The sequence below is a fragment of the Acinetobacter sp. 797_lipA genome, from assembly GCF_058243025.1.
Genome location: NZ_JBZAYQ010000001.1, coordinates 922,741 through 1,038,083, shown reverse-complemented (window position 1 = coordinate 1,038,083; position 115,343 = coordinate 922,741). Strand labels below are relative to the sequence as shown.

Below are 115,343 nucleotides of genomic sequence, written 5' to 3'. Positions count from 1 at the left end.
CGCGACACTTCACGTAAAGTCCCCAACATCCGCGGATGGTTCGTGCCCGGATTATGCCCAAAACTGAAAATCGCATCGGCGATATCAAAATCTTCTAAAGTCACCGTTCCCTTGCCCAAACCAATTGAGTCACGTAGGCCAACACTGGTGGTCTCATGGCACATATTAGAACAGTCTGGGAAATTATTGGTTCCAAAAGCACGCACAAAAAGTTGATACAGAAACGCCGCTTCATTACTGGCACGACCCGAAGTATAAAATGCCGCTTGATCTGGATGATCCAAGGCATGTAAATGTTTTGCAATTAAGACAAAAGCATCATCCCATGAGATAGGCACATATTTATCGGTTGCGCTGTCATAGCGCATTGGGTCGGTTAGACGGCCTGAATCCTCAAGCAAGAAATCACTTTGCTCAGACAGCCAACTGACCGTATGGGTTGCAAAAAAATCAGGCGTAACACGTTTTGAAGTGGCTTCAAAGGCAACGGCTTTCGCACCGTTTTCACAAAAGTTAAAGGCATGTGCATCTTTTTTTTCAGGCCATGCACATCCTGGACAGTCGAAACCTGTGGGTTGGTTAATATTGAGGAGCGTAATCGCACCTTTTTTGAAAACTTCCTGTCTCTTTAAGTTTCTTGCAACACTTAACAACGCGCCCCATCCACCCGCAGGATTGGTATAAGGTTCTATTCGTGCATAGCTGGTTTCTTCATCGTCATGCTTTTTCTCTTCAGTGTTTTCCATCTCACCGCCCTCAATATTTATCTTCGGTAAAAAGTTCTGCAATGATCAATTCACTGTTCGCTTTGCTCATACTTGCAAACGATTTGGATTGCTCATCCCTTTTTTATTACTCTTTTCTTATTCATCATGCCCACATTTCTTGGCACAATTCCAAAAACACTTCTGATCAAAAATATCACCCTTTTGGTATGCAATTTCAATAGAGTAATTATTACAAAAGGCAAAGACTTGATGGATCGCGTTCGAGGAACAACACCCTCTCAATTTTTGAAAATGAACGAACTAAACAGCTTCAAGACTCCGTTTGATCTTTGAAATAAAACATTTCATACTCTCGTTTATAAAAACTAAATCGTATGTAAATACGAGGTGGAGCAACTATGGACGGTTCGACTACTACACGCTTAGAACATAGGTCAGCGCAACTGATCGATCAATTTGGCCGTCATAAACATAAACTCTGAATCTCACTGACAGATCGTTGTAACTTTCGTTGTAGTTATTGCATGCCCGATAGGCCGGAATGGTTGGCAAAAAAAGACATCTTGAGCTTTGAAGAGCTGCTAACGTTTTGTGAAATGATGGTCAGTTTAGGCATTCGGCACATTCGTTTAACAGGTGGCGAGCCTTTAATGCGTCAAGGCGTGGTCAATTTTATTGATGCTTTGAATCGGCTCAAGCCACAGGGTTTAGAACGTATTTCCATGACCAGTAATGCTTTCTATTTAAACAAGTATGCACGAGCGCTAAAAGAAGCAGGACTAGATGATCTCAATATCAGTCTCGATAGCATTCATGCAGACACGTTTATGAACATGACCAAACGTCCGATAGCGCCAGTGCTCGAAGGCATCGCTGCAGCTCAACAAGCCAATCTGCCGATAAAATTGAACTGTGTTTTAGTCGCAGGACAAAATGATTATGAAGTGCTTGAACTGACCCAATGGGCTTATCAACAGAAGATCGCATTACGTTTTATTGAATATATGCCTTTAGATCAACCTGAGCACTGGCAGCCTCAAAAAGTCATCACTGAAGATGACATTATCCAAACACTTAATCCTCATTTTCAGATTCAGAAACAAGCCAGACAACATGACCCTGCAACCATTTATCTGCTTAATGATCAGTACACATTAGGCATTATTTCCACCATCAGCAAACCATTCTGTCAAAGCTGTGACCGTTTACGTATCACTGCAACGGGAGAGCTTTTTACCTGTTTATTTGCCAACAAGGGAACACCGCTACGTCATTTACTTCAACAAAAAGATCCCGCTTTATTACAAGCCCAGATTCTGAACGCGGTATGGCATAAAAAAGCAGGGTTTATTGAACATCAACATGCCCCAACACGCAAAATCAGTATGCATGCCATAGGGGGTTAATCAACTGGTTAATTTTGAGTTTGTCAGTCATTCGACTGTATCCGCATTTATTTTTGTGTTATCTAAATACGTCATAAACTTTTTCTCTTGATCGAACAGTTTCACGTTAAATCAACACTTCAATGTTTCGGAATACTTTATGAAAAACGTTGGCATGAAGCCAGAAAGCTATCGCGTTGCAACTGCAAGCTCTGAACTGCTTGCCCCTGCACATTGTTTACAACTTCTTGCCGACGGCAATACCGAAAAAGGTGATGCTCTCAAAACAGCCCGCATTGCTGGGATTTTAGCCGCAAAACGTACCGATGAACTGATTCCGCTGTGCCATCCGCTACCTATTTATCGTGCCGATGTCGATTTTGAACTACTTGTCGACCGTGTGGTTATTCGTGCAACCGTTGAAACGATTGGACCGACAGGTGTAGAAATGGAAGCTTTGACTGCTGCCAGTATTGCGGCTCTCACGATTTACGACATGCTCAAACCCCATTGCGAACCGCATGAGCTGATCATTCAGCAATGTAAACTCGATCTGAAAAAAGGCGGAAAATCACACTTTAAACGTCATTTGCGTCAGCCTGTTTCTGCGGCTGTATTGGTTCTGTCGGACACCGTTGCCTCAGGTCGCAAACCCGATACGGCTGGCCGCTCCGTCGTCGAGACCTTAACCGAAGCTGGTTTTGATCCAATTCATTATCAAATTTTACCTGACGAAGCCGATCAGTTAAAAGCATTGGTCTTAGAGCTCACTCAATCTTATGCCTGCATTATTACTGTGGGTGGAACAGGTATCGGAAAGCGTGACATTACTGTAGATACACTTGAGCCTTTACTTGAACGTGAGCTCAATGGACTGATGGAAGCTGCACGTGCTTTCGGACAAAAGCGTACCCCCTATGCTGCGATGTCACGTGGCGTTGCAGGTTTTATCGACCGTTCATTGGTGATTACCCTTCCAGGTAGCCGTGGTGGTGCAAGTGAATCTATGGCAGCCATTTTACCTGCTTTGGTTCATATTTTTGATGTCTGCCGTGATCTACCTCACCCGGGAGGTTATGAATGAGTTGCTCTGGCGTTGGTTTAATTACACTCGATCAAGCTCTTGAACACTATAGCGCCGTCCAAACATTGCCTGTCGTTACTTTGCCTTTAGTACAGGCGCATAGACATGTTTTAGCGGCAGATGTTTTATCAATAGTTGCCTTGCCTCTATTTACCCAAAGTGCGGTTGACGGCTATGCGCTGCGCTCTGAAGACTTACAAGCAGGAATTACTAGTTTTGAATTGGTTGGTGAAATTCGTGCAGGTATTGAAGAACATATTGAGATTCAAACAGGACAAACCGTTCGTATTTTTACTGGGGGCAAACTGCCAAGCTCAGCAGATACTGTGGCTCGACAGGAAATTATCACGCGTAGCCATAAGCAAGCGACTCTAACTCAAGCTTTAGACAAAGGCGCAGACATTCGTTATCAAGGTGAGGAGTTATCCATCGGGACAACACTTGCGCAACAAGGCCAGCGTTTAGGCAGCGGTTTAATTGCGGCACTCAGTATGGCGGGTGTTCAGCATGTCGAGGTTTATCGCCAACCTAAAATTGCAGTGCTTATTACTGGTGATGAAGTCAGTACACAACTGGACAATCAATCTAAAGTGTTCGATGCCAATGCGCCAATGATCCGTACTTGGCTTAAAGAACACGGTTTTGCTAAAGTTCATTTAGAGCATGTAATTGATAATGAGGAGATACTCACACAAGCGCTCTCGAATGCCATGAATCATTATGATGTAGTTATTACCACAGGCGGTGTTTCGGTTGGCGATTATGACTTGATTCGACCTGTTTCAATGGCTTTAGGTGCAAAAGAGATTTTCTGGCAAGTTTCACAAAAACCGGGTAAACCGCTGTATTTTGCTGAATATCAAACAGACCATCATCATTCTTATTTGATTGGTTTGCCTGGGAACCCTGCTGCTGTGCTCACCTGTCTTGCTGTACATGTATCGACATTATTGGCGGCTTTACAGGGAATTACGTCTCCTGCACCCGCTTGGAAAAAAGCTCGTTTCAACGACAGCATTAAACAAGACAGCCGTGAGCAACTGGTTCGCATGGTATTAGATGTCAACGAGTTTGGACAATTAACCGTTTCCAAACTCGGTAAACAACAATCCCACATGCTCAGTAACTTAAATCGAGCCAATAGTATTGTTCGAATCCCTGCTCGATCTGATGTTCCTGTAACATTGGACTATGTCGATTTCATCTCGATCTAAGGACATCGATTGGATAGTGATACAAACCAAATGCTTTTTGCACACGGTCTAAGGCTTGGACAGCTTTGTCTTAGACCGTACCCTTGAATATTTAACGAGCATTATTATCCCTACATACGAATGTTAGATCAAAGGCATGCAAAACTACCCAGCAACAGCACTAGTGATTTTAGCGGGTGGTAAAGCCACACGAATGAATGAGCCAATAAGCTTTTACAAAGATTTGACCATGAAATCCAGTTGTTAAAAATATATTCAGCTTTTGATGGAAAAGTTCAGGACATATGGATCAATAGTCATCGCGATTATGCGCAATATAGTGAGTTGATTCCTGATATTCGCTGCTTCAAAGATAATAATGCCGGTTTTTTAGGGCCTTTAATCGGTATGCAAACGGCATGGTCATATGTGCGAGCTGATTATATTTTATTTATCCCGTGTGATATTACCAACATTCCACAAGATATATTGCCGCGCCTCCATCACACATTAGAACAACATCCGCACTCTTCTGTTGTCTACCTGAATATCAATGGACAAGCGCTCTACCCTTTTTGTTTGTTAAAACGCAATAGTCTAGAAACCTTAAATAAGCATCTACACCAACAACAATTCAGCTTAAAACACTGTTTCAACGATCTGTCGCCACAAACTTTAGATATTCAAAATGCGCATTTGACTTACCACAGCCTCAATTCATTTGAAGAAGTGCACGATTACCAAAAGTCATTAGACTCTTAGTCGAGTCATATCATTCAAACCGTACTGTCATAGATAGATATAGCGAAATAATAAGAAAAATGGCGTTTTATTTGTCTGTACAAACTGACTTTTCCATTTTGATGATCAAATTAAATAATGCTAAAGTGAATTAATAAGTATTCAATAAACTGAAGTCAGCAAACTATTTTTAAACCCGTTTTGACAGGGGCAACATGCAGGACATTCATATCAAAATCGAGGCTTATGGTGCAATTGAAAAGCATCTTCCTGCTAAACTTAGCCTGAGCTGTGTGCCGAACAGTTTAATTGCTGATGTACTCGATCAAATAAAAATACGTTATCCATCTGCTTCTGACCTGCTGGAACGCTGTGCTTGTGCGATTGGTGAAGATATTGTGGCGCGTCAAAGTCGATTAGCACAAGATAGTACCTTGGTGTTACTTTCACCCGTTGCTGGAGGCTAAGATGTTAGAGTTTGCTCGTATTCAAGATACTGCTCTCAATTTAGAGAATTTTGACACCTTTCAAGCATTTCCTGAATGCGGCGGAACAGGTATTTTTATTGGTACGGTTCGAAACCATCATGAAGGACGCGCGGTTCAGGCACTGAAATATACATCTTATGCACCTGTTGCCGAAAAGATGATAAGAACGATTGAACAAGAGATACAAGAAAAATATGCGCTTCGCTATGTTCGGGTTGTACATCGGATTGGTACATTAGACATTGGTGATAAAGCTATTATTGCCATTGCGTATGCTCCACATCGCCGAGAAGCATTTCAGGCCTGTGAAGAAGCGGTTGAGCGTGTTAAACATGAAGTGCCAGTGTGGAAAGAAGAGTTTTATACCGATGGAAGTAGCCAATATATTGCAGGCTGCTGTATTCGCCAAGACTATGGTAAAAAGCATGAACAACACCATCATCACTAGAAATACTTGTATCCATTGATGCTAAAAACCAATGAAACCCTTTAAACGAAAATAACGGGAAGTCATTTATCACCATATTCAAGTTTAGTTTTTCCAATCAGTCCAAAGCCCTCTTCTACTTTGAGCTTTGGACTCGAATGGCGTTATTACGGCTTGATATTATGAAGCACTTTTTGACTTATAACCGACGAGCATCTTTTCTTTCAACTTTTCAATATCTTCATCCGATAAGCCCAAACCTCTTGTCGCATAACTATCAATACTGCCATACACTTTGATGACTTCATCGAATTGTGCTTTAAAGAACTCTTCACGCACATCAAGAACTGGTCGATATATATTTGCGGCTGCTTCACCTTGGGTACTGACCATATATTGATACGTCACATTGACACGGTCTGCGGTATACGCATTTGTTAAAAGATAATCTTGTAAGACATCGTCATACTTCATGCCGACCAATAACTGAATCACAGCGGTAACCCATCCCGTACGATCCTTGCCTGCTGTGCAATGATAAAGCTGAACACCATCTGTATAAATTAAACTATTAATCACTACTCCGAAACGTAATTGAGTGCCTTTATCATGTGCAGCCATATTCGCCATTGAGCTATTAAAAAAATTGATCATATCTTCAGCTGTAGCAATCCCTTTCGGTAGATCACTTTCTTTTGAACCAGCAATATTCACCATCATAATATTGGTATCGGGACTCAAAATGTCTGGGCTTTTTTCTCTTTCAGAATTGGTCCGCAGATCATAAACGGTCTTAATTTCTAATGTTTTAAAGGTTTCTAAGTCTGTTTCATTTAATGGTAAATAGTTCGATCGATAAATCACGCCTCGTCTTAATTTCAAACCATCAACGTTAGCATAGTTCGTTGACATGCTATTTCCTGCAATATCACGAAAGTTGTCTGCTGTTTCAATTTTAGGCGTATCTGCCAAATATAAACTCGGATCATCCGTAGTATTTGCTGGATTATCAACGACAGTGTTATTAGAGTTATTCGCATTTTTTGATGAGTTCGAATAACTGCTTTCCTCACCACATCCTGTAAGGATAATCGTTCCTACAAGTAATGGGATGAATAAACTTTTTTTAAGACAAGAAACTAAAAGGCTTTGCTTGGTATTGACGTCCATGGTCTTTTACACATCTGATTTACGGAAGTCGTATTATTGTTAGAGCACATTACATTTACATGAATAATCAATAATAAAATAAAAGCCAATATATTAATTTTTATGGTATTTATCTCAAAATAAAATCACATTCGTGTCATAAATCACAATTTAAAACACATCAACCCACGCAAGTGACCAGATGGAATAATTTAATTATTTTGTCATTTTTTTATGATAATCAAATGCTGCGCTGAACACGATTTGTAATAGCTAGACCAGTACTAAGCACATTGTCTAATCAGTTCATGTAATTGCATCAATCGATACTAAAATTTTGCCCATATCTAAAAATACACGAGCTTCCATATGCTAACGCATGCACTAAATTTTTAATATTTTGCCTTGGAAAATAAACTTTTCTAAACTTTAAGCGTACAAAAACTGATTCAAACCAATTACTTCTTCTATATAAATTCGATCAATTTACTTCATATACGATAACAAAGTCGCCATGATTAGTTACAACACTTAGATCTATTGCAAATAGCTAGTCTTATCATAAAGGAACAATAAACATTTAAATTGTTGCAAGAAATATAACGAAGGTAGCTTTGAGTGAAATGAAAATAGAGCTTGAAACTGTATTTTTAATATATTTTAGATAACTTCAGAAGGAATACAATAAGTAAATGGTGCGCTCAGCGGGACTCGAACCCACGCCACAGGCTTCGGAGACCTGTACTCTATCCAGTTAAGCTATGAGCGCGCGAGCACATCATATCAAAAAAAATCACAAGGTAAAGCATCTATATAGCTTAGAGTGATTTTCCTGCTTATGCTTTATACAATGTTCCATATCTGCAACACAGAATTGCGAGTAGATTACTTGGTTTATTAGGCATAATCGCTCACAATAGTGCCACTATTAATCATTCGAGAATTTCATGACTGATGCATTGACGTTAAGAGATTTGTCCAAAACCTATAAAAATGGGTTTCAGGCTTTAAAAGGCATCGATTTAACTGTTCCTGAAGGCGAGTTCTATGCCCTTCTTGGACCAAATGGTGCAGGCAAATCTACAACGATTGGTATTATCAGCTCATTGACCAAGAAAACCTCAGGCACTGTCGAAATTTTTGGACATAATCTCGATACACACCCCTCTCAAGCTAAACAGTGCTTAGGGGTTGTACCTCAAGAGTTTAACTTCGGTCAGTTTGAAAAAACCTTCGATATTTTAGTCACACAAGCGGGCTATTATGGTATTCCTAAAAAAATTGCGGAAGTTCGTGCCGAAGAATATTTAGAAAAACTCGGCTTATGGGAAAAACGCGGTGTTCAAGCCCGTATGCTTTCAGGTGGTATGAAACGTCGCCTGATGATTGCCCGTGCCATGATGCATGAACCAAAACTCCTTATTTTAGATGAACCCACAGCAGGGGTTGATATTGAGCTACGTCGTTCGATGTGGGACTTCCTCACAGAAATGAACAATAAAGGCACATCGATCATTTTAACCACACACTATTTAGAAGAAGCGGAAATGCTGTGTCGTCGAATTGCCATTATTGACCGTGGTGTCATTAAAGAAGACACCAGCATGAAAAATTTCCTCAATCAACTGAATGAGGAAACCTTTATTTTTGATTTGGCCGCACCAATTGAGCCGATTCATATCGACATCATTGGGGTTCGTTTCCATTTAGTCGATGCCGTGACTTTAGAAGTGACCATGGATAGAGCACATACTCTCAATGACTTATTTCAATTGCTTGAATCACAAGGAATCCAAGTTCGTAGTATGCGGAACAAATCTAACCGTTTAGAAGAACTGTTTGTGAAGATGGTCGAAAAAAATCTCGAAGGAACTACGCCATGAACTTAAATCAACTTAGCGTAGCTTTATATACTCTGGTGCATAAAGAAATTCGCCGCTTTATGCGCATCTGGCCGCAAACCTTGCTTCCACCTGCCATTACCATGAGTTTGTATTTTGTGATATTTGGCAATTTGGTCGGTTCTCGTATTGGTGAGATGGGCGGATTTAGCTATATGCAGTTCATCGTGCCTGGACTGATTATGATGGCGGTGATTACCAACAGTTATGCTAACGTTTCTTCGAGCTTTTTTAGTGCCAAATTTCAAAAAAGTATTGAAGAGCTGATCATGAGCCCTGTCCCTTTGCATGCCATTTTATGGGGCTTTGTCTTAGGCGGTGTGTGTCGCGGGGTCTTGGTCGGTATCATTGTGACAGCCATGAGTTTATTTTTTACTGACCTTTATATTACCAATTGGTTTGTTACCATTTACACCGTCTTGGTCACCTCGTTCTTATTTTCACTGGGTGGTTTTATCAATGCGGTGTATGCGAAATCTTTTGATGATATCTCCATCATCCCAACCTTTGTGCTGACGCCTTTAACTTATTTAGGTGGCGTATTTTATGCCATTTCAGCACTCAGCCCTTTTTGGCAAAATTTATCGTTGATCAATCCGATTGTATATATGGTCAATGCTTTTCGTTTCGGTATCTTAGGTCATAGCGATGTTAACGTCGTCGTCTCCCTATCTGTTATGACCATATGCTGTGCAGTGCTTTATGGCATTGCTTACTATTTACTTTCTCGTGGTTCAGGAATGCGTGAATAATGAGTGTAGAACATTCTCTTTTGGGTAAAGACACCAATTACCCTACAACTTATCAACCCGATATTCTTTTTCCTATCGCGCGTGCCACAGCACGTGAGCACTATGCGCATGTTGAAGGTATTCAACAAGGTAAAGACTGGTGGCATGTTTTTGAAATTTCTTGGTTAAATCACCATGGTGTTCCGCAAGTTGCGATTGGTCGCATCAGCCTGCCTGCCACCTCGCCCAACCTCATTGAGTCAAAGTCATTAAAACTTTACTTTAATAGCATGAACTTTACTCAGTTTGAGTCTAAAGCTGCATTTAAAGCAACGGTTGAACAGGATTTATCGGCGGCGGCTGGCGCAGATGTGAATATTGATCTTTTTCATGTCGATGATGTGCAAGTTAGTCAACCTGAAGGCATTTGTATAGATGAACTGATTCTGACCCAATTGGAAAATCATCCCAATGCAAATCTATTGGCATTAGATGACGCTGCGGAAGATGTTGAAGTACAGATTTACTCGCATTTACTCAGAAGTAACTGTCCAGTCACTGGACAGCCTGATTGGGGCACGGTATTTATCCGATATAAAGGTAAAAAGCCTTGTTATAACAGTATACTGGCTTATATTATCTCTTATCGTCAGCACAACGGTTTTCACGAACAATGTGTGGAACAAATATTTGCCGATATTTGGCAAAATTTGAAACCTGAAAAGCTGATGGTGTACGCAGCTTATACACGCCGTGGTGGTTTAGACATTAACCCTTGTCGTGTGTCAGATGTGTCATGGATGCCCCGCCCAATTCGATTGGCGCGACAATAAAATAAAGAACATTGAGGTTAATACACGATGCCATTTTTTGGTTTTATTCCATCGACTGAACTTTTACAGACTATTCAAACTGCTCAGCAGAAGAAAGACTCAAGTGAACCTTTATATCCACTTCGTGATAAAACAGCACTCCTCATCAATGATGAAATTATTGATGCCATTTTGACTGAGTTAGTTCGCCGTTTTCCACCGAGTGATAAACGTGACACAGCCGAGAAACTGGCTGGCTATATTAAGTCAACAGTTGCGGTTTTGTTGAAGCAGCTTTTAGGCAAATCATCGAATGATGTGGTTCAAGCATCGATTCAGTTTTCTGAAAAAAGCTTGTTTAAAGATGCTGAAGGTCAGTTCCGTGTGGGTGAAGCGTTAGATGCAAGCTTAGTGACCAGCCTCAAATATAACTATGCAGAAATTAAAGCTGGCAATGAAGTAGATAAAGCCGCGTTAACCGAACTGTATAAACAGTTCGCTGAAGCGACGGTACGCCACTTCATGAATGACTTTAATAAAACCCTCGATTTGGGCATGATTAAGCGTAAAGCGGCCGATATCGGTTCTGCAGCTGTCATTAAAGCAGTGCATATTGCTGCCAATAAAATCATCCCCAATTTAACCAAAGATGAACTTTTAGCTTTAGCTGAATATCACGACACCTTATTTCATGCTTAAGCACTAAAAGTCTTTCGAGGCTTTTCAGATCAAAATGACTCTACTGATGTAGGGTCATTTTGGTTTCTAAGCTGTGATTTCCTGCTCTTTATATAAAGTCCATATATAAGCTGAGACTAGATCTTTTTGTCATTGTCACTAGACTCTAAACACTACAGTTTTAATTGTTTCTATATATAGAAGACTTTTTTATATCAGTCAGTAAAACTTGACTTATATAGTCACGTAAATATTCTGCCTGAAAAACTGTACCATTTTGATTGATCTGTCCTTTATATAGGCTGAGTTTGTCTTTTTTTGTATACCTATTTGCCCGCTTCAGTACAGACAATGTTATCTTAAAGCCTATTCACGCTAGACTCCGTTCACAAGAATTTCGACATAACAGAAACGCGAACTATGGGCATTCCCCTATTCGCTTTGCTCCACTGCCAATAACGACTCTGGAAATTAGACTTCTATGTTAAATTTAAACTTTTATAACAAAGTTAAACGTTTACCTTTATTGATTGGCGCTTTGTCGATCACCAGTTTTTGCCAAGCCAACGATTTCGCTTCTCATCCTGACTATTTCAGCTTTAAACAAAAAACCATGCAGAATTATGGTCTGTCTGCTGAACAAGTTGATTGGGCGATGAATGGTTCTAAAAATGTACCCAACATCATCAACATTATGAACCGCCCTGGCGAAAGTAAACCGTGGTACGAATATAAAACCAACTTTATGGCGGAAAGCACCATTCAACGTGGTGTCCGTTTCAAAGCCCAATATGCAGATACTTTAAACCGCGCCGAACAACAATTTGGTGTACCGCAATCAGTCATTCTCGGCATTTTAGGGGTGGAAACAGGTTTTGGGAGCAATAAAGGTAATTTTGTCACTCGTGATGCTTTAGCCACTTTAGGTTTTGGTTACGAACGTCGTAAGCAATATTTCCAAGATGAACTCAGTGCTTTAATCGCATGGAGCTATAAAGATGGCGTGCCAACCAACTCGGTTGTAGGTTCGTATGCAGGTGCGGTGGGCTACCCACAATTTATGCCAAGCAATATTCCAAAGTTTGGTGTGGATTATGACGGCAATGGTCATGTCGATTTACGAAATTCAGCAGTCGATGCGATTGGTTCAATTGCCAACTATTTAGCAAATCATGGCTGGCAACGTAATCAACCAATTGGATTCGCAGCCCGCTATAGTGGCTCAAATCCTGAAGCGGTCATTGCCAAAGATTTAACTTTACCGACACCTTATGGCGTTTTAAAAAATCAGGGCATTCAACCGACCAATCCGATTGTCAAAATCGATGATTTAGATATGGTGAATGTGATCCAACTACAGGAAAATTATGGGCAAAGTTATTACATTACTTACCCTAACTTTCAAGTGATTACGACCTATAACAAGAGCCGTATGTATGCGACTGCAGTGTGGCAATTAGGGGCTGAAATTGCTAGCCGATAAGGCTAGCTTTTTACTCAAGCTTGAGATGTCAACAAAAATATATTTAAAAATGATGTAAATTTCGGCGTTTTTCACACCTTGTTACAATGTTGATTATTTTTTAACCAAAAAATGTTCGGTTTATGTAGTTTTTATCATTATTTTAATTAAACACTAGACATGCTTATGACTGCATGAATATTATCCATTTCGTCAAATGTTGTTGCAAAAGTGAATTAACAGGCAAGTTTTTTTATCTTTCAACCACTTAGTTTAAAGAAAAAAGTATTGTCTTTTGGAGTTTATAAATGCAGTCTTCACTTAAATATATACTGGCCATTGCCTCGACCATCGCGCTGAGCCAATCGCAAGCAGAGATGGTTCAGTCATCATTTACCAATGATAACGATAACTCTCGCCTAGCTGCGCGTGTCTTGAATAAAGATGCTCAAGGCTTCAACTCACACTTCTCAAATTTAAATAGCCTTTCAATCACTGAACGTTCAGGCGATAAAATTCGTCGCGAAACAATCGCTGCAAAAATTGAGATCCCTGAAGAAGAGCCTTCAGTGATTGAAAAGTTAAATACTGTTGCATCAAATACAGTACGTAAGTTTAGTCAAACGGGCATGGCGTCTTGGTATGGTCGTCAGTTCCACGGTCGTAAAACAGCAAGTGGTGAAACATTCGATATGAATGCATTAACTGCAGCTCACCGTAGTTTGCCACTAAACTGCTTTATTCGTGTAACGAATAAAACCAATGGTAAAAGTGTTGTGGTTAAAGTAAATGACCGCGGCCCATTCCACGGTAACCGCGTGCTTGATCTTTCTTATGGTGCTGCTAAGCAACTGGGTATTACCAATGCAGGTACTGCGAAAGTCAGTATTGAACGTATTGATGGACCAAACTCTTAAGATTCTTCCCTACAGCACGCATTTGACAGCAAAGCCACAGTAATGTGGCTTTTTTATTGTCCTATCTTTACCTAATGTTTTACACAATCGTAAACAGCTCGATCTCCAGCATTTGATCCCTCCCAGATACTTAGTTTGAATAAGATGCGAAATCTAATCGATCCGATTTTTTGAAGTGAGTGCGCTCACATTTTTACAGCGGTGAAAGACTAGCAAAATTAAATATTTTCTCAGCTCATTCTTATCTGATCAAAGCCAATTTTTCTGCCTACCCTGAACTGTAGTTTTATGCATTCGTCAAATTAAAATGATTTTATGAATTACCTAGTAAATTAAGCGCCATTTTTTGCGATATTAGATTCACTATTGCCCTGCTTGTTTTATATAATTGAGTCAATTCTATGGACCAAAACTCAAAAGAAAACCTTCTTATTTCTTTAAAGTTCTCAAACCCCGCCTCATTTGCTCTATTTTCAACTTTTTTAGTTCCACAATCAAAGCTACGCCAATTTGATAGACATAGAAAAAATCGCAAATGGTGAGCATTTAGAGCAACACAAATTTAAAAGCAATGAAAAAGATCGGGCTCGCACACTTTTTTATCCTTTTTTCGGTATTTTATGGGCCTATTTGCTGATGAAATGCTAGAAATCGAATAATAGATTCAGACCATAAAAAAATCCTAAACTCAGCAAAATACTAAGCAATAATTTTCTCGTCAAAAGAGTGATTAACAACGTTAAAATTGCCCCATAAAAATAACTATTTTGAAGTATCCCTTTCCAGTGCCCGCCTTCGAAAAAAACCAGTGGCAAACAAATCGAAACCATCAGACAAGGCGCCGCATATTTCAGCATGCGTGTCGCAAATTTAGGCAGCCGAATTTGAGTTTTTGGCTCTAAAAATAAATACCGATTAAAAAAAGTCACACAGGTCAAACTCAAAACAAATAACCATGTCATGTTTTAGTCCTCTGCTTGATCAAAAAACGCAGCAACCCACATCCCACTAAACCCAGCCAGCAAAATAGCTGATCCGAGTTCTAACCAACTCAAAATCAGCACCATGATCGAGGAACTCACAACACCATAAATTGCGGCCTTATTTTGAATCAGCATCACCGCCATAACCAAGAACACCACCACAATTGAAAATTCTAAGTGGAGAGTTGAAAGATCAGGTACTTTATTTGCAAGCAAAATACCCATTAGACTAAACAACACCCAACTGACATAAAAGCTGAATCCTGCACCCAACATATAGGTATAAGACGGCTTTTCCTTTAGCATCGCGGTGGCGTAGAGTTCATCGGTTAGCAAAAAGCCGATGCTCAGTCTTCTTTTAAGTGACCATGGCTTCACCTCCTCTCTTAAACTCAGTGCATAAATAAAGTGCTGACTGGTTAGAAAAAATACGGTGATCAGAATACTAAGTAAAGATGCACCCGTCATGAGCATACTCAAACTGACCAATTGTGCCGCACCTGCAAACACTAACGCTGACATGCCTACAGCTTGCATGACACTCAGGCCCGCATTAATCGCTGCTGAGCCTGCCAATATTCCCCATGGAATAACCGCGACTGAAAGCGGCAACATATCTTGTACACCACGGAAAAAGCTTAAACTTTTTTGTTGGATCAATTGCGACTGCACAGCAGACTCCATTTTTCAATTCGCTAGAGTCAATATGCGGCAGACCTTAGATGGCTTTCTTGTATGAAATTGCTGTTATTTTAAATTTTATGTGCCAGATATTGCGCAGGCGTACAGCCCAAAGATTTTTTAAAATGACGAGTGTAATGGCTTTGATCGGAGAAACCACAGAGTTGTGCGACTGTCGCAATCTCACAGCCTTGTTTAAGTAAATATAATGATTTACGTAAACGAAACTGTACCAACCATGCATGAGGTGGAAGTCTAGTAAACTTTTTAAATTGACGCAGTAAATGCCATGGGCTCATCCCGACGACAGCGGCGAGCTCAGCCAGTTGATGCTCTCTTTCAGGTTCCGCAGCAAGTAGTTCTTGTACCAAGATCACTTTACGCTGCGCTTCGGGTAAGTCTTTTAATATTTTCTTAGATTGATTATAACGGCTTAAGGCTTTGTTGCACAAACCTATCTCTAAAGGCTTATTCCACAATATAATTCTCAAATGAATAAGCCCACACCTAAAATCTATCGTACAACCAATTGGTCTTCTTATAACAGTGCATTAATAAATCGAGGAAATCTCTCAATTTGGTTTGATCCCAAGACGCAATGGTACGCTCAACCCAAAGGTAAACATGGTCGAAATCAAACTTATTCAGATACAGCCATCCAATGCTGTTTAATGATCAAATCCTTATTTCGTCTTTCTTTACGCATGGTCACTGGCTTTGTGCAAAGTCTCATTCATCTTTGTAGATTAGATTGGACAGCACCAGACTATTCCACCATCTGCAGAAGACAAAAGCATATTGATATTGCAATTAACTATCAAAAAAGCAGTAATGGTCTCCAGCTACTCGTCGATTCTACTGGCTTAAAGTTTCTAGGCGAAGGTGAATGGAAGCGTAAGAAACACCAACCTGAATATCGTCGCCAATGGCGTAAACTTCATATTGGTATAGATGCTGAAACCCTTCAAATACGCGCTATTCAACTCACTACAAATAATGTGAGTGATTCACAAGTGCTTGGTGATTTACTCGATCAGATTCCACAAGATGAGCAGATTGACTCTGTCTATACTGATGGGGCTTATGACACCAAGCAATGCCGTCAAGTAATTGCAGACCGACAAGCACATGCGGTGATTCCGCCAAGAAAAAATGCGAAACCTTGGAAAGATACAAAGATCAGCTCGCTAGAGCGAAATGAATTACTTCGAACAGTTAAACGTTTAGGCAGGACACTATGGAAAAAATGGTCAGGCTATCATCGGCGAAGTTTGGTCGAAACTAAGATGCATTGCATCAAATTATTGGGGGATAAACTCAGTTCGAGAAACTTTCAAAGCCAAGTCAATGAGATGCATGCACGTGTAGCAGTATTAAATAAATTCACAGAGTTAGGCCGACCTCACACCCAAGTTGCCACTTAAATTTGAGTAGATATGGGAAATCTTAATTTTTAAATCTTTGTGCAACAAAGCCACGGCTTAATAAATAAGCCAAAGTTGAAATATATAAACTCTGCTTAAACAATGTATTTTTCGGCTGTAATAACAAATCGAATAGCAAATTCAATTGTTCGGCTAGTCCTTCATCATGAACCACAGCTTGCGGAAACCACGGCATAGTGCCTGCTTCATGAAAAAAATCTTGACTCACCTCTTGAATCATTTCAGGGGTCGGATAAATTGCCCGATAACACCAACCAGTTTCAACAGCAGAAGAACCCGTATGTACTTCATCAGCATTCACTAAAATAATATCGCCTTGCGGCGCAATATGCTGATTCCCTGTGCGCAAAAAGGACTGCGCACCTTCATCAATTAAACCAATACAATAGCCTTCATGGGTATGTTTTGAAAACTGCGTATGCTGATAGGAGGCTTTTAACATTTCAATACCATCAAGTTCTTGAACATGATGGTAATTTACAAATTCACTGGGTCTGATTTCGTGCATGAGTTGGCCTCTCCTGAACACTCAGCATACTGCGATTCAGCAAAACGTATAGAACAAAATTGCTCTACTACTGATAGGTTTTCCCTTGGTGTTTTAACCAACCACCTTCATGGCGCTGTTGTGGATCGTGATGTGTCCAGTGGATCACCCCGCCTTTTTCACTATATTCGTATTCACCATTGAAACCAACGGTATCGCCTTTTTGTAAGCGCTCAATGCGGGGTGCCAAATCAATATTATGTGCAACCAAAACCGTCATTGCATTAGGGAGTTCTACAATAAATTTTTGGTGACGAGAACCATCATTATCATCTTTAAGCACAGTCACAACACGCCCTTGTGATTGAACTTGAATATTACTTTTCCGGCTTTGAAACGCTTGGGCAATTTTTGCTGTGCCATCAAGTACTTGATTTTGCGGTTGGCTGGTCTGTGTAGAGGGCTCTACCGCGACTGATGGTGTTGATTTTTGTAATTGATTTTCTTGAAGATCGATTCCGAAATACGCAGCAATCAAAAGTACGATCACCGCACCAATACTCAGGTTGGTTTTGTTGGCCACTTATCTACTTCCTCGTTTTATTTTTATTAATTGTATAAAAAAAGCCCCAAAGGGGCTTTTTTTATACAAAATAATTTTTCAATTATTTTGCAGCAGCTTGAGCAGCAGCAACTTCTTCAGCGAAAGAAAGTTCAGCTTTTTTCTCAATACCTTCACCCACTTCAAAGCGAGCAAATTGAACAACTGTAGTACCAGTTGCTTTAAGAACGTCAGCAACTTTCTTGTCGTTGTCGATTACGTACATTTGACGATCAAGAGCAACTTCGTTCAAGTATTTCTCAACTGAACCAGTGACCATTTTCTCAACGATGTTTGCAGGCTTACCAGATTCGATTGCTTTAGCTTCAGCAATTTCTTTCTCTTTAGCGATAAGTTCAGCAGATACACCTTCAGCAGAGATAGCAACTGGGTTGAATGCAGCAACGTGCATTGCAATACCTTTACCAGTCGCAGCATCACCTGTGTAAGATACAACAACACCGATTTTTAAACCGTGTTTGTAAACTGCAAGGTTTTCGCCTTCAATGATTTGAGCACGACGAACTTGGATGTTTTCACCGATTTTTTGAACAAGAGCAATACGCGCTTCTTCTACAGTTGCACCATCTTCAAGTTTCAATTCAGCAATTTTAGCAGCATCAGTTTCGCCAGCAGCTAACGCAGCAGCAGCAACTTGAGCAGAAAAACCAGCAAAGTTTTCGTCTTTAGCAACGAAGTCAGTTTGGCAGTTTACTTCTAAAAGAAGCGCTTTGTTACCGTCTTGAGCGATAGTGATTGCGCCATCAGCTGCAATGTTACCCGCTTTTTTAGCCGCTTTAGCTTGACCAGATTTACGAAGGTTATCAATCGCTAATTCGATGTCACCATTCGCTTCTGTTAATGCTTTTTTACATTCCATCATTGCAAGACCAGTACGATCGCGCAATTCTTTAACCATGCTTGCTGTAACTGCAGTCATGTCAATCTCCTAAATACGGTAGAAAATGAATTCTTTTTAGAACAGAAACGGCCCAGAGCTGTCTCTTGGGCCGTCTGCATACATGACGCTTACTTTGCCACCATCACATGTCGCAAAAATGACAAGCTTACGTCAAACGCATTAAGCCTCAGGAGCTTCTTTAGCTTCTTCAACTTTAGCTTGTGCATTTGCTTGTGATTGAGCATATTCTTTACCAGCAAGAATCGCATCAGCCATAGCAGAAGCATACAAAGTAACTGCACGGATCGCATCATCATTACCCGGAATAACGTAGTCTACGTTGTCTGGGTTAGAGTTTGTATCAACGATACCGATTACAGGAATACCAAGGTTTTTAGCTTCTTTAATTGCAATTGCTTCGTGATCAACGTCGATTACGAATAATGCGTCAGGTAAACCACCCATGTTCTTAACGCCGCCTAAAGCGCGTTCAAGTTTTTCCATCTCACGAGTACGCTCTAAAGCTTCACGTTTAGTAAGCTTAGCGAAAGTACCATCTTGAGATTGAGTTTGAAGGTCTTTAAGACGGTTGATAGATTGGCGAAGTGTTTTCCAGTTCGTCAACATACCACCTAACCAACGGTGATCAACATATGGTTGACCAGCACGTTGTGCTTGTTCACGGATGATGTTAGAAGCAGCACGTTTCGTACCAACAAACAATACTTTATTCTTTTTGCTAGCAAGGTTGTTAACAAAGTTCAAAGCATCATTTAACGCAGGAACAGTGTGCTCAAGGTTGATGATGTGAATTTTGTTACGCGCACCAAAGATGTATTGACGCATCTTTGGGTTCCAGAAACGTGTTTGGTGACCGAAGTGTGCGCCTGCTTGAAGAAGGTCGCGCATGCTTACGTTGTAATCTGCCATTTTCTTTACCTTAAAGTTTGGGTTAGGCCTCCATATATCCGCATCCTCCACCCTAACGGGCACCCAGAGAAATGTGTCGATATATGTGCGGATTTTATTGCCCCATCGCACAAAGCCCGTGAAATTTATTCACGAAAAAGCATTTGATAAAATGGGCGGCTATTTATACCATAGTCACACACAAATTTCCAAAAGTTTTTAGAGATCATGAACAGTACTTACGAAGCACCCCGTCGACTCATCAAAAGCGCTGAAGATATCGAAAAGATGCGTGTGGCTGGACGACTGGCGGCTGAAGTCTTGGATATGATCAAGCCACATATTAAACCAGGTGTGACTACACTTGAGTTAGATACGATTTGTCACGATTATATTGTCAATAAACAAGACGCGATTCCAGCATGTTTAGGTTACGGTGCAGCACCGGGTCGCCCTGCTTTCCAACATGTGATTTGTACGTCTGTAAACCATGTGGTCTGTCACGGCATTCCTTCAGATGCAAAAGTGTTGAAAAAAGGCGATATTTTAAATATTGATGTGACGGTCATTAAAGATGGTTTCCACGGCGATACCAACATGATGTACATCGTGGGTGGCGAAACTTCTATTCTTGCGAATCGTTTATGTAAAGTGGCACAAGAAGCGATGTACCGTGGAATAGCAACAGTGAAGCCAGGTTCAACCATTGGCGACATTGGTCATGCCATTCAACAATATGTCGAATCGGAACGTTTTGGTGTCGTGCGTGAATACTGTGGTCACGGTATTGGGACTGTGTTCCATGACGAACCTCAAGTCTTACACTATGGTCAACCAAACTCAGGCATGATTTTAGAAGAAGGCATGACCTTTACCATTGAACCAATGGTCAATGGTGGTGACTGGAAAACTAAATTACTGGGGGATAAATGGACGGTAGTGACCAAAGACCATAGTTTGTCTGCACAGTATGAACATACGTTGTTGGTCACTAAAAACGGGGTTGAAGTGTTAACTGCACGTCCTGAAGAAGATTTATCACGTTTTCAGTCTTAATTGCTGTCATTGGCATGAAATATGATGCCATCTGTCAAAAAGGCCACCTACTGGTGGTCTTTTTTATGACTAAGCAAATATTGGATTTGAAATTTATTCTTTATTTTACAAACAGCTAGAATCAAAAAATATTCAACAGTAGCACTCTATTACATTCATTCATCTGTAACAAAGATTGCAAGCTAGTAACACGATCACACAAAACGGGTTTTGACATTCACAAATGTCAAAAACACATGTCCTTCAAAAACAACAGCTTTATCGTAGCAGCAACCTTAATAATACGCTCTATAAAAACGAATAGCTAATTTGGACATGGAGTCCCAGAATGAAAAAAACATTGCTTTGTGTAGCAACGTCTATTGCTGCTTTACCTATGCTTGCACATGCAGATTCACCTTATTTTAGTCTACAAGATGGTGATGGCTTTAAACGCTTCTCTGTATCGGTCGGTGCTTTGCACGTTATGCCACAAGGTAAAGCTCAACCCTTCCGAGTTAACACATCGGTTAAAGAAGGCGAAACTGCAAAAGTTGGAGATATCAAAGCTCAAACGGTGCTCGACAATATCAAGCCAGGAAGTAGCGTCAATCCTCTCTTAAAGGCGACTCTTGATGGGCTAGCTTTAATTAATGCTGATGTCCCCTCAGCATTAAGTGGAACTGCTGAAATCCGTGGACTCAGTCAATGGGATAATCCAGGTACGGGTTTAGAAGCCGATGATGTCACCACATTGGGCATCATGACTAATTACTTTTTTACCGACAATATTTCTTTTGAAATGAAAGCAGGGATTCCACCTAAAGTCGATTTACAAGGTAAAGGAAAAATTTATGCGCCTTTCTCAGCAACTGCAACACCTATGGGCGGAGCTTTAGGAAATTTAGAACTTGAAAATGATATTTTCATTACCGATTTGGAAGCACACGGCCCTGCGGCATCTGCACGTGCGTGGACACCTGCTTTCGAGTTCCAATATCACTTTGGTAAAACAGGGGTAAATAAATTCCGCCCCTATATCGGTGTTGGAATGATGTATGCCTACTTTAATGAGCTGGAAATTAACCCACAAACTGAAAAAGACTTGATTGCAGCAGGTCATATGATTGCCAATATTAAAGAAGGAAATGCTGGCGCATCACTTGAAGGGAAAAAAAGTTCAGCCAATCCCAAAGTTAAGCTAGAAGCAACTGATGCCTTCGCGCCTATTGCAACCGTCGGTTTCACCTATGACTTTAATGATAAATGGTTTGCTGTCGGTTCCGTGTCCTATGCTCATCTTAAAAATGAAACCACGATTACCGTCAAAGATGCTACGCACGGTGAACTGATTAAATCCACAGCCGATATTGAAATTAACCCTATTCTAGCGTATGCAGGTGTCGGCTACCGGTTCTAAGCCTTAAAAGAACTACAAAAAAGACGACACCAAGTCGTCTTTTTTCATGAATATTCATTGTTTTTATTGATCAAATAGTCAATTTTTTATCATCGCTTTCAGCAAATAATTCACTTAATATAGCGAACTCTAAGCTCATTTTTTGGTTGAAATATGTCAGAAACTCATTTTTCCAAACCGCTGATTTACATGCTCATTGGAAGTGCAATAATTCTGGCATTATCACTGGGTGTCCGACATGGCTTTGGACTCTACCTTGTGCCTATGAGTGATGAGTTTGGCTGGGGACATAATGTTTTTAGTCTAGCGATTGCGATGCAAAACCTGATTTGGGGCGCTGCGCAGCCCTTTACAGGCGCATTAGCAGATAAATATGGCTCTAAAATCGTGGTTGCCGTCGGTGGTGTGTTGTATACCATCGGTTTGCTGCTCATGGCAGTCAGCTCTACGGGTTGGTTACTCAACTTAAGTGTCGGTCTTATTTTGGGCCTAGCATTATCTGCGACCTCTTTTTCTGTATTGTTATCCGCGGTGGGTCGTGCTGCACCGCCTGAAAAACGTAGCCTTGCTATGGGCATTGCCAGTGCAGCGGGTTCTTTTGGGCAGTTCATTATGCTGCCGTCAACCTTACTGCTGTTACAAAACTTTGGCTGGTCTGCGGCGTTGGTCGTTAGTGCACTTTTAATTGCGATGATTATTCCACTGGCTTGGATGCTCAAAGCTCCCGCCTTTGTTGTACCGAATGCGTCAACCAATCAAGTTCAGCTCAGTTTTAAAGATATTTTAGTCATTGCGAAAAACCATAAACCATTTTGGTTCCTATCACTTGGTTTTTTGGTCTGTGGCTTCCAAGTGGTCTTTATAGGTATCCATTTACCTGGCTATTTGATTGACCATGGTTTTAATGCAACTACAGGAACTGTTTTCTTAGCGCTGGTCGGTTTATTTAATATCGTTGGCACCTACACTGCGGGCTGGCTAGGTGGGAAGTATTCTAAACCAAAGTTACTGATGGGCTTATATGGACTCAGAGGCATTGCCATTATTGCCTTTTTGATGCTCCCACTCAGCACAGTCACCATCTATAGCTTTGGTGTAGTGATGGGTTTATTATGGTTATCTACAGTGCCTTTGACCAACGGTATTGTGGCCAATATGTTTGGTATTAAATATCTGAGCATGCTGAGCGGCATCGTGTTCTTTACTCATCAAGTCGGTTCATTTTTCGGTGGATGGCTGGGTGGTGTGAACCATGACGTGACAGGTAATTATGACTTGATTTGGCTGTTCTCTATTATTCTGAGTGTTTTTGGCGTACTGGTACATTTCTTTGTCGATGAAAAGGCAGTTGTCCATGACTAATTCATTTTTATGGCTCAAATGCGGTATCGGCATTAGTATTATTGCTTTGTTTGCTCTGGCGATTAGCCTTTGGCTGAATACGCCTGACCTGTTTGAGTATTTTAATCAGGCATTTTGCGCACATTAAATCTGCATATTTTGAGCTCAATATTTCATTATAAAAGAAAAACAATATAATCATCAGCTTAGTATTTTTTAATTTTTTTCATAAGTTTAGAACTTCTTTTAATTTTAAGATTACACATATTTTGATTACATTTTCTCTAGACCGCATATCTAGAGAAAATAATCAAAATGACCGCATTAACTCAACTTTCACAAGCGATTCATGATGCCCCGCGTTGGCATCAACCTGAACAATTTCAAGATCCAGAAGAAATACAAATTATCCCACTGGCGGAAGAAGCCTTAGGTGCTGTGGTTTTTGGTTTAGATGCCCGTAAAGCCCAAGCAGGAGAAACCATTTATCGCTTAAAACAAGCTTTGGCTGAACATCTAATTTTAATTTTTAAAAACCAAACTTTGGATGATCTGCAATATTTAGCCTTTGCCAGCTATTTTGGTTCTATCTTCCGCCCAAGTGCAGACAATCCAGTGCTGGCTAGTCAGTCTGACACTGGTGTTCCACCCGATGTGGTTCCTGTTTCCAATGCAGTCGGTCAAGGCGACTACACTGGTCATGGCGAACTTACCCCACATGCCGATCACCAGTGGACACCTCTTCCCTCTTTTGGCTCTCTGCTCTATGCTCTTGAGCTTCCTCAAGACGGTGGACAAACCTCTTGGTTCAATACCATCAAAGCCTATGATGCGCTTCCCGATGCCGTCAAAAAGCAGATCGAACAGCTACAGCTGATTACTTATAACCCCTTCATCCGTGCACAAAGTAATACAGGCAATACGGGTTATGGAGACAGCCCTTATTATCGCTTTAAAGATCAACCTATTTTAGGTCATGCCTATCCGCATCCCTTAGTCCGCACACATCCAGAATCTGGGCGCAAAGCACTTTGGCTCAATACCCGTTCGGAAGTTGAATTGCTTAATGTCGATGATACAGAAGGCAGTGAACTGATTGCTGCACTTCGTACGCACATCCTCAAAACTGAGTTTCACTATGAACATCATTGGGAAACTGGAGATATTGTCTTTTGGGACAATCAGGCGACACTACATTCACGTCGTCCCTTTCCTGTCGATCAACGTCGCTTACTCAAACGTATTAATCTTGCAGGTGGGCGTCCGTACTAGGCGATAAATAAAATGAATAATTCATTGGCATGACACCAAAATGTCACGATTGTTTTAGATAATCTGTTAAAAAACCAATAAAAAAGCCTATCAAATAATGTACGAATGATCAGTAAATGCATTTCAATAGAATGCACTTACTGTAGGACTATTCTCAACGGAGTCTTACTGTTTTAAATCGAATTTTTGGAGTTCTTTCTGTTCTTTTGTTTAGCAAAAAGAAAATGCCAGTCAGTTTCTTAACTGACTGGCATTACAACTTTTAAGTTGGCTTTTCTGACTCTATGGCTTAAGCATTGCGTTTCGCAAAGTCATCCATAAAATTCACTAGCGCTTGAACGCCTTCTAGTGGAACCGCATTATAAATACTTGCGCGCATCCCACCAACTGAGCGGTGACCTGCAAGGTTCAACAAATGGTTTTCTTCAGCTTCTTTGAGGAAGAGTTTTTCTAAATCAGGATTCGCTAAAGTAAACGGCACATTCATAATTGAACGGTTTTGCACAGCAATTGGGTTTGCATAAAAATCGCTTGCATCGATATAGCCATAAAGCAGTTTCGCCTTTTCAAGGTTCACTTTATGAATCGCCTCAACACCACCTTGTTCAAGCAACCATTCAAACACCAGACCGGATAAGTACCATGCATATGTCGATGGTGTATTGACCATCGAATCATTCTTCGCTTGTGAAGCGTATTTCAAGATGCTTGGAATTTCAGGTTTGGCTTGATCTAATAGATCCTCACGAACAATAACCAAGGTTAAACCCGCTGGGCCAATGTTCTTTTGCGCGCCTGCATAAATGATACCAAATTTAGTGACATCAACAGGTGCAGACAAAATACTTGAAGACAGATCCGCAACCAATGGCGCATTGGTTTCTGGAATAGCCGAAAACTGAAGACCACCAATCGTTTCATTATCTACATAATGCACATAAGCCGCATCTTGAGATAAGTTCCAAGTGCTTGAGTCTGCAATGGCAAGTTTTCCATCAATTTGCGTACCCGCTTCAATGACGTTGATATCGCCATAGCGCTGCGCTTCTTTCAGTGCTTTCTCAGACCAAATTCCAGTATGGATATAGTCCGCTTTGCTGTTTTTACCCAACAAATTTAAAGGAATCGCGGAGAACTGAAGTGAAGCACCACCTTGAAGGAACAAGACTTTATAGTCCTCTGGAATGTTCATGAGTTTACGTAAATCTGCTTCTGCTTTTTCAGCCACAGCAACATAGTCTTTACTACGGTGACTCATTTCCATGATGGAAAGACCCTTGCCTTGCCAATCAAGCATTTCAGCTTGTGCTTTTTCTAAAACGGCAGTAGGTAATGCAGCAGGACCAGCACAGAAGTTGTACGCGCGCATGATTTTTCCTTTCAAAGTGAAACACAATAAAATGATGGCATTTAACCACAGATAGCCAGTGCTTGCAGTAAATTCAACTGAAAATATTTCAATGTAATCTCACCTTTACAGTCAAAAACTCAATCAAGATCAACGATCCAGTTTTAACTCAGCACTGCTCAATCAATTACAGCAGCGCTTTCCTATTCACCTAAGCTCAAACGAAAGCATTTCCTTTGCTTAAAAATGTCGCTAATCTATTGATATACATTTGCAAATTAAACAATTCAGTAACTGAGTCAGCATTCAGAACAGTTAGATTATGCGTATAATGTGCAAAAACATAGAAAAGAGTCGTGCTCATGCCACAAAGACTATTCAACATGCTTAATACACCAGCCAACAAATACTTATTGCGTACATCACTGCCATCAATCTTGTCATTAAGCATGTTCGGTCTCAGTCTCGGAATCAGCTCGACGACTTTTGCTGCATCTATCAGCTATCAACAAGCTGAGCAAAGTGTGTTACAAGACTCGTATAGCACACAGGCCACCCAAGCCTTACAACAAGCCTCAAAACTAGAGGCTGAAGCGGTCAAAGGTTTGGGGCTACCCCGTATCGATCTGAACGTACGTGCCTATGCTTTTCATAATGAGCTCGATGTGCCTCTGGGTGCACTCAAAAATAATTTAGAACACACACTTTCTCAAAACATTAATGACCGTATAAATCAACAAAATCTACCACCTAATATTTCTGACCCTTTAAAAGAAGGTATTAATCAAACCATCCATAATGGTGTCGGGCTTATTCCAGACAACTCTCAAATTATCTTAGAAGATCAAGTCATACGCCCGACGATTTCTGCAATGATGCCGCTTTATACAGGTGGGTTAACCTCAAGTGCAAAACAAGTCGCCAATATCAAAGCCAAACGTAGCGAACTCAATACGAAACAACAGCAAGACCTACAACGCTTTGAGCTGATTCAAGCCTATTTCAATGTTCAACTGCAAAAACAGTTACTCGCGTCTAGCCAATATAATTGGCATGCGATGCAAAAACACTATGACAATGCACTTAAACTTGAACAACAGGGCTTTATTAGTAAAGGCCAGCGCATGCAGTTTGAAGTGGCAAAAAACAATGCACAGCGCAGTGAACAAGCCAGTCAGGCCAATTTAAAAGCCAGTTTATTTCAACTGAATAACCTTTTGCAAAGCAGCCAAATTACTGAGCTCACCACACCACTCTTTATTAACAGTACCCAAAACCAAGATCTGAATACCCTACTCAGGTCATATGCAGATCAATCGGCTTTAGTACAAAAACTGCAAATGGACACCCAACTGGCGCAAGCCAATGTCACCGCACAAAACGCCGCCAAGAAACCACATATTTTTGCCTTTGGTGAATACAGTCTAGACGATAAAAATAACTGGATCGTTGGCTTAGCCGCACAGTACAATCTGTTCTCAGGCATTGATAAAAACAAAAATGTCCAAGCAGCAGAGTTACAACGCTACGCTTCTGAACTGATGACAGCACGGACTAAACAAGAAATTGAAAATGTGATTTATAAATCGTATAGCGAAGCCACCACAGCGCAGCAAAGTGATCAGTTATTACAGCAAAATATAAAAGCAGCGCAAGAAAATTTACGTATACAAGAACTGTCCTTTAAAGAAGATATGGGAACAGCGACCCAAGTGATCGATGCACAAAATATGCTCAGCGCTTTAAAAGCTGAAACCGCACTGAATGCCTATAAATATGTCATGTCACTGGCGACGCTTCTACAAAGTCATGGTTCGATCCATCAGTTCCAAACTTATCTTCTGCAACCCAATACGCGATTTATTCGTTAATTCTTTGATGAGAGCCATTTAATGAATCAAGATCAAAACCTATCTGATCCGAAAAAACCTGAAAAACAAGAAGATCAAGTGGTGCCATCAACAGAGGAATTAACCACAAATGATGCTCAAGAGCAGGTACAAGCTGAGAGCGAACAGACTAAGCCAGCATCAGCCAATACAAACACTGAGCAAAAGTCCAAAGCAATCAAGCTGATTGGGGGCCTTGCTCTCATTATTCTATTCATCGTGATTGCTTTTGGACTGTGGAAGGCCTATCAACCAAAAACGGTTGAAATCCAAGGTCGGGTTGAAGCAGAAACGATCCATGTCAGTACCAAAGTGCCAAGTCGAATTGATGAGATTTATGTACATGACGGACAGAAGATCAGCAAAAATCAAGAACTCGTTCGACTGTATAGCCCTGAAGTCGATGCCAAAAAACAGCAAGCACTGGCCAGCTTACAGGCTGCTTTAGCACTCCAATCCACCGCTGAACGTGGCTCTCAGGAAGAAAATATTGCGAGTTTATACGCCAACTGGCAAGCACTGAAAGCACAGCAAGCTTTGGCACAAACCACCTATCAACGTGGTGCAAACTTGTACCAACAAGGTGTCATCTCACGCCAACGTCGCGATGAAATGCAAGCCGCAGCACAATCAGCCGCTCAAATGACAGAAGCGGCATATCAACAATATGCTCGGGCTGAACGTGGCAGCACGCCACAGCAAAAAAGTTCAGCAGATGCGCAAGTGCAAATTGCAAAAGCAGCTGTTGCTGAAGTCAATGCACTTGAAGCTGAAACCAAACTACTCTCACCTATTGACGGTACTGTCTCTAAAACTTATGGCAAACCCTCTGAATTGGTAGCGATGGGGGTACCGATTGTGAGTATTATTCAAGATCGCGAGCTTTGGGTATCACTGAATATTCGTGAAGACCAATACGCCAACATCTATCAGGCAAAACAAATTGAAGGCTTTATTCCAGCCTTAAACCTGAATACCAACTTTAATATTAAGAATATTGATGCCGAAGGCGAATTTGCCACCATTAAGACCACACGCCAAACAGGAGGCTATGACATTCGTAGCTTTAAAGTTCATTTGACGCCTTCGCAAGCTATTCCAGACCTAAAAGTTGGCATGAGTGTGTTGTTTAAAGTCAAAGAGAGCAAATAATGCTAAGTGGGCTACTGCGGGAACTGAACTATTTACTCAAACATAAGTGGGATCTATGTTTAGTCACGCTTGCCCCACTGTTTATTATCGTACTGTTTTCCAGTATGTTTGCCCAAGGTAAACCCGAACATTTGCCTATTGCGATTATTGATCAGGACCAAAGTGAGCTAAGCCAAAACATACAGCGCTACTTAAGACTCAACCATACTTTAGATGTCACCATCGTCAGTGATCAAAATACCGAAGTTGAAAAGCTGCTGAACCAAACCAAAGTTTGGGGTTACGTCAGTATTCCCAATGGCGCCGAACAACGTTTTGTTCAAGCTAAAGATGCTGAAATCAGCATTGCCTATAACCAAAGTTACTTTAGTGTGGGGAACACCATTTCATCAGCCATGTTACTCAGCACAGTTGAAGCCATGGCAGACTATGCTGGTGAAAGCTATTTAGAAAATACTATTCCTTATTTAGATGTACCTACACCACACGTTAAAATTTCGACCTTATACAACCCAAATTTGAGTTATGAGTTCTATTTAGAACCCTTTATGATTCCTGCAATTTTGCATTTACTACTCTGCTGCTGTGTCGCATTTTCAGTCGGTCAAGAATTTAAGTTTCATACAGCGCAAAATTGGCTAAACAACCAATCTGCTTTTAAAGCCATCCTCACGAAAAACCTGACCTATGTACTTATTTTTAGCTTATGGACATGGGCGTGGATGTTTTGGCTGATTGAGATTCGCGGTTGGTTTGTTGCAGGTCAACTTTGGTTGATCATGTTGGCACAGCTTTTATTTTATAGTGCCTATGCCTTGATCAGTAGCACCATTGTTTTAGCCACCAATAACTTATCCAAAACCTTTGGTTTAATTGCTGTGTACGGCGGCTCATCACTCAGTTTTGCAGGAGTGACGCTCCCCTTAAATAACGCACCACTGTTTACCAAATTTTGGGCCAATATTATCCCTTACACACCTTATGCCAAACTACAAACCGAACAATGGGTCATTGGTAGCCCAATCAGTTCATCCCTTTTGCCTTTACTCATACTTATCCTCTATGTGGTCTTTTACGCTGTAACCTCTGTCCTGCTCCTCAAAAAACAAATCAAAGGAGCAGTGTCATGAAGTCATTTTTGCACTATTACATCAAGACATTTAAAGACATTATCGCTAATCAATCGATTTTAACCACGCTCATCCTCTCGGTGATTTTCTATAGTGTTTTCTATCCGACTGCCTACAAAGCACAGCAAGCAGAAGCTTTGCCCATTGTGATTGTGGATGAAGAACAAAGTATCGTGACCAATAACATCATTCAGCAAGTTTCGCTCAGTCCAAATGTTGAAGTGAAAGCTGTGACAGGCAATTTCCTCGATGCTGAAAATATGATTAAACAACAGCAAGCAGATGGTATTTTGCTCTTACCCGAGAACCTTTCCAATAGTCTTCGACATGGCGAAGTCGGTGGGATTGGGCTCTATCTCAGCGCGGCAAACTTTTTAAAAACCAAGCAAATTGGACTAGGTCTCGCTACCTCAATTGAAAATGCTGTACACGAGTATGTGGAAAAATTTGGCAATATTTCGCACTTTTCTCCAGCCATTTCCATTCATCAAACGCCGCTTTTTAACACCATGTCTGGTTATGGCAGTTATATTTTCCCAGCCATTGCTCCGCTGATTATTCATCAAACCATCGTACTCGGTTTAGGGATGTTATTGGCCGGATACCGCGAACAGAAATGGCAACCAACGACGACGGAATTTTTTGCGATTTTTTGCGCCATTCTGACCATTGGTATGCTCGGTTGTTTATATTTATTTGGCTTTATTTATTGGTTAAATGACTACCCACATGGGGGGAATTTTAGTGGCATGTTACTGGCCGTGCCGATTTTTATAGGCTGTATCGTGGCTTTAGGCATGTTGATTTCAACATTTTTCGATATGCCTGAACGTCCAGGACATGTCATTGTATTTACCTCTATTCCGCTATTTCTACTTTCAGGAACAGCATGGCCACACGCCGCAATGCCCGCTTGGATGCAATACTTGGGCAATGTTTTGCCATCGACCCAAGGGATTCAAATGTTTATTCAACTGAACCAAATGGGTGTACCAACTGTACTTATTCTGCCGAAACTCCTGTATCTCTTTGTGTTTGGTATAGCTTGCGCAGCATTTGCTTATTGGCGTCTCAAGCATCGCTAAATTTTAGAACGTATTAGGGTCTGTTGAGAATTACCGAGAGTTAATTAAACTCGCGCACAATTGAATCATGGCTTCAAAACTCGTATCTGTTTTACAACTACGCATCGCTATACGTTTAAATTCTTTTAACTTACAGAAATAGTTTTCAATGAGATGACGCCATTTATACATAATCGTATCAAATGCTCTCATTACTTTTCGATTAGATTTAGGTGGGATCACCACTTTCACTTTACGTTCATTGAGTTCTTGGATGAGCCAATCTGCATCAAATGCTTTATCAGCCAGTAATGCTTGAAAATCAACATCTTCAATTAAAGGTTTGGTTTCTACTAAATCGTGATATTGACCAGGCATTAATCGAAATTTAATAAGGTTGCCTAGACTATCCACTAAGACAAGAATTTTACAGGTCATTCCACCTCGAGATTTACCTATAGACTGTTTGAAAGTCCCCCTTTTGCACCTTGCCCATGTCGATGAACTTTAACAATCGTTCCATCAATCATGGCGTATTCCAAATCAACATCTTCATTTACAGATGCAAAAATAGTTTCAAATACACCAGCTTTCACCCAATCACGGTATCTTTTAAAGACGGTATTCCATTTACCAAAATGAGGAGGTAGATCACGCCATGGACTGCCTGTACGGGCAATCCATAGGACTGCTTCTAAAAATAATCGATTATCTTTTCCACTACGACCTCGATCGGTCACTTTACCTAGGCAAAAAGGTTCCATTTTTGCCCATTGGGCATCAGTAAGTATGTATCTATCCATAGTACTATTATAAATTAATCAGTAGCCTTTGTTAATTCTCAACAAGCCCTAATAGCAATCCTACCCATTTAATCCGTTGAAGCCCCATAAAGTTTGACATCAAAGCTACGAATTTTTATGCTTCCACCTGCCTTATCAAAACCAACATCATATTGAACTAGGTTTTTATTGCTATAAGCATACTCATAGGTAAATGCATACAAACTTGGTTTTTCTGTCGATTTTTCAATGTGTTTCGATACAATTTTTTGAGTCGTTATGGCTTGTTTAGGAATCGATTTTGCAAATTTTCGCATGTCTTTTTCATGAGTTTTAAATTTACGCTGTAACTCTGGCTCAAAATAAGTATAGAGCTGCGGAAAATCGCCCTGAGTAAAGGCTTGATAAGCTTGCTGAGCTGCTTTCTCTTGAGCAGGACTCGGATTTGGGATCGAATCCAATGCCTGTTGTCCCAATTTATCACACGCTGTTAAAGCCAACGCACAACTCAAAACCAGTAATTTTGCTTTCATAAAATCTTATCCACCACTCGGTCATCACCAACACGAAAAAGGACGCCGAAGCGCCCTTTTCTTTTTCATTCAGTTAGTCTTCGTTCGATCTATTGGTATCTGTTGTATTTTCAGATGCATCTACATTTACTTCGTCAACCACAGTTTCTTCAGTTGTTTCCATAGAAGCATCTAAAATATCGTCTTCGACTTCAACTGCTTCAACAGCAACGACACCAACCAAGATTTCTTCATTACCTAAACGAATCAGACGTACACCTTGTGCATTACGACCCGTTCTAGCAACTTCAGAGGCACGAGTACGAACTAAAGTACCGCCATCAGAAATCAACATCAACTCTTTAGATTCATCAATGGCAACCGCACCAACCAACTCACCGTTACGTTCAGATGTTTTGATTGCAATGACGCCTTTACCACCACGTTTCTTGGTTGGGAAGTCATCTACTGGCGTACGTTTACCATAACCATTTGCAGAAGCACACAGTACTTCGCCAGTTTCAGGCACAACAACCAATGAAACAATACGGCTCGCCACACTTAAATCAGAAGATTCTTCATCATCTGAATCTGTGTCGGTTTCACCATCATCTTCGGCCTGGGCTGCAGCTAAAGTGACACGCATACCACGCACCCCTTTTGCAGTACGTCCCATCACACGTGCATCAGTTTCAGAGAAGCGAATTGCCTTACCTTCATTTGAGAACAACATGATTTGCTGTTCGCCATCGGTGATTGCAACACCAATCAAGGTATCTTCTTCTTTCAGCTCAATTGCACGTAAGCCATTTGAACGAACATTACTAAATTGTTCTAATTCAACACGCTTAACTGTACCAGATGCAGTTGCCATAAATACAAAAAAGTTCTTACGCATTTTCTCTGCAAGATCAGCAAATTCAGCAACTGTTTCATTGTCCAAATCTGTTGTTGAAAGCTCAACACCCAACTCTTTCAATTGCTTACGTAATGCATCAGAAAGTTCATCAGCATCTTCAGCCAACTCATCGAATGAAGCTTTTAATGCTTCATAATGCGCGTCGATAATACTATTTTCACGTAATGTCGCGACATTGCTACGCACAAAGTTTTTGAACTCAGCTAAGCGTTCTTTAAATTTCTTCGGCGCATCAATCACAGGAAGAATTGCTGTGATTGTCTCATCGGCATCCAGTGGCAATAAGTTCACCATTGGGCGACCTTTTGAACCACGCGATGCTTGAGGCACTTCAAACACTCTCAGGCGATAGACTTTACCAACATTGGTAAAGCACAACACTGTGGCATGGTTAGAGGTCACAATCAGATGCTGGATGTAGTCATCTTCTTTCATCGATGTTGCAGATTTACCACGTCCACCACGACGCTGCGCAGCATAGTCTGAAAGTGGTTGAGTTTTCGCATAACCTGTTTTTGAAACAGTCAGTACCACTTGCTCTTCAGGAATTAAATCTTCACGCGAGAAATCAATACGAGACTCAACAATTGCAGTACGACGAGCATCGCCGTATTGTTGCAAAATTAAAGCTAATTCTTCTTTAATCACGCCCATCAATAAATTGAAGTCATTTAAAATCGCTGTGAGTTCAGTAATTTGACCTAAAATTTCAGTATATTCAGCTTGTAACTTGTCTTGTTCAAGACCCGTTAAACGGTGCAAACGAAGTTCAAGAATCGCACCAACTTGCGCAGGCGATAAACGATATATCTGGCCAGCTAAACCAAACGGACGACTTGGATCTTCACCTTCAATTTCGTCTGGACGTACAGAAACAGAACCTGCTTTTTCAAGCAGTGCAATTACATTGCCTGCTGCCCACTCACCTGCTTGTAAACGCTCACGCGCCTCAGCCGGGTTTGCAGAAGTTTTAATGGTTTCAATGATCGCATCAATATTTGCTAATGCTACCGTCAAACCTTCTAAAATATGGCCACGTTCACGTGCTTTACGCAACTCAAACATGGTACGACGCGTCACTACTTCTTGGCGGTGACGAATAAATGCCGCAACAATGTCTTTCAAGTTCATTAACTTTGGCTGGCCGTTGTCTAAGCACACCATGTTAATGCTGAAAGAGTTTTCCAACTGCGTGTTTTGGAATAAGTTATTCACCACAACTTCAGCGTTTTCACCACGCTTTAAGTCGATAGCAATACGCATCCCATCTTTGTCAGATTCATCACGTAGTTCAGAAATACCTTCCAGTTTTTTCTCTTTCACCAACTCAGCGATACGTTCAATGGTTTTCGCTTTGTTGACTTGATATGGAATTTCTGTGAAAACGATCGTGGTACGACCTGTTTTTTGGTCTTCTTCAAAGTGGTATTTACCACGAATATGCAAACGACCTTTACCCGTACGGTAAGCATCAACAATGCCCGCTTTACCGTAAATAATGCCACCTGTAGGAAAGTCTGGACCCGAAATATATTCCATTAATCCTTCAATTGAAATATTTGGGTTTTCAGCATAAGCCAAACAAGCGTTCACCACTTCAGTCATGTTGTGCGGCGCCATATTAGTCGCCATACCCACAGCAATACCTGTAGTACCGTTAATCAGTAAGTTAGGAATACGCGTTGGCATCACTTGCGGAATGCGTTCAGAACCGTCGTAGTTGTCTTCCCAATCCACCGTATCTTTTTCAAGATCAGCAAGAATTTCATGAGTCAACTTACGCATACGAACTTCGGTGTAACGCATCGCAGCCGCGCTATCGCCATCGACCGAACCAAAGTTCCCCTGACCATCAACCAATTGATAACGCAAGCTAAAGTCTTGAGCCATACGAACAATGGTTTCATAAACAGCAGAATCACCATGTGGGTGATATTTACCGATCACATCACCAACCACGCGGGCAGACTTTTTATAAGCTTTGTTGTAGTCATTACCCAATTCGTGCATTGCATAAAGCACACGACGATGAACAGGTTTTAGACCATCTCGAACATCTGGCAAAGCACGAGAAACAATCACGCTCATTGCATAGTCAAGATACGAGTTCTTGAGTTCATCCTCAATCGCAATCGGTCTGATTTCCGATACGCTCATGCATACTCCTTATTCTACAAACGTAAAACCGCTTGCATTTATATGTCGTAAAACTTGCAAAATTATTAGTTCAAAATACTGAACTAAAAACTGAAATATAGCCGTAAATTATAGCATAAACACTCTGATTTTTGTGTCACGTCACCACAGTTAATCTCGTTAATTTTCTTTAATTTAGGGGTTATTTTTTACACATGTATAGGATGTACATTTACGGCTCCATCACATTCCCTATCAGCGTTGCATAAAATGCAAAAAAGCCCTCATTTTTGAGAGCTTTAAGCCATGTCTTGCCTATCTTTGGACTTACCGATCGATCCCTTGCTTATCGCGCCGCATAATATGAAATGCCACCATAAACAAGCCCAATATTAAAGGAAACTCATATAGCTCCTCCATCAGGTCTTTATAAGCAATCTGATGTAAGAAAATTCCACCATAAATGCGACTGTGTTCAATGCCGTCAGAAATAATCAAACCCAACACCGTGAGCAGCATTGCCCAAGCAGGTATCGTAATGTTCTTCATTTTTATCGCAATCTCATGGCGCAATGGTTTAACCAACAACATAAATACGACTGAACCAATCAAAACTACCGAGATGCCACGAAAATATACTTTTGGGACTTCAGGGAAATAGTCTCTACCCCAACTGGTGCTACGTCCAAACAAAAGCAACCACCACAGCACAGCCCAGATCCAAAAATACTTTTTACCATCAGAAAGACGCATCGGTTGCATGTAAAAATAGCTAAATACAGCAAATATCAATAAAAGTAACGCTTGAATATTTTCCACGCCACGTACAACAGCACCACCTAAAAGTGGAAACTGCAGATCAGCTAAAAATGGAAAAATTAGACACAGAACAGCAAGGATCAAAACAGACCAAGATACACGCGTATCAATCAGCAAGATTACAACTCCCAACTTAACAAAAAATGTTTTTGTGTAAGTTAAGCTTAAAAATGGATGGCAAATAGTATCATAAATCTGAATATTCAGATGCACACTCATCTAAAGAAATGCTTAAATTTTCATTATTATTTTCAGAATACAAGGACTTAAAATAACAAAATAAATATCGAGTGATTTTGATTTTTATAATATTAAAGAACAGCTTTAGTACATAAAAAAACGCTCCTGCACATCGCAGTTAAGCATTGCTTAAACTGCTTGCACAAAAGCGTTTTTTTGAAACGTTGTCAGGAATTAGATTTTAGATACTAACTCTGGAACAACGGTATTCAAATCACCTACTAACCAGTAATCTGCTACTGCATTGATAGGTGCTTCTTCGTCTTTGTTGATCGCAACGATCACTTTAGAGTCTTTCATACCTGCCAAGTGCTGGATCGCACCAGAGATACCTACAGCGATATACAGATCAGGAGCAACAATTTTACCTGTTTGGCCTACTTGCATGTCGTTTGGAACGAAGCCAGCGTCAACCGCAGCACGTGATGCACCTTGAGCGGCGCCCAATTTGTCAGCCAACGGATCAAGAACAGTATGGTAGTTCTCACCTGAACCCACACCACGACCACCTGAAACCACGATACGCGCAGCAGTTAATTCTGGGCGTTCAGATTTTACGATCTCTTCAGCAACAAACTTAGAAATACCCGCATCTTTTGCTTCGCTTACAGCTTCAACCGCAGCAGAACCACCTTCAGCAGCGACAGGGTCAAATGCTGTACCACGTACAGTACCAACAATGATTGCTTCATCAGACTGAACTGTTGCAATCGCGTTACCTGCATAGATTGGACGCTTGAACGTATTTGCAGATTCAACAGCAATGATGTCTGTAATCATGCTGACATCAAGAAGAGCAGCCACACGTGGAAGAATATTCTTACCCGTTGTAGTTGATGCAGCCAATACGTGTTTGAAACCACCTTTAGCAATATCTGCAACCAAAGCTGCAACGTTTTCAGCCAATTGGTTTGCGTAAACTGCGTTGTCAGCAAGTAATACTTTGCTTACACCCGCAACTTTTGCAGCAGCATCAGCAACAGCTTGAGCGCCAGAACCAGCAACTAATACAGTGATATCACCACCGATTTTTTGAGCTGCAGCAACAACGTTTAAAGTTGCACCATTTAGTGCTTTGTTGTCGTGCTCAGCGATAACTAAAATACTCATGATTTTATCCTTCTGTATTAGATCACTTTCGCTTCATTTTTTAGTTTTTCTACAAGTTCGTCTACAGACTTCACTTGTACGCCAGCTTTACGTTCAGCAGGCGCTTCAACTTTAACTGTTTTAAGTTTAGTTGTTGTAGAAACACCAAAATCAGCAGGAGACTTCGTATCCAGCGGTTTTTTACGCGCTTTCATGATGTTTGGAAGAGCAGCATAACGTGGCTCGTTCAAACGTAAGTCAGTGGTGATGATCGCTGGAAGTGCAAGTTCAACAGTTTGTAAACCACCGTCGATTTCACGAGTTACTTGTACTTTGTCGCCATCAACTTTAACTTCAGAAGCAAAAGTACCTTGACCTGCACCTAGAAGCGCACCAAGCATTTGGCCAACTTGGTTAGAGTCATCATCAATTGCTTGCTTACCAAGTAGAATCAACTGAGGTTGTTCAGCGTCAACAACGCCTTTCAACACTTTCGCAATTTCTAAAGCACCCAGTTGGCTGTCATCAGCTTCAACCAAGATACCGCGGTCAGCACCAAGCGCCATTGCAGAACGGATTTGCTCTTGCGCTTCTTTAGGACCAATAGAAACAACGATGATTTCTGAAACAGTTCCTTTTTCTTTTAAGCGAACCGCTTCTTCCACTGCGATTTCACAGAATGGGTTAATTGACATTTTAACGTTGGTTAAGTCAACACCACTGTTGTCCGGCTTAACGCGAACTTTAACGTTGGCATCAACCACACGTTTTACAGCAACAAGAGCCTTCATGTAATCCTCGGCTGTTTTAGCAAATGTAAATGTTGAGAAAAGTTAGTTTAACTCTTCACTTAAATTTTTTTAGGTGCCCTATCTTGCAATGTGTACGGCATTTCGGTCAAGTCACAATTCACCAAAGAGCTGTAAAAATGCGTAAATTTAGCTGAACGACGCGTTCATACTTTTTTGTACGCACTATATTTGCACAAAATCGCACTCAGATTAAGTTATGATTTTTATTATATTTTTATCTGATTTACATTATTCAAAGATTTGATTTCTTTTCTCTAATATTCACCATCAAATAGATTATTGACTGTCTGTTCACATCTTTATCAGGCTTCACAAATCTGTCATTTAAGATAGATCACACAGCCTTAGATTCAAATACTCATTATTCTAGATATACGATGACACAATATTGCTGCTTTATTAACCATTCTAAAAAACTTCCTCAAAAAAAAGCATGCCATTTTGACATGCTTCTCTGAGTTTAATTGGCAATCAGCCATGTCGCGGCCAATGCCAGCAAACCACCTGAAGTACCATCAATCCATTTTTGTTTACGTTCATCTATTGGGGACTTCTGTGTCAGTTTTGCAAAAACCAGACTCAAACTACAGTAGACCACAAAAATCATCGCGATAAAAAGTAAAGATAAAATCAAACCTTGACTGACAGTGTTGGCAGATTTGTCGATAAATTGCGGCAAGATCGCAAAATAGATAAGCATACCTTTGGGATTTAATAGTGCGGTAAAAAAGCCTTTTTTGATCAAGTTATTTTCCGTTTTTCGGTCTAGTTGCAATTTTTTAGTACTAAAAACCGACTTTAATAAACCAAAGGCCAAATACAACAAATATGCAATGCCTAACCAGCGGATGGTTTCAAATAAAAGCGGGAAAGACACAATAATGGCAGCAATACCCAAAGCCACTAAAATTGAATGTAGTAAATAGCCTGTACATACGCCGACAGTCGCCATCATGCCTGCTTTTGCATCTTTGCCCATAACTTGAGACAGAATAAATAACATATCTGGCCCAGGTGTAAAAATCAGCGGCAGCACGGTCAGTGCAAAGAGTACATATACAGACATTTCCTTTCCCCTTTCATCCATTAGAAAGTGAAAATTAGTATGTGCGAAATAATACAAAATTGGCTTTCAATTTATTCTATAATAAAACGTATTTTTCAAATTATATTCTAAGATATGAAACAATCACCAAAGTCTGTGCGCATAAAACTTGACCGTATTGATAAAAATATCATTCGCCACTTACAAGACAATGGTCGTATTCAAAATAATGACTTAGCACGAGAAATCGGTCTATCACCGTCTTCATGCCTAAGACGCGTCAAACTATTAGAAGAAGCAGGTGTTATTCAAAATTATACCACAGTGGTCGATCCACAAAAAATTGGCCTTCAACTGATTCTGTTCTCACGTATTTGGCTGGTCGGTCAAGATGCCGAAACCATCGACACCTTTATTGAAGCCATGAAAGAGCTCCCTCAAGTCATGGAATGCTACATTATTTTAGGGGAATGCGATGCAATGCTGAAAGTTGTAGTACCTGATTTAGAAAGTTATCGCGAGTTCCAATCCACACATTTGACCAAAAAGAATGGCATTACCAGTGTCAAAACAGACTTGCCAAGTCAAATCATTAAACAAAGTTTCCAACTCCCACTTGATGAAATCTAATGTCAACGCATTTAAAGTTTGCGATAGAAACGGCGCGTTTACGTCTAAGGGCTTGGCGCGCAGATGACTTTCCTGCATTTGCACAGTTAAATGCCAATGCTCAAGTGATGCGTTATTTTCCTAGTTCACTCACACAAACAGAAAGCGATGCCCTTGCGCAAACGTTTCAGCAATTCATCAATCAAAATGGTTGGGGCTTCTGGGCAGTTGAACTAAAGCATAGTCAGGAATTCATTGGATTTACAGGTTTACATGCTCAACCTGAACGCTTTGATTTTTCACCCTGTGTCGAAATCGGTTGGCGATTGGACTCGAAGTTTTGGCATCAGGGCTATGCTACAGAAGCTGCACGGGCTTGCCTATATTTCGCTTTTTCGGTTTTAGACTTGGATGAGGTTGTTGCTTTTACCGCAGTTCAAAATAGGGCTTCTGAAGCGGTAATGAAACGTCTCGGCATGCAACATCGGGGCTATTTTAATCATCCTAAACTTGATCAAAATAGCCCACTGCTTCGATATACGCTCTATGCCATTAAGCCAACTGACTTTCTAAAAAATCACGATGAATATGACTTAAATCAATCAATTCATATTGTCCAAGATTAAAAATTTTCCAGACTTCAAGAAAGTCGTCTTTTAAATCAATGCTATTTGAGGGTTGTGCAGTCGCTTGCCACTGTAAATCGGAAATCCATAAATAGTATTGCCCAGTCTCTGCATTAAAAGCCTGAACTTTACCTGCTGCATTGACGCCTTGAACAAATGCATTTTCAGGCAGTACAGGCTCAATATTGGCTAAACTAATTTCAACAAAGTGTTTGACCTGACGCAAACCATAGCCCGCAAAAATATCTTTTTGCGCGGAGCTGAGTTGATCATACTTTGCTTGTATATCTGAAATCATATACTGACCTATTTTCACATTTGTCATCTTCAATATAAGCTTAAATCTACCGTTTCATTAAACTGGAACATTAAGCCCATCCTCTTTTAAGTTTATACTCTATTTTTTGCCGATTTATTATTCTACAAAAGTTCATAATCACACTTTTTCTAACAAAAGTGAGCGATCATTGCTACTTATTGATCTAGTTGATTCAAGCAAGAATAATGCCGAATCTCACAGTCCATCCTAGCGCTTTCATAGATATCCCCTAATGTGTTTACGCCGTTTGTTCTGACCTTTGGCATATAACCTAAAACACAGTGCTATAGTGCATGCATTCTGTGACACTATTTTTAAAGTATGAATGAACTAATTTTTCACCTTTTGCTGTGCTCGTGGATGTGTCTGATCATACACTTGAGCCAGTCTGTCAAAATCGACATGGGTATAAATTTGGGTGGTACTTAAGTTACTGTGGCCTAACATTTCCTGCACTGCGCGCAAATCACCACTGTTTGACAGCATGTGACTAGCAAAACAATGACGGAGTAAATGCGGATGCAGATCGATATTTACGCCTGCACGCTGTGCCTGAAACTTGACCCGATTTTCAATCTGGCGCATCCCCAAAGGATTGCCCTTTTGAGTAATAAAAACTTGTGCATCGGGCACAAAATCACCATTCCACAGCGGATAAATGCTCAGCCATTTCATTACTGCATCTTTGGCTTTAGAACCAAAAGGCACAACCCGAGTTTTATTACCCTTACCTGTAATACGCAGTAACTGTCGGTTAAAGTCGATATCTTTAATTCTTAAGCCTTGCACTTCCGCTAAGCGTAATCCACTGGAATAAAGCAGCTCAAGCAAAGCTTTGTCTCGATACCACATTTGCTGTTCGACTTCTTTCTCAGGCAAGGCCTGATCCAAAATTTGATTGATGGTTTCAATATCCACTAGACCTGGTAAAGGACGAGGTTTACGTTTAAGTTGAAAGTCATCGGCAGGATTAAAAGCCAAATGTTGCCCCTGCTCAGCCCATTTCATAAACTGACGAATAGAGGACAACATCCGCTGTAAACTACTAGAGCTCAACTGTTGATATTCAACTTTTTGTGCAATAAATTCTCGCAAATCAGTAGCTTCAACATCGCCCAACTCAAGCTTTTTCTGTTCGCAAAATAGCAGAAATTCAGACACATCTCGTTCATAAGCCTGCAAAGTATGGGTAGACTGATTTTGTATTTCTCGTTGTTTTAACCACATCGCGAGCAGTTGCATGGGCTCAAAAGTCACAAGTCAGCCTCTATAGTTCTATTCTGTGGAAGATTGATTTTCTTTTGCATAGTAGCACTGTCTCAGCTCTTTCTATACCTATGTACATTTTTCATAAAAAAAGCACTGATGAATCAGTGCTTCTTGTGTGACGCTAAACTTAGTTTTGATAGTAACTCAGATCAATACGTCCTTCGTAGACATTTGAGGTTGGACCCGTCATCCAAACCACTTCACCTTCACGCCATTCAATATGCAACTTACCACCTGCGAGCTCAATCTCAACAGATGAATCGAGTAAACCACGGCGCATACCTGAAATCGCAGCCGCACAAGCTCCTGTTCCACAAGCCAAGGTTTCGCCTACACCCCGTTCAAACACACGTAAGCGCGCATGCTTTTCATCAATGATTTGCATAAACCCTGCATTCACACGCTGCGGAAAACGCTCATGCGATTCAACCTGAGGGCCTAGACGTGCAACATCAGCTGTAATCACGTCAGGAACGATAGTAACTGCATGAGGGTTACCCATATTCACCACATCAATGGTCAATTGCTCATTGTTCGCCAAAGCAATGTCATACAAAGCTTCTGGTGCATCTGCAATAAATGGAATTTCCTGTGGCAAGAACTTTGGATAGCCCATATTCACGCGTACCCAGCCATTTTGACCGAGTTCGGGTTCTACAATTCCAGCCTTGGTTTGTACTTTAATCTTGGTCTTTGTAGTGAGCTGGCGCTCATGTACAAACCGTGCAAAGCAGCGCACGCCATTACCACATTGTTCAACTTCAGAACCATCAGCATTGAAAATACGGTATTTGAAATCGACATTTGGTAAATCAGGTGGCTCAACAATCAACAACTGATCAAAACCGATGCCGAAATGACGATCCGCCAAGCGCTGAATCGTAACAGTATCAAGGAATGCTCTTTGGCTGATTAAATCAACCACCATAAAGTCATTGCCTAGACCATGCATTTTGGTAAATTCTAATAACATCTTGAATTATCCTTCAGGCAATAAACGTTCTTTGTCCCAAAGTGACTCAATGGTTTCACGCTCACGAATCAAATGTACGTTTTCACCATCCACCATCACTTCAGCGGCGCGACCGCGACTGTTGTAATTTGAACTCATGACAAAACCATAAGCGCCAGCACCCAATACAGCCAGTACGTCATTTTCTTTGAGTGCAAGCACACGCTCTTTACCTAAGAAATCACCTGTTTCACAAATTGCACCAACCACATCCCACTCTTTTGCCTCGACATCTGAACGCGGGGTAACGGGCTGAATATCCATCCATGCTTCATACAGTGCAGGACGAATCAAGTCGTTCATGGCTGCATCAATAATCGCAAAGTTACGGTGAATAGTCGGTTTGAGTAAATCTACTTTGGTCAGGAGTACCCCTGCATTTGCCGAAATACTGCGTCCCGGTTCCATATACACTTTCAAACCCAATTTTTCTAAAGCGGGCTTCATTGCATTGGCATATTCAAAAACGGTAGGCGGCACTTCATCTTTATAGGTCACGCCTAAACCACCACCAATATCAATGTGTTTCAGCTGAATACCCATGGTTTTAAGCTGATCGATCATCACTATCACACGATCTAGCGCATCCACAAAAGGCTGTGTTTCGGTCAACTGGGAACCAATATGGCAGTCAATCCCAATAATGTCTAAATTCGGCAGCGTTGCAGCATATTGATAGGTTTCAAACACCGTATCTGATGGAATCCCAAACTTATTTTCTTTCAAGCCTGTTGAAATATAAGGATGCGTTTTCGCATCTACATCTGGATTGACACGCAATGAAATCGGCGCTTTTTTTCCGAGCTTCGCTGCAACTTTTTGAATACGATCCAGTTCTGCATGAGACTCTACATTGAAGCATGCAATACCCACTTCTAATGCTTTTTGAACATCAACCTCAGTTTTACCTAAACCCGAAAAGACAATTTTAGAAGCTTCGCCACCCGCTTTTAGTACACGAGCCAGTTCTCCACCGGTCACAATATCAAAACCCGCACCGAGCTTCGCAAGGACATTCAATACCGCAATGTTTGAGTTTGACTTAACCGCAAAGCAAATTTGATGATCGATAAAGTCAAAAGCACGATCCATCTCTGTAAAGTGTTTTTCAAAAGTCGCTTTTGAATAAACATACAGTGGTGTACCAAATTGCTGCGCAAGCTGTTGCAGCGAGCATTGCTCAGCGTGCAAAACCCCATGATTGCGGGTAAAACTCATGAATGTATCCTTTCTATGAAGCGTTTAAGGTATTAAGGCTGATTGGTTTCAACTGAAGGTGCAGCAAACTCTTGCTTCACGGGCGCTGTATCTTCCTTTTGTGCAGACGGCTTAGATGCTGCGTCTTTATAAAGCAAATATTTCGCTCGCTTGTCGTAGTTTGGATCATTTGGCATATGTAATGTACCAGACTGACCACAACCGACGAATGCAATACTCATCACCAAGACACTGATGCAGCAAATGACAGAACGCATCTGATCACCTATTTGATATTTTGAAGAAGTATAACCTGATCAACATGCATGACCAAACCACTAAGCGCTAAAGATTATAGTGAGTTAAAAAAAAACGCCAGTTAAAGACTGGCGTTTTTTTAAATGGTATCGATTATTTATGTTTCGGTTTGTAGAAACCAAAATAACCAATAATCAAAATGATGAACCAAATTGGACTCACCATTAAAGCTTTCATGGTATCGGCTTCTAGTGATAACACATAGATCACACCAATGAAGAAAACGATCACAAACCAACAGGTAAACAGACCACCTGGTAGTTTAAAGGTCGATTTTGCATGTAACTCTGGACGTGTTTTGTAATACACAATGTAGCTCCAGATAATCATGATCCAGACACAGATAAACAAAATCGTCGACAGTGTAGTTGCCAAAGTAAAGGCTTCAACAGTATTTGGTACAAAGTACTGTAGTGCAGCACCTAACAGTAAACAAATGGCTGAAAAGTACAATGCATTTGCAGGAACAGCACGCTTGTTTAAGTGGCCAAATGCTTTTGGCCCTTGATCTTCACGAGACAAACCAAACAACATACGCGACGTTGAAAACACACCACTGTTCATTGATGACATCACAGAAGACAATACCACCAAGTTCATGATGATTGCTGCTGCTGCAATACCCGCTTGACTAAACAAGTTCACAAAAGGCGAAACCGCCGGATCAATCACGTTCCATGGTGTCACAGACATTACAATCACTAAAGACAGCACATAGAAAACAATGATACGAATTGGAATCGAGTTCACCGCTTTAGGCAAATTCTTTTCTGGGTCTTTAGTTTCAGCAGCCGTGGTACCGACCAGCTCTACACCTACAAAGGCAAAGATCGCAATTTGGAAACCCGCAAGGAAGCCTGTCACGCCTGTTGGGAACATTCCGCCATGTGACCAAAGATGACTAAATGATGCAATTTCACCCGTCGTTGAAGTGAAACCTGTAAAGATCATCCATAAACCAACGGCAATCAACACCACAATGGCAATAATCTTAATCAGTGCAAACCAGAACTCTAGCTCACCAAACAGTTTCACCGTGACCAAGTTCAAGCCCATGATGAACACAATGGCCGCAACACTGATCATCACCCCTTCCCCAGGTGTGAACGGCATCCCTCCATTAAAAAACTGAAGGTAATAAATAATGGCTGATAAGTCCGCAATACCAATCGTGATCCAACATAGCCAATAGGTCCAGCCAACGAAATAGCCTGCCCACGGCCCAATCAAATCGGTAGAGAAATCGATAAACGATTTATACTTCAAGTTAGACAGCAGTAATTCGCCAAGCGCGCGCATGACCAAAAACACCATAAAACCAATAATCATGTAAATGATTAAAATAGATGGCCCAGCGAGGCTAATTGTCTTCCCCGACCCCATAAATAAACCTGTACCAATCGCACCGCCAATCGCAATGAGTTGTAAATGGCGGTTGGATAAACTCCGTTTTAAATCACCTTGTTCAGAGGTCGATTCTGTATTTTCTAAACTCATTCTTGATGTCATCTTTTATTTCCAGTCGCCAAAATTACCCGAAAAGAACAAAAAAATAAAAATAAAAGTGTATTAATCTATATTTTCAACATCTTTTGAAAAGTTAATTAATTTTTCTTATATTTAACACGACAAAGGACACGTAAAAGTTCCTGTTGAAAAAATCAGCAAAACACTTGTCAAAAATAAATTTCCGTGTAACAAATACACCAAGACTAAAAATCAATAAAAAATCGTGCAGGAAGCATGACTGTGGCATATCAATTGCTTAATAAAACTCAAAATTTTTCTAGAAATTTCAAGTTTTAAAACATAGAGGACTAAAAGAAAAATGAATACACAAAGTTTACAAACTTTTATGGAAACCATCAGTGGTTGGGTCTGGGGACCCTATATGTTGGTCCTCATTGTCGGAACAGGGATATTCCTCACATTACGCTTGTTCTTCTGGCAAATTCGCATGTTGCCTCTGGCCTTTAAACAAGTATTTGGCAAACATGACCAAGCACATTCTCATGCAGGAGATATCTCGCACTTTGCATCCCTCATGACTGCACTCTCTGCCACCATTGGTACGGGTAATATCGCTGGTGTTGCAACCGCTTGTGTCCTTGGTGGCCCAGGTGCGGTGTTTTGGATGTGGATGACAGCCCTGTTCGGTATGGCAACCAAATATGGTGAAGGCGTACTGGCAGTTAAATACCGAATCAAAAATGAAAAAGGTGAAATGTCTGGCGGTCCAATGTACTACATTGAACGCGGTCTAAAATGGAAATGGTTAGCACTGATTTTTGCACTATTTGGCACCTTGGCGTCTTTTGGGATTGGCAGTTCAGTGCAATCCAACACAGTTGCGCTCGCTGTTGAAAACAGTACGGGAGTTGCAACATGGATCACAGGTATCGTCATTACTGTATTCTCCGCTTTAGTTATTTTAGGCGGGATTAAATCTATTTCTAAAGCCGCTTCTTTCATCGTACCGATTATGGCGATTGGCTATGTCCTCGGTGGCCTCATTATTATCTTCAACCATCTTGAACTCGTCATGCCTGCACTTGAACTGATTTTCCGTGATGCCTTTACGGGTGAAGCGGTAGCAGGTGGTGCAATTGGTGCGGTCATTCGTTACGGTGTCGCTCGTGGCGTCTTCTCAAATGAAGCAGGCATGGGTTCAGCACCCATTGCTGCCGCTGCTGCAAAAACCGACCACCCTGCACGTCAAGGCTTAGTCTCAATGACAGGTACGTTTATCGATACCATTATCGTCTGTAGTATTACAGGGATCGTTTTGGTTATGGGCTTTATTATGGCGGGCAATAGTTTTGGTGGCGAAACAGGCGCGGTATTAACTACCCATACTTTTAACCAATTACTGCCGGGTGTCGGAGGCTGGATCGTGACTTTTGGTATTGTGTTCTTCGCTTACTCCACCATTTTAGGTTGGTGCTATTACGGCGAAAAATGCTGTACTTATTTACTCGGTGAAAAGTATGTGCTGTTGTACCGTCTCATTTACATCGCATCAGTCTTTATTGGTTGCGTGGCATCTCTTGATTTAGTCTGGCTATTTGCCGATACCTTTAATGGTTTAATGGCGGTTCCAAACTTAATTGCCTTGTTATTGCTGTCGACGGTGATTGTGAAAGAGTCACGTGATTTTGTCGAAAAACGTAAATCAGGTGAGTTGTACTAAGGCTATTTTCAAAGCACATTTTTAAAATGTGCAATACTTAAGCCACCTTCGGGTGGCTTTTTGATTCAGAGCATTCATTTCAAATCCAATCCTCTGTATGCTGTTGAACCATCGAATACTCCAAATAGTGCATCAAATAAAGCATGGCAAAAGCAAAAAGTGTTTACCGCTGTGAACAATGTGGCGCTGACCATTCAAAATGGGCGGGCCAATGTTCTGAATGTGGAGAATGGAATAGTCTAGTTGAAGTCAATATTGCACCAGCAGTCACACATCGTGCGCAACCCAAAATGGGTGGCGGCTATGCAGGTCAAGCTGCTGCTATTAGCACCTTAAATCAAATTTCAGTTTCACATGAGACTCGATTGGCTACAGGAATTGGTGAGTTTGATCGTGTGCTTGGCGGTGGTCTCGTCACGGGCTCTGTGGTACTGATTGGTGGTGATCCAGGCATTGGAAAATCGACCATTTTATTGCAAACAGCAACGCATATGGCCGCGGCCAACAGTGCGGCATTGTATGTCACAGGTGAAGAATCACTCTCGCAAGTGGCTTTACGTGCAAATCGTCTTGATCTGCCCACAGATAAACTCAAAGTCATGGCAGAAACCTGTGTTGAGCGGATATGTGAAATGCTTGCCCATGAGCGTCCCGCCGTGGCAATTTTAGATTCCATTCAAACCCTATATACCGAAACACTCCAGTCAGCGCCGGGTGGCGTTTCTCAAATTCGCGAATCTGCAGCTTTACTAACACGTTTTGCTAAAAATAGTGGCACAGCCTTGTTCATTGTCGGACACGTCACCAAAGAAGGTGCACTGGCTGGCCCGCGTGTGCTTGAACATATGGTGGACTGTGTTCTGTACTTTGAAGGTCAGTCCGACTCACGTTATCGGATGATTCGAGCTGTTAAAAACCGTTTTGGTGCAGTCAATGAACTCGGGGTTTTTGGCATGACCGATAAAGGCTTAAGAGAAGTGGCGAATCCTTCAGCCATTTTTTTAAGCCGTTATGATGAAGCCATTGCAGGCTCAATCGTGATGATCAGCCGTGAAGGCACACGTCCTCTGTTGGTTGAGGTTCAAGCTTTGGTTGATGATGCACATGGTCAACCGCGCCGAGTCGCCTTGGGTTTAGAACAAAACCGTTTAAATATGCTCTTGGCGGTGATGCATCGCCATGGTGGCGTGCAAACATCTGGACAAGATGTCTATGTCAACGTTGTCGGTGGTTTAAAAATCACTGAAACAGGCTCTGACTTGGCCGTCCTATTGGCCTGTGCCTCTAGCCTGCGAGGTAAAGCCCTGCCACAACAATTGGCTGTTTTTGGTGAAGTAGGACTCTCTGGGGAAATTCGCCCAGTCCCCAATGGGCAGGAACGCTTAAAAGAAGCCATTAAACATGGCTTTAAGTTCATTATTCTACCGCGAGGCAACGCACCGCAAAAAGACATTGCTGGGGTTAAGGTCATCGCTGTAGCGCGCTTACATGAGGCACTCACTGAAGCCATGAGCTTAAGTGACGAACTCAACTAAGCTAAATTCCATTCATTTGGATTTCTCATAAAATAAACACGTTTTTTATTGAAATTTAGGATGAAAGACTGCATAAAGATAGAGTTAAAATTTATTTTTTATAGAGTAGGAAAATTTGATGGAAGTTCGACAGCGTGGTTTGATTGCTGGTTTTTTAACAGCGGCTCTTTTAGTTGCACCCTTAGCCGCAGAAGCTAAACGTGCAGGTGGTGGTAAAAGCCACGGCATGAGCCGTCAAGCTGCACCAACTCAGTCTTATCAACAACCTCGTCAAGCAACTCCAGTTCAACAACCTAGCGCGCCTGCTACGGCTCCAGCTAAATCTGGTCCAGGCGTCGGCGGTATGGTTGCGGCTGGTGTAGCTGGTGCTGCAATTGGTGCTGTTGCTGCAAATGCATTGGCAGATGAAAACTCTGCTTCTCAAGCGCAAGCACAGGAAGAAAAAGGTGGTATTCCGAGCTGGATTTGGATTCTTCTTGCCGCTGCTGTTGCCTTCTTCATTTTCCGTAAAATGGGCGCAAAAAAAAAAGTAGCAGCTAATCCATACGCGCCAAACAATGGTTCAACTCAAGCACCGTTTGGCCAACAAGCTGCACCACGTACATCAAATGACAATAGCAATATTTTTGGTCAGTCTGTAGGTGGTTCAGCTGCTACACCACAAAACAATGCACCTTTTGGCGCTGCCTATACCAATAGTGGTAGTCAGCTGCCAGACGGTACAGAACCTGCGGCTTTCTTACGTATTGCTCGTCAACGTTTCAATCATATTCAGTCGATGAACACGGCAAGTAACATTTCTGAAATTCAGCGTTACTTAACACCTGATCTTTACCAGTCTATGTATCAAGACATTATGGCAAACCAAGATCAAGATGTAGCTGAGTTTTCAAACCTTAATGCGATGGTTGCGGACTCTGCGACAGAAAATGGCCAATACGTGGTTAGCGTACGTTTTACTGGTACAGTAAGTGAAGACCTCAACAGCTTACCGCAACCTTTTGCTGAAGTTTGGCACTTTGTAAAACCAGTGGGTTCTACCCAAGACTGGCTCGTTGCAGGTATCCAACAAGAAGCATAATTTCCAGATATATAAAAACAGCGACTTCGGTTGCTGTTTTTTTGTGCCTGATCAATCCTCCTGTCGATTCAAGCTAGTCATCAGCGCCTCGCTTAAACAAAAACACCATTTAAAACGATAACAGCAATGGTTTTCCTAAAAGTTAGGCTCAACATTTCCTGTAACATCTATGTTAAATAAGAAGCGTAATGAAAGGCTGTACAATGCATCCTCAATCACACGCCTTCTTTTAGCTTCGACCTATACCTCCACGCAAATAAGTTCATCGCGTTATGAATGCTTGATGCGAATGGGCAATATCTAATAATAAGTGAGCTTTGATGTACAACTAAAATAGGAACACCATTGACCAATCTTAGGCATTTAAAATGCACAGGGTTTTCTATTGATCATGCTCTGCATTTAATATCCACACTGTAAATCATCTACTCATAAAAAATGCCTCTATATAAGAGGCATTTTTATTTACGTTTTTTAGTCTTATTCAGGTAATGGGATAAATTGAGAGTCCTGATTTTGCTCTTTTCTTTCCCCAACAACCACAGCCACATCTAAAGGTTTGCCATCACGCTCAAGTGAAATCTGAATGGTGCTATTTGGCGGTTGTAAAGCCACAAAATTAATCAAATGTGAGGTTGAAGTAATCACTTCATCATTCACTTTCACGATCTTGTCGCCTTTCTTTAAACCAGCTTTTGCAGCAGGTCCCGTTTTTAACACGTCCGCGACAACCACACCTGGCCCTTTAGGCTCTAGAATATTGACTTGTTCAACAGGCAGTAAACTGATACCCAACCAACCACGTACCACACGGCCGTCTTTAAGAATAGAGTTCAGTACTTGTTGGCAAATTCTTGCAGGAATGGCGAAACCAATGCCTAAAGACCCACCTGATTGAGAGAAAATTGCTGTATTAACCCCAATCAAATTCCCCGCGACATCAATCAAAGCACCGCCAGAATTGCCGGGATTAATCGCAGCATCGGTTTGAATGAAGTCTTCATAAGTATTAATACCTAGGTCAGAGCGTCCTGTAGCAGAGACAATACCTTGCGTAACCGTTTGCCCCACACCAAATGGGTTACCAATGGCCAAGACCACATCACCCACTTCGTTGCCACTTAACTTAAAAGGTAAAACAGGCAGGTTCGCCAGCTCAATTTTAATCACAGCCAAATCAGTATCGGGGTCGGTACCAATCACTTTTGCCACTGCACGACGGCCATCTTGTAATGCCACAACAATTTGATCGGCTTGAGCAATCACATGATTATTCGTCAAAATATAACCATCAGGGCGAACAATCACACCTGAACCCAAACTGTTTTCATTTTTATTTTGGCTAAACTGATCTGGAATTTGATTGCCAAAAAATTCACGGAACGCAGGATCATTGAGTAATGGATGGTCAAGTTGTTTGACTTTTTGCGTGGTAAAAATATTCACTACTGCTGGTGCAGCCACTTTCACGGCGGCACTATAAGAAACCACCCCACCGGTACGAGTGGTGTTAATTAAAGGTTCCACCTTTTCAGCAGGCATCTTAATCCCATCGGACGCCACAGGCGCTTTTGGCTTTTGATACTGCTGCCAAGCAAAAAATCCAGCAATGACTAAAATGAGTAATACCCAAGGTAACCAGGAAAAGGTCCTGCGCACGATTTCACCCTCTAAAATGTTTTAATTCATTGATGACTAAGTAATTTATGCCTATTGTAAAGCGAAATTCAAGCCGAAGCACAAAAATAAGCAAGAGTTTTGTCATGCTTTAGTTACAATAAACAATAGGTTCCGATGTAATCAATTTAAAAGAGTTTTTAAGTCGATATGGCAAAATTACAAGACATTATTCAGTGGTGTGATCAAACCCTTAAATCACCTGAGTTTAAGGACTATGCTCCGAATGGCCTTCAAATTGAAGGAAAGACCGAAGTGCGTAAAATTTTAGCTGCGGTGACTGCATCGCAAGATGCCATAGATGCCGGGATCCGAGAAAATGCGGATCTTTTACTGGTGCATCATGGTTATTTTTGGAAAGGTGAAGCCTCTCCCATCACAGGTATGCGCGGTAAACGGATCAAGAGTCTGATTCAACATGACATTTCTTTGTTGGCATATCACCTCCCCCTCGACAGCCATCCGAGTCTTGGAAATAATGCAGCGATTGCAGATTTGCTCGAACTGGAACGTATTAAAGCACTTGATCCATCTGAGCGTCATCCTATTGGTAATATTGGTTATTTAAAACAGCCCATGCCTGTGGAAGAGTTTAAAAAGTTTGTGTCTGAGAAATTAAAGTTTGATATCACCCATCTTCCTGCGGACAAGACCATGATTGAAAAAGTCGGTTTTTGTACCGGTGGTGCACAAGATTTTATTGTAAAAGCCGCTGAACAAGGCTGTCATGCCTATATTTCAGGCGAAGTCAGTGAACGTACCTTCTATGAAGCCAAAGAATTAGGCGTACATTATTTTGCTTGCGGACATCATGCGACTGAACGCTATGGCGTGCAGCGATTAGGTCAAGCCATTTCAGAACAATTTGATATTGAATATGTTTATTTAGAGTTAAATAACCCGATCTAAGCAATCACTGGGATGAAAGTCCTTTCATCCCAGTCCTTTCAATGCGCTTACATCGCATGGCATCCGACATCACTTCCATTTCAGCAAATTATTAATTTCTAAAATATTATTCCTAGCCTTTTATCTTTTTAAATCAAAACATAGCATCAGTTCAAAAACGCTTTGCATTTGATATTTGTTATACCTGCTGAACGTTCAACCCAATACGAACAATATAAATTGCTACGCTGCACTCCAATATTGTAAATAATAAACATATTGATTCTCATTAATAATTAAGTGGATAATAAAACTGCTTTAAAAACTCCCAATAAAACAAACTTTGATGATTAAAGGAATCAAAAACATGGCTTATTCTTTACCCGCTCTTCCTTATGCCTATGATGCACTCGAACCCAATATTGATACGAAAACGATGGAAATTCACCACAGTAAACACCATCAAACCTACATCAATAACATTAATGGCGCGATTGCAGGCACAGAATGGGAGAAACTGTCTGTGGAAGATTTGGTTGCCAAAGTCAATGAAGTCCCTACTGATCTTAAAAAGATGGTGATCAATAATGCAGGTGGTCATGCCAAACACTCACTGTTTTGGACGGTCATGAGTCCACAAGGTGGTGGCCAACCGACTGGAGCTGTGGCAAAGGCTATTGATGAGCAACTCCGTGGTTTTGATGCTTTTAAAGATGCATTTACCAAAGCCGCGATTAGCCGTTTTGGCAGTGGTTGGGCATGGCTGAGTGTGACACCTGAACGCAACCTGATTGTTGAAAGCAGTGCAAATCAGGATTCCCCTCTTATGCACGGTCATACCCCTATTCTCGGTTTAGATGTATGGGAACATGCGTATTATCTAAAATACCAAAACCGCCGTCCTGAATATATCAATGCCTTTTATAATGTGGTCGATTGGGATGAAGTAAATCGCCGTTACCATGCTGCGTTGCAGACTAAAAATTAATTACACACCTCAATCCATCTAGAGCTTAGAGTCTTTTAAAATGAACACATTCTGTACAAAAGACTCTAACGATATCTTGTGTATCGTATATGTCTCCTTGCGAAATTTTTTGCATATTTTGTGTATTAAAAGACTGCCCTATTGTCTATAGAATCATTTACAATAAATGCACTTAAAGTAAAACCCAGCAAATCTGCAAGGAATGAAACATGACAACCATTACTTTACCTGCACTTCCATATGGCTACGAAGATCTTGCTCCACACATCAGCAAAGAAACTTTAGAATTCCACCACGACAAACACCACAATACTTATGTTGTTAACCTAAACAACCTAATCAAAGGTACTGACCTTGAAGGTAAAACTTTAGAAGAAATCATCACAGCTTCTGCTGGTGATGCAGCTAAAGCAGGTATCTTCAATAACGCAGCACAAGTTTGGAACCACACATTCTACTGGAACTGTATGGCTAAAAACGGTGGTGGTAAAGCAACAGGCGCTTTAGCTGCTAAAATTGATGAAGCATTCGGTTCTTACGAAAAATTCGCTGAAGAATTTGCTGCTGCTGCAACAACTCAATTCGGTTCAGGTTGGGCTTGGTTAGTTGCTGACGAAGTAAATGGCAACCTTTCTATCCTTAAAACTTCAAATGCAGACACTCCACTTGCACACGGTAAAGTTGCAGTGTTAACCATTGACGTTTGGGAACATGCTTACTACATCGACTTCCGTAATGCGCGTCCTGTTTACATCAAAACTTTCCTTGAAAGCCTTGTAAACTGGGATTATGCAAACGCGAAATATGTAGGTCAAGCTGCTGGCGTTGAAAAATAAGATTCGTCTTGTTTAAAAAACCGCTCTTTTTGAGCGGTTTTTTTGTTTTTGCTACCTAAACGCATATTTATAAAGCAAACAATTCATTTCTCAATATTTTTTGCTTGACCCATTTTCCTTTCCTCCCTAAAATGCGCATTAGATTCTCCAATAGCTCAGTCGGTAGAGCGACGGACTGTTAATCCGCAGGTCCCTGGTTCGAGCCCAGGTTGGAGAGCCACTATTCTTCCATAGCTCAGTCGGTAGAGCGACGGACTGTTAATCCGCAGGTCCCTGGTTCGAGCCCAGGTGGAAGAGCCAAGATTCTAAAAAGCCCAAGCATCGTGACTTGGGCTTTTTTTATCACTCATTGTTTTGATCCACACCCTATACCCTTCTGGTATACAGCTATGACATATCAAACTGATTATAAAAAAAACATTTAATCTAAAATTCGACTTTTTTTAGAATTGTAACTTGACCCATGTGTAATTTTCTCTATACTGCATTTCAGATTCTCCAATAGCTCAGTCGGTAGAGCGACGGACTGTTAATCCGCAGGTCCCTGGTTCGAGCCCAGGTTGGAGAGCCAAATTTTAAAAAGCCCAAGCATTATGACTTGGGCTTTTTTCTGTCTATAAAAATGACATTCACCCATACGTAAAACCAATCTCTAAATCACTCCAAAGCAGCTTTCCATACAGGCTCTTCTCAGCTTGAATCTCCCAAATATCTCCATGGAAAACCAAAAAGACTGAATCAAATCGCACCAATAAAAGCTAAACCGTTTATTTTTAAATCATTTAAAGCAGATTATATAAAAATATCAGGCCAAAGACTTGACCCTTTGAGCTTTGCCACATAGAATGCGTGCAGATTCTCCAATAGCTCAGTCGGTAGAGCGACGGACTGTTAATCCGCAGGTCCCTGGTTCGAGCCCAGGTTGGAGAGCCAAAATTCTAAAAACCCACTCCATGCGAGTGGGTTTTTTCTTTGCGCTAGAAAATATTGTGTTCGATCTGAGTCAAATCATCTTTTTTATCATCGGCTGCTTCGCCACTATTACACTAGTGATGATGGTTTACCCTGACCTGTTTCGCCGTAAGCAAAAGTTTTATGCCAAACACGTCATTACGCCATTTGAACGTAAAATGTTTATTCGCTTAAAAGAAGCCTTCCCACGCCATCATGTTCTAGCTCAAGTTTCATTTAGCTCACTGATTACCAGTGACCACTATAAAATACGGGCCAAATTTAACCGTAAAGTCACCGATTTCGTTTTATTAGATGAACAATTAACGGTCGTGGTGATTATTGAACTCGATGATCCTTCCCATATCGGCAAGGAACAAGAAGATGCAGAACGTGATGCCATGCTCAATGAAGCAGGTTACATTGTTCTGCGTTTTACTGAAATTCCAAGCATTCGCCAACTGCGCAAACACATTGGTATCACGCCTGCAATGCGTGCTTAAATTACTTTGAGACTGCGCTGCTCGCTTCCTGCTGTGTGAATTGCTTTTCGGCAGCCAACTTTGCTTGAATACGCTGCTGTTGTTCTTCCTTAATACGCTGATATTCCGCTTGGTTTTTTGCATCGCTTTTTACCGCTAAAAAAGCAATCCCTAAAATAAGCAATGGAATCACAATACCAAGACTCGCCAAAAACATCACTTTTGGCGTTAGTTTTTGAGTTGATTTCGTCATAGCCAGCCTATTTCCAATCTCTAGATTTTGATGGGCCAATACTATAACAAAAAAAGAGCCTCAATCATGAGGCTCTGTCTTCAGCTTAAATGATTAATTTTATGTCGGCGCTATACCTGTACAATTTTCATTGGTGCTAGCATCTTTTTGTGCATCAGTTAGTACAATACCCGTACCCGCAGCCATATGGGTCTGAATAAAGTCTACAGCCTCCTTATTTTGACATATGATTGCCTGCGTATGCGTCGCATTCGGTACAATCGTTAATTTATAACCATCAGCATATGCATTTTGCGGGAAATATGTGGTCGCTTTTGCTTTCATATTTACATATAACGCTTGCGTTACTACAGGCAGTACCGCTTGATCATTGGCACCTTGAATAATAAATATAGGGGTTTTAATGACTTTCGCAGCAGTGGCATTGGTTGCTGGTTGATTATCCGCCAAAAATTTCTGAACCACTGGATCTGTTTTAATTTTATTTAAATCAACACCATACTGTGAAGTCCAGTGTGTCGGATCTGCCAAGAACTCTACAACACCCGCTTTAAATTGTTCTTGTAAGCCATTTGCACTATTCGGTGCTGGATAACCTAAACATGCACCATCATCGCCTGTACGTCCATAAGCACTTTCTGCAATTTCAGCAGCGCCAGGGGTAAAGATATTTTTTAAATCATAATCAGGCTGATACGCTTTAATACCCGAGCTTGTGAGTGCCGCATAAGCCAAGAGTTCAGCATAACCATCCGCAATTTGCGCAATCAATGCTTGGCCTTGTGCCGCTGGTAGGCCATTTGCCATTGCAATACGGACTTGTTGCAATTTGTCATCTAAAATATTCAAACCATTTGCTTTAGGTTGACCATTTACGTCAAGATTATATTGTGGATCGAGATAAATTTGAATAATTTGTCCTAAACTCGAAGCTGGTGCACCTGCCACAGCACCTTTATAGGTTGTATCTGTATTTGCGTATTCTGCGGTCGCTAATGAGGCATGCCCCCCTTGAGATTGTCCCACAGACATCCACGCACCATTCAACTGCTTACCATAATGATCTTTTGCTGCTTGTACAGCAGAAAGCGCTGACTTCGCAGCATTAGATAAATTCAAATAAGGATGTACACCTGATGTACCTAGGCCTTCATAATCTGGAGCAACAATGACATAGCCTGCAGCCAATAATGTATTCGCTAAAATTTTAAAGCGTGGATGAATCATATTTTTACTTGGTGCACAATCATCTCCGCCTCCGACAGTTCCATGCTCCCACACCACAACACGATAACCATCTTTAGGTCGAGCTACCTGTGGAAATAAAACCATTGCCGTTGCAGTCGCTGTCTTCCCCTGCACATTCGTCATGTTATAAGTCATGACTTTAATCGATGAACTATACTCGACTGTATCTAAAGAATAATTTCCTTCCGACAGATAAGTGGGCTGTTGGTTTGAAGCGGGCGAATAATCATCGTCATTACAAGCAGTTAAAGACAGCATTGAAACGGCAACTGTAAGGGCTAATGCTATTTTCGAGCGTTTCATAAAATATCCTTTTATTCGTTGTTTTTTTAAGCATGAATCTACATGCCGTTTTATTAAGACATAAAAAAAGCGCCCTGCGTAGGACGCTTTTCAACCAAACAATCACTTTAAATAATTAATTCTAAAAAGATTCCAGTAAAAATAATGAATCCCACCCAACGATTGTGACGGAATGCCCAAAAACAACGCTGTGGATCTCTGTCTTTGGTTTTTGACCATTGATAAATAAAATCAGCCACGACTACCAGCAATGCGATTAAACCCAATGGCATCAATAAATTTTCAAGGTAAAGCGCCGCACCGATCAAAACGACACTCATCGCCTGTAAAAGTGCAATGATTTGAATATCAAAACGACCAAACAAAATGGCTGTCGACTTCACCCCAATTTTTAAATCATACTCACGGTCAGTAATCGCATATTGAGTATCGTACGCTACAGTCCAAGCCAGATTGCCAAAATACAGCAACCAACAGGTTAAATCTAATGGTTTACCCATGGCCGTAAATGACATCGGAATTCCCCACGAAAAAGCCATGCCTAGAACAAGCTGAGGCAAATGGGTATAGCGCTTCATGAAAGGATATATAAATGCGAGAAAAAGCCCACCTAAAGCACAATAGAATGTTTCAATCGGTAGAAATAACAACATACAAGCACTAGCAAAGACTAAAGCTAGAAACACATAAATGGCTTCTTTGGCCGTGATAACCCCTGTTGCTAAAGGCCGCGTTTTCGTACGCTCTACATGTGCATCGACTTTACGATCAGCAAAATCATTAATTGCACACCCAGCCGCACGCATAAATATCGTGCCAAGTACCATCGGAATCAGAATACCAATTGGCGGTATGCCCTCTGCTGCAATCCATAGTGCCCACATGGTAGGCCAGAACACCAATTCTGTGCCAACAGGCTTATCAAAACGACATAAATAATAATAGGCTTCTAAACGTTCACGCCAAGTAATTTGATGCGCAGTTGTCATGACTGTCCTTCAGATGCTGAATTCTGCTTTTGCAAAAATTGCTCAAAACTCGCTAAAAAAGTTTCTTGAACAATAAACTTGCAGCCGTGCCAAGTATAACAGCTCTGTCTGGTCCAACCATCTTCTAGCCAAATCACACGACGTTCACATGCTGGATTGGTGCGCTGAAACAAGAACCAACCAATCGGTTTTTTACCAATATGTTTAAAAAGCCGTGCGCGGCCTTGCAAACTTAAGATCGGGAAAATGCTTTTGGCTTTGACCCAAGGCTCTGCATCACTGCCATATAAAAAACTTTCTCGGACCCATGACGTATGCTGAAACGGCATGCCCATCCATTTTGCATCGATAAACTGAAGACGCTGAAAATGCTCTTTGGTCGGTTGAACCCTAAACGCTCCATCAGCCAAATACGTTAGTTGCTGAGTAAGTGAACCTGAAGCATATAACCATGTTTTCAGTTCAGCTGGAATCTGCTGCATAAGCCTACCTGTACCATTGATTTACTGTGCGCTTAAACGCTTTTTGAGTTATGAAGAATGTCATTGATTCAATTATGAGGTCAATCTTTAGCAATTATCTGTTTTTGCAATGGTTTCAAATTTACCTTGCGGAGTTTTCACCAAAATAAAACCTTCAGCACTCAAGTAAAAACTTTGAGGATAATCATAATCCAGTGCTAACTCAGGGCTTTTCAATGCAACAAATTCTGCCTGCTTGTAGCCTTCAGGGGTGCGACCAACTTCGATATAAATCACCATCGAAAAATTTAGCTTAAAACCTTTGTCGTGATCTTTAGGGTCAATCCAAGGATAAAAACTGGTGTGCTTCTTACGCTGTGCCATTGCTCTCATCAATTTTTTTCAAGTTAAACAGATGATACAAAAAAACCCGCGGCTAGCGCGGGTTTTTTGCAGCGAAATTCAGTTCAGAATTACAAGCTGTAGTACATATCAAATTCAACTGGGTGAGTTGTCGTGTTCAAACGACGCACTTCTTCAGTTTTAAGTTCGATATATGCATCAAGCATTTCTTTAGTGAATACACCACCTTTAAGAAGGAACTCGTGATCCGCTTGAAGCGCTTCAAGCGCCATATCTAGGCTGTGCGCAACTGTAGGGATTTTCGCTTCTTCTTCAGGAGGAAGGTCGTATAAGTTTTTATCAGCTGCTTCACCTGGGTGAATCTTGTTTTGGATACCGTCAAGACCCGCCATTAACAATGCAGCGAAACCTAAGTACGGGTTCATCATTGGATCTGGGAAACGAGCTTCGATACGCTTGCCTTTCGGGCTAGAAACGTAAGGAATACGGATAGAAGCAGAACGGTTACGTGCTGAGTAAGCCAACATAATCGGTGCTTCGAAGTGTGGAACTAAACGCTTGTACGAGTTTGTAGAAGGGTTCGTAATTGCGTTCAATGCACGAGCGTGTTTGATTACACCACCAATGAAGTAAAGCGCCATTTCTGACAAACCAGCGTATTCATCACCAGCAAACAAGTTCTTGCCATCTTTAGAGATTGACATGTGAACGTGCATACCAGAACCGTTATCACCAACCATTGGCTTAGGCATGAAAGTCGCAGTTTTTGCATATTGGTGCGCAACGTTCCAAACAGCATATTTAAACTGTTGTACTTCGTCTGCTTTACGAACCATTGTGTTGAAGCTTACACCAATTTCTAATTGGCAAGATGCAACTTCGTGGTGGTGTACTTCTACACGACCTGGGCCCATGATGTCTTCAATACGCGCACACATATCAGCACGCATATCATGTGAAGAATCAACTGGAGGAACTGGGAAGTAACCACCTTTAACACGTGGACGGTGACCAGAGTTTCCGCCTTCGTAGTCTTTGTTTGTTGACCAAGCAGCTTCTTCAGCAATCAATGTATGGCGCGCGCCAGACATATCAATTTCCCATTTTACTTCGTCAAATACGAAGAATTCTGGTTCTGGACCAAAGAATGCAGTATCACCAATACCTGTCGATTTTAGGTATTCTTCAGCACGGCGAGCAATCGAACGCGGGTCACGGTCATAACCTTGACCTGTTGATGGCTCAATAACGTCACAAGTAACAACTACTGTCGGCTCAGCGAAGAACGGGTCGATAAAACCAGTTGCAGCATCTGGGCGTAAGATCATGTCAGATGCTTCAATGCCTTTCCAACCAGCGATAGAAGAACCATCAAACATTTTACCGTCTTCAAAAGTATCTTCGTCGATAGTATCTGCTGGGTAAGTTACGTGTTGTTCTTTACCCTTAGTATCCGTAAAACGGAAATCGACCCATTTTGCGCCACTTTCTTGGATGAGTTGTAGGACCTTGTTCGCCATGCTCATTTTGCTCCGATGAATTTTTGTTGCACTCTTTAGTGCGTGTTAGTAGTTGGTTGTTCTAAAGCAATTACCGTACCAACTTTAAAAAGCTTAGCTAAAATATTGAATTCATTATCAGAATAACAGTTTTAAGCTGTTTGCTTTGGCTCTATTATACTGAGCTAAAAAGTAAATGCACCATATTCAAGCATGCTTCTTCACATTTAATCTAAAAGATTTTGAGTGTGGCTCATAATGGTGCATTTTTAAATTTCACTGTGCAATTTCCACTCATTTTTTATAAATTAGAGCACTGTTAAAGCTGCTATTTTCGCCATGATTTGACCTCAATACCTTATATCACGGCGGGCGATATACCTAAAACCAAATATAAACAGCATAAGCAACTGTTTATATTCAATTTTATAAAAATCCAAAACCTCGCCATTCAAACAGATATAAAGCCGAAATCTCAGATGTGACTAAGTAAATAAAGATGCTCTGTTTTGGTGATATTTTGGGAGTTTTTGGCTCACAGCATTAGGAGATATTCTTTTTATATTCATTGAATGTGCATACTTCATGACATTTACACATAATCTACGTGGTTTCTCGTTAGGATTTGAATCTGAGATATTCATAAACTCTATATCCATTAGTAACAAAACCCATTGTAATTTTTAGACCTGCGAAAAAATGTCACGCCCTAGCTGAGTATTTTTTGCTATGATAATTTCGGTTTTGTGCCTCCATTCAAGTCATTGAATGAGAAAAATAATTTACTTATAGCTTTATAATGTAATCGCACGAATACCATAGGACTCTTCAAGCACATTTATGTGCATAAATTTCAATAGGTTAAGCTCATGCTTTTAATGATCGACAACTATGACTCTTTTACATACAACATCGTGCAGTATTTTGGCGAGTTAAACCAAGAAGTAAAAGTAGTACGTAATGATGCCGTGACATTGGAAGATATTGAGCGATGGCAACCTAAGTATCTTGTGATTGGCCCTGGTCCATGCTCACCTTTGGAAGCAGGAATTTCTATTCCAGCCATTCAGCATTTTGCTGGAAAAATTCCATTATTAGGGGTGTGCTTAGGACATCAGGCCATTGGTCAGGCTTTTGGTGGCGAAATCATTCGTGCCAAAAAAGTGATGCATGGGCGTCTGTCTGACATGCACCACTCGAATAAAGGCATTTTTAGCAACCTCCCTTCCCCGTTTTCAGCAACGCGTTATCACTCACTGGTGATTGATCAAGAAAGCTTGCCTGAATGCTTAGAGGTGACCTGCTGGACCAATGAAGCCGATGGCTCAATTGAAGAAATCATGGGTGTAAAGCATAAGACGCTTGCCGTTGAAGGCGTGCAATTTCACCCTGAATCAATCTTGAGTCAGCATGGCCATCAAATCTTTAAGAACTTTTTAGAAATTTACGCATAAATGAGTGCAGTGAAAAATGAATATGCAACAAGCTTTAAATAACATCACTAAAAATATTGAGTTGACGCAGCCGCAAATGGAAGACGTCATGCGCACCATCATGAATGGTGAAGCAACAGATGCCCAAATTGGTGCACTGATGATGGGTCTTCGCTTAAAAGGCGAAAGTATTGATGAAATTACCGCAGCGGCTCGTGTCATGCGCGAGTTTGCCATCAAAATTGATGTCAGTGATGTGCCTTATTTAGTCGATATCGTCGGTACAGGTGGTGACGGTCAGAACTTATTTAACGTCTCGACTGCGTCTGCTTTTGTGATTGCTGCGGCAGGTGCAACCATTGCTAAACATGGTAACCGTGGTGTTTCAACCAAATCGGGTTCCTCGGACCTGTTAGAACAAGCAGGCATCCAACTTGACTTAAACATGCAACAAACTGAACGCTGTATTCGCGAAATGGGTGTCGGTTTCTTGTTTGCCCCGAATCATCACAAAGCGATGAAGTATGCGGTTGGCCCACGTCGTGAATTAGGCATTCGCAGTATTTTTAATTTACTTGGCCCGCTTACGAATCCGGCTGGAGTAAAACGTCTAGTGATTGGGGTGTTTTCGACTGAATTGTGCCGTCCTATTGCAGAAGTGATGAAACAACTGGGCGCAGAACATGTCATGGTGGTTCATTCTAAAGATGGTTTAGATGAAATTAGCCTTGCATCAAGCACTTATGTGGCTGAACTTAAAAATGGCGAAGTCACCGAGTGGGAAATTCAACCTGAAGATGTTGGGATCGAATCGCAAACTTTAACTGGTTTAATCATTCAAGATTCTGCTGAAAGTTTAAGCCTAATTAAAGATGCCTTAGGTAAAAACAAATCCGATAAAGGCGAAAAAGCAGCAAACATGATTGCTTTAAATGCAGGTGCCGGTTTATATGTCTCTGGACTTTGTACCAGCTATAAACAAGGCGTGGCTTTAGCACATGACATCATCTACGGCGGACAAGCCTTAGAAAAGATGAGCATCCTTGCTGAATTCAGCAAAACCCTTAAACAATACGACGCTTGATAGACAGGATTTTGTCATGGTAGATATCGCAAATACGATTTTAGGCAAAATTGTGGATCGCAAGCAGGAAGAGTTTGCTGCACGCCTCAAACAACGTAGCTATAAAGATGTTGAAGAATGGGCCCTTGAGGCAACTCCTGTACGTGGTTTTGCAAAGTCTTTACTGAGCAAACAACCGGGTGTGATCGCTGAAATTAAGAAAGCATCACCATCTAAAGGCATCATTCGTGAAAACTTTGATCCTGCTGAAATCGCACAGCAATATGAAGCCGCGGGTGCTGCATGTTTATCGGTTTTAACCGATGTCGATTTTTTCCAAGGTGCCGATGAGAATATTCAAATTGCACGTTCTCACTGTGCACTACCTGCATTACGCAAAGACTTTCTGATTGATCCTTATGGGGTGATTGAAGCACGTGCTTTACATGCGGACTGTATTCTTCTGATTGTGGCATGCTTGTCCAATCAACAACTCGAAGAAATGTCTAAAACGGCTTTTGAACAGAATTTAGATGTCTTGGTTGAAGTACATGATGAAGCAGAACTTGAACGTGCTTTGCGTCTATCTGAACGTTGCGTATTGGGTGTCAATAACCGCAACTTAAAAACCTTTGATGTGGACTTAAACACCTCGATTCGTTTGAAAAAACTGCTTGAACCATCTCGTCTACTGGTGACTGAAAGTGGAATTGCGACTCCTGCAGATGTGGCGATGATGCAAGAGCACGACATTCATGCTTTCTTGGTCGGTGAAAGTTTTATGAAACAGCCGCGTCCAGACCACGCCTTTACAGAGCTGTTTGGAACACCTAAATCATTTTAATGGCATATTCAGGGTAAGGCATGCTCTTGCCCTGAATATTTTATGATTTGCATTTTCAAAAAGCTGTTGAAGATCTCGTTAAACAGCAACACATAAAAAATTCAATTTTAAATTACTCAATGAAACCCTGCTTCTTGACTTCATTCACTGCTTCCATTCGAGAACGGACCTGCAATTTGTTATAGATTTTACGCAAATGCCATTTCACCGTATTGATGGACAAAAAGATCGACTCCGATATTTCAGCATCAGTACAGCCACGGCTTAATTTTTGTAAAATTTGGATTTCACGTTTCTATAGCTAAATTCTAAAAACACTAGCACATGGAAACATCTGTAAAACCTCATTTCCTATGTTTTTAGGTGTGATAATAAATTAAGTATTCAGCTATATAAGGACTCAAGCCCAGAACTGCCGATCAAAGCTTCAACACTGCTTTCAGTTTATACAATCCTCTATGCATAATGCAATTCAGTTCAAATATAGGGAAAATCAGACTATAATTATCGCCTAATTTCTTATTTTGCGTATTTTTCTGACACTATGAGCAAACACGATTCATCGCTTTCTAAAGAACAGTTTAATTTACTGAAAGACTTTAAAAAGCAAATCACCAATCCGCATTCGACTGCCATCAAGCAGTCTGAGGCCCAAGCTCAAGTTGCTCCACCCGAGCCAGAAGATGATTTCGCGTTGTTTCAAAAACAAATGCAAGGTGTCCAAAAGATGGAGACCGCGAACATTGCCAAAATAGAAAAAAATCCAAAGAAAAAAATCGATGCACAAACTTTAGCAAAACGTGCAGCGGCTGAAGGCCCAATGCATACCGATGCAACTGAGCTATCCGATACTCAAGCAATGCTCAACCCAGTAGCGAGCCAAGCCGCACTCAGTTATCGCATTGCTACACTACAACACAAAGTATTTGAAGATTTAAAAGCGGGTAACATCCGTTGGTTTGAAGCAGTCGACTTGCATGGTTGCACCGTTGAAGAAGCCCGTGTCGCAGTTTTACAAGTCATTCAAATGGCCAAAGATGAAAATCAAAATGTCATTAAAATTGTACACGGCAAAGGTCCGGAAGCCATTTTAAAAACCTATGTGAATGGTTGGCTGCGTCAACACCGCGATGTGCTGGCTTTTGTGAGTGCACCAGAGAAGCAAGGTGGCACAGGTGCAGTTTTAGTGTTGCTAAAACGTGCTGAAAAGAACCCAAAGTTTAAACAGTAATCGGATTTTTGTCCAAAATAAGGCATTGGAATAGTTTTCTGCTACAATGCCGTCCTTGTTCAATATCAGTGTAAGTGAACACGTCTTATGTCTATGCAGCAATCCTACGCTAACATCTTAACTGCCGTTGGTGAAGACCTAACCCGTCCAGGTCTCCTCGATACGCCTATGCGTGCTGCTAAAGCTTTTTCGTATTTAACGTCTGGTTATAGCAAAAGCTTAGAAGAAGTGACCAATAATGCGGTGTTCCCATCGGACAACCGTGAAATGGTACTGGTTAAAAATATCGAATTTTATTCACTCTGTGAACACCATTTATTACCTTTCTATGGTCGCGTACATATTGCGTATTTACCTGAAGGCAATGTCCTTGGACTTTCTAAATTTGCACGCATCACCGAAATGTTTGCACGTCGTCTACAGATTCAAGAAAACCTCACCCAGCAGATTGCAGAAGCGGTTGCAGAAGTGACAGGTGCACGCGGTGTGGCAGTCATGATTGATTCGGCACATATGTGCATGATGATGCGCGGCGTCGGCAAGCAAGAATCGACTACTCGTACCGTTTCCTTTATTGGTGACTTTAAAACCAATAAAGAAGAGCGTCGTGAGTTTTTAAGTGCCGTCCCTGAAAGCTATTAATTGAAACATGAAGCCTCAACCTCTGTTGGGGCTTTTTTTATGCATATATCATTGAACGATTTATTTTTTGTTTAGAGGAATACGCAATGTCAGCAATTTGGTTAGCAGGTCATGGTTTGACCCAAGGCGAACACACTATTGATTTTCCACGTCCTGACCGTTTAATTCAAGGTAACCCGCAGCGCCAGACCTTTAGCCTGTATGAACATCCACATATGGGATGCGGGATTTGGCACTGTGAAGTTGGCTCATGGAATATTCAATTTGCCGACAATAAACAGGAATTTTTTCAAGTGATGGAAGGCTGCATCCGTATTCATGATGCCCACACTCAAAACTTCATTGAAGTCAAAACAGGTCAGGCAGGAATTATTCCACCGAGTTTTATCGGTACATTTGAAGTGGTTGAAGCTGTTAAAAAATACTATGTGATTGTTGAGGTATAAGTACCTCAACAACCGATTTGAAACGTCTTAGAACAGCTCGTGTTTAAGTCTGAGATTTAAACACTCAGGACTTTTTCAGTCACATGAATACAGTTCCGCCCTTTATTTTTGGCGGCATAGAGTGCCGAATCGGCAGTGTCTAAAAAGCGTTGATAGTCAGGATGACCATTATAAACCGTACAACCAATACTGACGGTAAAACTAAAACTTTGCCCATGAGCAGTACGAATTGGGGTTTCTTGTATCCGCATGCGAATCGTTTCAGCGATTTGTAAAGCACGCGTGAGATCACTGTCGACCAACAGCAATAAGAACTCTTCGCCACCGACACGGAAGGCATAGTCACTGCCCTTGGCTACATCTAACAAGACTTCAGCAATAAAACGCAGTGCCAAATCCCCTGCGGTATGCCCATATTTATCGTTGATACGTTTGAAATAATCCGCGTCGATTGCCAATAGACTAAGTGCAGCATCATTTTTACGGGCAAAATTAATTTCACGCGACACAATCGTACTTAAATAACGACGGTTTAACAACTGAGTCAGAGAGTCATTACCTGAGTCTATATATTCAGTCACTTGAAACAGTTGATCGACCAAATGCTGAATCTGTCGGTTTACCTCACGAATTTCTTGAATGCGTTTTACTTTCTGGGCCTGATCCTGACAGTCGAGCACGTCAAAATTGAGGGTATCGACCTGTTGAATCAGCCTGATAATGGTCTCCACCTGCTCTGCACCCGTAAAGGCATACGCTGCTTTATGCACAAACCATAGACCAAATTCCGACTTAGACAAAGCAATGTGTTGCAACTGCGGATGCTCGGAGAAGACTTTGAACATCAACTCATTTTCCCAGTCGAGCAAAATGCTGCGCTGCTTATCTTTTTGTACTGCGACATCTTGCATTGCAGAAAATAAACGATAGCTATGCTTAACTTCATGGCTCCGCTCAGTATTGGCTTCATAGGATCTGCACATAATTTCTGTCGCAAAACCCATAATTTGCAGCATATAACTTAGCATGTGGTGGTTATTTTCTAGCGGAAGTCCAGCCAAGAGTTCCAAAATTTTGTTTTCAATCTCACGAATACCGCGCATGATCAACCAAGAAGGAATGCCCACCCGCGCATGTACCTGCCCAACTTTTTGTTGTTTTTCAACTGCTGCATAATAAGCTTCATTCACAGCCACGTCGAAACTTTCAATGAGCCATTGGTTTAAACTGTTTTTTAAACGTTGTTGAATGATGTCATCTTTAAAAAAATCTGCAGCCTCAGGCTCCAAGACAATATTGCTATAAAATTCATTAACCAATACAGACGAATGCTGCTGAATAAAATTTTGCGCTTTAACGTGATCATTCACTGAATAATGTTGGCAAATTTTCCCCCATTGCTCGGCCAATTTAGCCATGCATTCATCATTCATAAAACTTACCTATTATATATTTTTGAGACTTACTAGACATTTATGTGATTAATATAACAAATTTCAATACTTATTTTCACCATCAGCTTTCATTTTCAGCACTTTATAAAAAGTAAGGCTCACGTTTGGTTGTTTTAACAGCAATGACTTTCATAAAAAAAGCCCCATTAATGGAGCTTTGAAAAGAGGATCGAACTAAAAGAAATGGAGATAACTCAAACCCATCTGATCCCAATCTTTGCCTTTTTGCTGTTGATACTGCCAATGAAGCCTCAACGCATTTTGCTGATTGAATAAATATTGCAACTGTGTATTCAGTCTGACTTGCCATTGATGGCTATCTTCCCAATATGGCAGCTCGACCTGTACCAAACTATTGATATGTTCGCTCCAGATGTTCTGGCAGCCTACCGTTGGCCCAAGTCCCACGCGCCAACCTCGGTCTAAAGCTTTACCTGCTTGAACATGATTTTGCAATTGTGCATAGCATAAATGTTGACGCTCTTGATCTGCCGCACTATAGCCAAACTGACTGGATAGATTGAATATACCGTGTTGATCCTGTTCACTAAATGCACCATCTCGATCTAGTGCCTCTTGTTGCCAACCCATGTTAAACCCCCAGCTTAATGGTGTTTTAAAGGCAGTCAGTGGACTGTAGGCATTGACCTCCAGCACATTTAGTTCTTGCAGTTTTAGTCGATCATCGCGATATTCGAGGCTACCATCTAGAAATTTAAGCTGTGTACCCAAACGAAAGCCGCCTTGTGGGTCAATCAAGTCATGATAGGCCTGACGATGGCTCAGTCGGAAATAAGTGTCACCTTGTATCTCACCTGCTTCAAGCTGAACGGTTCGCGCATGGTGGCCTTTTACTGGATCTACTTTTGGCGCTTCGACCACTTGACGTTGCTTTTCCAAGTCAATCTGACTCCGCAAACCCAGCAGTTGTCGAATACGCGGTTGGGCGTCTTCTGCCGCAATCTTTTGTGCAATTAACTGTAAATACACATGGTCATAGGCCATTTCTAAAATACGTGCCTGATCCACCAAGGCATAGCGATTCAAATAGTCTTGCATTTGAGCAGGTTCAAGTTGCGCAACCTGATGCGCAGCCGCTGCCAAAGCTTGACCATGTTGTTTGGCTTGCGCCAACAACTGAGTTTCTAAAGCTGGACGGTAAACACTTTCTGCAATTAGATGGTTTTCATCGACCGCCTTAATAGTCTCAACAGGAATCGCAGCGGTTTTAAATTGTTTTTGTAGGTTGACCTCTGGCCGCACCAAATCAATTAAACCCAGTAAACGATAGGCACAGTTATCACTGATAAAATAGTAAGGAAATTGCACATGCTTGAGTTCCCAAATATGCTCAACCATGGTTTTGGTTTCTTCTGGCGTCAGGGCTAACTCGTACTCCCACAAATCGCGGCTTTCCAAATCACCATATTCTTTCACTTTTCGATAGTATGGCATGAGTGAGTACTCACCTGGGTACTGCCCGGTTAAGCCCTTCCATGCAAAAGAAAAGCTGTCGCTATTGGCCACTGTCGCTGCGTAATTCACGGCATAAGAGACTAAGTTCAGCTGTTTTTGGTCTTTAGGATCAAGCCTTAACAGTGTATGCCCAAACATCGAACTGGGATTGCCCATAAAGTCCGTGGCGTAAATTAAAGTCGCCTTATACGGCTTAATTTGCCCAAGCCACTCATCCAGCTCAGGACATGAGGCTTTAGGCAGTTGGTTTGATGCAATATTCAGTTGTCCTATAAGCCATTTTGAACGTGCCGGAAAGCGACACTGAATCGATTGATTGACTTCGGCTGGGGTAAAAAGTGCAGCAATATTGGCATCAAGCTCTTGTTTGAGCTGAGTTTGTCCGTGTTCGCTATAAAAAAATGGACGGTAGGTGACTTCACTTTGTCCTGAAGCATTGGCATACATCAAACGTTGCCAAGTCACATTTGAGGCTAGCTTCAGTTGCTGTGCTTTTTCAATATAAAACTCTGCTGAGCTAGGTGCTTGAGCAAAGATGCTGGTGCTGAATAGCACACTAAAGAGGAGGACAACAGATTTCATGCAGTGTTAGCTATTCTTCTTTTTTAGATATGAAAAACCCTGCCTGAATGGCAGGGTTTTATGGTGCAATTAAACGTATGCTTTTAATACGCTATCCGTTGCCATGACTGCTTGTAAAGATGCTAATACTTGAAGCGCATCTTGGTTTTCAGCTGAATAGATTTTTGCGAAGTTTTGTTTAGACACTTCAAAGAAACGTGCTTTATCTTCAGACTGGATGTTCAGTAATTCAGCCAGTACATTTAGACTTTCGCCCTCACCGACTGCCATATCACGCGCCAATGCTTCCGCATTTTCGTTGGTAAATGTTACTGCCTGAGCAGTCACTGTACCTGTACCGCTACAACCTAAAGTACCAAAGGTAATACCGAAAAGTTGGTTAGCGAAAAGACCATTGGTTGTACCCGCTAAAATTTTAGCGACTTTACCAGACTGGCCAGCCCAAATTTGTGAACCAATACCACAACCGACGTCATTATCTGCAAATGTAGCGGTAGAACCAACAGCCAAAACCGCAGCCAATGCTATTTTTTTCAACATAAGGTTTCTCCAGACTCGATTATCTCCGAGTATTTTTATTGTTCCTATTGTGTGTATTTTGAGCTACACCCTTGTAAGATAGCGGTAACAAGCGCATAACGCAAAACAATTTATACTAAAGTGAAGTGAATATTTAAAAACGTACTTTAGCGGTATAAGGACCAACTGCCACGTAAGTCTCGTTTCCCTAAAATCTTTAACACCAACACCAGACTGAGCAGTAGCAATAAATACCAAGAACCCAACTTACCCCAACCGACCATATGCCATGCATCGACTTGACTTGGGTACAGCCAGATTTGGTAAAACGTACTGATATTTTCCGCAATCCAAATAATAAAGGCCAACAGTAAAAGTACGGGTAACATCGGCAGTTGAAAACGATGCTGCTGCAATTCAAAGCCAATCTTGGTTTTCCAAAACAGCACTATGCTCCACGCAAACAAAAGATAACGAACATCGGGAACAAAAAATTTGGACATAAAGTTGATATAAGACAACACCGCCAATGTCAGCATGGAGGAGAAACGAGGCAAGTGCTCAAAAGAAACGTGATAGAGACGCAATGAGCGCGCAAAAAAACTGCCCACAGCCGAATACATAAAACCTGCAAACAACGGTACAGTAAGAATTTTAAACACGGCGGGATGCGGATACTGCCAAGATGCAATTTGCGGATGGGTCAAAAAGATTTCCATCACCATTGCCATCACGTGAAATAGCGCAATCACTTTGGCTTCTGCCCAAGACTCAAGTTTTAAATAGAGCAGACAAACTTGAATCAGCACGGCATAAAACAATAGATAGTCATAACGGAAAAAACCGAAATATTCATGATTCCCCATACTGGCTGTGAAGGCAAAAGCCAATAACAGTAATATCCCAAATAAGGCAGCCGAAGCTGCCTTAGATGAGAACTCAAAACATGATTTTAAAATCGTGATCACGCATGAACCCTAATTGAATTGAAGCTGTGAAACTTAAAGATATTTGGCACTGTATTCATGCACAGTATCAATAAAGGCTTTCGGGTTTTCAGGGTCAACCCACTGAGTAATGCCGTGACCTAAGTTTGCAACATAACCTGTTTTCTCACCGCCTGCATAAGCGTCATCCAACATGGCTTTAGTGGCTTTCACGATGGTGTCATGCGAACCATATAATGTTGCAGGGTCTAAGTTGCCTTGCAGTGCCGCACGGCCAGCCACCGTTTGACGAGCTACATTTAATGGCGTCGTCCAATCTAAACCAAAAGCATCAGCTCCTGTTGCCACCATCGGCTCTAGCCACTGACCGCCACCTTTGGTGAATAAGATCACAGGCACTTTACGTCCTTCATTTTCACGTTTTAAACCTGCAACAATTTTTTGCATGTATTTTAAAGAAAATTCTAAATATTCACGGTGTGCCAATGCCCCGCCCCAGCTGTCAAAAATTTGTACGGCTTGAGCACCTGCATCAATTTGCGCATTTAGATAGTCAATCACCGCATCAGCCAAACGATCGAGCAGCGCATGTAAAACTTCAGGTTGCGCATACATAATTTGTTTGGTGAAACGGAAATCTTTGCTCGAACCACCTTCAACCATATAAGTTGCTAGCGTCCAAGGACTGCCTGAAAAACCAATTAATGGCACTTGGCCGCCAAGCGCTGAACGGATCGTCTTGACTGCATTCATCACATAGTCGAGATCAGATGCAGCATTAAACTGAGGTAAATTCGCCACATCTTGTTCAGTACGAACCGTTTTATGAAATTTAGGCCCTTCCCCAGCTTCAAAATAAAGCCCTAAACCCAAAGCATCGGGTACAGTTAAAATATCTGAAAATAAAATGGCAGCGTCGAGCTCATAACGACGTAAAGGCTGTAAAGTTACTTCACACGCAAATTCGTTATTTTTACACAGCGAAAGGAAATCACCCGCTTGTGCACGGGTTGCACGATATTCAGGTAAATAACGCCCTGCTTGACGCATCATCCAGACGGGTGTGGTATCTACAGGTTCACGTAATAAAGCACGTAGAAAACGATCATTTTTAAGCGTCGTCATTTACTTTCCCATCTCAATTAAATTTGCTCACCATCATAACAAAAAGGTCGAATTTTTAATAACTTCTCATAACACTAAAATTCGATCAGGACAAAGATGCAAACGAATATTTACACAAAACAAATACTGCATCTCCATCTTTTTTCTGTAATACTTGACTAGTTTTTACTTTGTAAATGAATAATTCTTAAGGTTGAATTACATGTTCGTTCGCACAATACTCGCGATGAGTTTAAGTTGCATTCTTGCTGGTACAGCGTTTGCTGCATCTACTACTGAACAACCTTTGACGCCCAAAAAGATCATTGGTACTTCAGTTCAAGATCCTATTGATCCTTTAGCAACAGATGTCGCTTCAGCTTCTACTGCGGTTGCAAATAGCCAAATTACAGCAAAAGAACAAGCAGACTTAAACCAAGCTTCGCAAACTTTAGATCAACTTGAACAATCTGAAGATAAAACCGCTGACGTTGGTGCTGCACCAAGCAAAACCACCCCTGCACCGACCACCACGACGACCAATCCTGCTGCAGCAAAAGCATCGTGGACATTAAATGGTCTAAACAGTGCAGAATGGTTTGACAATATTGGTAAAGGCCAATTCCCTGTCTATGCACGTGCTCACGTGATGCTGAATAATGCACATGCGTCTCCGGGTGCAATTGATGGCATGAGCGGTAAAAATACCCTCAAAGCCATTGCCTCGTTCCAGCAAATGAGCGGTTTAAAAGCAACAGGCACCTTAACCAAAGAAACTTGGGATGCCTTACTGGCAAGCCAAGGTTCTAAGCCTGCATTTATTGAATACACCATTACCGAAGCAGACCTAAAAGGTCCTTATGCTGCATCAATTCCACGCGATTATGCACTACAAGCCAAAATGAAAGGTTTGTATTACACCCGTGTGACTGAAATGTTAGGTGAAAAGTTCCATATGGATGAAGACTTCTTGCAGAAGTTAAATCCAAAAGCGACCTTCAAAAAAGCGGGCGAAAAAATTATTGTGGCCAATATCCGCAATGAAGTGCCAGAAGACATTCATTTGATCGTTGCGCACAAAGGTGCAAAACAGCTGTATTTATTTAACAGCCGCAACCAAATGATTGGTTCTTTCCCTGCAACCATTGGTAGCTCGGACACTCCATCGCCAGCGGGTACCTATAAAGTCACTGGTGTTGCACCAAATCCATGGTATAGCTACTCGCCAAGTAACTTTGTACAGGGCAAAAACTTAAAACCACTTTCTCTACCACCGGGTCCAAACGGTCCTGTAGGGAATATCTGGATTGGTTTAAGCAAAAAATCATTTGGTATCCACGGTACGCCAAACCCTTCTGCTATTTCTAAAACAGCATCACACGGTTGTATCCGTTTGACCAACTGGGATGCCAATGATCTTGGCAAAAAAGTGAAGTCAGGTGTAACGGTTAAATTCTTAGAATAATTGGCTTTCTAAGGCATTTACGCTATAAAAGGTGTTCTCTTGAGAGCACCTTTTTTCAATTACAACAATATAAAAATGACGATGAATGCTTTAAAAATAATACTGCCCGTGGCCTGCTTACTATCTTTCTCAACTTATAGCTTTGCCGAATTAGATGAAGAAATAGTGACCAGCGTGGATGCTTCTGCTTATGTGGTGGAATCTGACAATCCATTCGACAGTCTGGATGATCATGAAAAAATCCGTCATCCGCAATACATTCCAGAGCAAGATAGCCTCAGAGATCCACTTTTGAATGCACGCTATTATGTCATCGCAGGCAAATCTCCGATTCACTATTACGTGATTCGAACAGAGCAAAAGCCTAAACTGCTTTATTTAAACCAGCCCCAATCCGCAGTTTTTTCAATAGGCGAGGCTTATGCTGAAAATCGAGAAAAAATCACCCTACAGCCTCAACTCGACAATATAGTCAAAGATCATGAGCTGTTTTCGATTATGCCCGTCGCGAAGCATCTCGCCCTGATTTTTCGTACTCGCTATGCCTATACTCCTACAGAGTTAAAAGCCAGTGCGGCCATGAACTCCATCTATGCCAACAATCACTACCGATACAGCTATGAAATTATTGAAATCGACACGAATGGCAAACAGCTCCACCGCGTGCAATTTGTGGCTCCAGCCATTGAAGATGGGATGAGTTTTGGCCCCAAATGGGATGAGAACTCATCAGATTATAATAATGCAACACTTGAATACAGCACCAAGTCCCCGGGCGACTACCAAACCGTGCATCCTTATAACCTTGAAACCCATTATGAGTACAGACAAGGTACGCTTAAGCACTTTGAACAGAAAACTCTACTCACCGCCAGTGACAAAGTATTCTTGAAGAATCCACCCAACTCGATTAACTATGAAAATTATCTCGATGATCAAGATGTACCGCTCTCCGTTGAAAGCAGTACTTGCCTCGATGACTATTTTGTTTTTAAAGACAAAGCGGCTCCGCTTGGTGTGAAATGGGGCAATGACTGGATGCAACAGCAGCCGAAGTTGCATCAACAATTTTTAGCTGAATATGCTCAAAGCAAAAACTACGTCTGGAAAGATTTCCGTGTGCGGTATTGTGATTTAGACTAAGACTGCAATGTTGCGTTTAATCATTTCAATATTGAAACGCAACATTGCAAATTCACTGTTTTAGCGATAAATATAAAACGCTAAAATTCCTCCATAGATTAAAAATAAGATTGGAGTTCAAAATGGATGCTTTCATTCATCGCAGTCAAGACCGTGGTCATGTCAATATCGGCTGGCTAGAGTCTAAACACAGCTTTTCTTTTGGCAGTTGGTATAACCCTAAATATATGGGCGTGAGTGCCTTACGTGTCATCAATGACGACGTGATCGCGGACCATCAAGGTTTTGGGCAACACCCCCATGACAATATGGAAATCTTAACCTGTGTACTCAAAGGCACCATCACCCATAAAGACAGCATGGGCAACCATGGTGGTATTTCTGCAGGTGAATGGCAACTGATGAGTGCAGGTACGGGTGTACAGCACAGTGAAATGAATCAGGGTGATGAGCCAGTACATTTGCTACAAATTTGGATTACCCCAAATCAAATAGATGCAGCGCCAACCTATCAGCAGATTCGTCTTGATCCGTATGAGCAACCAAATCAATGGCATGTGATTTGTGGTCCAAATGACAATGCTGCAATGCATATTCGTCAAGATGCCGAAGTCAAAACGGCTGTGATTGAAAAAGATCAAATGCTAGAAGTTAAAGCTACACAGCATATTAACTACGTGCATGTGATTTCAGGTTCAATCCAAGTTGCAGAACATACTCTTCATGCAGGTGACGCAATTGCGTTCTTAGAAGCAAGTGCCGTTAAAGCCTTGGAAGATGCACAAGTGATTTGGTTTGATTTGCCTGAAGTCAAATAAGTCATCACCCACAATAAAAGCCAACGTCTAGACGTTGGCTTTTTTAATGCAGAACTCAATCAGTTGTTTCATTTGGTTTAGAGAACATTCACCGCAAGTAATGCCACAGCAGCAGGTAAAGCTTGAATGTAGATAATTTTCTTACTGGCGGTCAGACCACCATAAATGCCAGCAACCAAAACGCAGCCTAAAAAGAAATTGGCCAGTGGCAGTGCATAAGTTTCAGGTGCACATAGCGCCCAAAATAGACCTGCAGCCAAGAAACCATTGTATAAACCCTGATTTTGCGCCATGACTTTGGTCAGCTGTGCTTTTTCAGGCGTATTGCCAAAGGCTTTTAAACCATAGGGCTTATCCCATAAAAACATCTCTAAAACTAAAATATACACATGCAACAGTGCAATTAAAGCAATCAAAATTTGTCCCATCATACGCTTTATCCTTATTTTTGATGAATGATGCTAGATCAGCTTCACAGCTGATCTAGGTCGAAACTCTTAGGGTTTCAAAAGTACTTTACCCTGACGTGCGCCTTGCGTCGCTTTCAGTGCAGCATCTTTAATTTGTGCAAAATTGAAGACACCTTCAACAGGCAGGAGTAATTTTTTCTGTGCAGCAAGCGTCAATAACTCCACAATTAACATCTTTTTACGTTCAGCAGACAATTGCTTATTCACCACACTTGCCCAAAAACCTTTGACTGTGGCTTGTTTAAAAATCAGATCTCCCGAAGAAATCTGCATGGTCTCACCCGTCATGCTACCAAATGAAACCAATAGACTATTTTCACTCAGCAAAGCCAACATTTCACCACTGGCCTGACCACCAATGGAGTCTACACCCACAATCAATGGCTGATCTGCATGAATCGCTTTGACTTGTTCTGTCCAATCGGCTTGGTCTGTTGCCACCACATTTTGAATGCCTAAGGCCTGCATTTCAGCTACAGCCTCAGTACGGCGAACCAAATGAATCACCTTTTGACCACGCGCTTTTGCAATCATTGCCACGGTTTTACCCACTGCACCATTGGCGGTGTTCTGAATCAACCACGAATCTGCTGGTAAGTCGATAAAATCTAAGAGCATCAGTGCACTGATCGGCATCCCAATCAACTGCGCTGCCGTTTCGTCATCAATCGCATCAGTTAAAGGCACTATGCCATGCGCTGGCGCAATAAAATACTCAGCCCAACTGCCATGAACTGCAGCAACTGCTACACGCTGCCCTATCGATACGCCTTGTACACCCTCACCAAGCGCATCAATCACACCCACAGCTTCACTGCCACCAATTGCAGGCAGTGTGGGTTTATAACCATAACTACCACGCACTGTCCACACGTCATGGTTATGCATTGGCGATAGAATCATTTTAATACGTACTTCACCAGCTTTCGGTTCAGGTTGCGGCATATCTGCAGCTTCCAAGACGTCAACAGGTTCACCAAAATGGTGATGAATAATACTTTGCATTTGCTATTCCTTTATCGGCTGTAATAGTTGTTGGGTAGTTTCCAAAGCGAGGTAAAGGGGCTGCTTATTTCGGGCCAGTCTTGCCAATAAAGCTGCCCCCAACCACAGTTGATACATCGTCTGTGCCATTTTTTCAGCGTCAATATGCGCTGGAATTGAACCGTCTTGCTGCCCTGCTTGGATTAGACCCGAAATACGTTCTGTTAACTTACGCACCCCGAAGTTCAAAATCTGACGCATATCTTCAGACAAATCTGAGACTTCTGCTGCCAATTTGACGATCAAACAATTCTCCGCCCATCCCCCATCGCTATGATGTTCAACATCACTTTCAATATGTGATGGGTTATCAATCCATGCTTGCCAAAGTGCCACGAGGCTTGCATAGGCGCTTCGCTGTTCTTGCTGTATCAGCTGATCGATTTTGACTTTATAATCGGCCAGATACTGCTGAAGTAGCGCACAGCCGAAAGCCTCTTTCGAAGCAAAGTAATAATAGAATGAACCTTTTGGTACATCACAATTCTTTAGAATTTCCTGTAAGCCCACTCCGACAAAACCTTTATGTAACACCAGTTGAAAACTGCTATTTAAAATGTGTAGTCGTGTTGCTTCACTTTTATCTGATCGTTTCATATCCACACTATAAATTAATAATAGACCAGTCGTCTATAAAATAATGCATCTTTTCGATACTTCATCTCGAACCATTGGATTGCATATAAATTTTACTGATTAAATTTTAGATATAAATGATTGAAATAGATGTTACATTATACCATAACATTAGTTTTTTAATTCATCTTATGTCTACACCTTCACAACGTTTACAAGCAATTGACGCCCTCAGAGGATTGGTTATTCTGATTATGATGGTCGATCATGTTAGAGAAACTTTTTATCTCCACCAGCAAGTCCCCGACCCGATGCTGATTCCAGAAACCGAAGAATCCCTTTTCTTTAGCCGAATCTTGGCTCACTTATGTGCCCCTGTTTTTGTGGTTTTAACAGGCTTATCGGCTTATCTTTACCAAGCAAAAAACAACAGCGTTCAAATGACCCGTGAATTTTTACTCAAGCGCGGTCTATTTCTAATTTTTCTCGAACTGATCATTATCAACTTCGCTTGGACTGGACAGTTCCCGCCCGATGTCATCTATTTACAAGTAATTTGGGCCATTGGTCTGAGTATGGTGGTTTTAGCAGGCTTGATTGGGCTATCACAAAAATGGCTCTGGGTGATCAGTCTCAGCATTATTTTTGGACATAATGCGCTGGATCAAGTGTCATTTTCACAAATACCTATCCTGCAAAATCTGTGGTTTATTTTGCATGAACGTGGTTGGTTCGAATTTGGAGATCTGATTCGCTTTAGAACCTCCTACCCAGTACTGCCTTGGATTGGCGTGATTACCCTCGGCTATTGCATCGGTCATACCATATTTAACAGCACACATGATGTCGCAAAAAGAAATCAAATCTTGTTAGGCTTCGGGCTTGCCAGTATCAGCTTATTTATCGTTTTAAGAATGATCAATCTCTATGGTGACCAAGCATGGTCAATCATGCCGACCAGCACTGAAACCGTTATGAGTTTTTTGAACTTGACCAAGTATCCGCCATCGCTGCTGTTTATTTTGTGGAATGTCGGGCTAGGCTTAGTTCTGTTAGTGTTACTTCAAAGGGTTGAAAGTAAACCTTGGGTCAAACCCTTGATTATCTTTGGTTCCGTGCCGATGTTTTTCTATATCGTACACTTATATGTGCTGAAAGCCCTCTATCTCATTGCAGTCGCACTGTTTGGCACGACCCATGGCGAATACTTTGGCGTCGATCATGTCTCCACCTTATGGCTCATTTCGATTATTTTAACTGTAGCTCTCTATCCCTTGATGTTGAAATTTTCAGCCTTTAAACATAAAAACAAACACATTCGCATTCTTAAATACCTATAAAGATTTAAGGTGTATAGCCAATTTCACTGAAATAAGATTGATGCTTAGTCCAACTAGGCATCAAATTTCCCGACACCCGGCAAATATGTTTTATGCGCCAACGAATGTCTGAAGCAAAAAATTTACTTTGCTTTGGTGAGTAATGCTAAGCAGATTGAAATTAAAACCATCCCAATCCAACCGATTGGTGTAAGTTGTTCTCCCACCAACAGGATTGCAAAAACAGCAGCAACCAAAGGTTCAAACAAGGTCAAGGTAATGGCTTTACTGGCAGGCACAGTTTTTAAGCCATATCCAAATAAAACATAGCCCAAAAACATAGGGATCAACATCATATAACCCACGACATAAAGGTTGATGTTTTCTTCAAACAAGTTTGAACCTGTTATCCATAAAGTCGGAAGTAATAATAAAGAACCAAGTCCGAAGATGAGCCCCATAGACGCTTTTGCATCCATGCCTTGGTCAATCATCCGTTTTGCCGCCCAAGAATATAAAGCATAGGTCAATCCAGCAACCGCCCCTAAAGCAATACCCAACATTGGTCGGTTTTGGGACAAATGCTCCGTGGTTGCCACAGCATGTGATTCTCCGAGAGAAAGTAGCGCAACGCCCGTCACGCCCAATACGAAACTCATCAACCATGTCATCGAAAGTGCTTTTCGGTCAAACACCCTTTCTAAAAGTGCGGTAAATAAAGGCGCCGTACCAATCGACACGACCGTACCAATAGTGATGCCTGCATAGTGCATCGATGAATAAAAGGCCAAAGGATAAATAAAAACCGCAATTACGCCTACACCGAGCATCACCGCATTGGCTTTGATATGTGCCAGATGGTAGATAATACTTTTTCGTGCCAAAAGTGCCTGTAACAGTCCACCACCGCCCATGGCGGCAGCGCCAACAGCCAAAGGACTCAAATTAGGTGCAAAAGATGCGACTGTGCCCGTCGTTCCCCATAGAAAAGCAGCGAACAGCACCGCGATAAAACCATAATTCGGTACCGCAGAAACAGACTGATTCACGTACTGATTTCCTGTGCTAAAAGTATTTTCACCATCACCGTTGCAGCTTGTACTTTTTCACTCGAGCTTTCCAAGCCTGCTCGCGAAATCGATCCCTCTAAAACAAAAGACAACAACAAAGCCATTTGTTTGACCTTGTCTGCGTCCGAAATGATAAGGGCAAGCTGTGTAGAGATAATGTTTTCAATTTCATCCTTATGCCGTTTTACAGCCAAGCGCTCGGCGCTGTGCGCTGGGAACTCAGCAGCAGCATTCAACAAACCGCAACCCCGAAAACCTTTTTCATAGGCAAACTCAGCATGGTCTTGATAGGCTTCAAAAACCGCGACAATTTTATCAATAGGGGTATGGGCTTGTTGGTTTCGAAGCGCATACAAATCTAACCACTCTTGATGCCGTGCTTCTATATAAGAGGTGATCAAGTCAGCCTTGGTCGGGAAATTATTATATAAGGACATTTTGGCAACTTTGGCCTTATCGGTAATGCTATTAATCCCTGTACTGGTAATGCCGTCGTTATAAAACAAAATCGCGGCTGCATCTAAAATTTTCTGTTTCGCGGTTTTCGTATTCATCACACTCAACTAAGTAGACCGATCTACCTAATTTATAGAATCTGTAAAAATATGCAAGCCACCTTTGCTTATTTAATGAAGGAAATATCAGATAAATCAAATGCGGGAGAATACCCTTCAATAGCCCCATCGCAATGACAGTTAATAGAAAGCGAACCAGAACAATTGCTCTATGCTTTTACACGGCATATGTTGTTCCAACTTATATGTAATGAGTTGCTAGATAGGCCGAAAGAAGGATGTTAAAAACCACACAGATGAAATTAAAAACCTGATCTACAGAAATGACTGCTACGCAGTGCAACAGCGCAGTCTCTATAACTGCTTGTCTGAAACGAATAGTGAATCTAAAAAGGATCGAGTTGGACAACTCAAGCTATAGCTGAATACTATAAAAGAAGACTTCAATACCTTAAATAAAAAAAGCAGCAAGAGAAGGCCTGACTGCTTTTTTAGAATTTGATCACTGACATTATATGTGCTGTTCCACACACTGCTTGCCGTAATGGCCCAACTTAAACTTGGGTTATTGATTAATTTTAATTTGTATTTAAAAATAATTTGGCGGAAGCGGTGAGATTCGAACTCACGGAGGACTCACACCCTCGTCGGTTTTCAAGACCGGTGCATTAAACCGCTCTGCCACGCTTCCATGGGCGCTATCATATAAATAAAAATATTTTTTGGCAAATATTTTTCATCTCATGGCCTGCAAAAAGCCACTATTCAGCTAAAAAATGTTCAATCTCAATAAGATATTAACTTTACAGTCTGCATATCCCGAAAAATTGAGCGATAACTTTGGCCTCTTTTAGAAATTAATTTAAAAAAAGGCATAAAAAAACCCCGACTCAGTCAGGGTTTTTTGAATTTGGCGGAAGCGGTGAGATTCGAACTCACGGAGGACTCACACCCTCGTCGGTTTTCAAGACCGGTGCATTAAACCGCTCTGCCACGCTTCCATGGGCGACATCATATAAACATTCAATCTACTTGGCAAATACTTTTCTTCAAAAATCACACCAAGTGGCTAAAATTAAAACAAAATCTTTTAGTTCTCTGAACTTTCAGGTCTGTCATAACGAATTGAATTGACATACCAGTGTTTTTTTCCAGTTGGCGTCAACACTTCAATTTCATCATCGACTTGTTTGGACAGTAAAGCACGTGCCATCGGCGAGTCGATGGAGATGTGCTGCGGGTGATGATCGTAAATTTCATCTACTCCGACGATGCGTAAGGTTTTTTGTTCCCCTGCGTCATTTTCAATTTCGACCCAAGCGCCAAAATAAATCTTGCCAGCCTGCTCTTCAGAAAAGTCGATAATACGAAGTTCTTCGAGGCGTTTTCCCAAGTAGCGAACCCGTCGATCAATCTTACGTAAGATCTGTTTGTTGTACTGATAATCCGCGTTTTCACTACGGTCGCCAAGGCTCGCCGCCCAGTTTACTTTCTTGGTAATTTCAGGGCGTTCTTCATGCCAAAGCTGCTTTAATTCCGCCACCAATTTGTCGTGACCTGCACGTGTAATTAAGTTTGATTTCATGATGAATGCCGTCTAAATCTGCTTATTGATTTACAACAAAGGATTATTTTATCCCTTATTTCTCCATAACAGAAGTTTATAAAATAAATTCCTTAATTAAATTAAACCGTTATGTTACATTTTTCAAAAAAATATTGCACAAAATTTGACACTTTTAAAATTGCTATATATTATGCGCACATCTTAAATTAGTTGCCTATTTTTTAATCTATGTAGTTTTTCTACATAATCTTCTTAATCCCATGTCATTTTGAATGACGTCATGAATGCCCAACCTCTTATTGAATTTAGACAACTTGAACTCGTTTTAAGGCATGTTTTTGCCTTTGCGTTCTAGGGCATAAATTACTTGTAGCGGAGACAACATGCACAGTAGTTCAACTTCTGGATCGAGGCTTTGCCTTAATTCATTAACTTTCTCTCTCCCGTTGAAAGCCCTTGCTTTAAGTACTTTGTTAATTCCATTTCATAGTATTAATGCAAGTAAGACCTACCAATATGATAACGTCGTCAATCATAATAAATTGACTGTCGTTTCAGTGGAAAACCCAACGACCGTTTTTAAAGATGGTCAGCATTTGCATGGTTTTGGTTATGACCTTGCACGTAACTATGCAGACAGCTTAAATGTAAAGCTAGACTTCAAAACCGTCCCCGATAACGCTACAGCACTGAAATGGGTAGCACAGGGCAAAGCAAATTTTGCAATGACGACGGCAAGTGTTCAAACGATTGAACAAAAAAGTCTCGCAACCTTTTCTGCAACTTGTGGTGATTTAAACGTTTTACGTAAAAATGGCCTCAATACTGAACTGAACTGGGTGTTTAAACATGCGAATGATCCATTAACGCAAACGGCGAGCGGATTTGTCTGCCGTGGTAAACAATCTGGTTCAATTGGTCAATTGGCCTCTTTTTACAACCGTAATGTCGTGAAGCCTGAAAACTGGAATACGATTCAACGCGATTTGCGTCAGCGTATGCCAATCTATAAGGCCAGTTTTAAAAGCACAGCGCAAAAGTACGATTTAGATTGGCACTTATTGGCAGCGATTGGTTATCAAGAGTCTTATCTTAAACCAAACTCCGTTTCTCCCACGGGTGTACGTGGTTTGATGATGTTGACCAATAGCACAGCCAAAGCCATGGGTGTGAGTAACCGTACCGATCCAGCGCAAAGCATTCAAGGTGGTGCCAAGTACTACGACCAAATGCTGAGTCGCTATGATGATATCCCCTTTCCTGACCGGAACTGGTATGCACTGGTTGCGTACAATATGGGACCGGGTGCGGTGAATCAGATTCAAAAACGCATTCAGGCACAAGGTCAAGACCCAAATAACTGGCTCAATTTGTATGCTTACTTACAACAGAACCAAGCGAAGAATGGCCGTTACCGTCAAGCACTACAGTATGTGACACGTATCCGTGCTTATCTTGAGCACATTAAAACCACGCCGCAGCTGGTCAATATCTAAAAGATCATCTCTATTGGCATAAAAAAAGCTTACCTATAAAGGTAAGCTTTTTTTTATTTCAGAACACTTAAGCCGTTTGCTCAAGCACTTTCTTAAATAAATCTTTTTGCTCTTGGCTTGGCTTCGCTGTTTGCAATGCCATCAACTGTGACATATCGCCTTGAACTTTTATTTTACCCGTCATGAACGCTTGCATTGCTGCAGCCATATCAAACTCAAGGAACACTTTACGTAGTGTTTCAGCATCCATGTTCAAGGTTGTTTTCGCGTTTGAAGACAAGCCTTTTTTAATTGCGCCGCCATCTAAAGATAATTCGGTATTACCCGCATTGTCAGCAACAACTAAGTTAATTGCAAGATTCGCAAGTGCTGGCGGCAGGTTCAAATTCCCCGCTTGAGCAGTTAATGTTTCTACAGTTGAAAACCAATCATCAGTTAAAAAAGCAGGCATGATGTTTCCTCAATTCTTTGTTCGTTGTGTGCTGCCTATCCAGACGGCATCATTGTGAAGCTAAATACGCTCGGAGATTGTTATAGCATGTATATCCTACATGTGCCTAAAGTTTTTTGTACGTACCGTTCATATTTTATATTTCTTATACAAAGTTTATCAAAATCATCCACATAAAAAAACACCAATCATTGATTGGTGTTTTGCATTGGCTTAACTGACAAAATTAGTCTGCTGCAAAGCCAAGATTAACCATGTTAATGCGTTTGTTCTCCGGTTCATCTTCCGTTGAACAACTTTCACCTTTAAAGTCGAATTCACGTTCGCTATCTAACGCTTCAAAGTCGAATAACTCACGATCTGCCAACTGCGATGGCGAAACATTCTGCAAGGCGCCAAAAATACTGTGTAGACGCTTTGGATGTGCTTTATCCCACTCACGCAACATGTCATTTAACATGGCACGTTGCAGATTTTCCTGAGAACCGCACAAGTTACACGGAATAATCGGGAACTGACGCATTTCAGCATATTTAATGATGTCTTTTTCTTCCACATAAGCCAGTGGGCGAATCAAGATGTTCTTTTTATCTGACGATAGCAATTTAGGAGGCATCGCCTTTAAGCTACCGCCATGGAACAAGTTCAAGAAGAAGGTCGCCAAGATATCATCACGGTGATGCCCCAACGCCACTTTGGTCGCGCCAATTTCTTGCGCAAAGCCGTATAAAGAGCCACGGCGTAAGCGTGAACAAACTGCACAGTAGGTTTTGCCTTCAGGCGTTAAACGTTTGGTGATGCTGTAGGTGTCTTTTTCTAAGATATAGTAGGGAATATTATTCTCTTCTAAATAACGTGGTAACACGTCCTCAGGGAAACCGGGTTGCTTCTGGTCCAAATTCACAGCCACCACATCAAAATTGATCGGTGCAATGCGTTTAAACTGCAACATAATATCGAGCAAGGTATAACTGTCCTTACCACCGGAAATGCAGACCATCACTTTATCGCCTTCTTCGATCATTTTAAAATCGCGAATGGCATGACCCACCTGACGGCGTAACTTTTTCAACAGACGATAATACGCAGAGCTAGTGGGTAGTTCTGGTTTAAAATTAAATCCCTGATTGGACTCAACTGGCGAGAACATAGACGAGTTAAACCTTAAAAAAAATACCGCGCAATTTTATCCGATTCACAGCCATCTCGCACCTAAAGAATGTAAATTCTCATGAATTGTCATTGCTGTCATATTCATGTATTGAAATCGGTTTAACTTTGAACGATTGCGTTCATATTTTAGCTGAACTGCTTATGTTTTGGACTTTTCCACATTTTTCCACAAAAGCTGGGGATAACTTTGTGGATTCTAATCGACTTGACAGGGTGTTCCCCCCACTCTTTAAGGCTTCTATTTAAATTGATCATTTTTTGATCAATTTATTTACCATTAAATTTCAACAACTTAACCCAGTCAAGCAATCCTCATTAAAAATAAATTAATTATTTTTTTTGATTACTTGCTCAACAATTTGACTTGATTTTTACAAAGTCATGGATTTTTTGAACTTAAAATAGTTCCAGACGGTTCTTTTTTTGCTAAACTCATTTCTAGTCACTGAAATCGTTTTTTTTACGATTAATAATAGATAATGAAAAATAAGCTGCTTTTGAGTCGTTTTTACGTTTTGGGGTGTATGACGATTTCGTTCATGGCACTGGATTGTCACGCGGGTCAAACCATCTACCAATTGAGAGATTCCAACGGCACAACCTTGTTAACCAATAAACAAAGTCGTTATAGCAACTTAAAAGTCGAAAAGAAAACCTATTATCCAGACAGTAATATCCACAGTTATAGTAACTGGGGGGCTTCTGAGTCTTCCGTGTTGCCCAGTTATAGTCGCAACAAAAATGCTTTTGACCACATTATTCGCCAAGCGGCTCAAACCCACGGCGTTTCTGAAGGCTTAATTAAAGCGGTTATGCATACTGAATCCGGCTTTAATGTCAATGCACGCTCACCTGTTGGGGCTCAGGGACTTATGCAACTCATGCCTGCGACAGCACGGCGCTTTAATGTCTCTAATGCGTATGATCCACAGCAGAACATAAATGCAGGTGCCAAGTATTTGGCATGGCTGATGAAACGCTTTAACGGCAACACCAGTCTTGCGCTTGCAGGCTACAATGCTGGCGAAGGCAATGTACAAAAGTACGGCGGTATTCCACCCTTCCGTGAAACTCAAGACTATGTTCGCCGCGTGAGTAGCCGTTATAGCAATTTATATGCGGGCGGGATCAACATCTCTTCAGGCTCGAATAACACACCGGCCAATGCTCAAGTCATTGCCCAATCTGCACATTACGATGCAGACTCTTCTCCAAGCACACAACTCAGTGTGAGTCGTAGCGCACCTTCACGTCAAATTATCCTCGCAGCCGATGGCAGTTTTACTGATGCGCCTGGTTCCTATGCCACAGCCAATGCAACTGCCTCTGCCCGCATTCAAATTTCAGAATAATTTTTATAGCATTTTTATTATTTTTTCTTGAATTTTGAAGAGTTTCACCTCATATTGAGATCAATGATTTTCGATTTATAAATCAGATTATTTTTTTATTATAAGAGGATTTTCTCAATGATGCGGATTGGTTTGTTCTTGCTAACCAACCTCGCGGTACTGGTTGTAGCTGGCATTATCTTGTCACTCTTCGGTGTCGGTAGTTACCATGGCGCGGGTGGCTTAAATCTAGGTAACCTACTGGTTATCTGTTTTGTCTTTGGTATGGTTGGCTCAATGATTTCTCTATTCATGTCAAAATGGATGGCGAAAAAAACAACTGGTACAGAGTTAATTGACCCAAATGCCCCGCGCAACCAAGCAGAAGCATGGTTGTTACAAGAAGTCGCTCAATTGGCGCAACGTTCTGGTATTAAAATGCCAGAAGTCGGTATTTTCCCGTCTTACCAATCTAATGCTTTTGCTACAGGTTGGAACAAGAACGATGCATTAGTTGCAGTTTCTACCGGCTTACTTGAGCGTATGAATAAAGACGAGCTTCGCGCAGTCTTGGCTCACGAAATTGGTCACGTGGCCAATGGTGACATGGTGACTTTGGCGCTGGTTCAAGGTGTCGTGAACGCCTTTGTGATGTTCTTTGCACGTGTCGCAGGTGATTTCATTGACCGTAATGTCTTTGGTCGTGAAGACGGTGAAGCACCAGGTTTAGCTTATTTTGCCATTACCATCGTGCTTGATATTGTCTTTGGTATTTTAGCTTCTGCAATCGTGATGTGGTTCTCCCGCTACCGCGAATATCGTGCAGATGAAGCAGGCGCGCGTCTTGCAGGCAAACAAGCAATGATTTCAGCCTTGTTACGTTTACAAGCCGAGTCACAACTTCCAGATGCGATGCCTAAAGAAATGAAAGCATTTGCAATCGCCGCAGGTCAAGAGCAAGGCTTTAGTTTAGCTGCTTTGTTCCAAACCCACCCAACGATTGAACAACGTGTTGCTGCTTTACAACAGCTCGATTGTCCATAAACAATTCGTTGACTAGATTTTAAAAAGCCTCCGCATGGAGGCTTTTTTTGTGACTCGGCATAAGAACATTTTTATTTAATCGTCACTTCGATACAGCGTAATAAACTGCCATTTGGGTCAATGATACAAAACTGGCGGAACTCGTCAAAATCCTGAATATCAGTCATACGAGCGCTTTCCCACAACGACCAATTCACTTTAGACCAGTATTCATAATAGGGTTGAATTTCCGCTACGCGAATACAGGCACTATGCCATGAACTATTTGGGTCTAAATGCGGATGATGGAAAAATTCCAGTGTCATTTCGCCCAAACGCAGAATCATCCACTCTGCAGACTGATAAACCAGATTAAAGCCCAAGCCTTGGTAAAATGAAGCGGTGCGCGCTAAATCAATCGCTGGCAAATTCGCCGTAATTTGACCTTCAAATTTCATCAGCGGCTATCCTAAGTTTAATTCCTGTAACCAATGCCACATCACACTACCACCCCACCACAATAAGCCAATAAAACACACCAAAAAGATCAGGCCAAACAAATCGGGGATGTGTAGCCAAAGCCATGCCACTACTGGATTTCGCCAAAATTCGGATTGTTGCTGTTTCTTTTCTAATTTTTCATGAAGAAAAGGATGCGTCACATGATGATCTGAATGGATTTGGTATTCTTCCCGAATATGGTCATGAACCACATCCAGTGCTTTACGACTCGGACGTATAAAAATATCAAACAATGTCCCTAGCACAGGGATAAAACCGACCACAGCGTCAATCATAGCCAGCTTCAATACTGGACTCAATTTCTCTTGCGGTACGCCAATTTGCTTGGCTTTATAAATGGCATAACACGTTAGGGCAAAACCAGCGATATCACCAGCAATCGGAACAGTACTCAACGCAGCATCAGCACCAACACCCTGCTTGGTGAACGGAATACGCACCACAGAATCCATCATATTGGCATATTTGGCCAAATCACGCTCTAAACGAATGACATCTTGCTGGCTCATTTTTTTTTGTTCTAAGGGTTCAGGCATGTTGTTACTGACCTCCATCATTTCAACCACATTAACATCATAAAACCACTGAATTATGCTGGTTTTTATGACTTTTTTCTGTGCTAACTTTGTGCTGAAACAATTGCTTATAAGTTTAAGACAAGGTCAGAATTTGCGACGCAATCAGCAGATATACCACCACGCCTGACGCATCACAAATTGAGGTGACCAAAGGTGCAGATGCACTGGCTGGGTCGAGTTTCATGCGGTTTAAGATAAACGGCAGACTCATACCAATCAGACAACCCATCAACACAATGCCCATCATACTCAGTGCCAATACTACGGCGACCAGAATGTCCCCACGGAAATAACCCAAAATGGAAACAGCCGTTGCCATAGTTCCGCCAAGACACAGCGCAACCAAACTTTCACGTCCTAGCAAATAAAACCAGTCTTTAAAATGTACATCGCCCGTTGCCAGTGCACGTACCATTAAGGTTGCGGATTGAGACCCCGCATTTCCCCCACTTCCTACCAGTAAAGGTAGGAAAAATACCAAAACAATATGTGCCGCAATCAAGTCTTCAAAGTGCGCAATCCCCAGCCCTGAGAGTAAACTGCCAAAAACCAGAAACACCAACCAAAACACCCGCTTCTTATACAGTAAGAGGATTGAAGCCGTTTTAATACTCATCTGCGGACTGGCCGCAACCGCACTACTTTTTAGAATATCTTCTGTGGTTTCTTGTTGCACCACATCCATTGCATCGTCATAAGTCACAATCCCCAATAGACACTGCTGCTCATCAACAATGGGCAAAGCCATAAAATCATAGTGAGCCAGTTTCTGTGCAATACTTTCCTGATCCTCACTGACTAAACCCGTGATGACATGGCTTGTCATAACCTGTCCAATCAATTGCTCAGGCGGAGACTGGATAATTTGCCGCAGCGAAATCACACCGTGTAAATAACGCGAGGCATCGGTCACATAGATGAGATATAAAGTTTCACTTTCCGCTGCATGCTGTCGTATATGTTGAATCGCCTGTTGCATGGTCATTTCGGCATGTACCGTAATGACCTCAGTGCTCATAATTGCACCCGCAGACTCGGCAGGATAATCCATCAAGGTCTTCAGCTGGGCTTGAACATGCGCATCTAGCTGCGGAAAAATCTGACCTTGAACCTCTTGTGCCAAGCTTTGAAATAAATCGGTACGGTCATCCGAATGCATATGAGCCAATAACTTCACCAGCAAAGCCTGAGGCAATTGCGCTGCTAGCTGCTGCTGCTCGGTTAATGCTAAAAACTCAAAGACATAACTGGCTTGCGGTAATTGTTCCAATAGCCGAATTTGGTCATTTATAGGCAGGCCCATTAAAATATCAGCCAAATCCGCAGTGCTGTACTGTTTCAGACTATGGATAAAAGCATAGTTATTGGGCTGATTTAATTGCTCTTGGAAATCTTGCTGTGAAAATGACGGATTTGGCATACACCACTCAAATATTGTTTTTCTTTATCTATGCGAGTATAGCAAAGGATCTTTAAATGTCAGGTCTTTCGGCCTGATTGGGTTAAAGGTTCGCTTTGCCGATTCGCTGCATACGAATGTTTCGGATTCAAGCTTAACCTTCGTCCTGAGGTGTTCGTCCATGAAACACACGGCGAACCAAGACATACATTAAAGGAATAAATAGCAACACTAATACCGTGCCAAAAATCACGCCACCGAGTACACTCACCCCAATTTCCTGACGACTTGCTGCCCCTGCACCAAAGGCAAAGACCAGAGGTGTGACACCCGCGCCAAAAGCCAAAGACGTCATTAAAATCGGGCGTAACCGTAAGCTTGCTCCTTCCAACGCTGCTTCAATTGCAGTTTGGCCTTTTTGCTGCGCCAGTGAAGCAAATTCCACAATTAAAATCGCATTTTTACAGGACAGACCAATTGTGGTCAGCAAGGCAATTTGGAAGTAAATATCATTCGGAAAACCAGTCAGATAACTGAACAAAATATTGCCACCTATACCTAATGGAATCGCACTCATGACTGCCGTTGGAATACTCCAACTTTCATAAAGTGCAGCAAGGCATAAAAAGATAAAGCCTATGGAGACCAAATACAGCAGCAATGCTTGGTTATTCGACTTGTTTTCCTCGAACGATAATCCGCTCCATGCTAGATCAATACCATCATGCTCTCGCACCATGTTTTGTACCTCTTGCATGGCTTGTCCCGAACTGACATTTTGTGCTGTATCCGCCTCCATTTCTAGTGCGGTATAGCCCATAAACCGATTCACCACCTCAGGGCCACCACTCCAAGACACTTGGGCAAAATTTGTAAAAGGAATCATTTGGTTCAGATCATTACGTACGGTCCACGCTTGAAGATCATCAGGTTTTGAACGAAACTCTGCATCCCCTTGCATAATTACCCGCTTAATCCGACCACGGTCAATAAAGTCATTGATATAACTTCCGCCCCAAGCACTGGATAAAGTGCTATTAATGGCAGTCTGACTCAGTCCATTGGCCAAAGCTTGCTTTTGGTTCACATCCACTTTAAGTTCGGCTTTATCTGGGTTAGAACGTTTATCCAAATTGCTAAAACTAGAGTACTGCTTGGATGTGTCCTGCAAAGTTTTGAACTGCGCTTCTAAATAAGCACGACCTTCACCATTGATATCACGTATCCAAAACTCCATACCATCGGTTTGACCTAAGCCACTGACTGAGGACGGCATATTCACATTAATTTGCGCATTTCGATGCGACCTAAAATAAGCAATCGCCCGTTCTCGAATCGCCTGTGCGGAGTTCTCTTTCCCCTTACGATCATCCCAATGTTTGAGCGCAATAAAACCTTGACCTAAATTTTGTCCTGTTCCTGAGAAATTGCGACCATAGCGAATCATCACCAAATTAATATTGGACTGTTCTTGGTCTAAAAAATATTGGCGAATTTCTTCCCCAACCACACGGCTTTGACTCATTGGTGCACCATCGGCCAGTTTAAACTGCACACTTAAAATACCTTGATCTTCACTGGGAATAAAACTGGTCGGTAATGCTCGATAAAACAGCGCAAAGACAGCAATTAACCCCACAAAAACCACCAGCATGATTTTACTGTGCTGAATGGTCTGGCTACTCAGCTTTAAATAACGCTGTTTTAGCTGATCCAATTTCAGATTAAACCAAGTTGCCCATCGTGGCGATTTATCATTGGGTTTTAAAATTAAGGCGCACAACGCTGGCGTCAGAATCAATGCGACCAGCAGCGATAGCGCCATGGCAGCAACTAAGGTCATTGAAAACTGACGGTAGATCACTCCTGTCGAGCCACCGAAAAAGGCCATGGGAATAAACACTGCGGTTAACACCAAAGTAATCCCAATCAATGCCCCACTGATTTCCTGCATCGATGCAATTGAGGCTTGTTGAGCACTCATCTGCTGTTCATGCATCAGCCGTTCAACGTTTTCCACCACCACAATCGCATCATCCACCAAAAGCCCGATCGCTAAGACCAATGCAAATAAGGTTAAGGTGTTGATACTCATCCCGAGCACATACAGAATGGCAAGTGTGCCCAAAATTACAACAGGCACTGTGATGGTCGGTATCAGCGTTGCACGCCAATTTTGCAAAAAGACAAACATGACCACAATCACCAAAAGCACTGCTTCAAACAGTGTTTTGACCACTTCCTTAATCGACTCTTGTACAAAAGGCGTGTTATCACGCGGATACACAATTTGATAGCCTTCAGGCAGTTTAGAAGATAAACGGGCAACTTCTTGCTTAATCAATGCAGACGTCGCTAAGGCATTGGCACCTGAAGACAATGAAATGCCCATCCCCGCTGAAGGAAAACCATTAATGGTATTAAACGACTGGTAATTTTCCGCGCCCAGTTCCACCCGTGCAACGTCTTTTAAATAAATAAAACTGCCATCGCGGGTCGATTTGACAATGATGTTTTCAAATTCTTCAACGGTTTTTAGACGTGTACCAGAGGTGACTTTGGCATTTAAATATTGGTCTGACAGGCTGGGTAACTCGCCAATTGCCCCTGCGGCCACTTGCGTATTTTGCGCTTCAACCGCTGCACGTATATCGCTTGGCATCAGTCCATATTGACGCAGTTTGTGTGGATTCAGCCATAAGCGCATGGCATACTGTGCACCAAAAACATCAACCTCGCCAACCCCAGCAATACGGGCTAAATCTTGCTCCAAATGCGTCATCATATAATCTGACAGTGCAATATTGCTGCTTTTGCCTGTTTGGTCATATAGGCCAATTACCATATGCGTATCGCCAAGCGACTTATAGACATTGACCCCTTGACGCTGTACATCTTCTGGTAAACGGTTAATCACCCCATTGATGGCATTTTGAACTTGAACCTGAGCGGTATCTGGGTCTGTTCCATTTTCAAAACTAATGCTGATTCGACTACGGCCATTCGAGTCACTGCTCGAACTAAAATACAGTAAATGATCAATCCCTTTAATTTGCTGCTCTAAAACCTGAGTAACGCTCTCCTCCACCGTCTCTGCCGACGCACCTGTATATGTTACACTCACCGTAATTCGCGGAGGTGCAATATCGGGGTAGCGCTCTACAGGCAACTGAAAGGTGGCAAATAAACCAAATGCCATCACGATAATCGCCAGCACACCAGCAAAAATTGGACGATGAATAAAAAATTTAGACAGCATGGGTCTGCGGTACTCTTGGGTCTGAGGCTAGATCTAGAAACTGGTATCACTTCATGCTTGATCTTCTATGACGAATCATTAAAAAACAAGACTTAACAACATGAAATAGAACATTAGAGCTAAATATGAAGAAACTATGAAGAAAGCTTTTTGACCAATTGATGACATCCTGTAATTTTTCGCAATTTGTCATTGATCTGAGATATTAAAATTGAAAACTGAGTCCGCAACACCACAATAAAATGTTGAGGAACACATGTTAAAAAGAACATTATTGAGTTTTATTTTTTTAGGCTTATTGGGCTGTCATCATGATGAGAAAGACAATGCAACGTCGCAACCACCGCCAAACAACGCCGAATACATTGAGCCTAAACTCCTCATTATTGGACATCGCGGCGCCAGCGCGCTACGCCCTGAACACACCTTAGCCGCTTATCAAAAAGCGATTGATGATGGTGCAGATTTTATTGAGCCTGATTTGGTGCCAACTCTAGACGGTTATTTAGTCGCTCGCCATGAAAATGAAATCGGAGGAACCACCAATGTCAGCAGCTTGCCGCAGTTTGCAGAACGGAAGACCAGTAAAGTCGTTGATGGCGTGACTTACACAGGTTGGTTTACTGAAGACTTTACTTTAAACGAGCTGAAGCAACTGAAGGCGCGAGAACGTATTCCAGAAATTCGTCCAGCGAATATCCAATATAATGATCAATTCGATCTTCCCACTTTAGATGAAATTATTGAACTCGTAGATGCGCACTATAAAAAGACAGGAAAAATTGTGGGCTTGTATATCGAAACAAAACATCCCAGCTATTTCCAAGGTCTCAATTTGGCCATGGAGCAACGCTTATTAACCACGCTGGCCAAACACACCTATAGTCGTGACATTGCGCCAGTCTATATCCAGTCGTTTGAAGTCAGCAACTTAAAACAGATGCGTCAACAGTTGGATCAATTAAAATCGATTCGACATGCCAAAATTATTCAACTCTATGGTGGCAAGTCCGAACAACCTGCCGATGCTATGCTTGCCAAATCGACACTCCGCTATAGTGATATGGCCACACCTCAAGGGCTAAAAGATGTCGCAAGTTATGCGCATGGTGTTGGGCCAAGTAAAACCTATATCGTGCCGAATACTCAGCCGGTGACCCCGACCAGTTTTGTGAACGATGCACACGCAGTGGGCTTAAAAGTACATCCTTATACCCTACGCCCTGAAAACAATTTCTTACCAGATTATTTAGACTGTAGCGCCATTGCCGCTGAAAAGTGCGAAAAAGGTGCACTGGCTGAGTTTGAGATTTTCTTTAAAGCGGGAGTGGATGGTGTCTTTACCGATGACCCTGCTTTGGGACGTCAAGCAGCGGATGCTTTTTTGAAAAAAATAGAATAAGTCACACAAAGAAAACCAAACAACTGAGCATCTCGTTTAGGTCAAACCCATATCCATCCTTTAACAACAGAGATTAAAAGTAGGCTTTTTAATCTCTTTCTCCTTATTTTATGTGCGCATAGATTAAGCACTTTTTGAATACTATAATTAAGTGACTTTTAATATAGATCATGTATTGTGGCTGAAATTTTAAAATGGTTGATGGTATGAGCCAATATTCCCCACTCAAAGGCAAGTCAGGTTTTAAACGTATTTTTAATGCAACTCATTATTCCATTTCAGGTTTCAAGGCCGCATTTGCACACGAAGCTGCTTTTCGCCAAGTCCTGTTGATTAACCTGATTCTGATTCCAACAAGCTTTTTCTGTGATGTCAGTCGCTTAGAACAAGCCCTCATGGTAGCAGTGTGCTTACTTGCAATTATTGTTGAATTGTTCAATTCAGCGATTGAGGCGATTGTAGACCGTATTTCACTGGAGCGGCATGAGCTTTCAAAAAATGCCAAAGACATGGGCAGTGCTGCACAGTTTGTTTCTTTAAGTATTATCTTTATAGTTTGGCTACTGATTCTGATGCCTTAACATTTTTGTTCAATATTTCATGTTCAATCTGTTCAACAAGCTTAAAATTAAGTCATAAAAAAACCCTGCTTTAGCAGGGTTTTTTTATGAATCAGTTCAGTGCTTAGTGAGCAGCGAATTGGTTCATTGTGTTTTTAGCATCATCGTGCGCTTTAAGAGCGTTGTCACCAGAGAAGATTTCTTTGTGATCATCACCGATGTCAGAACCCGCCATTGCTTGGTGTTTAACACAAGCGATACCACCACGGATTTCTTTACGTTGTACGCCAGCAACATAAGCCAACATACCTTCAGAACCGAAGTAACCTTGTGCAAGCTCATGAGTAGAAAGAGCAGCAGTGTGGTAAGTCGGAAGTGTGATCAAGTGATGGAACACACCCGCTTCACGAGCAGCATCTGCTTGGAATGTACGGATCTTAGCGTCTGCATCAGCAGCTAATTCAGTAGCATCGTACTCAGCGCTCATTAATTTAGCACGGTCGTAAGCAGAAACGTCTTTACCTTCAGCAACCCAACGGTCGTAAGCTTGTTGACGGAAGTTCAACGTCCAGTTGAATGATGGAGAGTTGTTGTAAACAAGTTTCGCATTTGGAACTGTTTCTTTAACACGGTTAACCATGTGCGCGATTTCGTCAACGTTTGGAGTCGCAGTTTCGATCCAAAGAAGGTCAGCACCATTTTGAAGGCTAGATACACAGTCAAGAACAACACGGTCAATTTGTGTGTCTGGACGGAATTGGTATAAACCAGAAGCCAAACGTTTTGGACGGTGAAGTTTACCATCACGCTTGATTAAGATTTCGTCTTCTTGAGCATCAGCAATGTCAATTTCAACAGTGTCTAGGAAACCGATGTATTGAGAAGCGATGTCGCCTGGCTCTTTAACCACTGGGATTTTTTGAGTCAAGTCAGCGCCTTCAGAGTCAGTACGCGCAACGATGATACCGTCGTCAAGACCCATTTCTAAGAATGCATAACGTAATGCATGGATTTTAGAGATGAAGTCTTCGTGAGGAACAGTTACTTTACCAGCTTGGTGACCACATTGTTTCGCGTCAGATACTTGGTTTTCGATTTGTAGTGCACAAGCACCCGCTTCGATCATTTTCTTAGCAAGTAAGTAAGTCGCTTCTTCGTTACCGAAGCCAGCATCGATGTCTGCAATAATTGGCACAACGTGAGTTTGGAAACCGTCGATTTGTGCAGTGATTTCAGCAGCTTTAGCAGTATCGCCTGCTTCGTTTGCTTTTTTAAGCGCACGGAAAAGGTCGTTTAATTCTTTCGCATCAGCTTGGCGTAAGAACGTGTAGATTTCTTCGATCAACGCAGGTACTGAAGTTTTTTCATGCATAGATTGGTCAGGAAGTGGACCAAATTCTGAACGAAGCGCAGCAACCATCCAACCAGAAAGGTAGATGTAACGACGTTCAGTCGTACCGAAGTATTTTTTGTTCGCAATCATTTTTTGTTGTGCGATGAAACCGTGCCAGCAACCCAAAGACTGAGTGTATTTGCTAGAGTCAGCATCATAAGCAGCCATATCACGACGCATAATTGCAGCTGTGTATTTAGCGATATCTAAACCAGTTTTGAAACGGTTTTGGATTTGCATACGCGCAGCATCTTCAGGACTGATGTCTGCCCAAGTGCTACCGAATTTTGCTTTTAATTCGCGGATTGCATCAATCGCTGTTTGATATGTAGTCATGATATTTCCTGTAATAATATTAGGATTTTCTTCAACGAAAAGCTAAAATCAGACCCTCAAGCTTTTGCTTAGATTTAGAGCGCTTCGTTGCGATGAATACAGATTAGATTGACAGAATAAATTAATCCAATATTCTGCATTAATTTTCAGTATTTATTTAAAAAATATATAGATAAAAGTCTAATTATATTTCGATAAAACATAATTAAGTAATTGTTATTTTTAAACTTAAATAAAATAAGAAAACCGTAAAAAATACATACTTTGTCGAATATTTCTTCATTAGACTTAAGTCTCGGCCGTTGAAAAAAAGAGTCCCAACCGAAAATCAATACTTAATGTGACCGAAATGACAAAAGTTCAATATTCAGAAAAAAGAGTATTTATCACGCTTTTATTCCACCAAAAATAAGCTATATCAAGCCATTTTCTAGGCGATAATCTGAGCCTCAATTCACACATATTAAAACATTCCTTAGGACTAATATGCCCTCCGTTTTTAAGCATAAAAACCCATTTTCTTAGAAAATGAAGGGGGCATTCTTTATACAACCCGATGCTTTTTTTTTCGTCAGTTTATTACACAAGCCCGATGGCTTATGGCATAATGCAAATAATTTCATGATTTTATTCTCGGTATTTATTTTATGAATCTGGAGCGGGTTGATCTAAACCTCTTAATTTACTTGGACGTACTTTTACGCGAAAAAAATGTAACCCGAGCAGCTGAACAATTGGGTGTCACCCAACCAGCAATGAGTAATATTCTACGTCGTCTTCGTAACTTATTTAATGATCCCCTGCTAATTCGCTCTTCTGAAGGTATGACACCGACCGAACGAGCTTTAGAATTACAACCCCGCATACGTGACGCTCTTTCTGATCTCTCCATGATTTTGGAACCTCGTACCGAGTTCCGTCCTTATACCTCAAATCGTGTTTTCCGTATTATGACTTCGGACTATGCCGAAGCCACCTTAGTTCCCCGCCTCGTTAAAGCACTGCGTTCAGAAGCTCCCAATGTGGTCTTAGACTTCTTAACTCCAAGTGATGTGTCATATCGTGATATGGAACAAGGTAAAGTTGATCTTGCGATTAACCGTTTCAATGAAATTCCACAAAGCTTCCACCAAGTTTTAGTCTGGCGTGACAGTTTTTCATGTTTGCTCAATGGTAAACACCCTGCTGCCAGCAATTTAAACCTAAAAAGTTACCTCGATGCACAGCATATTTGGGTCTCTAAAACAGGTATGGGCGTTGGTTTCGGCGTTAACCCTGAAAAACAAGCAGGTCTAGGTTGGATTGATCAAGCTTTAGAGCGTATTGGCCAAAAACGTAAAATTTCGGTCTTCACTCGACATTATCAAATGCCTGCACTATTGGCTTCAAATGTAGACTTGATCGCAACTTTACCGACCCGTATTGCACGCTTGCAAGCCAAAAGTCAAAACCTCCTGATTAAAGACCCACCTTTTTATATTCCAGAACTTGAGTTGAAAATGGCATGGTGTCCACTGTTACATCACCATCCTGCACATCGCTGGCTCAGACAGCTGATTTTGTATGTGGCACGTCAAATGATTGAGGAAGAAAATCGTGAGTTTTTAGGCAATAACTCGCAATTCTCACATTATTAAGCATTCAAGCTCTAAATAATTCATTTTCATACCAATAACTCAGGTATGATAGAAGACAGTAAGTGATTACTGTCTTTATTTTTTGTGTTAAAAATATTCATAATAATGATGATCTACAGGTGGATTCGTGAGCCTTTTCCAGAATATCCTCATCATCGCGATACTGATTGCCGGAGCCGGTTTTCTCTCTTTAACGGAGATTGCCCTTGCCGGTGCACGTAAGGTCAAACTTAAAATTCTTGCAGAAGCTGGCGAGGAACGCGCCCAAAAAGTTTTAGACTTGCAAGAACAATCCGCTGATTTCTTTGCGGCTTCGCAAATTGGCTTAAACGCGGTTGCCATTCTCGGTGGTATCTTGGGTGAAGCAGCATTTCGCCCCTATATCGTAAATTTTGTAAATCGCATTTATCAAGGCCCATGGACTGAAAACATTGGCTTTATCCTCTCCTTTAGCTTGGTTACCTCGCTATTTATTCTTTTTGCAGATTTAATGCCGAAACGCATGGCCATGATTGCACCAGAAAAAATTGCAGTTTCTGTCATTAACCCGATTCAAGTTTTTATCAAAATTTGCAAGCCATTGGCCTGGGGTATCAATGCCATCGCGAATTTGCTGTTCCGCTTGTTTAAAATTAATACTATCCGTGATGACAATATTACTTTCGCTGATATTTCTGCAGTGATGGATGCGGGTGCGCAAGCTGGGGTACTGCAAAAGCAAGAACACCATTTCATTGAAAACGTATTTGAACTTGAAGAGCGGAACGTTCCTTCAAGTATGACCACGCGTGAAAATGTGGTGTATTTTACTTTAAATGAATCCGAAGCCAGCATTCGTCAAAAATTGGCTGAATATCCTTATTCTAAGTTCTTAGTCTGTAGTGAAAATATTGACGATGTAATTGGCTATGTCGATGCCAAAGACATTCTGGTCCGAATTCTGAATAATCAATCTTTACTACAACTCAATGAAAGCACCATTCGTAATGTTCTCACCATTCCAGACACATTAACCTTGTCTGAGTTATTAGACCGTTTCCGCTCCACCAAAGAAAAGTTTGCTGTTGTGATTAATGAATATGCTTTGGTCGTGGGCGTCATCACCCTGTCAGACATTATGATTACGGTCATGGGCGACTGGGTTACTCCAATTGAAGCCGAACAACAGATCATTAAACGTGATAATAATTCATGGCTGATTGATGGCAGCACGCCGATTGAAGACATGAAGCATGCACTGGCCATTGATGAAATGCCAGATGAAGAAAATTATGAAACCTTGGCTGGTTTTATGATGTACCGTCTACGCAAAATTCCACGCCCTGCCGATACCGTAGAATACGCAGGCTTTAAATTTGAAGTGGTTGATGTCGATCATTTTAAGATTGACCAACTTTTAGTGACGCGCTTACTTGAAGAAACACTACAGCCTGCAACCCAAACAGTCGATGAATAGAAACATCGCCTTGAATTAAAACCTTGCAACTGCAAGGTTTTTTTTGCTTCAGATTTAACCATATGAAGTTATACAAAATAAGTATCTTAACCATACTTTACAGATATATATTATTTATTAGAAAAATAGAATGAAAAATCACATATGTTTAAGAGCATTTAAAAATCATGCTGAATTGCATACTATCGCTGTCACTTGATGAATAAACAGACTTAACACGTTCAAAGGATTGATCCATGCTGACCATTTTAGGTTTAGGCATGATTATGTGCTTCATGTACTTAATCATGTCCAAACGACTGAGCGCTCTTGTTGCTTTAACTTTAATCCCTATCATTTTTGCATTACTTACTTATGTTTTAAGTCTCTTTGTTGACAACCTTGCTGGATTTGATATTGCTGAACTTGGCAATATGATGATGGAAGGCATTAAAAAGCTCGCTCCTACGGGCGTAATGCTCCTTTTCGCAATCCTTTATTTTGCAATTATGATCGACACGGGTCTATTCGACCCTTCAGTGAAGTGGATTTTAAAGCAGGTTAAAGGCGATCCTTTAAAAGTGACCCTCGGCACCATTACACTGACTTTAATTGTTTCCTTGGATGGTGACGGTTCAACCACTTATATGATCTGTGTTGCCGCAATGCTACCGCTGTATAAGCGTATTGGTATGAGTCCTTTAATTATGGCTTGTCTGATGATGCTTGCGAGCGGAATCATGAACTTAACGCCATGGGGTGGACCAACGGCACGTGCTGCAACGGCATTACATGTTGATCCAAACGATGTCTTTGTTCCGATGATTTTACCAATGCTCGTTGCAATTGGCTGGTTATACTTCCTCGGCTTTATGTATGGCCGTATGGAGCGTAAACGCATTGGTATTGTGGAATTAGATATTAGTCATGGTGACAGCATTCAGATTTCGCAAGAACCTGAAGCCAACCGTGCCCACTTAAGATGGTTTAACGCTCTACTAACTTTGGTCTTGATGGTCTGCTTAGTAATGGGCATTTTACCTGCGGCTATTCTGTTCATGGTTGCCCTGTGTATTGCCTTGGTGGTGAACTATCCAGATCTAGACATGCAAAAGCGTTTGGTTGGTAACCACTCTGCCAGTGCCTTAGCTGTAGTCGGGATTATCTTTGCGGCAGGTATTTTTACCGGTATTTTATCGGGTACAGGTATGGTTGAAGCCATGTCTCAAGAACTGGTTGCCATTATTCCAGAAAGTATGGGGCCGTATTTAGCACCTATCACGGCTGTGATTAGTATGCCACTGACCTTCTTTATGTCGAATGATGCCTTCTACTTTGGTGTACTGCCTGTACTCTCTGAAGCCGCTGGACACTATGGTATCACTCCTGTGGAAATGGCTCGTGCATCGATTGTTGGTCAACCTGTACACTTACTGTCCCCATTGGTTCCATCGACTTACTTACTCTGTGGATTGGCTGGAATTAACTTTGGTGAACACCAAGAATTTACCATCAGGTGGGCGGTGATTACTTGTTTAGTGATGCTGGTTACAGCGATGATCTTTGGTATTTTCCCACTTTACTCAACACTGGGTTAATCAAATACTCATACTGAGTTATAACGAACCTTAAGCTCAACAACCGATAAATACCCGATGTATCACATCGGGTATTTTCATTTATAATGCCTTGATATAACAATATAATAGAGTCAAGCTTATGTCTTTTTCATTGCCTGCTATTTTGGCGTGTACTTTCTTTTATTCTGCGCTTTATCTGATTTACTATTATTTTTCCCAATACAGCCACACACTTCTGATCGTAAGTGCGATTGTTTTGCTGATTTTAGCATGGCGGATTACACCTTATGCTTATGAACGTGGGCAACGCAGCTTTAACGATACTCTGTCTTTTGGACAATATTTCTGGAATCCACTCATTACATGGTGGCGACTGTTCATTTGGCCCATCAGCTTATTACTGTCTTGGATTTTCCATAGCTAATATAGCCCCATAAAAAAAGCACCCGAAGGTGCTTTTGAGACTGCGATCTTAACGACCATACAATTCTAGCAATTTATCTAAAGTTGCTTGATAGTGAATGGTAATATCTTCAGATAAAATTTTATATGCACTGTCAAACTGAACCATTGGCCAGCCTTCTTTCCAAAATGGGAAGATGTTGTGCAAATCATGAGTCACGGTCGCATCTTCCCGTACAATTGCTTGTGCAACTTGTGACAAGACTTGTGCTGTTTCCGCACCATCAATCGCCATGTATTCAATCCCACGTACTTTTAAAATACGGATGCGGTCTTTCTTATAGCGAATTTTTTTGGCTTGACCTTCATTCAGGCCCAACGCCAAAGCTACAGCTTCAACAAACTTACTTTCAAAAGATTGGTTCAAAGCCACAATCGCAAGTTTATGAGCTTCTTGACGACCCGCTTTACCACCCTTAAGAATCTCTTCTTTTGCCTCTGTATCAAGCTCATCGTCTTTCATAGACTGCAAAATGTCTAAAATTTCGATATCACTTAAAGATTCAGGAGAATGATCAGTCATGAACTGCCCTTAGACAAAAAAATTGAATTCGACATTTTCGCATAATTCAGAGCGAAAAAGCGAAATTGTTGTGCTTTTCTCTGTGAATATTCTGTTTCACGTATTTTTTTGAGCCATCCCCCTTCCAAATCTACTATAGTAAAGGCTATTTTTCTCATACGCTCTTTTTTGACGATGCAATCCAAACAAGTTCAACTGTTACTGCAACAATTAGAGACCCTTTACCCTGCCGCATTTAAACGTAATTACTTGCTTTATAGTCAAATCAAAACACGCGGTATTTTAGATGACCAGCGTGAAGTTATTCCGTGGGTTTTGGCGGTGATGATTTTTATTCCAATCAGCTTAATTCTGAAAGATTTTTACTTAACTCACTTGGAGAATCTCGATCCGCTCCAAAGTCACAGTTATGCCATTATCAGTATTTTATTGGTGCTGATGTGGGTCTTACCTTTAGTTATTAAGCAAATTAAACATTCATCAAACTCCTTGTATCAGCTGCAACGCCATGCGCCCTTCAAACTCGCTGCCGTGATTCTTTTAAGTGGACTAAATCTGATGTTCCTTGAAAGCAGTTTACTGATGTGGATCTTGTTTTATTTTGGTGTAAACTTTGGTTTTGTGCGCTTCTATAAAGAAAATTTATTTCGAGACCACAGCCAGTCGGTTGAACATCACCAGTTACAACAACTTAGACGTGTCTGTTTTTGGGCCTATAAGCAAACGGTCAAATCACGACTCCAATTACGCTTTAGCTCTCATCAATCTGAAGATTATCAGGCACGTAAAACCCAGCTGGGGCATGAAGCAGATTTGTATGTGCAACTGCTGAAGTATGAGCATGCTTACTGTAAACAGATTAAGCACATCGATCTCGACAGCTATATCGATGAAAAATTATAAAAAACCGAGCAATGATGCTCGGTTTTTCTAAGGTCATTTTATGCCGTTTGCTTTAACGCACTGATTGGCAATAATGTCGGATCTAATATTACTTGATGTGAGCGAGTCTCATCAACGATGTATTCTTTGTTCTTAATGGTATCCACAAATATCCAATCCGCCTGTATTTGCTCTGCGGTAAAATGGACTTTCAAATAACCGCGTTGATTTAAATTGCAATAACTCAGCTCATCAATCAAGGTTGTAAAAGCAGACTCAAACTCTTTGAGTTGTTGTATTGGAATAGACAAATACTTTTCCATACCTGGCGAGGAAACTGAACTTGTCGCTAACTCCACACCCACAAACTGCCCTGTTAAATCGTGTAAGTCCGAAGCCCAAGCATTATGGGTATCTCCAGCCAAGACCACGACTTTTTTATTTAAATACTGCAGTGTGCCGTACAGCGTCTCCCTTTCAACCGCATAACCATCCCATGCATCTAAATTGTAAGGAACCACAGTTTTAATACGAGACAATTGCTCTACTGTTAAAGATGGATCATGATTTAAGTAACGAAGTTTTATTTCTACCAATTCTTTAATGAGTTGATTCACCTGCGCCAAAACATCTGGAGTCACCGCGCCGCTACTGATTGCACTGAGCACTTGTAACATCTCGGCTGGAACAAGCATTTTGCTCATCAACACCTGCTGACCCAAAACTTGCCATGTGGCTTTAGAGCTCGCAAGTTGCTGTGTTAACCATGCGCGTTGATTCAACCCCAGTAACGTTCGATTTGGGTCTTGCATATCTGTAGTAAAGCGCACAGCATCCAAACCCGATGCGGTTAAATAATCTGCATAATCTAACTGTTTACTCCGCGCTAGAATACGCGTATCCAACATATTTAACTGCACTAAATTACCAAAGTTAAACTGGCGATAAATATTCAAATGATCTTTTTCAGAAAGCGGACGGATTGGCATCCACTCAAAATAGGCCGCCAGTGCCGCAAGTTTACGTTCAAGGAAATCGCCTTCAGTATCTGACTGATGATTTTCAGCACCCTTTTCCCATGTATCATTTGCGAGTTCATGGTCATCCCAAATCACAATAAAAGGATGACGTTGATGCGCGGCCTGCAAATCTGCATCTAGTCGGTATAAAGCATAACGTTTGCGATAGTCATCTAAGCGAATAATTTCTAAGCTATTATCATCCGCCAGTGCACGCCCCATCGCTACAGCCTCTTCCGTTGCATATCCCCCCATGCCATATTCGTAAATGTAATCCCCCAAATGAACCACAACATCCACATCCTGTTTTGCCATTTCTTTATAAACATGGAAATAGCCCGCTGGATAATTTGAACATGAGCACACTGCAAACTGTACCGACTGTACTTGCGTTGCCAAGGCTTTGGTTTGCCCAGTGATCGAATATGTCGACGCAGATTTAAAACGGTAGAAATAAACTTGCCCTGCTGCCAGTCCCGTCACATCCACTTTCACAGTAAAATCTTGTGCAGCCGTGGTCAGCACCTTTCCAGTTGCTGTAATGTGTTTAAAGTCTGCATCTTTTGCCACTTCCCACACTACCTCTAAACGCGCACTGCTGTCCGTCGGTGTTACACGTGTCCAAATGATAACTTGAGTTTGTAAAGGATCACCACTGGCAACCCCATGCAAAAACTGCACTTGCGTAGTGGGCTGTGTGTTTGAATCGGCGTCATCACCACAAGCGGTTAGTGAAATAGGTAAAGATAAAGCACCAAATCCTGCCAAAGTTTTTTGAATAAGTTCTCGGCGGTTCATTTTTTTTGTCATGTGGATTGCCTAAAGACGATATGGACTTGAAATTTATGCGAAAAAGATGACATCCATATCTCAAGTCGATGACATTTTTATGAAGCCTGAACGAGTGCAGCACAGATAATTTTGCTATTTTTTAAACATAAACCGCTGAATTGATTGAAAAGAAAGCAAATAATCACAAATAGACTTGCCAACTTTTATTTCGTCCTCTATTATTGCGCTCATGCCCGAGTGGTGAAATCGGTAGACACAGGGGATTTAAAATCCCCCGCCCACAAAGCGTGCCAGTTCGAGTCTGGCCTCGGGCACCATTCTTAAGCTAATTAAGATGGTGCAATAAAAAATCCAGCGATATGCTGGTTTTTTTATGTCTATAATTTATGCCTCGAAGCACATAACAATCACAATATGAAAAAGAACACTCTTATTATCATCTTATGCCTAATTTTTTCAAACGTCAGCCATGCAAACCCCACCTCGCAGCAAACAGATAGCGATACGTTTTATGACTTGTTTGCAGGCACGATTATTGAAAAAGACCGTCAACTCTATTTACATGCGTGTAAATCAGTAGATGCTCATTTTAAATTAAGCTTTAATCACACTAAAGATGAGCAACATATTCGTGAGCTCATGAAAAAGCATCCAAAATTTTGGCTGAATCTCAATGCAAATGCTGAAATGGTCGAAGGCGAATACCTGATGACAGTCGATGCGATTGGAGATGAGCATTTAAAGCAAAGCTGTCATCTCACCGATCTTTTAGATGAGTTGTAACAGCAAACTCTGTTTCTAAAGCAAAACCAACAGAACTTGAAATGAGAGAGTGACTCACCACTCTCTGTTCACCACCAATTCTTCCATTTCAATATCCATAAACCCAGCATCTTGCACCACCATCATCATCGCTTCAGCAATAAAATCGGCAGCAGAATCATCTAATGATGAATCTAGATCTTCAAAATGCGGCTTCATTTCATTAATTTCAGCTACTGTGGCATTGGCATATTGATAGATATCACCCTCAGATTTTGCTTTTACAATTTTTTTAGCAAAAGTCTCAACATGCTGCTTCACTTCAGCAACAAGAATATCGGGATAATATTCATCATCAAACATAGGGAGAAGTAAATCTGCAAACATACAGGCACTCAAAACGAGAAACTTAAAAAACGAGTCTGTATAACATAAACCGAACAAATCACCAAATAAAAAAGCAGCATCTGAAGATGCTGCCAGTCTAACAATCTAATATAGATCAAATTTTCAAATTAAATCATTAGCCCAGCATTCCGCCGCCCCATTAAGCAAGATTCATCGCTTGCCAAACCTTGATCGCATCACTCATGGCTTTGACATCATGGGTGCGTACCATACACGCGCCTTGTTGAATACTCAGCAAATGTCCCGCTACAGAACCCACGGCCCGCTGGCCTGCATCTGCCCCACCTAAGGCTTCGCCGATAAAGCGCTTCCGTGACAATGCGGACAAGATGGGATACCCGAGCTGATTCAGCTGATGGAATTCGTTTAAAAGCTTAAGGTTCTGCTTTGCATTTTTAGCAAAGCCAAAACCCGGATCAATCATGATATTTTCAGCTTTGACACCTGCCTTGAGTGCATCCGCCACACGCTGGGAAAGCTCAGCCATCACATCTAAAGTGACATTATCATATTGATCTAAACTATTCATGGTGGTTGGTTCACCACGCATATGCATGATGATCACTGGAATATTCAGTTCAGCTGCCATCTCTAAAGCATTCGGGCGTGTTAATGCTCTCACATCATTCCAGATATGTGCGCCTGCTGCGACCGCAGCTTGAATTACTTCAGGTTGAGAGGTATCAATCGAAATGACTACATCAAGTTCAGCCAAAGCTTCCACCACTGGGACGACACGACGAATCTCTTCTTCAACCTCAACAACAGATGCACCTGGACGTGTAGATTCACCCCCAACATCGATGACTGTAGCCCCATCCGCAATCATTTGCTGAACATGCGCAAGCGCTTGTGCTTTGCCATTATGTTTGCCACCATCACTGAACGAGTCTGGCGTCACATTTAAAATACCCATCACATGCGGTACCGACAGATCGAGTGATAGCTCACCACAACGTAGGATTTTCTTCGGCAAAGCCATCAATTGCATGTGATATTCTCCAGTTCAACTTACATTATCTTAACGCGTTCCCACTTTTAAGTGCCTATTTTTCTTCATCGGCAGTGGAAAATCTGCGCAATAAAAAACCACCCGAAGGTGGTTTTTTATTTTAACTTTTAAAAATTAAGTTGCAGATGGTAATGGTGGTGGTGTACTTGGACCATCCGTTGGAGTTACATCCATCACAGGATTTTCTGCAACATATACTTTTGGTGGTTGTGGCTCACGACCTTCCATAATGTCACGAATTTGCTCGCGATCAATCGTTTCCCATTCCATCAAAGCTTTCACCATCGCATGAGCAATCTCTTTATTGTTTTCCAAGATATTGCGCGCTACATGGTATTGCTCATCGATGATACGACGAACTTCAGCATCTACTTGTTGCTGTGTTGCTTCAGAAATCGTACGACTACCAATGCTGCCCATGAATGATTGCTGAGAATCATCTTCATACACCATTACACCCAGTTTGTCAGACATACCGTACTTGGTCACCATCGCACGTGCCATTTTAGTTGCACGTTCAAAGTCGTTTGAAGCACCTGTCGACATTTGGTTGATAAAGATTTCTTCGGCAATACGACCACCAAACAAAATTGAAAGTTCATTCAACATTTTGTCTTTATAGTGGCTGGTTTGGTCATGTTCAGGCAACTGCCATGTTACACCCAACGCCCAACCACGCGGCATAATAGTCACTTTATGTACAGGGTCTGTACCCGGTAGAATTTCAGCCACAATCGCATGACCAGCTTCATGGTACGCTGTTGCACGACGCTCTTCTTCACGAATCACCATCGACTTACGTTCAGGGCCCATGTACAACTTGTCTTTTGCATCTTCAAAATCATGCATATCAACAGTGTTCTTGTTCCGACGCGCAGCAAATAATGCAGCTTCGTTCACAAGGTTCGCCAATTGTGCACCCGAGAAGCCCGGTGTACCACGTGCAAGCACTTGTACATCGACACCAGTCACTGAAGGCAATTTCTTCATGTGAACATTTAAAATTTGCTCACGACCTTTAATGTCTGGTAAGCCAACCATTACTTGGCGGTCAAAACGACCCGGACGAAGTAAAGCCTTATCCAGTACATCGGCACGGTTTGTTGCAGCAATGACGATAATACCTTCATTGCCTTCAAAGCCATCCATTTCCACCAACATTTGGTTAAGGGTTTGTTCACGCTCATCGTGACCACCGCCAGTACCCGACCCACGATGACGACCCACTGCATCAATCTCATCAATAAAGATGATACACGGCGCGTGGCGTTTGGCTTGTTCGAACATATCACGTACACGTGATGCACCCACACCCACGAACATTTCAACAAAGTCAGAACCAGAAATACTAAAGAATGGTACTTTCGCTTCACCTGCAATTGCTTTTGCAAGTAAAGTTTTACCTGTACCCGGTGGACCCACCATTAACACGCCTTTAGGAATCGTTGCACCTAAACGTTTAAATTTTGAAGGGTCTTTTAAGAAATCAACAATTTCTACAACTTCTTGCTTTGCTTCATCACAGCCAGCAACGTCGGTAAAAGTCACTTTAATTTGGTCTTCTGCCAACATTTTTGCTTTTGACTTACCAAAACTCATTGGACCGTTTTTACCACCTGCTCCGCCACCCATGTTGCGCATAAAGAACATGAATAACAAAATGATTAAAAGTACAGGGAAGCTTGCGATCAAAAGTTGCATCAATAAACCTTGGCGCGCAGGTGCAGTACCTTCAACGACAACGTTATTTTTAATCAGATTAGGCATAAGCTCTGGGTCTTGAACCGCAGGACGAATACTTTCAAACTCTGAACCGTTTGATTTTTGGCCATGAATTCGTTCGCCATCAATTGTCACTTGCTTAATTTGACCAGCATTCACCGCAGCAACAAACTCTGAATAATTCATCGCTGTCGGCTTTTCATTGCTACTGACATTACTGAAAATAAGGATCAGTACGCCCAGTATCACTAGCCACAATATGGCATTCTTGAAGAGATCGCTCAAAGCTTTATTCCCATATCAATCTAATTTGATCATGCCCTATCGGGTGACCTTAAAGTTTCTGCTGAAGATCAGCTTCGCAAAATAATAAAAAGGTACAAAATGCACAATTTTTAACGACTTGGCAAGTAAACTTTATTTGAAAGCCTTCTTACGGCCTTGCCCAACTAAGAATACTTCCTTAGATCGGGCACGTGATGCAGCAGGTTTTACTGTCTTTAACACATCAAAGTTGTCGACTACTTGCTTACGGAACTCGTCAAAGCCTGTACCTTGGAATACCTTTACAACAAATTGACCATTTGGACCGAGCACTTTCGTAGCAAAATCGATGGCCAATTCACAGAGGTAAATCTGGCGAGGTTGATCTACAGCCTTGTTACCTGAAGTATTGGGGGCCATATCTGAAATTACAACGTCTACTTTACGTCCATCTAAAATATTTAACAATTTATCGAATACTTCTTGCTCACGGAAGTCACCTTGCAAGAAGGTCACATCTGGAAGTGCATCCATTTCCAAAATGTCAGATGCAACCACTAATCCTCGATCACCGACCAGCTTTCCTGCAATTTGTGACCAACTTCCAGGTGCAGCACCCAAGTCAACCACGGTCATGCCAGGACGAATGATGTTATATTTTTCTTGAATTTCAAGTAACTTATAAGCTGCACGTGCTCGATAACCTTCTTTTTGCGCTTTTTTCACAAAATGGTCATCAAGGTGCTCTCTCATCCACGCACGGCTACTTTTGGATAACTTTTGGTTGGTAATGCGTGTTGCCATATCTCTCTAAAACATTAAAATTTCTTAAACTTAATTGTACGTTAAATTCTCTAGGCTTGCAGTATACATCTGTATCCAAATCTTGGGTTTTAGTTGTTTTTTTCTATTATCTAAATCGATTATTTCCACAGAATATAAAGCGTTTAATTTCGCAGTTTGTTATACTAAGCCGTTTTTAAAATTAGGTTATCTTTATGGCGACTTTATCCATTCAGGAACGCAAGCGTTTGCGTCAAATCGGTCATGCTTTAAACCCTGTAGTAATGCTTGGCGGTTCAGGTCTGACTGAAAATGTCGTTGAAGAAATTTTACGTGCTTTAAACGACCACGAATTGATTAAAGTCAAAGTCGCGGGTGAAGACCGTGAAGAGCGCGCTGCAATCATTGCAGAAATTGCCTCAACTACAGGTGCAGAAATTGTACAGACCATTGGTAAAATTGCATTGCTTTACAAAAAAGCGGCGAAACAAAATGCCAAATTGTCTAATTTAGTTCGTTTCGCTCACGCAGCAAAATAATTGTAGTTTTTTATGGCAAGTTACGAACTCAGTGCATTTGATCGTCGCTTTCAAGCTATTTCGCTTGTTGGTGCGATTGAACAACAAAGCCCATATGCTCTCAATATCGGCTTTTGGTTACGCGATCCCAATTTGTACATGCACTGGCCTGAAGTCGTGAATGCAAATCCTCGTCAAGACTTTTTATGGGAAAACACCTGTTTTGAAGTCTTTATCGGGGTAAAAGGCGAAGATTATTATCGCGAGATCAATCTCTCCCCTTCGCAAGCTTGGCAGGCTTATCAGTTTGAGGAATATCGCTATCCTGAAGATATGCCGCCACAGGTCGCTTATGATATTGAACTCAATCAATTGAAGCGCACCCACTATGGTTTAAATGTCAGCATTGATCTGACTGAATTTATGCTGCAACACAAACTCAAATGGGCTGACCTATATCTAGGTCTATCAGCTGTGTTGAATACATCACAAGGTCAACAGTTCTATGCCATGCAGCATAGTGGTCAACAAGCTGACTTTCACAATAAACGTGATTGGTTGCATCAGTTTTAATCCAGATCAATAAAAAAGTGAGGCTATGACCTCACTTTTTTATGCACTTAATCTTGAGCCTCGTACAGCTAGATTATTTGTTTGAAACTTTATTCCACGCATCTAAGGTGTGTTCTTTTGAACGTTTAAACGTTTCAGTCAACTGATCTTTATGTTTTACTGAAATTTCGCTGACATCACCTTTTAACTCTTTACCTAGTTTGGTCAAGTCATCTAAAACAGCCGTAAACTCAGTTTTAACAAACTCTTTTAGTTCAGTTAAGTCTTTTTGAGAGTTCGATAACTGCCCTTTAATGGTTTCTAAGCGCAGTAAAAGATCTTGTTTAAACTGGCGGAGTTGCTCTTGCACACTGGCATTTAACTGCTTCGCTTCAGCTTCAAGCTTTTCTTTGCTTTCAACTACCGCTTCAGTGACCTGCTCTGTTGCTTCTTTCGCCACTTGCTCAAGCTTTTCAGTGCTTTCTGCAACAACTTCTTTCAACGCTGGCTTTGGTTTGGTCACTTTGTCTTGTTCAGTCATGATGTTATTCCTGTTGTTATATACACAGCGACAGCTTAGCGTGATTCGATAAAATTTAGATTTTGATTTGTTAGACAATTATTTGTTGTTACATTTTTCTTTACAAAACTTAGAAACAGTATCCGCTACAAAATAAAAGCACTTTATCTTGTTAATTCCATCTTATTGGCATGGACTTTGTTAGTGAAGTTGCGTATAGTGCCATGTTAAGTTCAAGCGAGCAGACATAGGGAGGGTAGGTTTTTAGATAGCCTTCCTTTTTTTCGTCTACTCGCTTTTTTACAGCCTAAATTTCAGGAGCTTTGGTTTGAGCACCCCAGCAATTTTAGCCCTTGCCGATGGTACGATCTTTAAAGGAACGTCTATTGGTGCATCGGGTAGTACGACTGGTGAAGTCGTTTTCAACACTGCCATGACTGGCTATCAAGAAATTTTGACTGACCCGAGTTATGCACAGCAACTTGTGACTTTAACTTACCCTCATATCGGTAACACAGGTTGTAATGATGAAGACGCTGAGTCAGGTCGAATTCATAAAGTGTGGGCCAACGGATTAATCATTCGTGACCTACCTTTATTGCATAGCAACTTCCGATCAACGCAATCTTTAGGCGAATACTTAAAAGAACATAATGTTGTCGCAATTGCAGATATTGATACGCGTAAATTAACCCGTATTTTGCGTGACAAAGGTGCGCAAAATGGTTGCATCCTTGCTGGTGAAAATATTACTGAAGAGCAGGCTTTAGAAAAAGCACGCGCATTCGGTGGTTTAAATGGTTTAGACCTAGCGAAAGAATGCTGTGACCCAACTGGTTTCGAATGGACAGAAGGTTCTTGGGTATTAGGCAAAGGCTTCACACAACCTGAACTTAAATTCCATGTTGTTGCATACGACTACGGTGTCAAAACCAACATCTTACGTATGCTTGCAGACCGCGGTTGTAAACTCACTGTCGTGCCTGCACAAACTCCTGCTGCTGACGTGCTTGCATTGAATCCAGATGGCGTGTTCTTATCGAACGGCCCTGGCGATCCAGCTGCATGTGACTACGCAATTGAAGCTGTAAAAACAATTGTAGAAGACGCTCGCAACCTACCCGTCTTTGGTATTTGCTTGGGTCACCAAATTCTTGCACTTGCCTCAGGTGCAAAAACGGTGAAAATGCCGCATGGCCACCACGGTGCTAACCACCCTGTTCAAAACATGGAAACAGGCACAGTGATGATTACTTCTCAAAACCACGGCTTCGCAGTGGATGCAGAAACACTTCCTGCAAACTTGAAAGCTACGCACAAGTCTTTGTTCGATCAAACTCTTCAAGGGATTCATCGTACAGACAAACCAGCGTTCAGCTTCCAAGGTCACCCTGAAGCAAGCCCTGGTCCGCATGACTGCGCACCATTGTTCGATCATTTCATCGAACTTATCGAAGCATCTAAGAAGTAATTAAGGAAGCGATCATGGCTAAACGTACAGACATTAAAAGTATCTTAATTATTGGTGCAGGTCCGATTGTCATCGGACAGGCATGTGAGTTTGACTACTCAGGTGCGCAAGCGTGTAAGGCTCTTCGTGAAGAAGGCTACCGTGTTATTTTGGTGAACTCTAACCCAGCCACCATTATGACCGACCCTGCGATGGCAGACGCAACATATATCGAGCCAATCACTTGGCAGACTGTTGCACAAATCATTGAAAAAGAGCGTCCAGATGCTGTCCTTCCTACAATGGGTGGTCAAACAGCATTGAACTGTGCACTTGCACTTGATGCCAACGGTATTTTAGAAAAATACAATGTTGAATTGATCGGTGCGACCAAAGAAGCAATTGAAAAAGCTGAAGACCGTAAACTGTTTGATGAAGCAATGCGTAAAATTGGTCTTGAATGTCCAAAAGCTGCGATTGCTGAAAACATGGAAGAAGCTTTAGAGATTCAAGCACGCTTCGGCTTCCCTGTGATTATCCGTCCGTCATTCACGATGGGTGGTTCAGGT

Annotated in this window: 109 protein-coding genes, 8 tRNA genes and 3 pseudogenes (2 of these 120 only partly in view); 61 read left to right on the top strand and 59 right to left on the bottom strand. The window is 41.4% G+C overall.

Annotated features, from left to right (window positions below; genetic code table 11):
• On the bottom strand, positions 1-746 hold the beginning of the coding sequence (locus tag AC4CU2_RS05035) for an FdhF/YdeP family oxidoreductase (RefSeq protein WP_490768358.1). 1,669 nt of this gene lie to the left of the window's left edge; the window shows 746 of its 2,415 coding nt (coding positions 1-746); its start codon is at positions 744-746; its stop codon lies beyond the left edge, outside the window.
• A 464-nt stretch (positions 747-1,210) separates the two neighbouring features.
• Here AC4CU2_RS05035 and moaA point away from each other — a divergent pair, with 464 nt between their 5' ends.
• From moaA to AC4CU2_RS05005, 6 genes and pseudogenes are all read left to right on the top strand, one after another.
• Positions 1,211-2,134 (top strand): GTP 3',8-cyclase MoaA, encoded by a 924-nt coding sequence (gene moaA / locus AC4CU2_RS05030; RefSeq protein WP_424904626.1) that lies wholly within the window; start codon positions 1,211-1,213, stop codon positions 2,132-2,134.
• Positions 2,135-2,273: 139 nt separating this feature from the next.
• Complete coding sequence (moaCB, locus tag AC4CU2_RS05025; RefSeq protein WP_087013330.1) at positions 2,274-3,197, top strand: bifunctional molybdenum cofactor biosynthesis protein MoaC/MoaB; 924 nt, start codon at positions 2,274-2,276, stop codon at positions 3,195-3,197.
• Positions 3,194-4,411 (top strand): molybdopterin molybdotransferase MoeA, encoded by a 1,218-nt coding sequence (locus AC4CU2_RS05020; protein WP_279692380.1) that lies wholly within the window; start codon positions 3,194-3,196, stop codon positions 4,409-4,411. The genes moaCB and AC4CU2_RS05020 overlap by 4 nt, the downstream gene beginning before the upstream one ends.
• Positions 4,412-4,547: 136 nt before the next feature.
• Positions 4,548-5,152: pseudogene (locus AC4CU2_RS05015) on the top strand (molybdenum cofactor guanylyltransferase).
• Positions 5,153-5,346: 194 nt separating this feature from the next.
• Positions 5,347-5,598 carry a MoaD/ThiS family protein gene (locus AC4CU2_RS05010; RefSeq protein WP_278849021.1) on the top strand — a complete coding sequence of 84 codons (252 nt, stop codon included), beginning with the start codon at positions 5,347-5,349 and terminating at the stop codon, positions 5,596-5,598.
• A 1-nt stretch (position 5,599) separates the two neighbouring features.
• A complete protein-coding gene (locus AC4CU2_RS05005; protein ID WP_278849023.1) occupies positions 5,600-6,067 on the top strand; it encodes a molybdenum cofactor biosynthesis protein MoaE in 468 nt (155 codons plus the stop codon).
• A gap of 159 nt (positions 6,068-6,226) precedes the next feature.
• Here AC4CU2_RS05005 and AC4CU2_RS05000 read toward each other — a convergent pair whose 3' ends face one another.
• Complete coding sequence (locus AC4CU2_RS05000; protein WP_279692385.1) at positions 6,227-7,216, bottom strand: tyrosine-protein phosphatase; 990 nt, start codon at positions 7,214-7,216, stop codon at positions 6,227-6,229.
• 672 nt (positions 7,217-7,888) lie between these two features.
• Positions 7,889-7,964: transfer RNA gene (locus AC4CU2_RS04995), tRNA-Arg, on the bottom strand.
• Positions 7,965-8,142: 178 nt separating this feature from the next.
• Between AC4CU2_RS04995 and AC4CU2_RS04990 the strand changes: the two genes are divergently transcribed.
• The 6 genes from AC4CU2_RS04990 (at position 8,143) to AC4CU2_RS04965 (ending at position 13,696) form a co-directional block, all read left to right on the top strand.
• Positions 8,143-9,078: an ABC transporter ATP-binding protein gene (locus AC4CU2_RS04990; RefSeq protein WP_004695849.1), complete on the top strand. Its 936-nt coding sequence runs from the start codon at positions 8,143-8,145 to the stop codon at positions 9,076-9,078.
• A complete protein-coding gene (locus AC4CU2_RS04985; protein ID WP_004982514.1) occupies positions 9,075-9,848 on the top strand; it encodes an ABC transporter permease in 774 nt (257 codons plus the stop codon). Before AC4CU2_RS04990 ends, AC4CU2_RS04985 begins: the two co-directional genes overlap by 4 nt.
• Positions 9,848-10,660: an NADPH-dependent 7-cyano-7-deazaguanine reductase QueF gene (gene queF, locus AC4CU2_RS04980; RefSeq protein WP_279692680.1), complete on the top strand. Its 813-nt coding sequence runs from the start codon at positions 9,848-9,850 to the stop codon at positions 10,658-10,660. The genes AC4CU2_RS04985 and queF overlap by 1 nt, the downstream gene beginning before the upstream one ends.
• Positions 10,661-10,687: 27 nt before the next feature.
• Positions 10,688-11,338, top strand: coding sequence for a hypothetical protein (locus AC4CU2_RS04975; RefSeq protein ID WP_004695843.1), 651 nt, complete (start codon positions 10,688-10,690; stop codon positions 11,336-11,338).
• Between the two features lie 460 nt (positions 11,339-11,798).
• The gene (mltB, locus tag AC4CU2_RS04970) at positions 11,799-12,800 is read left to right on the top strand and encodes a lytic murein transglycosylase B (protein WP_279692682.1); all 1,002 of its coding nucleotides are present in this window, start codon (positions 11,799-11,801) and stop codon (positions 12,798-12,800) included.
• 287 nt (positions 12,801-13,087) lie between these two features.
• Positions 13,088-13,696 carry a septal ring lytic transglycosylase RlpA family protein gene (locus tag AC4CU2_RS04965; RefSeq protein ID WP_004695839.1) on the top strand — a complete coding sequence of 203 codons (609 nt, stop codon included), beginning with the start codon at positions 13,088-13,090 and terminating at the stop codon, positions 13,694-13,696.
• Between the two features lie 644 nt (positions 13,697-14,340).
• Here AC4CU2_RS04965 and AC4CU2_RS04960 read toward each other — a convergent pair.
• From AC4CU2_RS04960 to AC4CU2_RS04950, 3 genes are all read right to left on the bottom strand, one after another.
• Positions 14,341-14,658 (bottom strand): AzlD domain-containing protein, encoded by a 318-nt coding sequence (locus AC4CU2_RS04960; protein WP_490768357.1) that lies wholly within the window; start codon positions 14,656-14,658, stop codon positions 14,341-14,343.
• 3 nt (positions 14,659-14,661) lie between these two features.
• Positions 14,662-15,363, bottom strand: coding sequence for an AzlC family ABC transporter permease (locus AC4CU2_RS04955; RefSeq protein ID WP_279692683.1), 702 nt, complete (start codon positions 15,361-15,363; stop codon positions 14,662-14,664).
• Between the two features lie 68 nt (positions 15,364-15,431).
• Positions 15,432-15,812, bottom strand: coding sequence for a helix-turn-helix transcriptional regulator (locus AC4CU2_RS04950; protein WP_490768356.1), 381 nt, complete (start codon positions 15,810-15,812; stop codon positions 15,432-15,434).
• 39 nt (positions 15,813-15,851) lie between these two features.
• Here AC4CU2_RS04950 and AC4CU2_RS04945 point away from each other — a divergent pair, with 39 nt between their 5' ends.
• Complete coding sequence (locus tag AC4CU2_RS04945; protein ID WP_426977100.1) at positions 15,852-16,784, top strand: IS5 family transposase; 933 nt, start codon at positions 15,852-15,854, stop codon at positions 16,782-16,784.
• Positions 16,785-16,836: 52 nt separating this feature from the next.
• On the opposite strand, the pseudogene AC4CU2_RS04940 reads toward AC4CU2_RS04945, so the two are convergent.
• The 4 genes and pseudogenes from AC4CU2_RS04940 to rpsB all read right to left on the bottom strand — a co-directional run.
• Positions 16,837-17,313: pseudogene (locus tag AC4CU2_RS04940) on the bottom strand (AraC family ligand binding domain-containing protein); the annotation flags it as partial.
• A 67-nt stretch (positions 17,314-17,380) separates the two neighbouring features.
• On the bottom strand, positions 17,381-17,875 hold the full coding sequence (locus AC4CU2_RS04935; protein ID WP_490768355.1) for a DUF3465 domain-containing protein: 495 nt from the start codon (positions 17,873-17,875) through the stop codon (positions 17,381-17,383).
• An 82-nt stretch (positions 17,876-17,957) separates the two neighbouring features.
• Positions 17,958-18,833, bottom strand: coding sequence for a translation elongation factor Ts (tsf, locus tag AC4CU2_RS04930; protein ID WP_004695824.1), 876 nt, complete (start codon positions 18,831-18,833; stop codon positions 17,958-17,960).
• Positions 18,834-18,974: 141 nt separating this feature from the next.
• Positions 18,975-19,724 (bottom strand): 30S ribosomal protein S2, encoded by a 750-nt coding sequence (gene rpsB / locus AC4CU2_RS04925; RefSeq protein ID WP_004982536.1) that lies wholly within the window; start codon positions 19,722-19,724, stop codon positions 18,975-18,977.
• A 207-nt stretch (positions 19,725-19,931) separates the two neighbouring features.
• On the opposite strand from rpsB, the gene map reads away from it, so the two are divergent.
• The 5 genes from map to AC4CU2_RS04900 all read left to right on the top strand — a co-directional run bounded on the left by map (position 19,932) and on the right by AC4CU2_RS04900 (position 24,771).
• Entirely contained in the window at positions 19,932-20,759 is an 828-nt protein-coding gene (map, locus tag AC4CU2_RS04920) for a type I methionyl aminopeptidase (RefSeq protein WP_004695821.1), read from the top strand.
• Positions 20,760-21,087: 328 nt separating this feature from the next.
• The gene (locus tag AC4CU2_RS04915; RefSeq protein WP_490768354.1) at positions 21,088-22,158 is read left to right on the top strand and encodes an OmpW/AlkL family protein; all 1,071 of its coding nucleotides are present in this window, start codon (positions 21,088-21,090) and stop codon (positions 22,156-22,158) included.
• Positions 22,159-22,311: 153 nt separating this feature from the next.
• Positions 22,312-23,520 (top strand): MFS transporter, encoded by a 1,209-nt coding sequence (locus tag AC4CU2_RS04910; protein ID WP_004982539.1) that lies wholly within the window; start codon positions 22,312-22,314, stop codon positions 23,518-23,520.
• The gene (locus tag AC4CU2_RS04905) at positions 23,513-23,647 is read left to right on the top strand and encodes a hypothetical protein (RefSeq protein ID WP_004982541.1); all 135 of its coding nucleotides are present in this window, start codon (positions 23,513-23,515) and stop codon (positions 23,645-23,647) included. Before AC4CU2_RS04910 ends, AC4CU2_RS04905 begins: the two co-directional genes overlap by 8 nt.
• 167 nt (positions 23,648-23,814) lie before the next feature.
• Positions 23,815-24,771, top strand: coding sequence for a TauD/TfdA dioxygenase family protein (locus AC4CU2_RS04900; RefSeq protein ID WP_490768353.1), 957 nt, complete (start codon positions 23,815-23,817; stop codon positions 24,769-24,771).
• 289 nt (positions 24,772-25,060) lie between these two features.
• Here the strand turns inward: AC4CU2_RS04900 and serC are convergent, their stop codons facing one another.
• The gene (serC, locus tag AC4CU2_RS04895) at positions 25,061-26,140 is read right to left on the bottom strand and encodes a 3-phosphoserine/phosphohydroxythreonine transaminase (protein ID WP_490768352.1); all 1,080 of its coding nucleotides are present in this window, start codon (positions 26,138-26,140) and stop codon (positions 25,061-25,063) included.
• Between the two features lie 341 nt (positions 26,141-26,481).
• Between serC and AC4CU2_RS04890 the strand changes: the two genes are divergently transcribed.
• Genes AC4CU2_RS04890 through AC4CU2_RS04875 form a run of 4 tightly spaced genes read left to right on the top strand, consistent with a single transcriptional unit; the run spans position 26,482 to position 31,375 of the window.
• Positions 26,482-27,990 (top strand): TolC family protein, encoded by a 1,509-nt coding sequence (locus tag AC4CU2_RS04890; protein ID WP_490768351.1) that lies wholly within the window; start codon positions 26,482-26,484, stop codon positions 27,988-27,990.
• Positions 27,991-28,011: 21 nt separating this feature from the next.
• Positions 28,012-29,160, top strand: coding sequence for an HlyD family secretion protein (locus tag AC4CU2_RS04885; RefSeq protein WP_279692246.1), 1,149 nt, complete (start codon positions 28,012-28,014; stop codon positions 29,158-29,160).
• Complete coding sequence (locus AC4CU2_RS04880; protein WP_279692244.1) at positions 29,160-30,290, top strand: ABC transporter permease; 1,131 nt, start codon at positions 29,160-29,162, stop codon at positions 30,288-30,290. The genes AC4CU2_RS04885 and AC4CU2_RS04880 overlap by 1 nt, the downstream gene beginning before the upstream one ends.
• On the top strand, positions 30,287-31,375 hold the full coding sequence (locus tag AC4CU2_RS04875) for an ABC transporter permease (RefSeq protein ID WP_279692242.1): 1,089 nt from the start codon (positions 30,287-30,289) through the stop codon (positions 31,373-31,375). The genes AC4CU2_RS04880 and AC4CU2_RS04875 overlap by 4 nt, the downstream gene beginning before the upstream one ends.
• Before the next feature lie 30 nt (positions 31,376-31,405).
• Here AC4CU2_RS04875 and AC4CU2_RS04870 read toward each other — a convergent pair.
• From AC4CU2_RS04870 to AC4CU2_RS04840, 7 genes and pseudogenes are all read right to left on the bottom strand, one after another.
• Positions 31,406-32,157, bottom strand: a pseudogene (locus tag AC4CU2_RS04870) (IS5 family transposase).
• Between the two features lie 68 nt (positions 32,158-32,225).
• Positions 32,226-32,669, bottom strand: coding sequence for a DUF3887 domain-containing protein (locus AC4CU2_RS04865; protein WP_279691744.1), 444 nt, complete (start codon positions 32,667-32,669; stop codon positions 32,226-32,228).
• Positions 32,670-32,742: 73 nt separating this feature from the next.
• The gene (gene gyrA / locus AC4CU2_RS04860) at positions 32,743-35,724 is read right to left on the bottom strand and encodes a DNA gyrase subunit A (protein WP_279691746.1); all 2,982 of its coding nucleotides are present in this window, start codon (positions 35,722-35,724) and stop codon (positions 32,743-32,745) included.
• A 306-nt stretch (positions 35,725-36,030) separates the two neighbouring features.
• Complete coding sequence (locus AC4CU2_RS04855) at positions 36,031-36,639, bottom strand: hypothetical protein (RefSeq protein ID WP_279691748.1); 609 nt, start codon at positions 36,637-36,639, stop codon at positions 36,031-36,033.
• A 297-nt stretch (positions 36,640-36,936) separates the two neighbouring features.
• Positions 36,937-37,872 (bottom strand): FAD-binding protein, encoded by a 936-nt coding sequence (locus AC4CU2_RS04850; protein WP_004982561.1) that lies wholly within the window; start codon positions 37,870-37,872, stop codon positions 36,937-36,939.
• A gap of 17 nt (positions 37,873-37,889) precedes the next feature.
• Positions 37,890-38,642, bottom strand: a complete 753-nt coding sequence (locus AC4CU2_RS04845; RefSeq protein ID WP_005400499.1) for an electron transfer flavoprotein subunit beta/FixA family protein — start codon at positions 38,640-38,642, stop codon at positions 37,890-37,892.
• 481 nt (positions 38,643-39,123) lie between these two features.
• The gene (locus AC4CU2_RS04840; RefSeq protein ID WP_010327224.1) at positions 39,124-39,729 is read right to left on the bottom strand and encodes a LysE family translocator; all 606 of its coding nucleotides are present in this window, start codon (positions 39,727-39,729) and stop codon (positions 39,124-39,126) included.
• A 114-nt stretch (positions 39,730-39,843) separates the two neighbouring features.
• Here AC4CU2_RS04840 and AC4CU2_RS04835 point away from each other — a divergent pair, with 114 nt between their 5' ends.
• On the top strand, positions 39,844-40,338 hold the full coding sequence (locus tag AC4CU2_RS04835; protein ID WP_004695793.1) for an Lrp/AsnC family transcriptional regulator: 495 nt from the start codon (positions 39,844-39,846) through the stop codon (positions 40,336-40,338).
• The gene (locus tag AC4CU2_RS04830; RefSeq protein ID WP_010327225.1) at positions 40,338-40,943 is read left to right on the top strand and encodes a GNAT family N-acetyltransferase; all 606 of its coding nucleotides are present in this window, start codon (positions 40,338-40,340) and stop codon (positions 40,941-40,943) included. Before AC4CU2_RS04835 ends, AC4CU2_RS04830 begins: the two co-directional genes overlap by 1 nt.
• Here AC4CU2_RS04830 and AC4CU2_RS04825 read toward each other — a convergent pair.
• The 6 genes from AC4CU2_RS04825 to AC4CU2_RS04800 all read right to left on the bottom strand — a co-directional run bounded on the left by AC4CU2_RS04825 (position 40,870) and on the right by AC4CU2_RS04800 (position 46,555).
• Positions 40,870-41,268, bottom strand: coding sequence for a hypothetical protein (locus tag AC4CU2_RS04825; protein WP_010327226.1), 399 nt, complete (start codon positions 41,266-41,268; stop codon positions 40,870-40,872). The two genes, AC4CU2_RS04830 and AC4CU2_RS04825, sit on opposite strands and share 74 nt — an antisense overlap.
• A 324-nt stretch (positions 41,269-41,592) precedes the next feature.
• Positions 41,593-42,504, bottom strand: a complete 912-nt coding sequence (locus tag AC4CU2_RS04820; protein WP_035330499.1) for a tyrosine recombinase XerC — start codon at positions 42,502-42,504, stop codon at positions 41,593-41,595.
• A 154-nt stretch (positions 42,505-42,658) separates the two neighbouring features.
• A complete protein-coding gene (gene dapF / locus AC4CU2_RS04815) occupies positions 42,659-43,504 on the bottom strand; it encodes a diaminopimelate epimerase (protein ID WP_078388629.1) in 846 nt (281 codons plus the stop codon).
• Positions 43,505-43,510: 6 nt separating this feature from the next.
• Positions 43,511-44,761 (bottom strand): diaminopimelate decarboxylase, encoded by a 1,251-nt coding sequence (lysA, locus tag AC4CU2_RS04810; protein ID WP_279691751.1) that lies wholly within the window; start codon positions 44,759-44,761, stop codon positions 43,511-43,513.
• Between the two features lie 32 nt (positions 44,762-44,793).
• The gene (locus AC4CU2_RS04805) at positions 44,794-45,018 is read right to left on the bottom strand and encodes a hypothetical protein (protein WP_126037420.1); all 225 of its coding nucleotides are present in this window, start codon (positions 45,016-45,018) and stop codon (positions 44,794-44,796) included.
• 133 nt (positions 45,019-45,151) lie between these two features.
• On the bottom strand, positions 45,152-46,555 hold the full coding sequence (locus AC4CU2_RS04800; RefSeq protein WP_004695775.1) for an amino acid permease: 1,404 nt from the start codon (positions 46,553-46,555) through the stop codon (positions 45,152-45,154).
• A gap of 331 nt (positions 46,556-46,886) precedes the next feature.
• Between AC4CU2_RS04800 and AC4CU2_RS04795 the strand changes: the two genes are divergently transcribed.
• From AC4CU2_RS04795 to AC4CU2_RS04785, 3 genes are all read left to right on the top strand, one after another.
• Positions 46,887-48,248 carry an alanine/glycine:cation symporter family protein gene (locus AC4CU2_RS04795; RefSeq protein WP_004695773.1) on the top strand — a complete coding sequence of 454 codons (1,362 nt, stop codon included), beginning with the start codon at positions 46,887-46,889 and terminating at the stop codon, positions 48,246-48,248.
• 143 nt (positions 48,249-48,391) lie between these two features.
• Positions 48,392-49,783, top strand: a complete 1,392-nt coding sequence (gene radA, locus AC4CU2_RS04790) for a DNA repair protein RadA (RefSeq protein WP_201706631.1) — start codon at positions 48,392-48,394, stop codon at positions 49,781-49,783.
• A gap of 118 nt (positions 49,784-49,901) precedes the next feature.
• A complete protein-coding gene (locus tag AC4CU2_RS04785) occupies positions 49,902-50,864 on the top strand; it encodes a Tim44 domain-containing protein (RefSeq protein WP_058870025.1) in 963 nt (320 codons plus the stop codon).
• A gap of 480 nt (positions 50,865-51,344) precedes the next feature.
• Here AC4CU2_RS04785 and AC4CU2_RS04780 read toward each other — a convergent pair whose 3' ends face one another.
• Complete coding sequence (locus AC4CU2_RS04780) at positions 51,345-52,523, bottom strand: S1C family serine protease (RefSeq protein ID WP_004982593.1); 1,179 nt, start codon at positions 52,521-52,523, stop codon at positions 51,345-51,347.
• A gap of 168 nt (positions 52,524-52,691) precedes the next feature.
• On the opposite strand from AC4CU2_RS04780, the gene AC4CU2_RS04775 reads away from it, so the two are divergent.
• The 8 genes from AC4CU2_RS04775 to AC4CU2_RS04740 all read left to right on the top strand — a co-directional run bounded on the left by AC4CU2_RS04775 (position 52,692) and on the right by AC4CU2_RS04740 (position 56,707).
• Complete coding sequence (locus AC4CU2_RS04775; RefSeq protein WP_279691758.1) at positions 52,692-53,450, top strand: Nif3-like dinuclear metal center hexameric protein; 759 nt, start codon at positions 52,692-52,694, stop codon at positions 53,448-53,450.
• Positions 53,451-53,796: 346 nt separating this feature from the next.
• Positions 53,797-54,417, top strand: a complete 621-nt coding sequence (locus tag AC4CU2_RS04770; RefSeq protein WP_279691760.1) for a superoxide dismutase — start codon at positions 53,797-53,799, stop codon at positions 54,415-54,417.
• A gap of 209 nt (positions 54,418-54,626) precedes the next feature.
• Complete coding sequence (sodB, locus tag AC4CU2_RS04765) at positions 54,627-55,253, top strand: superoxide dismutase SodB (protein ID WP_279691762.1); 627 nt, start codon at positions 54,627-54,629, stop codon at positions 55,251-55,253.
• Between the two features lie 144 nt (positions 55,254-55,397).
• Positions 55,398-55,473, top strand: a tRNA-Asn gene (locus AC4CU2_RS04760).
• A 4-nt stretch (positions 55,474-55,477) separates the two neighbouring features.
• Positions 55,478-55,553 (top strand) — tRNA-Asn (locus tag AC4CU2_RS04755).
• Between the two features lie 195 nt (positions 55,554-55,748).
• Positions 55,749-55,824, top strand: a tRNA-Asn gene (locus AC4CU2_RS04750).
• Positions 55,825-56,110: 286 nt separating this feature from the next.
• A tRNA-Asn gene (locus AC4CU2_RS04745) sits at positions 56,111-56,186 on the top strand.
• A gap of 20 nt (positions 56,187-56,206) precedes the next feature.
• Positions 56,207-56,707, top strand: a complete 501-nt coding sequence (locus AC4CU2_RS04740) for a DUF2726 domain-containing protein (RefSeq protein WP_436904857.1) — start codon at positions 56,207-56,209, stop codon at positions 56,705-56,707.
• Between the two features lies 1 nt (position 56,708).
• On the opposite strand, the gene AC4CU2_RS04735 is transcribed toward AC4CU2_RS04740, so the two are convergent.
• The 6 genes from AC4CU2_RS04735 to glnA form a co-directional block, all read right to left on the bottom strand.
• On the bottom strand, positions 56,709-56,939 hold the full coding sequence (locus AC4CU2_RS04735) for a hypothetical protein (RefSeq protein ID WP_126037432.1): 231 nt from the start codon (positions 56,937-56,939) through the stop codon (positions 56,709-56,711).
• A 99-nt stretch (positions 56,940-57,038) separates the two neighbouring features.
• Positions 57,039-58,490: an alpha/beta hydrolase gene (locus tag AC4CU2_RS04730; RefSeq protein ID WP_279691767.1), complete on the bottom strand. Its 1,452-nt coding sequence runs from the start codon at positions 58,488-58,490 to the stop codon at positions 57,039-57,041.
• Between the two features lie 107 nt (positions 58,491-58,597).
• Positions 58,598-59,479: a 4-hydroxybenzoate octaprenyltransferase gene (ubiA, locus tag AC4CU2_RS04725; RefSeq protein ID WP_279691769.1), complete on the bottom strand. Its 882-nt coding sequence runs from the start codon at positions 59,477-59,479 to the stop codon at positions 58,598-58,600.
• Positions 59,476-59,961, bottom strand: coding sequence for a chorismate--pyruvate lyase family protein (locus tag AC4CU2_RS04720; protein ID WP_279691771.1), 486 nt, complete (start codon positions 59,959-59,961; stop codon positions 59,476-59,478). Before AC4CU2_RS04720 ends, ubiA begins: the two co-directional genes overlap by 4 nt.
• A gap of 87 nt (positions 59,962-60,048) precedes the next feature.
• A complete protein-coding gene (locus AC4CU2_RS04715; protein ID WP_078388621.1) occupies positions 60,049-60,324 on the bottom strand; it encodes a hypothetical protein in 276 nt (91 codons plus the stop codon).
• Positions 60,325-60,413: 89 nt separating this feature from the next.
• Entirely contained in the window at positions 60,414-61,829 is a 1,416-nt protein-coding gene (glnA, locus tag AC4CU2_RS04710) for a type I glutamate--ammonia ligase (RefSeq protein ID WP_005400480.1), read from the bottom strand.
• Between the two features lie 842 nt (positions 61,830-62,671).
• Here glnA and AC4CU2_RS04705 point away from each other — a divergent pair.
• Genes AC4CU2_RS04705 through trpC form a run of 3 tightly spaced genes read left to right on the top strand, consistent with a single transcriptional unit; the run spans position 62,672 to position 65,142 of the window.
• Positions 62,672-63,256 carry an anthranilate synthase component II gene (locus tag AC4CU2_RS04705; protein WP_490768350.1) on the top strand — a complete coding sequence of 195 codons (585 nt, stop codon included), beginning with the start codon at positions 62,672-62,674 and terminating at the stop codon, positions 63,254-63,256.
• Between the two features lie 16 nt (positions 63,257-63,272).
• Positions 63,273-64,319 (top strand): anthranilate phosphoribosyltransferase, encoded by a 1,047-nt coding sequence (gene trpD / locus AC4CU2_RS04700; protein WP_005400478.1) that lies wholly within the window; start codon positions 63,273-63,275, stop codon positions 64,317-64,319.
• Between the two features lie 16 nt (positions 64,320-64,335).
• Positions 64,336-65,142: an indole-3-glycerol phosphate synthase TrpC gene (gene trpC / locus AC4CU2_RS04695; RefSeq protein WP_151836631.1), complete on the top strand. Its 807-nt coding sequence runs from the start codon at positions 64,336-64,338 to the stop codon at positions 65,140-65,142.
• Between the two features lie 112 nt (positions 65,143-65,254).
• Here trpC and AC4CU2_RS04690 read toward each other — a convergent pair whose 3' ends face one another.
• On the bottom strand, positions 65,255-65,428 hold the full coding sequence (locus AC4CU2_RS04690; RefSeq protein WP_340874133.1) for a helix-turn-helix transcriptional regulator: 174 nt from the start codon (positions 65,426-65,428) through the stop codon (positions 65,255-65,257).
• A gap of 258 nt (positions 65,429-65,686) precedes the next feature.
• On the opposite strand from AC4CU2_RS04690, the gene AC4CU2_RS04685 reads away from it, so the two are divergent.
• The 3 genes from AC4CU2_RS04685 to AC4CU2_RS04675 all read left to right on the top strand — a co-directional run bounded on the left by AC4CU2_RS04685 (position 65,687) and on the right by AC4CU2_RS04675 (position 67,461).
• Positions 65,687-66,373 (top strand): Smr/MutS family protein, encoded by a 687-nt coding sequence (locus AC4CU2_RS04685; protein WP_004695682.1) that lies wholly within the window; start codon positions 65,687-65,689, stop codon positions 66,371-66,373.
• 93 nt (positions 66,374-66,466) lie between these two features.
• Positions 66,467-67,015: a GTP cyclohydrolase I FolE gene (gene folE, locus AC4CU2_RS04680; RefSeq protein WP_171054237.1), complete on the top strand. Its 549-nt coding sequence runs from the start codon at positions 66,467-66,469 to the stop codon at positions 67,013-67,015.
• Between the two features lie 86 nt (positions 67,016-67,101).
• Positions 67,102-67,461 carry a cupin domain-containing protein gene (locus AC4CU2_RS04675; RefSeq protein WP_490768349.1) on the top strand — a complete coding sequence of 120 codons (360 nt, stop codon included), beginning with the start codon at positions 67,102-67,104 and terminating at the stop codon, positions 67,459-67,461.
• A 56-nt stretch (positions 67,462-67,517) separates the two neighbouring features.
• On the opposite strand, the gene AC4CU2_RS04670 is transcribed toward AC4CU2_RS04675, so the two are convergent.
• The 5 genes from AC4CU2_RS04670 to hemE all read right to left on the bottom strand — a co-directional run bounded on the left by AC4CU2_RS04670 (position 67,518) and on the right by hemE (position 73,564).
• Positions 67,518-68,894 (bottom strand): diguanylate cyclase, encoded by a 1,377-nt coding sequence (locus AC4CU2_RS04670; RefSeq protein WP_348960448.1) that lies wholly within the window; start codon positions 68,892-68,894, stop codon positions 67,518-67,520.
• A gap of 195 nt (positions 68,895-69,089) precedes the next feature.
• A complete protein-coding gene (locus AC4CU2_RS04665) occupies positions 69,090-70,973 on the bottom strand; it encodes an Lnb N-terminal periplasmic domain-containing protein (RefSeq protein WP_490768348.1) in 1,884 nt (627 codons plus the stop codon).
• Positions 70,974-71,042: 69 nt separating this feature from the next.
• Positions 71,043-71,513 (bottom strand): DUF3015 family protein, encoded by a 471-nt coding sequence (locus AC4CU2_RS04660; protein WP_004695672.1) that lies wholly within the window; start codon positions 71,511-71,513, stop codon positions 71,043-71,045.
• A gap of 146 nt (positions 71,514-71,659) precedes the next feature.
• On the bottom strand, positions 71,660-72,457 hold the full coding sequence (locus tag AC4CU2_RS04655) for a DUF817 family protein (protein WP_490769207.1): 798 nt from the start codon (positions 72,455-72,457) through the stop codon (positions 71,660-71,662).
• Between the two features lie 36 nt (positions 72,458-72,493).
• Entirely contained in the window at positions 72,494-73,564 is a 1,071-nt protein-coding gene (hemE, locus tag AC4CU2_RS04650) for a uroporphyrinogen decarboxylase (protein WP_490768347.1), read from the bottom strand.
• Between the two features lie 202 nt (positions 73,565-73,766).
• On the opposite strand from hemE, the gene AC4CU2_RS04645 reads away from it, so the two are divergent.
• The 3 genes from AC4CU2_RS04645 to AC4CU2_RS04635 all read left to right on the top strand — a co-directional run bounded on the left by AC4CU2_RS04645 (position 73,767) and on the right by AC4CU2_RS04635 (position 76,969).
• The gene (locus AC4CU2_RS04645; RefSeq protein WP_242759422.1) at positions 73,767-75,008 is read left to right on the top strand and encodes a L,D-transpeptidase family protein; all 1,242 of its coding nucleotides are present in this window, start codon (positions 73,767-73,769) and stop codon (positions 75,006-75,008) included.
• A gap of 81 nt (positions 75,009-75,089) precedes the next feature.
• Positions 75,090-76,151, top strand: coding sequence for a hypothetical protein (locus tag AC4CU2_RS04640; RefSeq protein ID WP_490753203.1), 1,062 nt, complete (start codon positions 75,090-75,092; stop codon positions 76,149-76,151).
• Positions 76,152-76,273: 122 nt separating this feature from the next.
• The gene (locus tag AC4CU2_RS04635) at positions 76,274-76,969 is read left to right on the top strand and encodes a pirin family protein (RefSeq protein ID WP_490768346.1); all 696 of its coding nucleotides are present in this window, start codon (positions 76,274-76,276) and stop codon (positions 76,967-76,969) included.
• A gap of 77 nt (positions 76,970-77,046) precedes the next feature.
• Here AC4CU2_RS04635 and AC4CU2_RS04630 read toward each other — a convergent pair whose 3' ends face one another.
• The 3 genes from AC4CU2_RS04630 to AC4CU2_RS04620 all read right to left on the bottom strand — a co-directional run bounded on the left by AC4CU2_RS04630 (position 77,047) and on the right by AC4CU2_RS04620 (position 79,080).
• Positions 77,047-77,400 carry a DUF1304 domain-containing protein gene (locus AC4CU2_RS04630; RefSeq protein ID WP_004695658.1) on the bottom strand — a complete coding sequence of 118 codons (354 nt, stop codon included), beginning with the start codon at positions 77,398-77,400 and terminating at the stop codon, positions 77,047-77,049.
• Between the two features lie 66 nt (positions 77,401-77,466).
• Positions 77,467-78,444, bottom strand: a complete 978-nt coding sequence (locus AC4CU2_RS04625; protein ID WP_490768345.1) for a zinc-binding dehydrogenase — start codon at positions 78,442-78,444, stop codon at positions 77,467-77,469.
• A gap of 3 nt (positions 78,445-78,447) precedes the next feature.
• Positions 78,448-79,080 (bottom strand): TetR/AcrR family transcriptional regulator, encoded by a 633-nt coding sequence (locus AC4CU2_RS04620; protein ID WP_010327252.1) that lies wholly within the window; start codon positions 79,078-79,080, stop codon positions 78,448-78,450.
• Positions 79,081-79,250: 170 nt separating this feature from the next.
• Here AC4CU2_RS04620 and AC4CU2_RS04615 point away from each other — a divergent pair, with 170 nt between their 5' ends.
• The gene (locus tag AC4CU2_RS04615) at positions 79,251-80,399 is read left to right on the top strand and encodes an acetyltransferase domain-containing protein (protein WP_490768344.1); all 1,149 of its coding nucleotides are present in this window, start codon (positions 79,251-79,253) and stop codon (positions 80,397-80,399) included.
• A gap of 122 nt (positions 80,400-80,521) precedes the next feature.
• On the opposite strand, the gene AC4CU2_RS04610 is transcribed toward AC4CU2_RS04615, so the two are convergent.
• From AC4CU2_RS04610 to greB, 5 genes are all read right to left on the bottom strand, one after another.
• The gene (locus AC4CU2_RS04610; protein WP_490753207.1) at positions 80,522-81,427 is read right to left on the bottom strand and encodes a DMT family transporter; all 906 of its coding nucleotides are present in this window, start codon (positions 81,425-81,427) and stop codon (positions 80,522-80,524) included.
• On the bottom strand, positions 81,424-82,002 hold the full coding sequence (locus AC4CU2_RS04605; RefSeq protein WP_183173005.1) for a TetR/AcrR family transcriptional regulator: 579 nt from the start codon (positions 82,000-82,002) through the stop codon (positions 81,424-81,426). Before AC4CU2_RS04605 ends, AC4CU2_RS04610 begins: the two co-directional genes overlap by 4 nt.
• 562 nt (positions 82,003-82,564) lie before the next feature.
• A tRNA-Ser gene (locus tag AC4CU2_RS04600) sits at positions 82,565-82,654 on the bottom strand.
• A 220-nt stretch (positions 82,655-82,874) separates the two neighbouring features.
• A tRNA-Ser gene (locus AC4CU2_RS04595) sits at positions 82,875-82,964 on the bottom strand.
• Between the two features lie 89 nt (positions 82,965-83,053).
• On the bottom strand, positions 83,054-83,548 hold the full coding sequence (gene greB, locus AC4CU2_RS04590) for a transcription elongation factor GreB (RefSeq protein WP_004695648.1): 495 nt from the start codon (positions 83,546-83,548) through the stop codon (positions 83,054-83,056).
• 365 nt (positions 83,549-83,913) lie between these two features.
• Between greB and AC4CU2_RS04585 the strand changes: the two genes are divergently transcribed.
• Positions 83,914-85,026, top strand: coding sequence for an MltF family protein (locus tag AC4CU2_RS04585; RefSeq protein WP_029575083.1), 1,113 nt, complete (start codon positions 83,914-83,916; stop codon positions 85,024-85,026).
• A gap of 67 nt (positions 85,027-85,093) precedes the next feature.
• Here AC4CU2_RS04585 and AC4CU2_RS04580 read toward each other — a convergent pair whose 3' ends face one another.
• The gene (locus AC4CU2_RS04580) at positions 85,094-85,477 is read right to left on the bottom strand and encodes an SCP2 sterol-binding domain-containing protein (protein WP_004695646.1); all 384 of its coding nucleotides are present in this window, start codon (positions 85,475-85,477) and stop codon (positions 85,094-85,096) included.
• A gap of 226 nt (positions 85,478-85,703) precedes the next feature.
• Positions 85,704-86,627 (bottom strand): tRNA 2-thiocytidine(32) synthetase TtcA, encoded by a 924-nt coding sequence (gene ttcA / locus AC4CU2_RS04575; RefSeq protein ID WP_004695645.1) that lies wholly within the window; start codon positions 86,625-86,627, stop codon positions 85,704-85,706.
• 502 nt (positions 86,628-87,129) lie between these two features.
• Between ttcA and AC4CU2_RS04570 the strand changes: the two genes are divergently transcribed.
• A complete protein-coding gene (locus AC4CU2_RS04570; protein WP_062033993.1) occupies positions 87,130-88,002 on the top strand; it encodes a lytic transglycosylase domain-containing protein in 873 nt (290 codons plus the stop codon).
• A 117-nt stretch (positions 88,003-88,119) separates the two neighbouring features.
• Positions 88,120-89,025 carry a protease HtpX gene (htpX, locus tag AC4CU2_RS04565; RefSeq protein ID WP_004695643.1) on the top strand — a complete coding sequence of 302 codons (906 nt, stop codon included), beginning with the start codon at positions 88,120-88,122 and terminating at the stop codon, positions 89,023-89,025.
• 71 nt (positions 89,026-89,096) lie between these two features.
• On the opposite strand, the gene AC4CU2_RS04560 is transcribed toward htpX, so the two are convergent.
• From AC4CU2_RS04560 to AC4CU2_RS04545, 4 genes are all read right to left on the bottom strand, one after another.
• Positions 89,097-89,462: a bleomycin resistance protein gene (locus tag AC4CU2_RS04560; RefSeq protein ID WP_201952079.1), complete on the bottom strand. Its 366-nt coding sequence runs from the start codon at positions 89,460-89,462 to the stop codon at positions 89,097-89,099.
• A gap of 6 nt (positions 89,463-89,468) precedes the next feature.
• A complete protein-coding gene (locus AC4CU2_RS04555; RefSeq protein WP_201952082.1) occupies positions 89,469-90,062 on the bottom strand; it encodes a DUF4112 domain-containing protein in 594 nt (197 codons plus the stop codon).
• 115 nt (positions 90,063-90,177) lie between these two features.
• Positions 90,178-91,524 (bottom strand): magnesium transporter, encoded by a 1,347-nt coding sequence (gene mgtE, locus AC4CU2_RS04550; RefSeq protein ID WP_201952085.1) that lies wholly within the window; start codon positions 91,522-91,524, stop codon positions 90,178-90,180.
• A gap of 133 nt (positions 91,525-91,657) precedes the next feature.
• A complete protein-coding gene (locus tag AC4CU2_RS04545) occupies positions 91,658-94,762 on the bottom strand; it encodes a multidrug efflux RND transporter permease subunit (protein WP_490768343.1) in 3,105 nt (1,034 codons plus the stop codon).
• Between the two features lie 256 nt (positions 94,763-95,018).
• On the opposite strand from AC4CU2_RS04545, the gene AC4CU2_RS04540 reads away from it, so the two are divergent.
• A complete protein-coding gene (locus tag AC4CU2_RS04540; protein WP_201952092.1) occupies positions 95,019-96,164 on the top strand; it encodes a glycerophosphodiester phosphodiesterase in 1,146 nt (381 codons plus the stop codon).
• A gap of 206 nt (positions 96,165-96,370) precedes the next feature.
• On the top strand, positions 96,371-96,745 hold the full coding sequence (locus tag AC4CU2_RS04535) for a diacylglycerol kinase (protein ID WP_078425379.1): 375 nt from the start codon (positions 96,371-96,373) through the stop codon (positions 96,743-96,745).
• 103 nt (positions 96,746-96,848) lie between these two features.
• Here the strand turns inward: AC4CU2_RS04535 and AC4CU2_RS04530 are convergent, their stop codons facing one another.
• The gene (locus tag AC4CU2_RS04530; RefSeq protein ID WP_078388603.1) at positions 96,849-98,453 is read right to left on the bottom strand and encodes an isocitrate lyase; all 1,605 of its coding nucleotides are present in this window, start codon (positions 98,451-98,453) and stop codon (positions 96,849-96,851) included.
• Positions 98,454-99,100: 647 nt separating this feature from the next.
• Here AC4CU2_RS04530 and AC4CU2_RS04525 point away from each other — a divergent pair.
• From AC4CU2_RS04525 to AC4CU2_RS04510, 4 genes are all read left to right on the top strand, one after another.
• On the top strand, positions 99,101-100,090 hold the full coding sequence (locus AC4CU2_RS04525; protein WP_004695623.1) for a LysR family transcriptional regulator: 990 nt from the start codon (positions 99,101-99,103) through the stop codon (positions 100,088-100,090).
• Positions 100,091-100,217: 127 nt separating this feature from the next.
• A complete protein-coding gene (paeA, locus tag AC4CU2_RS04520; protein WP_078425332.1) occupies positions 100,218-101,546 on the top strand; it encodes a polyamine export protein PaeA in 1,329 nt (442 codons plus the stop codon).
• Positions 101,547-101,782: 236 nt separating this feature from the next.
• On the top strand, positions 101,783-103,123 hold the full coding sequence (locus AC4CU2_RS04515) for a CitMHS family transporter (protein WP_078388602.1): 1,341 nt from the start codon (positions 101,783-101,785) through the stop codon (positions 103,121-103,123).
• A 121-nt stretch (positions 103,124-103,244) separates the two neighbouring features.
• Positions 103,245-103,529, top strand: coding sequence for a hypothetical protein (locus tag AC4CU2_RS04510; RefSeq protein ID WP_004695618.1), 285 nt, complete (start codon positions 103,245-103,247; stop codon positions 103,527-103,529).
• Positions 103,530-103,577: 48 nt separating this feature from the next.
• Here the strand turns inward: AC4CU2_RS04510 and AC4CU2_RS04505 are convergent, their stop codons facing one another.
• Positions 103,578-104,090 (bottom strand): hypothetical protein, encoded by a 513-nt coding sequence (locus AC4CU2_RS04505; protein WP_078388601.1) that lies wholly within the window; start codon positions 104,088-104,090, stop codon positions 103,578-103,580.
• A gap of 174 nt (positions 104,091-104,264) precedes the next feature.
• Here AC4CU2_RS04505 and AC4CU2_RS04500 point away from each other — a divergent pair, with 174 nt between their 5' ends.
• A complete protein-coding gene (locus AC4CU2_RS04500; protein WP_490768342.1) occupies positions 104,265-104,993 on the top strand; it encodes a hypothetical protein in 729 nt (242 codons plus the stop codon).
• A gap of 38 nt (positions 104,994-105,031) precedes the next feature.
• Here the strand turns inward: AC4CU2_RS04500 and AC4CU2_RS04495 are convergent, their stop codons facing one another.
• Entirely contained in the window at positions 105,032-106,801 is a 1,770-nt protein-coding gene (locus AC4CU2_RS04495) for an alkaline phosphatase D family protein (protein WP_490768341.1), read from the bottom strand.
• Positions 106,802-107,014: 213 nt separating this feature from the next.
• On the opposite strand from AC4CU2_RS04495, the gene AC4CU2_RS04490 reads away from it, so the two are divergent.
• Positions 107,015-107,100, top strand: a tRNA-Leu gene (locus AC4CU2_RS04490).
• Positions 107,101-107,197: 97 nt separating this feature from the next.
• A complete protein-coding gene (locus AC4CU2_RS04485; protein ID WP_078425328.1) occupies positions 107,198-107,566 on the top strand; it encodes a hypothetical protein in 369 nt (122 codons plus the stop codon).
• 54 nt (positions 107,567-107,620) lie between these two features.
• Here the strand turns inward: AC4CU2_RS04485 and AC4CU2_RS04480 are convergent, their stop codons facing one another.
• The 4 genes from AC4CU2_RS04480 to rlmE form a co-directional block, all read right to left on the bottom strand.
• Positions 107,621-107,932 carry a DUF5713 family protein gene (locus AC4CU2_RS04480; RefSeq protein ID WP_004982696.1) on the bottom strand — a complete coding sequence of 104 codons (312 nt, stop codon included), beginning with the start codon at positions 107,930-107,932 and terminating at the stop codon, positions 107,621-107,623.
• Between the two features lie 160 nt (positions 107,933-108,092).
• Positions 108,093-108,944, bottom strand: a complete 852-nt coding sequence (gene folP / locus AC4CU2_RS04475; RefSeq protein ID WP_317112233.1) for a dihydropteroate synthase — start codon at positions 108,942-108,944, stop codon at positions 108,093-108,095.
• Positions 108,945-109,079: 135 nt separating this feature from the next.
• Entirely contained in the window at positions 109,080-110,972 is a 1,893-nt protein-coding gene (ftsH, locus tag AC4CU2_RS04470; protein WP_159127305.1) for an ATP-dependent zinc metalloprotease FtsH, read from the bottom strand.
• Positions 110,973-111,104: 132 nt separating this feature from the next.
• Positions 111,105-111,755, bottom strand: a complete 651-nt coding sequence (gene rlmE, locus AC4CU2_RS04465; protein WP_004695608.1) for a 23S rRNA (uridine(2552)-2'-O)-methyltransferase RlmE — start codon at positions 111,753-111,755, stop codon at positions 111,105-111,107.
• Between the two features lie 194 nt (positions 111,756-111,949).
• On the opposite strand from rlmE, the gene yhbY reads away from it, so the two are divergent.
• A complete protein-coding gene (yhbY, locus tag AC4CU2_RS04460) occupies positions 111,950-112,273 on the top strand; it encodes a ribosome assembly RNA-binding protein YhbY (protein ID WP_004695606.1) in 324 nt (107 codons plus the stop codon).
• Positions 112,274-112,285: 12 nt separating this feature from the next.
• Positions 112,286-112,825 (top strand): DOMON-like domain-containing protein, encoded by a 540-nt coding sequence (locus AC4CU2_RS04455; RefSeq protein ID WP_004695605.1) that lies wholly within the window; start codon positions 112,286-112,288, stop codon positions 112,823-112,825.
• A gap of 73 nt (positions 112,826-112,898) precedes the next feature.
• On the opposite strand, the gene AC4CU2_RS04450 is transcribed toward AC4CU2_RS04455, so the two are convergent.
• A complete protein-coding gene (locus AC4CU2_RS04450; protein WP_004982703.1) occupies positions 112,899-113,345 on the bottom strand; it encodes a hypothetical protein in 447 nt (148 codons plus the stop codon).
• Between the two features lie 307 nt (positions 113,346-113,652).
• Between AC4CU2_RS04450 and carA the strand changes: the two genes are divergently transcribed.
• Positions 113,653-114,795: a glutamine-hydrolyzing carbamoyl-phosphate synthase small subunit gene (gene carA / locus AC4CU2_RS04445; protein WP_004695603.1), complete on the top strand. Its 1,143-nt coding sequence runs from the start codon at positions 113,653-113,655 to the stop codon at positions 114,793-114,795.
• Between the two features lie 14 nt (positions 114,796-114,809).
• Positions 114,810-115,343: the 5' end (the start) of a carbamoyl-phosphate synthase large subunit gene (carB, locus tag AC4CU2_RS04440; RefSeq protein ID WP_078425325.1), read on the top strand. The gene runs 2,700 nt beyond the window's last position; only the first 534 of its 3,234 coding nucleotides appear in the window; it begins with the start codon at positions 114,810-114,812; the stop codon falls past the right edge of the window.

Excerpts from the sequence above, each read along its gene's own strand:
- moaCB (WP_087013330.1), top strand. The coding sequence starts at position 2,274 with ATGAAAAACGTTGGCATGAAGCCAGAAAGCTATCGCGTTGCAACTGCA.
- AC4CU2_RS05020 (WP_279692380.1), top strand. The coding sequence starts at position 3,194 with ATGAGTTGCTCTGGCGTTGGTTTAATTACACTCGATCAAGCTCTTGAA.
- AC4CU2_RS05010 (WP_278849021.1), top strand. The coding sequence starts at position 5,347 with ATGCAGGACATTCATATCAAAATCGAGGCTTATGGTGCAATTGAAAAG.
- AC4CU2_RS05005 (WP_278849023.1), top strand. The coding sequence starts at position 5,600 with ATGTTAGAGTTTGCTCGTATTCAAGATACTGCTCTCAATTTAGAGAAT.
- AC4CU2_RS05000 (WP_279692385.1), bottom strand. The coding sequence starts at position 7,216 with ATGGACGTCAATACCAAGCAAAGCCTTTTAGTTTCTTGTCTTAAAAAA.
- AC4CU2_RS04990 (WP_004695849.1), top strand. The coding sequence starts at position 8,143 with ATGACTGATGCATTGACGTTAAGAGATTTGTCCAAAACCTATAAAAAT.
- AC4CU2_RS04985 (WP_004982514.1), top strand. The coding sequence starts at position 9,075 with ATGAACTTAAATCAACTTAGCGTAGCTTTATATACTCTGGTGCATAAA.
- queF (WP_279692680.1), top strand. The coding sequence starts at position 9,848 with ATGAGTGTAGAACATTCTCTTTTGGGTAAAGACACCAATTACCCTACA.
- AC4CU2_RS04975 (WP_004695843.1), top strand. The coding sequence starts at position 10,688 with ATGCCATTTTTTGGTTTTATTCCATCGACTGAACTTTTACAGACTATT.
- mltB (WP_279692682.1), top strand. The coding sequence starts at position 11,799 with ATGTTAAATTTAAACTTTTATAACAAAGTTAAACGTTTACCTTTATTG.
- AC4CU2_RS04965 (WP_004695839.1), top strand. The coding sequence starts at position 13,088 with ATGCAGTCTTCACTTAAATATATACTGGCCATTGCCTCGACCATCGCG.
- AC4CU2_RS04960 (WP_490768357.1), bottom strand. The coding sequence starts at position 14,658 with ATGACATGGTTATTTGTTTTGAGTTTGACCTGTGTGACTTTTTTTAAT.
- AC4CU2_RS04955 (WP_279692683.1), bottom strand. The coding sequence starts at position 15,363 with ATGGAGTCTGCTGTGCAGTCGCAATTGATCCAACAAAAAAGTTTAAGC.
- AC4CU2_RS04945 (WP_426977100.1), top strand. The coding sequence starts at position 15,852 with ATGAATAAGCCCACACCTAAAATCTATCGTACAACCAATTGGTCTTCT.
- tsf (WP_004695824.1), bottom strand. The coding sequence starts at position 18,833 with ATGACTGCAGTTACAGCAAGCATGGTTAAAGAATTGCGCGATCGTACT.
- rpsB (WP_004982536.1), bottom strand. The coding sequence starts at position 19,724 with ATGGCAGATTACAACGTAAGCATGCGCGACCTTCTTCAAGCAGGCGCA.
- map (WP_004695821.1), top strand. The coding sequence starts at position 19,932 with ATGAACAGTACTTACGAAGCACCCCGTCGACTCATCAAAAGCGCTGAA.
- AC4CU2_RS04915 (WP_490768354.1), top strand. The coding sequence starts at position 21,088 with ATGAAAAAAACATTGCTTTGTGTAGCAACGTCTATTGCTGCTTTACCT.
- AC4CU2_RS04910 (WP_004982539.1), top strand. The coding sequence starts at position 22,312 with ATGTCAGAAACTCATTTTTCCAAACCGCTGATTTACATGCTCATTGGA.
- AC4CU2_RS04905 (WP_004982541.1), top strand. The coding sequence starts at position 23,513 with ATGACTAATTCATTTTTATGGCTCAAATGCGGTATCGGCATTAGTATT.
- AC4CU2_RS04900 (WP_490768353.1), top strand. The coding sequence starts at position 23,815 with ATGACCGCATTAACTCAACTTTCACAAGCGATTCATGATGCCCCGCGT.
- serC (WP_490768352.1), bottom strand. The coding sequence starts at position 26,140 with ATGCGCGCGTACAACTTCTGTGCTGGTCCTGCTGCATTACCTACTGCC.
- AC4CU2_RS04890 (WP_490768351.1), top strand. The coding sequence starts at position 26,482 with ATGCCACAAAGACTATTCAACATGCTTAATACACCAGCCAACAAATAC.
- AC4CU2_RS04885 (WP_279692246.1), top strand. The coding sequence starts at position 28,012 with ATGAATCAAGATCAAAACCTATCTGATCCGAAAAAACCTGAAAAACAA.
- AC4CU2_RS04880 (WP_279692244.1), top strand. The coding sequence starts at position 29,160 with ATGCTAAGTGGGCTACTGCGGGAACTGAACTATTTACTCAAACATAAG.
- AC4CU2_RS04875 (WP_279692242.1), top strand. The coding sequence starts at position 30,287 with ATGAAGTCATTTTTGCACTATTACATCAAGACATTTAAAGACATTATC.
- AC4CU2_RS04865 (WP_279691744.1), bottom strand. The coding sequence starts at position 32,669 with ATGAAAGCAAAATTACTGGTTTTGAGTTGTGCGTTGGCTTTAACAGCG.
- gyrA (WP_279691746.1), bottom strand. The coding sequence starts at position 35,724 with ATGAGCGTATCGGAAATCAGACCGATTGCGATTGAGGATGAACTCAAG.
- AC4CU2_RS04850 (WP_004982561.1), bottom strand. The coding sequence starts at position 37,872 with ATGAGTATTTTAGTTATCGCTGAGCACGACAACAAAGCACTAAATGGT.
- AC4CU2_RS04845 (WP_005400499.1), bottom strand. The coding sequence starts at position 38,642 with ATGAAGGCTCTTGTTGCTGTAAAACGTGTGGTTGATGCCAACGTTAAA.
- AC4CU2_RS04840 (WP_010327224.1), bottom strand. The coding sequence starts at position 39,729 with ATGTCTGTATATGTACTCTTTGCACTGACCGTGCTGCCGCTGATTTTT.
- AC4CU2_RS04835 (WP_004695793.1), top strand. The coding sequence starts at position 39,844 with ATGAAACAATCACCAAAGTCTGTGCGCATAAAACTTGACCGTATTGAT.
- AC4CU2_RS04830 (WP_010327225.1), top strand. The coding sequence starts at position 40,338 with ATGTCAACGCATTTAAAGTTTGCGATAGAAACGGCGCGTTTACGTCTA.
- AC4CU2_RS04825 (WP_010327226.1), bottom strand. The coding sequence starts at position 41,268 with ATGACAAATGTGAAAATAGGTCAGTATATGATTTCAGATATACAAGCA.
- AC4CU2_RS04820 (WP_035330499.1), bottom strand. The coding sequence starts at position 42,504 with ATGCAACTGCTCGCGATGTGGTTAAAACAACGAGAAATACAAAATCAG.
- dapF (WP_078388629.1), bottom strand. The coding sequence starts at position 43,504 with ATGTTATTAGAATTTACCAAAATGCATGGTCTAGGCAATGACTTTATG.
- lysA (WP_279691751.1), bottom strand. The coding sequence starts at position 44,761 with ATGAGTTTTACCCGCAATCATGGGGTTTTGCACGCTGAGCAATGCTCG.
- AC4CU2_RS04805 (WP_126037420.1), bottom strand. The coding sequence starts at position 45,018 with ATGCGTTCTGTCATTTGCTGCATCAGTGTCTTGGTGATGAGTATTGCA.
- AC4CU2_RS04800 (WP_004695775.1), bottom strand. The coding sequence starts at position 46,555 with ATGAGTTTAGAAAATACAGAATCGACCTCTGAACAAGGTGATTTAAAA.
- AC4CU2_RS04795 (WP_004695773.1), top strand. The coding sequence starts at position 46,887 with ATGAATACACAAAGTTTACAAACTTTTATGGAAACCATCAGTGGTTGG.
- radA (WP_201706631.1), top strand. The coding sequence starts at position 48,392 with ATGGCAAAAGCAAAAAGTGTTTACCGCTGTGAACAATGTGGCGCTGAC.
- AC4CU2_RS04785 (WP_058870025.1), top strand. The coding sequence starts at position 49,902 with ATGGAAGTTCGACAGCGTGGTTTGATTGCTGGTTTTTTAACAGCGGCT.
- AC4CU2_RS04775 (WP_279691758.1), top strand. The coding sequence starts at position 52,692 with ATGGCAAAATTACAAGACATTATTCAGTGGTGTGATCAAACCCTTAAA.
- AC4CU2_RS04770 (WP_279691760.1), top strand. The coding sequence starts at position 53,797 with ATGGCTTATTCTTTACCCGCTCTTCCTTATGCCTATGATGCACTCGAA.
- sodB (WP_279691762.1), top strand. The coding sequence starts at position 54,627 with ATGACAACCATTACTTTACCTGCACTTCCATATGGCTACGAAGATCTT.
- AC4CU2_RS04740 (WP_436904857.1), top strand. The coding sequence starts at position 56,207 with ATGCGAGTGGGTTTTTTCTTTGCGCTAGAAAATATTGTGTTCGATCTG.
- AC4CU2_RS04735 (WP_126037432.1), bottom strand. The coding sequence starts at position 56,939 with ATGACGAAATCAACTCAAAAACTAACGCCAAAAGTGATGTTTTTGGCG.
- AC4CU2_RS04730 (WP_279691767.1), bottom strand. The coding sequence starts at position 58,490 with ATGAAACGCTCGAAAATAGCATTAGCCCTTACAGTTGCCGTTTCAATG.
- ubiA (WP_279691769.1), bottom strand. The coding sequence starts at position 59,479 with ATGACAACTGCGCATCAAATTACTTGGCGTGAACGTTTAGAAGCCTAT.
- AC4CU2_RS04720 (WP_279691771.1), bottom strand. The coding sequence starts at position 59,961 with ATGCAGCAGATTCCAGCTGAACTGAAAACATGGTTATATGCTTCAGGT.
- AC4CU2_RS04715 (WP_078388621.1), bottom strand. The coding sequence starts at position 60,324 with ATGGCACAGCGTAAGAAGCACACCAGTTTTTATCCTTGGATTGACCCT.
- glnA (WP_005400480.1), bottom strand. The coding sequence starts at position 61,829 with ATGAGCATGGCGAACAAGGTCCTACAACTCATCCAAGAAAGTGGCGCA.
- AC4CU2_RS04705 (WP_490768350.1), top strand. The coding sequence starts at position 62,672 with ATGCTTTTAATGATCGACAACTATGACTCTTTTACATACAACATCGTG.
- trpD (WP_005400478.1), top strand. The coding sequence starts at position 63,273 with ATGAATATGCAACAAGCTTTAAATAACATCACTAAAAATATTGAGTTG.
- trpC (WP_151836631.1), top strand. The coding sequence starts at position 64,336 with ATGGTAGATATCGCAAATACGATTTTAGGCAAAATTGTGGATCGCAAG.
- AC4CU2_RS04685 (WP_004695682.1), top strand. The coding sequence starts at position 65,687 with ATGAGCAAACACGATTCATCGCTTTCTAAAGAACAGTTTAATTTACTG.
- folE (WP_171054237.1), top strand. The coding sequence starts at position 66,467 with ATGCAGCAATCCTACGCTAACATCTTAACTGCCGTTGGTGAAGACCTA.
- AC4CU2_RS04675 (WP_490768349.1), top strand. The coding sequence starts at position 67,102 with ATGTCAGCAATTTGGTTAGCAGGTCATGGTTTGACCCAAGGCGAACAC.
- AC4CU2_RS04670 (WP_348960448.1), bottom strand. The coding sequence starts at position 68,894 with ATGAATGATGAATGCATGGCTAAATTGGCCGAGCAATGGGGGAAAATT.
- AC4CU2_RS04665 (WP_490768348.1), bottom strand. The coding sequence starts at position 70,973 with ATGAAATCTGTTGTCCTCCTCTTTAGTGTGCTATTCAGCACCAGCATC.
- AC4CU2_RS04660 (WP_004695672.1), bottom strand. The coding sequence starts at position 71,513 with ATGTTGAAAAAAATAGCATTGGCTGCGGTTTTGGCTGTTGGTTCTACC.
- hemE (WP_490768347.1), bottom strand. The coding sequence starts at position 73,564 with ATGACGACGCTTAAAAATGATCGTTTTCTACGTGCTTTATTACGTGAA.
- AC4CU2_RS04645 (WP_242759422.1), top strand. The coding sequence starts at position 73,767 with ATGTTCGTTCGCACAATACTCGCGATGAGTTTAAGTTGCATTCTTGCT.
- AC4CU2_RS04640 (WP_490753203.1), top strand. The coding sequence starts at position 75,090 with ATGAATGCTTTAAAAATAATACTGCCCGTGGCCTGCTTACTATCTTTC.
- AC4CU2_RS04635 (WP_490768346.1), top strand. The coding sequence starts at position 76,274 with ATGGATGCTTTCATTCATCGCAGTCAAGACCGTGGTCATGTCAATATC.
- AC4CU2_RS04630 (WP_004695658.1), bottom strand. The coding sequence starts at position 77,400 with ATGATGGGACAAATTTTGATTGCTTTAATTGCACTGTTGCATGTGTAT.
- AC4CU2_RS04625 (WP_490768345.1), bottom strand. The coding sequence starts at position 78,444 with ATGCAAAGTATTATTCATCACCATTTTGGTGAACCTGTTGACGTCTTG.
- AC4CU2_RS04620 (WP_010327252.1), bottom strand. The coding sequence starts at position 79,080 with ATGAAACGATCAGATAAAAGTGAAGCAACACGACTACACATTTTAAAT.
- AC4CU2_RS04615 (WP_490768344.1), top strand. The coding sequence starts at position 79,251 with ATGTCTACACCTTCACAACGTTTACAAGCAATTGACGCCCTCAGAGGA.
- AC4CU2_RS04605 (WP_183173005.1), bottom strand. The coding sequence starts at position 82,002 with ATGAATACGAAAACCGCGAAACAGAAAATTTTAGATGCAGCCGCGATT.
- greB (WP_004695648.1), bottom strand. The coding sequence starts at position 83,548 with ATGAAATCAAACTTAATTACACGTGCAGGTCACGACAAATTGGTGGCG.
- AC4CU2_RS04585 (WP_029575083.1), top strand. The coding sequence starts at position 83,914 with ATGCACAGTAGTTCAACTTCTGGATCGAGGCTTTGCCTTAATTCATTA.
- AC4CU2_RS04580 (WP_004695646.1), bottom strand. The coding sequence starts at position 85,477 with ATGCCTGCTTTTTTAACTGATGATTGGTTTTCAACTGTAGAAACATTA.
- ttcA (WP_004695645.1), bottom strand. The coding sequence starts at position 86,627 with ATGTTCTCGCCAGTTGAGTCCAATCAGGGATTTAATTTTAAACCAGAA.
- AC4CU2_RS04570 (WP_062033993.1), top strand. The coding sequence starts at position 87,130 with ATGAAAAATAAGCTGCTTTTGAGTCGTTTTTACGTTTTGGGGTGTATG.
- htpX (WP_004695643.1), top strand. The coding sequence starts at position 88,120 with ATGATGCGGATTGGTTTGTTCTTGCTAACCAACCTCGCGGTACTGGTT.
- AC4CU2_RS04560 (WP_201952079.1), bottom strand. The coding sequence starts at position 89,462 with ATGAAATTTGAAGGTCAAATTACGGCGAATTTGCCAGCGATTGATTTA.
- AC4CU2_RS04555 (WP_201952082.1), bottom strand. The coding sequence starts at position 90,062 with ATGCCTGAACCCTTAGAACAAAAAAAAATGAGCCAGCAAGATGTCATT.
- mgtE (WP_201952085.1), bottom strand. The coding sequence starts at position 91,524 with ATGCCAAATCCGTCATTTTCACAGCAAGATTTCCAAGAGCAATTAAAT.
- AC4CU2_RS04545 (WP_490768343.1), bottom strand. The coding sequence starts at position 94,762 with ATGCTGTCTAAATTTTTTATTCATCGTCCAATTTTTGCTGGTGTGCTG.
- AC4CU2_RS04540 (WP_201952092.1), top strand. The coding sequence starts at position 95,019 with ATGTTAAAAAGAACATTATTGAGTTTTATTTTTTTAGGCTTATTGGGC.
- AC4CU2_RS04535 (WP_078425379.1), top strand. The coding sequence starts at position 96,371 with ATGAGCCAATATTCCCCACTCAAAGGCAAGTCAGGTTTTAAACGTATT.
- AC4CU2_RS04530 (WP_078388603.1), bottom strand. The coding sequence starts at position 98,453 with ATGACTACATATCAAACAGCGATTGATGCAATCCGCGAATTAAAAGCA.
- AC4CU2_RS04525 (WP_004695623.1), top strand. The coding sequence starts at position 99,101 with ATGAATCTGGAGCGGGTTGATCTAAACCTCTTAATTTACTTGGACGTA.
- AC4CU2_RS04515 (WP_078388602.1), top strand. The coding sequence starts at position 101,783 with ATGCTGACCATTTTAGGTTTAGGCATGATTATGTGCTTCATGTACTTA.
- AC4CU2_RS04510 (WP_004695618.1), top strand. The coding sequence starts at position 103,245 with ATGTCTTTTTCATTGCCTGCTATTTTGGCGTGTACTTTCTTTTATTCT.
- AC4CU2_RS04505 (WP_078388601.1), bottom strand. The coding sequence starts at position 104,090 with ATGACTGATCATTCTCCTGAATCTTTAAGTGATATCGAAATTTTAGAC.
- AC4CU2_RS04500 (WP_490768342.1), top strand. The coding sequence starts at position 104,265 with ATGCAATCCAAACAAGTTCAACTGTTACTGCAACAATTAGAGACCCTT.
- AC4CU2_RS04495 (WP_490768341.1), bottom strand. The coding sequence starts at position 106,801 with ATGACAAAAAAAATGAACCGCCGAGAACTTATTCAAAAAACTTTGGCA.
- AC4CU2_RS04485 (WP_078425328.1), top strand. The coding sequence starts at position 107,198 with ATGAAAAAGAACACTCTTATTATCATCTTATGCCTAATTTTTTCAAAC.
- AC4CU2_RS04480 (WP_004982696.1), bottom strand. The coding sequence starts at position 107,932 with ATGTTTGCAGATTTACTTCTCCCTATGTTTGATGATGAATATTATCCC.
- folP (WP_317112233.1), bottom strand. The coding sequence starts at position 108,944 with ATGCAATTGATGGCTTTGCCGAAGAAAATCCTACGTTGTGGTGAGCTA.
- rlmE (WP_004695608.1), bottom strand. The coding sequence starts at position 111,755 with ATGGCAACACGCATTACCAACCAAAAGTTATCCAAAAGTAGCCGTGCG.
- yhbY (WP_004695606.1), top strand. The coding sequence starts at position 111,950 with ATGGCGACTTTATCCATTCAGGAACGCAAGCGTTTGCGTCAAATCGGT.
- AC4CU2_RS04455 (WP_004695605.1), top strand. The coding sequence starts at position 112,286 with ATGGCAAGTTACGAACTCAGTGCATTTGATCGTCGCTTTCAAGCTATT.
- AC4CU2_RS04450 (WP_004982703.1), bottom strand. The coding sequence starts at position 113,345 with ATGACTGAACAAGACAAAGTGACCAAACCAAAGCCAGCGTTGAAAGAA.